Below are 115,343 nucleotides of genomic sequence, written 5' to 3' on the forward strand. Positions count from 1 at the left end.
TTCTAAGGGGTGCACTTCACCGCACAGGTGGGCTCTTTTCTTTTGAGTTGAAACAGCTATGCAGCCTGAGGTCGCTGGAAATAGCTGCTTACGATGTAGACATTTTCCATAAATTTTCTCCTCGTTCAAGATGCAACAATTTTAAGTGATTCCCTCCAATCAAAACGGTCAAAACGATTTTTGTACGATGATGACGAAAAAGAGCTGTTTACTCGACAAAAGAACAAGCGATATGTTTGCAGCGTTCGACAGTTTTTGTCTGCCACTTCCGCTATGATTGCAATGGTGATTGATCCGTAAACAGTCTTCGTGGGATAGGAGAGAAGAACTACATATGGGAATACGACAGAAGGGAGCGATGTACGGTGCTCATTCAACCAGTTCCAATCCATTCACAGTCGAAGTCCGATTCTCAGGAGAGCCCGTGTCCGTTTGGCCACAACAGAATCTTGACTGCTGTAAAAAGACCTGACGCCTTCTGTGTAAAGTGGGAAATAGGCGCAGCCCGGCTGCGGATGATTGCTTCCTACCTGCAGGCTGACGAACAAGAAGTAGCCCAAGGGCTTCGTGTGTACGATGCCACGAATCTGCGAATAAATGGCAAACCTCCTCATCCGATCAGAGAGATTTGCGTGCAGGCGGATACAAGGGAAACTGTTGTTGATCGCTTGCGCCCGGGTGGAACGTATCTCGTTGATTTCGGATTATTTCACGATAGACGATTTTGTCCTGTCCTGCGCTCGGAGCCAGTGACGATGCCAGCGAGGAATCAGATGTTTTGGCAAAGACTGCATGCGGGAGGCAGCCGATAGAGGACAAATTCATTTCAAGCAGTAAATCCGCCGTTTTGTTCTATTGGTCGGAAAATCGGAATAGAGTAAACGTACGCTTCTTTCCCGGGGGTTCCGGATGATTGTGCAAACAAGGAGGTACCGTGGATGAAGGCTGTAATCTTGGCGGACGGAAAGGGCGAAGAGCTCCTTCCATTGACCGTGCGTACTCCAAAAGCGATGGTACCGCTATTGAATCGCCCGTGCATGGAGTACACGGTCGAGCTCTTAAAGCAGCATGGCATTACAGATATTGCCGTTTCGCTAGAGTACCTTCCCGAGCTGGTTCGGGATTACTTTGGCGACGGTTCCCGGTTCGGCGTTGCACTTACCTATTTTGAGGAGCAGAGGCTGTCTGCAGGCGATGAAAAAAATCGGCAGAGCCTTGCGGAATTTCTGAATGATACAAGCGTCGTCATTCGCGGAGACATCTTGACCGACTGCAATCTGTCGGAAGCCATTGGCTTCCATCGGGAAAGGCGTTCGATGGCGACTCTGGTGCTGTCTGGTGACGAGTCTCGTTTACAAGGTCTCCACGTATGGACAAATCGGGAAGGCAACGTAACAGGGGTTGCGGAACAATCAGTCGAAGAAGGCAGTTTTGCCTTGGGTACGGGAATTGTGTTGATAGAGCCGGAGATTTTTTCGCTGCTTGAGGATGAAGGCGAACTAGCGGAACCGGAACAGCTTGTTCACTCGCTTTTCCAACAGGGAATCCCTCTGAGCGGTTATGTCATGAAGGCGTATTGGTCGAAAATACACTCGCTGATGGAATACAAGCAGGTTCAATGCGATCTGCTGGACGGCAAGGTGGACAGGGCTATCCCCGCCAGGCAGCTGGCTCCCGGAATTTATGTGGAGGGAGATCTTGCAATCGATGCCTCTGTGAGATTGGAAGGACCGCTCCTGATCGGAAAAGGGGTCCACCTGCAAACAGGGACATCGGTTGGGGCTTACTCTGTCATCGGGAGCCGATCTGTCGTAGCAGAAGGGTCAGCATTGACACAAACGATCCTCTGGGAAAACAGCTATATCGGGATGCAAGCGGATGTGTCGGGCAGTATCCTCGGGAGAAACACAAGCATCGGCGATTGCGTCCTGCTCGGGGAGAACACAGTCGTGGGGGATGGTTGCCGCATCGGACGCGCAGCCAGTGTCAAAGCCGGTGTGCTGATCTGGCCCCACAAAGGAATTGAGGAAGGAGCAACGGTGAACCATACGGTTATTTTCGGCAATACGCAGCCGAGGAGGTTGTTTGACAGCCAAGGCATTACGGGGATAGGGAATGTTGACATAACCCCGGAGTTTGTTTCCCGACTGGCTGCTGCCTACGCCTATCAGCTTCCGCCGGGGAGCCGAATAGCGCTTTGCGCTTGCGATCATCCATTTGCTCAATTGCTCAAGCATAGCGTCATGACCAGCCTATGTGCAGCAGGGATTGATACAATCGATTTCGGTGTCGGTATTGCGCCTCAGCTTCGCTATGGTGTACAAAGCCTTTCCTGCACCGGCGGCATCCATATCCAGATGGCAAAGCAGCATGGAGAAAAGCAGGTAACGCTTCGATTTGCGGATCAAGACGGACTGCCCATCAACCGTGAGATGCAGCAAAGCATCGAGTTGTCATGTAGACAGGAGATGTACGCTCGTTCCCTGGGGCGCTTGGGTCAGCTGCATGTGGAGCATCGCGTTTGGGATGCGTATAAACAGGCATTGTTTATGCAAGTCGATGGCGGAACAATCAAGCACAGGGGATATACAGTACTGGTTGAATGTGAATCCCGTTTTTTGCTTAGCCTTTTATATCCTTTATTCACTGAACTGGGAATGACCGCTTTGGTTGGCTCGATTGCCGACGGCGTCAGCAGCTATCAGGCGGATATGGGCGTACGGCTTCTGCAAAGCGGGGAAGCGCTCGAGCTGTTTTCCCATACGGGCGAGCGGTTGACGGAGGACCAGCTTGCCGATCTGCAAATGATCTTTAGCGAGACGAGAAGCGAGGGAACCAATGAGGCCCGTTTCCATCCGAAGCTGGATGCTGTCTACATACTCATGTGCATCGTAGATTACCTTTGCAAAAAGGAGCTTTCGCTGGCGGATTTGGTTCTTCAGAGACGGGCTGCGCTCCGTTTGCAGTGAGGCAAAAGATAGCCGGTTGTCCATGGTTATCAGGGGGAAAATCGCGGCGTAAAATGTGGGAGGAAGGAAATCTGCAGCCTTTCCATTTTAAATGGATCCATAAAGGAGACGAGAGAAATGAAGCAAGAGAGCTGAGGTGAAACAATGTGACTGCAATACGCTTTGGCACGGACGGCTGGCGAGCCATCGTAGCTGATGAGTTTACGATGGAAAATGTACGGGTCGTGGCCCAAGCCATTGCTGCTTATACGAAGGGAATCGGTCAGGAGGAGCAAGGCATTATCATCGGTCATGACACCAGGTTTTTGGGTAGACGCTTTGCACTTGCCGTTGCCGGTGTCCTGGCCGCCAATGGCATTCGGACGTATTTGGCAAACGAATCCGTCCCGACGCCTGTTGTCGCTTTTGGAGTCAAGCATTTTGCCGTCAGCGGGGCGATTATGATCACGGCCAGTCATAATCCTCCCGAATACAACGGCATCAAGTATATACCCGATTACGCGGGACCGGCAACGCCGGAGATTACCGAGAGACTGGAGGAGGAAATTCAGCGCATTCAAAACGGGGGAGAAGTGCTGTCGATCACCCCTGAGGAAGCAGTAGCCCGCAGGCTTCTTGAAGTAATTGTGCTGCGTCCCCACTACGAAGCCCATCTGCGTCGCATGATCCATTTTGACAAGATGAGGCAGGCGCATCTTCGTGTTGTGGTCGATCCCATGCACGGTGCCGGGATTGGCTATGTCAGCCGCATGCTTGCAGAAGCAGGCGTAGAAACCTGCGGGATTCGGGAAACAGCTGATCCATTTTTCGGCGGACAGCTGCCCGAGCCAAAGGATCAGCACCTTTCTTTGCTCAAGCAGGAGGTCATCAAGCAGAAAGCGGCATTGGGACTCGCCAATGACGGCGATGCGGATCGCTTTGGCGTCGTGGACCGGTTCGGCCAGTATTTGACGCCCAATGCCATCCTCGTTCTGGTCGCCTATCATCTCGTAAAAAACAGGGGGCTTCGCGGCAGAATCGTTCGGACGGTCGCTACTACTCATTTGCTCGATCGGTTGGCGGAGCGTTACGATCTGGAGCTGGTGGAGACGCCTGTCGGGTTCAAGTACATCGGTGCCCAAATGATGCGAGGCGACGTGCTGCTGGGCGGAGAGGAAAGCGGGGGTGCCAGTATTTTGGGTCACATCCCGGAAAAGGATGGCGTCCTGATCAACCTGCTCTTGGCGGAGATGTGTGCGTGGGAAAAGAAAGGCATCGACCAGACGCTGCGGGACGTGTATGACGAAATTGGCGAACTGTTCAGTACGCGTATGGACATCCGGTTGCCGGAGAAAACGCCTTGGCTGGAGCAAATCAGGACCGTTTCTCCTGCAAAAGTGGGACCTTATGCTGTCACAGGCGTGAACAGAATGGACGGGATCAAGCTCTTGCTCCAGGGAGGACACTGGGTCCTGATCCGCCCGTCCGGTACAGAGCCGCTTTTGCGGATTTATTGCGAGGCAGCGAGTGTCGGAGCGCTGAACAAGATAACGGAAGCCATCCGCGACTGGTTTTCGTAGCCAGCAACGCGTAGAATCGGCGGCCCTTTCACTTTTTCTGGTGAAAGGGCCTTTTTGTGAGTTGCCGACCGTTTTGGCGTTTTGCTAGAATCAAAAGAAGCTATCTTGGTCTCGTTCGACCCGCCCAATAAATCTTGTCTGGAGGAACGAGTGGATGCTTTTTTTGCATCAGACTGCCAAATGCCAGCTTTTTACTCATGAAAGAAGTGGACACATGCGCATTCATCGGGATGTATTAACCCCCTTTTTGCAAACGGTAAAAATAGAAAGTCGCTCACCGGATGATCCTGTGGTCGTTCTGTCGACCCCCTATCCATGGGAATTGGTCGGTACGGGAAATTATGCGGCCGTATTCGGACATCCCGATTATCCCGACGTCGTCGTCAAGCTGTACGCACCGGGACGGCCGGGTTGGGAACAAGAGGTCGAGGTCTACCGGAAACTGGGGGAGACACGTTCGTTCCCGGTATGCTACCAGGCGGAGCCGCACTATCTGGTCTTGAAGCGGATACGCGGCATTTCCTTGTACGATTGCTTCCGCTACGGGATTCCCGTCCCTCCCCAGGTGATCGAGGATGTGGAGGAGGCGTTGCAGGAGGCCCGCTCGAAAGGCCTGTTTCCACATGACGTTCACGGCAAAAACGTCTTGATGGACCGAGGCCGCGGCTATTTGATCGACGTCTCCGACTACTACAAGAGCGACAAGCCGGACAGCAAGTGGCGTGATCTGCGAAAAGCGTACTACCGGTTTTATTTGCCGTTTATCAAAGACCGCGGCTGGAAAATGCCGCTGTGGCTTTTGGAAGGGATCCGAAGAGGGTATCGCTATTACAAAAAGCTGTCCAGGCTGCTGCGAAAGTAAGTGGCCGAGAGGCGAGATTGTTGAGCTATTCCACCTATGGTACAATAATATTTTGACGTGAATCTTTTGCGGCTGTCTGTAGTCGGGACTTAAGGAGGACTTCCATTTATGTACTTTATCATCGCTGCCGCCATTATTGCGCTTGACCAGTGGACAAAGTCTCTGGTGGTAAAACATATGGAGCTGGGACAGTCGATTCCCTTGATTCAGGATGTGCTTCATTTGACATCTCATCGCAACACGGGAGCGGCTTTCGGCATCCTTGCGAACCAACGAATGCTGTTCGTTGTGATCACGATCGCGGTCGTGGTCGGCATTTTGATCTCGCTTATTCGGATCGGCAAGTCCCAACCGCGTGTTTCACTTGCGCTTTCGATGGTTTTAGGCGGAGCGATCGGCAACTTTATTGACCGCGTCACCACAGGGAAAGTAGTTGACTTTGTCGATGTGACCGTGATCAACTTCCCGATTTTCAACGTAGCCGACATGGCGATTACAATCGGTGTGGGGCTGCTTTTGCTCGATGTTCTGCTGGATAGCAAGCGCAAGGCCGTTTAATGGATAAACGGATATTGACGGATACTAGAGTGACTACACCAGAGGAGAGTATCATGGACGATTTGGAGCTGTTTGAAAGGTATGACTGGGTGGCAGAGCCATCGGATGCAAAAGAGCGCATCGATAAATTTATTACCGGGCAAAACGAGGAGTGGTCCCGCTCTCAGGTGCAGGCCTGGATCAAGGAAGGCCGAGTCTTTGTAAACGGAGAGCCGATCAAAAGCAACTACAAGCTGTCTGCCGACGATGAGGTGACGCTGCGCGTACCGCCGCCGAAAGAAATGGAGATCCAGGCGGAGCAGATGGCGCTGGATATTATTTATGAGGACAGCGATGTCGTGGTCGTCAACAAACCGCGGGGCTTGGTCGTCCATCCGGCACCGGGACACTATTCGGGGACATTGGTGAACGGCCTGCTTGCCCATTGCAAGGATTTGTCCGGGATCAACGGCGTCCTCAGACCGGGTATTGTCCACCGGATCGACAAGGACACGTCGGGACTGTTGATGGTGGCAAAAAACGACAAGGCGCATCTGTCGCTTGCCCATCAATTGAAGGAGCATACCGTAGACCGCAAGTACGTGGCGATCGTACACGGGGTCATCCCGCACGAGATGGGAACGATTGACGCGCCGATTGGCCGTGATCCGAAAAATCGCCAGCAGATGGCAGTCGTCTTTGAGAACAGCAAGCCGGCCGTGACTCATTTTGTCGTGCTGGAACGCTTCAAAGAGTATACACTCGTTGAGCTGAAGCTGGAGACGGGCAGAACCCATCAAATCCGTGTACATATGAAGTACATTGGCTACCCGCTGGCTGGAGATCCGAAGTACGGACCGAAGAACACGCTTGATCTGGATGGACAAGCGCTCCACGCCAAAACATTGGGCTTTGACCACCCGCGAACAGGGGAGCGCCTGCAGTTCGAAGCGCCGCTGCCAGAAGAAATGGTCGATGTGATCGATTATTTGCGGCAAGCGTAAAGCGTACGATTGGAAGGGCTTTTTCAAGATGATCACAGTAACGGAGGCAAAGGTATGCTGCGAAGACTGGCACATGTCACGCTGTACGTGAGGGACTGCGAAGAGGCGCTGCAATTCTACACGGAAAAGCTGGGCTTTGAGGTGCGGATGAGTGCCAAAATGGACTCGGGAGCCTGGTGGCTGACGGTCGGACTCCCGGGGCAGGAAGTGGAAATTGTGCTGCACGACCCGACGCATTGGCACGATCAGGAGACGGCGGAACAAATGCTGGCCCTGGTAGGGAAAAATCCGATGTGGGTGTGGGAGACGGATCGGTTTGACGAGACGTATGCGACATTCCGCGAACGGGGAGTGCACTTTGTCACTGAGCCGCGTGATCAGATGTACGGGCGCGAAGCCATTTTTGCCGATCTGTACGGAAATCTGTTTTTGTTGATGGAGCCAGCCTTGGTATAGGTGTCACATAAAAGCGATGCGATTGGAAAACGCTAGGGATTGAGAAATCATTTCCCTGGCGTTTTTTGTTTGGGAGGTAACAAAAGACAGCCGAAATGCGTCGTACGATTGAACAAGAATGAGGGAGGCAAATGCGATGCGGAAGTGTGTTTCCATCCTGTCCGGTATCGTTTGCGCAGCAGTTGTGCTGTTTGCTGGCAGCGGTATCGGCAGTGCAGCCGAACAAATCCTGACACCTGAGAGAATATTTGAGGCGAGCGTACCTGCAAGAGTGGCGTTTACCAGCAACGCGCAATTATGGCTGCTGGACGGCAGTGACCCGAAGGCAAAACCCAAGCAGATCACGACAACCGGTGCAGTGGAGATTGCAGGATGGTCGCCAGACGGAAAATGGCTGTTTTACTTGCACAACCAAAATCCGGCTGATGCTTCATCCGGAAATGTTCTGTGGGCAGTGAAAGCGGATGGATCCGGAGCCTTTCAGGTGGACCCGCGCCGGGTTCTGGAGAAACCGAAATGGGCGAGTGATGCAAAGACCTTTGCATACATGGTTCAATCCACTCAAACAGGTGGTCCAGACAATGCCTATTCTCCCGAGTTCGTCGTGGCAAGACTGGATGGGGAGCGGGTACAGAAGCTGTTGGAGCAAAGGCGGGAGATTGAGGATTTTGCCTGGCTGCCGGATGGAAAGCGTCTGCTTGTGTCTGTTCCTGCTGCAAAGGGGCGTCCTATTACTTTGGAGTTGACCGATCTTGCAGGGAAAAAGCTGGCCGCCTATGCGCTGGGGGGGCCGCCGAATGTCGAGGAAGGCATCTATCCGTATTCGGCCGAAGGACTCACATTGTCCCCTGACGGCAAACGGGTGGCCTACTATGTCCGGGTTTCATCGGGCTCACTGTCGGCCGATGGCGTAAGCATTCAGCTTTTTGACCTGACGAAGCCGGACCGAAAGCCGGTCGAGATCGGGGTGGGGCTGGCTTATCCGGAATGGTTCTCCTGGTCGCCGGATAGTTCCCGATTGGCTTTTATCGACGGGAGCGGACGCATCGCAACGGAAAACAAACATCTGACCCTTGCAGATAAAGACGGCAAGATTGTACATGCAGGACAGCCTGGCAAAGTGGACGCCCTTCCGCGTTGGCCCGAGAAAGCAGTGGACAGCTTGTATTTTGCGAGAGGGTTTGAAAATGCGAAATGGCTCGGGAATTACGATCCGAAACAGCTTCTTATCTCCGGACAACGAATCTGGATGCGAGATACGCAAGGCCGTGCGCTGCCAGTCACCAAGGGACCCGAGGGTACAGCCGATACGTATCCCCACCCTTCTCCAGACGGAAAGCAGCTGATCTTTGTCCGATTGGATGGAGCTGAGCATGGCTCTGTCTACGCTCGCACAACGGATGGGCAAGAGAAAGAGCTGGTTCGCCATGTGACGGGTGACCCGGGATACTATGCGAATTATTTGCCCGAATGGGTGGGAGTTTACTGGATTCAATCTGAGTGAAATGATTCGAGGAATATGAAAAAGTGTTGACACCTTGCCCGATTCATGACATAATGTGTTCTGACGAATCGAGAACCTTTAAATCCAGTCCCGTGAGGCTGGCAAGGGCACGGATACAAGCATGGACAAAAGAGAATGGGGCTCTGCCGCTTTTCTTCTGTCATGCCCAGTGGCTTCTTGTCAACCGGCAAGAAGCTTTTTTTCATCTCGTCAAATATGTCAAGCTGTCAGTCGGGGGAGGAAATACACATGATCAACAAAAGCGTGATTATGGATGAAGCTGCGATCCGTCGGGCTTTAACCCGGATTGCCCACGAAATTATCGAACGCAACAAGGGCGTGGAAGACTGCATCGTCGTCGGCATCAAGACGAGAGGGATTTACCTTGCAGAGCGATTGGTTGAGCGGATCGAACTGATCGAAAATGTAAGAGTTCCTGTCGGACAGCTGGACATTACATTTTACCGGGATGATTTGCAGCACAAGTCCGAGGACGCCGTACTCCACGGTTCCCAACTGCCTGATGAAATTACTGGAAAAACGGTGATTCTCGTCGACGACGTGCTCTTTACCGGCCGTACGGTGAGAGCGGCGCTGGACGCGCTGATCGACAACGGGCGTCCGCGCATGATTCAATTGGCCGTACTGGTAGACCGGGGCCACCGCGAGCTGCCGATCCGGCCGGATTTTGTAGGAAAGAACGTTCCGACCTCGCGTAGCGAAATTATCGATGTACAGCTAGCGGAAGTGGACGCCATGGACATGGTGACCATTCGCCAGTTGATCTAACTGCATACACCTCTTTAAATGGCAATCCCGTGAGGTTGCAAAGAGGTACTTGCTTCCCGTCTTTCGATGGAAGGAGTATGCCTCTTTGCGCCTCTCGCAAAGAGGTTTTTTAGTAGACAGAAACGTTATACACGCACAGGGGGATATCGAAAATGAGTCAAAAAAACTTTGTTGATGTGCACGAAACGCCGCCGATCTCCAGGCTTTTGCCGCTCAGCATTCAGCACCTGTTTGCCATGTTCGGTTCGACTGTACTGGTGCCGATTTTGACAGGCCTGGACGTGGCGACCGCACTGTTTACCAGCGGGATCGGGACGCTTCTGTTCCTCTGGATTACAAAAGGAAAGATTCCAAACTACCTGGGCTCTTCCTTTGCCTTCATCGGTCCGATCATCACAGTGAGCCAGGCTTACGGAGTCGGTACTGCACTGCTCGGCTGTCTGCTCTCAGGCCTTGTCTACATCATCGTGGCGGCCATCGTCAAGAAGGCAGGTGTCAAGTGGCTGGATCGGGTACTGCCACCGGTGGTAATTGCGTCGGTCATCGTCGTAATCGGACTTAGCCTGTCTGTCGTCGCTGTCGATATGGCGACAAAGGTAACGGTAGACGGACAATCGCACCTGTCCTTGACCTCCATCGATATTTCGCTTGTCACGATGATCGTGACAATCCTTGCGGCAGTGATGCTGCGCGGATTTTTCGCCCTGATTCCGATTCTGATCGGGATCATCGTCGGGTATCTTTACACCCTGCTCCGCCATCCCGATTTGATCGACCTGAACAAAGTGGCTGAAGCAAAATGGTTTGTCGGCTTCTCGGGGATGTTTCACGATCACTTCAAATTCGGCGAAGTTGCAGCTGTAATCGGCAATCCTTCCGCATGGGTTGCAGCGCTGATCATTGCGCCGGTCGCATTCGTGACACTGGCAGAACACTTGGGTCATCTGCTTGTTACGAGCAAAGTCATGGACCGTGACCTGATGAAAGACCCCGGCTTGCACCGCAGCCTTTTGGGTGACGGGATTGCGACCTCTCTGGCCGCGTTCATCGGAGGACCTCCGGCGACGACGTACGGCGAAAACATCGGAGTTCTGGCAATCACTCGGGTCTACAGCCGGGTCGTGATCGGACTGGCTGCTGTCTGTGCCATCCTGTTCGCCTTCGTCGGCAAAATCAGCACGCTGCTGATGACCATCCCTACACCGGTGCTTGGCGGCGTCTCCATTATCCTGTTCGGAATCATCGCCGCCCAAGGATTGCGCATGTTCGTCGAAAACAAGGTCGACTTTTCCAACAAGCGCAATATGATCATCTCTGCCGCGATCCTCGTAACCGGGATCGGCGGCTACAAAATAAGCTTCGAAGGTGCTACCTTCTGGCAGGCATTCCTGCACAATCTGACGATTGACAACATCGCCTTCGCTACCTTCCTCGGGATCATCCTGCACGTGATTCTCCCGGGGAAAGAATCGGCGATGGGAGAAGCTCACCGCGAAGCGCAATCCTGACACGTTCCAAGTTCCTTTAAAACAGTCCCGTGAGGCTGGCAAGGAAGTAGGGCGCTGTTTGCCCTGCTTGTCGAACGAAGCGAAAAGCTTCTTGCCTATGCCCGCCTCACGCGGCAGCTTGGCAAGAAGCTTTTTTTGCACACATCTACAATACGGTTTGGAAAAATCGGAAATAACGGAGGGATTCGAGATGAGTAACATGCGGCATCTGACTGGAATCAAGAATTTGTCTAGAGAAGAGATCGGCAGCCTTTTGAAGCGTGCGGATTTCTGGGCAAAGAGTCCGGGCGTGCAATCAGAGGTGTTGCGGGGACGCTTCGTCGCCAACCTGTTCTTTGAAGCAAGTACGCGGACCAGATTCTCTTTTGAAGTAGCCCAGAAGCGGCTCGGTGCCCATGTACTGAACTTCATCCCGGAGACCTCCTCCACGGTAAAAGGGGAAACCATCCTGGATACAGTGCGAACACTGGAAGCGATGGGCGTGGAAGCAGCGGTCATCCGGACTCGCAAGGACGGCCTGTTTGAAGAGCTGGCTGATCAGGTAGAGCTCCAGCTGATCAACGCCGGGGACGGTACGAACGAACACCCGACGCAGTGCCTGCTCGATTTGCTGACCATGCAGCAGCAATTTGGCAAAATCGAAGGGCTGAGCGTCGCGATCATCGGCGACTTGCGGCACAGCCGCGTCCTCGGCTCGCATCTGCACGCTCTGCCGAAAATGGGCGCCCATCTGCTGCTTGCGGGACCTGCGAGCATGATGCCGCAACCCCAGCTCGTCCCTCATGGAGTTCAAATCGTCGATATCGACGAAGCCGTCAGGACGGCTGACGTGGTCATGATGCTGCGTGTCCAGCTCGAGCGGCACACCTCCTCGCTGTTCATATCCAAGGAAGAGTATCATCTGGCCCACGGACTCACGCTGGAGCGAGCACGCATGATGAAGCCGGGAGCGGTGATCATGCACCCTGCTCCAGTGAATCGCGGAGTGGAGATTCACACGGATCTGGTCGACTGCGAGCGGTCGCTGATCCATAAGCAGGTGACCAACGGCGTAGCGGCACGCATGGCCGTCATGGAAACATTACTGAGAGGGAGCGATGTGAAATGGGAATCATCCTTGGCAACGGCAAACTGATCAATCGGACGGGAGAGCTGATCCCCGCAGAGGTGCTGGTCACTGACGGACGGATCACGGCGATAGCGGAAAAGGTAGACAGAGCCGGACACGAGTGGATCGATTGCAGAGGCGGGCTCATTTCCGCTGGCTTCATCGATGTGCACGTCCACCTTCGCGAGCCTGGCCTGGAGCAAAAGGAAACGATCGCGACCGGAGCGAATGCGGCGGTGCGAGGCGGATTTACGACCATTGCCTGCATGCCGAATACCCGGCCCTCCATCGACAGTGTCGAGACAGTCCGCTACATCCACGATAAGGCACGCGAAGCAGGTGCTGCCCGCGTCCTCCCTTACGGCGCAATTACGATCCGCCAGTTGGGCAAAGAGCTGACCGATTTTTCCGGATTGAAGGAAGCAGGGATCTTTGCCCTCACAGACGACGGCGTAGGCGTGCAATCGGCCGGCATGATGAAAAAAGCGATGCAGGAGGCGGCGGCCTTGGGTCTTTCCATCGTCGCCCACTGCGAGGACGACACGCTCTTGCCTCCGGGCGGCGCGCTGCACGACGGCGTTGTGGCCGCCCGCCACGGGCTGCCCGGTATCCCGTCGGAGTCTGAGTCGGTCCATGTGGGACGCGATATTCTGCTGGCCGAGCAGACAGGCGTTCACTATCACGTCTGCCACATCAGCGCCAAGGAATCCGTACGGCTGGTCCGCGACGGCAAACGCGCCGGAGTCAACGTCACCTGCGAAGTGACTCCGCACCATCTGCTTCTGTGCGATGAAGACATCCCGGAAGATTTGAATACGAACTGGAAGATGAACCCGCCGCTGAGGTCCCGGGACGATCGCGCGGCGCTGATCGCGGGTCTGAAGGACGGCACGATCGACATCATCGCGACGGACCACGCCCCGCATACGGCAGAGGAAAAGGCAAACGGCCTGGAGCGGGCGCCGTTTGGCATCGTCGGTCTGGAGACGGCCTTCCCGCTGCTGTACACAAACCTCGTTCTGACAGGCGAGCTTACATTGAAACAACTGGTCGATTTTCTCACGGTGAAGCCGGCTGACTGCTTCCAGTTGCCATACGGACGCCTGGAAATCGGAGCGCCAGCCGACCTGACCGTGATTGACCTGGATACAGAAAAAGAAGTAGACCCCGATACGTTTGCGAGCAAAGGCAAAAACACGCCGTTTGCCGGCTGGAAATGCAAAGGATGGCCTGCAGTAACACTGGTTGACGGGAAAATCGTTTACCGCCAAGCGTAAAAAAGGAGGAGCGAAGATGCGAGCGAGACTGATTTTGGAAGACGGTACGGAATGCGTCGGAACGGCTTTTGGAAAGGTGAAGGAAACATACGGTGAAGTCGTGTTCAACACGGGCTTGACGGGCTATCAGGAGGTATTGTCCGATCCGTCTTACTGCGGACAAATCGTCACGATGACCTATCCCTTGATCGGAAACTACGGGATCAACCGCGACGACTTCGAAGCTGTACGTCCGTATATCCACGGATTTGTGGTCAGAGAGCACTGCGACGAACCGAGCAATTGGCGCAACACCAGCACCCTTGACGAGCTGCTCAAGGCGTACGACATCCCGGGAATCGCCGGGGTGGACACGAGGATGCTGACACGGAAAATCCGCTACCACGGAACGATGAGAGGGCTCATCACGACGAGTGACGCTCCGCTTTCCGAATTGCTTGATTCGCTGCGCAGCACGCCGCTCATGACCGATCAGGTGGCCCGCGTATCGACCAAGAGCGTTTTCAGCTGCCCGGGGACGGGACATCGCGTGGTGCTGGTCGATTTCGGCGCAAAGCACGGCATCCTGCGTGAGCTGACCAAGCGCCAATGCGATGTGGTCGTGGTGCCGTACAACGTGACCGCCGAGGAAATTCGCCGCTTGCAGCCTGACGGAATCCTGCTCTCCAACGGCCCCGGCGATCCGAAAGACGTCCCGCAGGCGATCCGGATGATCAGCGAAATACTCGGAGAATACCCGATCTTCGGAATTTGTCTGGGCCACCAGTTGTTCGCGCTCGCATCCGGGGCGGACACGATGAAGATGAAATTCGGGCATCGCGGAGGCAACCATCCGGTCAAGGAAGTCGCCACCGGACGCACGTATATCACCTCGCAAAACCACAGCTACGCGGTGAAGGAAGAGTCGATCGCCGGAACCGGTCTGACGATTACGCATACGGCTCTCAATGACGGAACCGTGGAAGGGCTGAGCTGCCCGGAGAAGCGGGCCTTCTCGGTACAGTACCACCCAGAGGCCGCTCCGGGTCCATATGATTCGGGTTACCTGTTCGACCGCTTTATCGAAATGATGGAAAACGCCAAGGAGGAGAGTTCGCATGCCAAAACACGCTGATTTGAAAAAGATTCTGGTTATCGGTTCCGGTCCTATCGTGATCGGGCAGGCGGCAGAGTTTGACTACGCAGGCACGCAGGCTTGCCAGGCGCTGAAAGAGGAAGGACTGGAGGTCGTCCTGATCAACTCCAATCCGGCCACCATCATGACAGATACAAATATGGCAGACAAGGTGTATATCGAGCCGATCACGCTTGAATTTGTCACGCGTGTCATCCGGCAGGAAAAGCCGGATGGTCTCTTGCCGACGCTCGGCGGACAGACAGGCTTGAATATGGCGGTAGCCCTTGCCGAGGCAGGGGTGCTGGAAGCGGAGAACGTCAAGCTCCTCGGTACCAATCTGGATTCCATCAAACAAGCGGAAGACCGCGAGCTGTTCCGTGCGCTGATGAAGGAGCTGGGCGAGCCGGTGCCGGATTCCACAATCGTCAGCACGGTCGAAGAAGCAGTCGATTTTGCCAACGAGATCGGCTACCCGATCATCGTCCGTCCGGCCTACACGCTGGGCGGCACCGGCGGAGGCATTTGCGCGGACGAAGAGAGCCTTCGCGAGATTGTCGCCAGCGGTTTGAAATACTCGCCGATTACGCAATGCCTGATCGAGAAAAGCATTGCCGGCATGAAGGAAATCGAATACGAAGTGATGCGCGATGCCAATGACAACTGCATCGTGGTCTGCAACATGGAAAATATCGACCCGGTAGGCGTGCATACGGGCGACTCCATCGTTGTCGCGCCTAGCCAGACGTTGTCGGACCGCGAATACCAAATGCTCCGCTCCTCCGCGCTGAACATCATTCGCGCACTGGGCATCGAGGGCGGCTGCAATGTGCAGTATGCGCTTGACCCGCACAGCTTCCAGTATTACGTGATCGAGGTCAACCCGCGCGTCAGCCGTTCTTCGGCCCTGGCCTCCAAAGCGACCGGCTATCCGATCGCCAAGATGGCGGCAAAGATCGCGATCGGCTACACCCTGGATGAGCTGCGCAATCCGGTTACCGGACAAACGTACGCTTGCTTCGAGCCGACACTCGACTACGTCGTGAGCAAAATCCCGCGCTGGCCATTTGACAAGTTCCAATCGGCCAACCGCAAGCTGGGCACCCAGATGAAGGCGACCGGAGAAGTGATGGCGATCGGTCGAACATTCGAGGAATCGATCATGAAAGCGATCCGCTCGCTGGAAGTGGGCACCTATCACCTGGAGATGAAAGGCGCATCGGAAATTGCCGAAGAAGAGCTGACGGCTCGCCTGATCGCTGCCGACGACGAGCGGCTGTTCCTTCTGGGAGAAGCGCTGCGCCGCGGATGGAGCCTTGAGAGACTTCACGACTTGACCAAAATCGACTTCTTCTTCCTGCACAAATTCCACAAGCTGGTGGCATTCGAGTCGGAGCTGGCTCAAGGTTTGACGGAAGAAAAGCTGTATACAGCCAAGCGCCTCGGATTTACGGACAGGAAAATCGCCGAGCTTGCGGGGCAAACCGAAGACGAGGTTCGCGCACTCAGAAAGCAGCACGGGTTTACGCCGGTCTTTAAAATGGTAGACACCTGCGCGGCTGAGTTTGAGGCGTCAACGCCTTACTACTACTCCAGCTACGAAGTAGAGGATGAGCGCATCGAGACAGGCAAAAAGCGGGTGATCGTGCTGGGCTCGGGTCCGATCCGCATCGGACAGGGGATCGAGTTTGACTACGCGACCGTACACGCAGTATGGGCGCTGCAGGAAGCGGGCTACGAGGCGGTCATCATCAACAACAACCCGGAGACGGTCTCCACCGACTTCAACACATCCGACCGGCTCTACTTTGAACCGCTCTACATCGAAGACGTAATGAACATCATCGATGCGGAGAAACCGGAAGGCGTGATCGTCCAGTTCGGCGGTCAGACGGCGATCAATCTGGCAGACAAGCTGGCAGCCCGGGGGATCAAAATCCTGGGAACCAGCCTGGAGAACATCGACGCAGCAGAAAACCGGGAGAAGTTCGAGGCTCTGTTACGCAATCTCAACATCGCCCAGCCGCCCGGAAAAACGGTCACCTCGGTACAAGAGGCAGTCGTGGCTGCGGAAGAGCTCGGATTCCCGGTACTGGTCCGCCCGTCTTATGTGCTGGGCGGACGCGCGATGGAGATTGTCTACAACAATGACGAGCTGCTGGAGTACATGGAAAAGGCCGTAAAGGTAAACCCGGATCACCCGGTGCTGGTCGACCGCTACATGGTAGGGACCGAAGCCGAAGTCGACGCGATCTGTGACGGCGAAAACGTCCTGATCCCGGGAATAATGGAACACATCGAACGCGCAGGGGTGCACTCCGGCGACTCCATCGCGGTTTATCCGCCGCAGTCTCTGTCAGATACGATCAAGCAGGAACTGATCGAGATGACGACCAAGCTGGCCCGCGCACTGCAAATCAAAGGGCTGCTCAACATCCAGTTTGTCATCTACAAAAACCAGCCGTACGTGATCGAAGTGAATCCGAGATCATCCAGGACCGTGCCGTTCCTCTCCAAAGTAACCGGCATTCCGATGGCCAACATCGCGACAAAGGCCATCCTCGGCCACTCGATCACAGAGCAAGGCTTTACACCGGGCTACCATCCGGAAGAAGCGATGGTTTCCGTCAAAGTGCCTGTCTTCTCCTTCGCCAAGCTGCGCCGGGTAGACATCACGCTCGGACCGGAAATGAAATCGACCGGGGAAGTCATGGGGCGTGAAAGCACCTTGGCCAAAGCGCTTTACAAAGGGCTGGTGGCTGCGGGCATGAACATCCCGACTCACGGCTCCCTGCTGGTCACCGTGGCAGACAAGGATAAAGAGGAAGCGCTGGGTATCGTCAAACGCTTCCGCATGCTCGGGTTCAAGCTGCTGGCTACGGCAGGGACAGCCGACTATCTGGAGCAGGCAGGTCTCCCCGTCACCCGCGTGAACAAATTGTCAGAGGGCACACCGAACCTCTTGGACATGATTCACAGGGGCGAAGCCAACATCGTGCTGAACACCTTGACCAAAGGCAAGACGCCGCAGCGCGACGGATTCCGCATCAGACGCGAAGCGGTGGAAAACGGGGCGGTATGTCTCACCTCGCTGGATACGGCGACGGCACTTCTGCATGTACTGGAGACGATCACCTTCTCCACGGAGGCCATGCCGGCGCAGCGCTCTGGCGCGCAAGTTGCGGTAACCGTGTAAGGGAACGGTAAGCTTGAATGAAACGGGATAGAAAAGAGGAGAGTAGTGTGCAATCACAACCAACAGATGTTCGCGAGCGGATGATCGTAGCGCTGGACTTTTCCACCAAAAAAGAAGTAGAGCAATGTCTGCAGCGCCTGGATGGACGGGTCCGCTATGTAAAGGTGGGAATGGAGCTGGCATACGCGGAAGGTCCGGCAATCGTGCACTTCCTGAAAGAGAAGGGCCTCAAAGTCTTCCTCGATCTGAAGGTGCACGACATTCCCAACACGGCCAAAGGAGCGATGCGAAGCCTGGCCCGCCACGGGGTAGACATGGTCAACGTCCACGCAGCAGGCGGCACACAGATGATGGCCGCTGCACGGGAAGGCCTGGAGCAAGGAACGCCGGCGGGCGCTGCACGCCCGCTCCTGATCGCAGTCACGATGCTGACATCTACGGGGAAAACGACGATGAACCAGGAGCTGGCTATTCCCGGGAATGTCGAGGATGTAGTCGTACACTACACGATGATGACGAAGCAAGCGGGCCTCGATGGGGTCGTTGCCTCTCCTCTGGAGGTCCCCGTGATCAAACAGGCAGCGGGCAGCTCGTTTCTTACTGTGACTCCGGGGATACGGCCGCTCGGTTCGGACAAAGGAGACCAGACCCGTATCACGACACCGGAGAAGGCTTTTCAGCTAGGCAGCGATTATCTGGTCATCGGCCGGGCGATCACGGGTGCGCCGGACCCGGCGGAAGCATGGGAAAAAATCGTGCAAGAGGCAGAAGCGGCACGCATCTAGCGCGCATGGGGGAGGAAAAGCAATGATGACAAATACAAAAACTACTGCCAAGGAAATCGCGGGCAAATTGCTGGAGATCGGGGCCGTGCATCTGCGGCCGGATCAACCGTTCACCTGGACGTCGGGGATCAAGTCTCCGATTTATTGCGACAACCGGATCACGATGTCCTACCCGACTGTTCGCCGCCAGATCGCGCAAGCATTTGCGAAAGCGATCCGCGAAAAGTACCCGCAAGCGGAAGTGATCGCGGGCACGGCGACAGCTGGCATTCCGCATGCGGCTTGGGTGGCGGAAATTCTCGATCTGCCGATGATCTATGTTCGTGACAAGGCAAAAGGCCACGGGCGTCAAAATCAAATTGAAGGCGCCCTCCACAAAGGCCAAAAAGTAGTCGTCATCGAAGACTTGATCTCGACAGGCGGAAGCTCGCTGAAGGCGGCCCAGGCTGTAGCGGAGGAAGGAGCCGAAGTGCTTGGCGTGATCGCGATCTTCAGCTACCAATTCCCCGACGCTTCGGGGCTGTTCGCGGAAGCCGGCATTGAGGCAAGCACCTTGTCCAACTATACGGCATTGCTGGAAGCTGCCAAAGAGAACGGAGTTATCACTGCTGATCAGGAATCCATTCTCGCCGACTGGCGCAAATCGCCCAGAACCTTTTTTTCTTCCTGATCGCGTGTAGCACGAAGCAGAGGGACAACAGATCATCACGCTTGTGCAAAAAGCTGCGGATTTTCCCGCAGCTTTTTGCTGTTCAGACGAAAGAGGGGCAGACAAGCTATAATAGTGGTATCAGGCTTACGGGGGAAAAACCGAATCGGCAAACCATAAGGAAGAATAAGCTTGATCAAATATTCGTTCAGTTACCGACAGGAGGCATACGATGCAGACAGATGTAACCAGGTTGATCCAATCGCACCGCTCCATCCGCAAGTACACGGACAGACCGATCCCGGACGACGTGCTTGCGGATATTTTGGCAAGCGCCCAGTGGGCTCCTTCCTCGCACAACGTTCAAGCCTACAGCATTGTCGTCGTGCGTTCAGCGGAAAAGAAAAAACAGCTGGCCCAGCTATGCGGGGGACAGAAATGGGTGGAGACATGTCCCGTCTTTCTTGTGTTTTGCGCTGATTTCTACAAGTTGAAGCTGGCGAGCGACATGCACGGAAGCGAATTTTTGGCTGACGAGGTGGAAAATATGCTGGTGGCCGCCGTAGATACGGCATTGGCAGCGGAAAACGCGCTAGTCGCCGCTCGTTCTCACGGTCTGGGCGGAGTAATGATCGGCGGAATACGCAATCAGCCGGAGGATGTCGCCCGCCTGCTTAAGCTTCCTGTGCTAACCGCTCCGATCATGGGCATGTGCCTGGGCTATCCCGATCAAGACGTGGAGCAAAAGCCAAGACTGCCCAAGCGTGCGGTCATCCATGAAGAGGAATACCGGACGGAGCATTTGCCGGAAGCGCTGGAGGAGTACGAAGCGGTTTCCGCCGAATATTATGCCCGCAGAACAAGGAAAGATCATGCGGAAGGCTGGACCAAACAGATGGCCGATTATTTGCAAAAACCAAGGCGTCCGCATCTTGGCGACTTTTTAAGGAAGCAGGGATTTCCTTTGAAGTAGGAGCCGAGATCAGCCAGGGGGAACGGAAAAAAGTGCCCAAAGTTTCGCAGTAGGAAACCGGGCACTTTTTGTTTGTCAATTCTTGACAATGCTTGGTATGCTAGTAAGATTAATGGTGTTTGCATTATCGGGATTGGAGATGACAGTTTGTTGAACCGGGAGCTTTTACAGCCTTCTTTGGCGAATGGAGAGATACGTGTAACCAAATCTTACGACATTGATCGTTTTTTTTATCTCGGCTTTTTCGGCGGCGTGCTGCCGGTCATGATTTTGGGTACGAGAAATGCGATATGGCTGCGGTGCAGCAAGAAGATGATCGCGATGCTGCTTGGAACCAGCTTGCTTCTTTGCGGATTGAAGCTCGCTTACGTCGCCTGGACGGGAGCCGACAGCGTAGCGCTTCTGTCACGGATCATGGGCGTCGCCCTGGCAGTTGTCTATCGATACGCCCAACGAAAGCGCTACAAGCTGCATTCCGTCATCATCGGTGAGGATCAGCCGATTTTTTGGTGGGGACTGCTTGCCGTGGTGGCCGGAATCGTATTCGACAGTTGGCTGGTGACGATGGGGAAGGGGATTCACGATGTATTTGATCAGGGATGACAATAACGTAGCCTGGCAGGAAGCCATGCATTTGTACCACATGGGGCGCTATGAACAGGCAAAAGAAAAATTCATGCCGTTTTTGGCAACCAGTCAGGAGGACGGTCAGCTGCTGTTCTTCGTAGCCTATTGCTCTTTCAAGCTGGACCAGCTGGACGAAGCCGAGACGTTTGCCCGCGAAGCTTTGCGCGTCGGCTACTTCGGGGAAGAGGTATACTCGCTGCTTGGTATTATTTGCAAGGCAAAGGGCGCTTACGCTGAGGCGGAAGAATTTTTTTTGGCCGGCCTTGCCAAAAATCCGCAGGACGGCGATTTGCTCGCCCAATACGGGTATTTGATGCTGGTCACCGGTTACGAGGAAAAGGCGAAGCTGTTGATGGCTGAAGCGATGCGAGTCGACCCGGAAAGCGAAGTCGTCCTGCACTACCATTACCATTTTTTGCGGGCGTACGATGAGGTCGAAGCCCAGCAGGAAACGATCCGAAAATACAACGAAATCGCCGGAAGTGATGTTGACAAGCTGCTGAAAATGGGGCTGGCCGCACTGGATCGGGGAAATTATCGGGAAGCCCGGGAGTGTTACCGGCAGGCCTATTTGCTGGATCCCGGCAATGAACCGCTCTTGTATGCGATCGAAGAAATCGACGAGATCATCCATCCGGTCTTTTTCCCGAATCGCTTGATGCAGAAAACGGGCGGGCCGGTCGTCTGGTGGATTTGTTTTATCGGGGCCGTTTTTCTTTTCGGCAAGCTAGACTGGGAGGGGGCTGCGGGAGTCCTCGCCATGGTCTACGTCCCTTTCTGCATATATACATGGATCTCCCCTTTCATTTACCGGGCAGTGCGAAAATGGGGGCGCTATCGGTAAAGGCCCAGCCACCTGAGCGGCTTGCTGGCTTGATAGCCGAGGTAATAGAACAGCTCGCGAAGAAAAAAAGGAGCTTTTGTCTTCAGGCTTTGATAGGCTGAGGTGGGCGTCGGCGAGGAGTATGCCTCCATCCCCAGGTCGTGGGCCATGGCCAGAGAGCGTTTCATGTGCAGCGGATCGCTGACAATCGTAAAGCTGCGCCAGTTTGCGGTACGGGCAACCTCGAGTGCGAATGAAAGGTTTTCTTCCGTAATAGTAGAGCGGTTTTCCACCAAAATATCGGCAGGGTGCACCCCATGCTTGATGGCGTAATCGCGAGCCACCTCGGATTCGGCTTCGGCGCTGTCTGCGCTTTTGCCGCCTGTAAACAGGATTCCTTGGACATACCCGTTCTGGTACAGCCAGATAGCGTGGTCGATCCGTTCCCGAAACACCGGGGAAGGCTGCGAATCCCAGACGGCTGCTCCGAGGACGATGGCCGCATCTGTCTTTCCCCAATAGCGGACGGAGGCAAAGGACCAAATGCTGTAGGCTGCGTGAGACACCGTCAGTAGAACAAGCAGCGACAACAGCAATAAAACGCGGGTAGATCGCTTTTTTTTCATTTTCATGAAGAACCCCCAAGTGGAAACCGAAATTCCGTGAAAAGGAATGAAATTGTACAAATGCCGGAAAAAAGAGACTTGTCCGTCAACAAGCGGGCTGCAAGTCTCTTTTTTGCTGCTTATGAATACAATCCACCCGTATAGATGGCTGCCAATGTTTTCGCGATCTCGTCCAGTTGAGCTTGATGTTCTCCCCGAACGATTTCCCAGAGGTACATTTCATGCGAGTAAAACCAGCCGCGTGCGACCAGCTCCGGATCAAGTCCGGTCCGTGCCAAGCCGTTCTGCTGGGAATAGGCGATGTCCTGGGCAATTCTGTTGATGAAGCGCTCGCGGATCTCGGCCCATTTTTGCGAAGCAGAGGCCGAGACGCCAATCGCCTCTCCAAATACCTGCAGCATCTTGCGCTCAGACTCAGCCATTCGTAAAAAGGCAGTCGTCTGGTACAGAATAAGCTCTTCAGCTTCGGCGCGGGAAGCGGGTGTAAAGGGAAGCTCTGCAATACTGTAGAATGCCGTCATGACATCTTCCATCAAAACGATCAGGAGGTCATCCTTGCCTGTAAAGTGGACATAGGCGGTACCGTATCCTGTTTTTGCCCGCTTGATGATCTGGGAGATCGTCGCTTTGTGGAAGCCTTCCTCGGGAAATACTTCTTTGGCTGCTTCCAACAGCTTGTGCCGGGTGTGCAGCGAACGCAAATGGCGTCCATCCGTTACGCTCTTTGTCTCTTCCACAGCACCGCCCTCCTTTACCAACTAGAATACAGGGAAATAAGGGAAAAAGGAAGAGAGGCGGACTCCAAAGCAAACTAATTCAAAATATTGACACTATGTCAACTTTTCTGTAATCTTGTGCTAACAACCGATACGAAGGAGGTTTTCCCTTGAAGGAATCTGCGTTTTCGCCCACGGAAGAATTTGCTCTGGAGCAGGACAATCGCGATGCTCTGGGTCCTTTTCGCGAAGAGTACTACCTTCCGCAAGGTATTGTCTACCTGGATGGAAACTCGCTTGGGATGTTGTCAAAAAGGGCCGAGCGTACCCTCATGGACTCGCTGAACGATTGGAAACGGATGGGGATTGATGGGTGGACACAAGGGGAGCGACCGTGGTTTTACCAGGCGGAGAGGCTGGGGGCTTGTCTGGCGCCGCTTGTCGGAGCGGATCCCGATGAAGTGATTGCAAGCGGTTCCACAACGGTCAATCTCCACCAGTTGGCGTCCACCTTTTATCAGCCTGAGGGGAAACGGACCAAAATTCTCGCCGATGAGCTTACCTTTCCCTCGGATATTTATGCCTTGCAAAGCCAGATCAGGCTGCGTGGACTCGATCCGCATGAGCATCTGGTCTTGGCAGCCAGCCGCGATGGCCGCTTTCTGGAGGAGGACGACATCATCGCTTGCATGACTGAAGAGATCGCCCTGATCGTCCTCCCCACTGTTTTGTATCGAAGCGGACAGCTCCTCGATATCCCGCGATTGACGGAGGAAGCGCACAAGCGGGGAATCATGATCGGCTTTGACGGCTGTCATTCGGTCGGTGCGATTCCGCATCGATTCAGCGAATGGGATGTCGACTTTGCCTACTGGTGCAACTACAAGTACCTCAATGGCGGGCCTGGCAGTGTTGGCGCGCTGTACGTAAACCGGAAGCACTTCGGGCGGTTGCCAGGACTGGCCGGCTGGTTCGGATCGGACAAAGAGAAACAGTTTGATATGGAGCTGAGCTTTTCGCCCGCGCAGACGGCTGGAGCGTACCAGATCGGGACGCCGCATATTTTGAGCATGGCCCCCTTATTCGGAGCGCTGTCCATGTTCGAGGAGGCGGGAATAGACCAGATTCGCCAGAAGTCCTTGCAGCAGACTGCCTATTTGATGGATCTGCTTGATGAGGAGCTTGCGGATCACGGCTTTGTCATCGGAAATCCGCGAGAGGATGCGAGGAGAGGGGGACATGTCAGCCTGGAGCATCCGGAAGCGGCCCGCATCTGCAAGGCTTTGAAAGATAGCGGGGTGATTCCGGATTTTCGGGCGCCAAACGTGATACGCCTGGCACCAGTAGCCCTGTATACCTCATACCATGATGTATGGCGTGCCGTCCAAATCCTGAAGCGGATTATGGAGGAGCGGACGTATGAACGTTACGAGAACAAACGCGGCGTGGTCGCTTGAAGCACAATAAATCTGCCGGAAACGCAGGAGAGGAGCTGCCAGGAATATGAACTGGATTGACATATCGCGTCCGCTCGCGCCCGGTGCCCCTACATGGCCTGGCGATACGCCGTTTCACTACGAGGTGAGCTGGCCGAAATCCGAGAGCGGCTCTGTCAATGTAGGCAAGCTGACGATGAGCCTGCATACGGGTACACATGTAGACGCTCCTTATCACTTTGACGATGACGGGAATAAAATTCTTGATTTGCCGATCGAGATTTACATCGGTCCGGCTATAGTTCTGGATGTGTCCGGGAAACAGAGCGTCGGAGCCGCCGATCTGGACGGTATCGATCTGACAGGGGTGGAACGGCTTTTGCTCCGTACCGGCTCGTGGCCCGATCCTGGGCGTTTTCCTTCTGATATCTGTTATCTCCGCTCTGATCTGGCTCCTTTTTTAGCGGAGCAGGGCATTCGCCTGATCGGTGTCGACGTCCCGTCGGTCGATCCGCTGGACAGCAAGGAGCTGCCGGCTCATCACAGTCTGCACGCCTGCCATATTCACATTTTGGAGGGGCTGCTGCTGGATCATGTAGAGCCGGGACAGTACGAGCTGATAGCCCTGCCGCTGCCGCTCGTCCAGGCGGACGGAAGTCCTGTTCGTGCCGTATTGCGCCGTTTAGCACAGGGAAATGAATAAGACATCCGGAGCCGGATGCTTTCGGCCATGCTGCTCGCTGTTACTTGAAAAAGGGGAGGAAAAGCCGTTGACCAGAGAGCTGTCGGATTACGAGAAATACATTCGGACAGAGGAACTGCTCGGGTTGCAAAAGCGTGAGGATGAGTTGGCGTGCGCGGATGAACTGACCTTTCAGGTGATTCATCAGATCGCGGAGCTGCATTTCAAACTCGTCATGCAATATCTGCAAATGGCCAAATCGGCGATGGTCGCAGGGGAGCCTGACAAGGCAAAGGAACATCTGCACCGCGTCAATCTCCACATGAAGCATCTGCCGGAAGTATTTACGATGGTCAAAGTGATCAGTCCGTTGGATTACCATACCATACGGCTCGCGCTCGGGAGGGGCAGCGGACAGGATTCGCCGGGGTTCAATCAGATCCTCCAGTTTGGCCCGACCCTTTGGGAGCCATTTGAAAAGCTCCTGGGCGAAAAGGGACTGTCTCCTCTCGACGTGCACAAAGAGCCCACGGCACATCTCGCCTTGTATCAGCTGATGCAGGAGCTGATCCAGTTTGACGAGGGCTTCCAAAGCTTTCGCTATCAGCATCTGCAGCTAGTGCGCCGGATGATCGGCCTGGAGACAAACAGCCTCAAGGGGATACCGGCCCAAGCGCTGCAGAAGGGGGTCCGACACGAGTTTTATCCGGTGTTATGGAAGGCGATCAGCGAGTTGACCGACTGGACCGGCTCCAGCTACAATCCGCGGCCGCTCGGCGAGTAATCAGCTTCTCTCGAATGGAAAAATGTCTCCATTCGAGAGAAGTTTTTTTGTCAGTGGAGAAGCTTCAAGTCTTAAAGCGGGTGATAGTGCCACACTTTCCCCTGTTCTCGTACTTTGAACCAACAGGCATTATTTTAGTGAATTTTCAGAAATGTATCGAGCGTTCCTCCATATATTTAAGTAGACAACTCCACACAAGTCCAAAAAGGGGTGAAAATAATGGGGGAATCCGGGAAAAGCCGGGCATGGGAAGCGTATCGGTATCCCATCCTTTTGTTGGTTGCGATCCTCATCGGCGGCATGATAGGGTGGGTGGCCGGACCGAAGGCAGATGTGCTCAAACCGTTTGGCGACATTTTTATCAATCTGATGTTCACCATTGTCGTGCCGCTGGTCTTTGTCAACATCAGCAGCGCGGTAGCCAGCATCGCAAACTTGAAGCGGCTGGGAAAAATCCTGGGCGTGATGCTGGCAGTCTTTGTCGCTACGGGTATCGTTTCATCTGTGCTGATGATCGTCGGAGTTTCGCTTGTTCCGCCGGCTGATGGTGTTCAAATCGAACTCAAAGCACCGGACGAGCTGAAGCGGCTGCAAACGGGAGAGCAGTTCGTAAACGCCTTTACCGTGCCCAATTTTAGCGATCTGCTGTCGCGGAAAAACATGCTGGCACTCATTGTCTTTTCGATCTTGTTCGGCCTTGCGGTAAGTCTTACCGGAGAAAAAGGGAGGAGGGTAGCAGACGGCCTCTCTCTTTTGTCCGAGGTAATGATCAAGCTGATCAAGCTGCTGATGTACTATGCTCCGATTGGGCTGGGTGCCTACTTTGCCACGCTCGTCGGGGTATTCGGCCCGGAGCTGTTAGGTTCGTACGCCCGGGCGATGTCGGTGTACTATCCGATTGCAATTTTGTATTTCTTCCTGTTCTTCACGTTGTATGCGTATATGGCAGCAGGCAGGGGAGGTCCGGGAAAGTTTTGGCGGGCAGCCGTCTCTCCTGCCGTCACTTCGCTTGCGACATCGAGCAGCGTAGCGACCATTCCAGTCAATCTGGAAGCGACGGCCCGGCTCGGTGTGCCAAAGGACATCCGCGAGATCGTCATCCCGCTCGGAGCCACTGCCCATATGGATGGTTCCTGTCTGAGCGCCATTCTGAAAATTTCATTTCTGTTTGGCTTGTTTCAAATGCCGTTTCACGGGTTTGAGACATACGTGACAGCCATTGTCATCGCTGTTCTGAGCGGTGTGGTCATGTCTGGCGTCCCGGGCGGCGGCTTTATCGGGGAAATGCTGATCGTTACGATGTACGCTTTTCCGCCGGAAGCACTGCCGATCGTCGCGATGATCGGAACGCTGGTCGATCCCCCTGCGACGATGGTGAACGCTACCGGGGATACTGCCGCCAGCATGCTCGTTTCTCGCATCCTCGAGGGCAAAGGGTGGATGAACAAAGCATGAATCCCGGAAATTCCATTGAGATCATGAAAAGGTGCATCCCTTTTGCGAAGATGCATGGCTGCGGCAACGACTTTTTGATTATGGACAATCGGCAGGAAGAATGGGAGGGCAAGGAGCTCGGAGCAATCGCCCGTCGGCTGTGCAATCGGGAAACGGCATTGGGAGCTGACGGATGCATGTGGGTGGAGAAGTCCGACGTTGCCGATTTTTCCATGCGTTACTTCAACGCAGATGGCAGCGAAGGGGAAATGTGCGGGAACGGGGCCAGATGTATTGCCCGTTACGCCTTTGAAAAAGGGATTGCGCCTGCAGCGATGCGGTTTGCTGCCAAAGACGGCCTGTATCATTCTCTTGTGGAAGGTCGATGGGTAGACGTGTACTTTCCGGCAATGGACAGGGCTGACTTTTTCCTGAATCGCCGTTATGAAGCCATGGATGGAGCTCGTCAATACCATTTTGCCGTGGTCGGTGTGCCGCATACGGTCTGGTTTGTCGCGGATACAGAAGAGATGAGTGACGAGCAGGTATCAGCCTGGGGAAAAGCGATCCGGTACGATCACTCGATCTTTCCTGACGGCGTCAATGTGAACTTTGTGCAAATAGCTGACGAAAACAAGCTCAAGATCCGGACGTATGAGAGGGGAGTAGAGCGAGAGACGCTCGCCTGCGGCTCGGGTGCGACGGCCAGCGCAATCACGTCGTCGTTGCTCGGTCTGGTCGCGTCGCCGGTAACAGTCTTGACCAGGGGAGGAGAGCTTAGGGTTTCCTTGCGCCTTGAAAACAATCTGGTCAGAGACATCGTTCTCGGAGGACCGACGAGGTGGGTAGCTTCCGGGTACCTCTTGCCGGAAATGTGGATGTAAGAGGAAGAGCGGTTTATAGATCGAGTTGGGATAACGAACAGGCTGTGACGGTTAAAAAGTTGTTAGAATGACAAACAGACTGCGAAGGTGAAACGAAAAGAAGCATGCTTTCCACCAAGCCGCCAAGCTCTGCTCAGGAAAGAATTTTGCAGAGCGCTCCCGGTCGGCTGCCTGAGGAAAACATGCTTCTTGTTTATCAAACGCTATTTGCCTGCCGGTCCAAATGAGCTGTCGCGATAAACCGGCTTGCCTTCAAATAAGGTGAGCAGAACCTTTGTCTCATTGATCTGGGTCGCCGGGATCTCAAACAGATTTTTCTCCAGGACGACCAGGTCGGCCTTTTTGCCGATCTCGATGGAGCCAGTCTCGTTTTCGAGGAAATTGGCATACGCTCCTTCGATCGTAAAGCTGGCGATCATGTCAGCCAGCGTGGCTCTCTCCTCCGGCCAGAGAATGTCGCCGGGATCGGTAGAACCGTGCTCCGCCCGAGTGACGCCGCGCTCGATGCCATCCAGGGGAGAGAACTCCTGCGTCACCGGATAGTCGCTCGAGGAGGCCATGTGTACCCCGGCGGCAATAAAGCTCTTCATCGGGTATTCGCGGTCAGCCCGTTCCTGACCGAGGTACGGTACCTGGATGTCTTCGTAATAGCCCGGTTCTTTAAAGAACCAGAACGGCTGAGGAACTCCGATCACTCCCAGAGCCTTGAAGCGGCTGATATCCTCCGGCTTGACAAGCTGGAGATGGGTGATGAGATGGCGGGAGTCGCGTTTGCCGTTGCTTTTTTGCACCGCTTCCAGTCCGTCCAGCGCAATCGAAGTGGCCGCATCTCCGATGGAGTGAACATGAACCTGAAAGCCTGATTTGTCGATGGCCGCTGCCATTTGCTTGTAGCTGTCCGGCCTCCAGACAAGCTCGCCATGTGAATCAATATGTTCGTAAGGCTCGGACAAATAACCTGTGCTGCCTTCGATTACGCCATCCATAAAGATTTTGACACTGTTTGTCTGGTAGAGCGGTCCTTTGTTTTTCTCCCGTTCCTTAATGAACTCCTGGAGCTGTTCCGGCCCTTTTCCGGGATCAGCCAGGAAGGAATTGCGGAAACGCATGGTCAGCTTGTTGTTTTCCTCGGCTTTTTTGTAGGCGGCCAGAACGTTGGGACCGCCGATCATTGGCTCGTGGGCTGTCGTGACACCGCGTTCTGCTGCCATTTCCTGATAGGCCAGGATGCCATCCATATACTGGTCGACAGTAAATTCGGGAACCACGTCAGCGATCAGATCAACGGCTTTTTCGCGGAGCGTCCCCCATGGTTCGCCCGTGGCGTCATCCCGTTCGATTACGCCGCCCTCGGGATTTTTCGTATCCTTGGTAATGCCGGCGAGCTCGAGTGCTTTTGAATTTGCCCATACAGAGTGAACGTCTTCCGAAGTGAGCACGACGGGAATGTCCGAAATGACATCATCGAGCATTTTTTTGCTCGGCCCTTTGCCCGGGATCAGCGGGTTGCTCCAGCCCATACCGGTAATGACTTTGGCATCGGGATGCTTTTTGGCGAATTCGCGCACGGCCTGCAAATATTCATCCACCGATTGCTTGCCGTACAGATCGACAGAATGAATTTGCTTGACCGTTTCGCTGGCGTGGGTGTGACTGTCGAAGAAGCCGGGCAGCACCATTTTGCCTTTCAAATCGACGACTTCGGTCTTGGGGCCGGCATATTTTTTCGCATCGGCATCGGTTCCGACAAAAAGGATGCGCCCGTCTTTGACCGCGACGGCTTCCGCCCAGTTGCGGTTTTTGTCCACCGTGTAAACGGCTCCATTTTGCAAAATCAGATCGGCCTGCTTGTCCGCAGGCAGAGGTGCAGCATTTGCGCCATAGCTGCCCAGGGAACCGAGCAGCAGCAGGCTTGCCAGAAAACAGGTTGTCCGTTTCACGCGTCATCCACCTTTTTACTCAAGTTTAATTTCCGGCCAAATCCGGTCATACTGCTTGGCGGCATCCCCGATGTCCACCATGTATTCCCCTTTTGCCAAGTCCTCCTTCGGCGGATAGACGGCGGGGTCTTCCAAAACGGCCTTGTCGATCAGCTCGTGGGCGGCCAGGTTCGGATTCGCATACGGGTAATGTTTGGAGATTTCGGCGCTGATGTCCGGGCGAAGAATGAAGTTGATGAATGTCTCTGCCGTTTTTTTGTTTGGACTGCCCTTGGGAATGACGAAATTATCCTGCCAAAGCTCCATGCCTTCCTGGGGCAGTATCGTTTTGATCGCCGGATTTTCCTGACGGGCTAGCGAAGCCTCGGCACCGTAGACGATGCCGGCCGCCACCTCGCCGGATACGAGCAGCGTCTTCGGGCTGTCGCTGTCAAAAGCCTTTACGTTGGGCATCAATTGGCTGAGCAGCTCTTTCGATTTTTCCAGTACGGCGGGGTCCGTCTCATTCAGTGACTTGCCCTGCATTTGATTGGCGATGCCGATCATCGAGCGGGCGTCATCGAGTACGACCAGCGATCCCTTCAACTTTGGGTTAAGCAGATCCCGGTAACCGGAAATGGGGATGGAAACCTTGTCCGCATTGACCGCAATCACGACATTTCCCCACATGTACGGCACAGAGAAAGCCCCCTCGGGATCAGAGGAGCGTTTCAAAAACTCCGGACCGACGTTTTTGATGTTGCTGATGCTGGAGTAGTCCAACTTTTCCATCAATTGCTGTTTGCGCATCAAGTCTACCATGTAGTCGCTCGCGACGGCAAGATCATAGCCCGAAGAATTGACAGACAGTTTGGCGAACATTTCCTCGTTCGAGGAGTAGGTACTGATATTCACCTTTACGCCGTACTCTTTTTCAAATGCCTCCAGAACACTTGGCGGGATGTACTCCGACCAGATAAAGAGGTTGAGCGATTTGGACAATCCTGCCTGGCTGTCTCCGCCCGCTTTGGCAGTTTCATTTCCCGACGAGGGAGCGCCATTCCCCTGGACCTGCTGACCCGGCTGGACAGAGCTGCTTCCGCAACCAGTCAATCCGGTCAACAGAACCAGAGCAGCGACTAAGATGAGCATGAACAGGCTTGTCCGCTTTTTCTCCATCATGAGAGGTTTCACCTTCGTTTCATGTAGGATTGATGAATCGGAAGAAACGTACCCGATCTGTATTTAACAAAGATCGGGACAGCGGCAACAGCTGCCAATCCCGATCTTTTTCTATATCTCAAGTTACGTACTACGATATTTGCCTGAGAGGGGCAGTCTTCTCAATCACATCCCAAGTCATGCCGCGAGCCTTTAACCGCTCTAAAAAGGGGAGCGGGTCGATCAGCTCGGGCGGAATGCAGCCGGTCGTGGTCAACAATCCTTCAGCGATCATGTCGACAGCGACGACCGGCGGGATGCCTGTCTGCCAGATCGTTGCTTGAAATTCCGTCTTGTAGTAAACCTCATCGTGATTGGCGATCGTGTAGACGTAAACTTCTTTTCGCTTGTTGTTCTTCTTGCCTTTGACGAGTGCGCCGACGGAGGAGTATCCGTGGATTTTTCCGGCGAGATCGGCCGGTTTCGGCATGGTCGTCACGACTACATCGCGCGGCGCTACCTTGACGCCTTTGACCTCGATCTCTTCGTCGCTGTCCAGTCCCAGATAGCTCAGCACCTTGAGGGTATTCACAAAGTCGGGATGGAGGGCGTACTTGAAGTCCACGTATTTGCACCCTTTTGCGCGGCCAATCGTCTCGCCAAGAGTGGTCGCTTCTTCGTGCTCCACGTTGTAGCAGTCCAGCCAGCCGATCGGCTCGGGGAATTCGAACTCCTCTTTGTTGGCAAAGGGAGTAGGCAAGTATTGTTCACCCTTGTCAGCCGTCCAGAAGTTCGGTTTGGCCAAACACTCCTGAATGGCTGTCTGCGGACTGAAGAAGGAGCAGAAGCCGTCGTAGTCGACGACGGAATTGTCGCCGTCGCGAATCAAAATCTCATCGACTTCGTCCAACTGATCCACAGCGTACCGCGCCGCGATGTTGGAGAAGCCGGGATCGCACCCAAGCCCCATGATTCCGAGAATGCCTGCCGCTTTGAATTTATCGGTCCAGGCTAGCTGCTTGCGGAGCCATTGCGGGCCGCTGGAAGCCGTGTCGATATAATGGGTTTTCGTGTTCAGGCACGCTTTCATCACTTCAAAGTTGTTTTCCGGCAAGCCGATATGCAGCAGTACGTCAATGTCAGTCAAAATAGATTGGACGCTCGATACATCGCGTGCGTCGACACGTTTTACCTGGATTTCCACATCCGTCTCCCGGCGCAGCTCGGCAGCCAGCTCTTCAGCCGGGCCGATCGATATATCTGCCAGCACCAGTTTTTGCAAATACTTCGATTTCACGATTTCACACGCGCTTACTTGTCCTACACCGCCAACTCCTAAAATAGCGACTCGCATAGAGTCCTCCTTCCATTTTTGGAAAACGTTCTATCTTCGCATTCGAAACAGCCATTTCTGCAAATGCAGATCGATCGTAGCAGGAAATACCGCGACTTGTGTCGCAACATCGATTGGTTCACGCGGACGAAGTCTCATCCAAACACCCTCCTTCTGCACACGGGCAGATCATAGTAGAAACCGAAGCTAAGTGGGACGATCGTGGATCAAAACAGGCAGCAGCCTACTCAAAAAAAGCACCTCCTTCCTGCTGAAAAAGTCAGAGTGGAGCGTCTTTTATTCATGTATATTCGACGCACCCGACGTCCCATGCGAATGGAAAAAGGGAATTATACTCTGACTTTTCTGAAAATATATGCAAGAATGATACCAAATGACCGGCTGCTTCCTGTGCAGTATGAAGGAGCATCGGCAGTACCATTATTCTCACTATTGAGAAAGCAAAAACCAAAACAAAGTGCTGGAAATGTCTGTTGGTGCGCCATCACCTGCATGAGAACACCTTATTAAAAATGAGAAACCTTTCTTTTCAAAAATGAAAGGAATTGTCCGAAGATGAAATGTCGGAAATATCTGGTTGACGGCTCAAACCGAATTCCTTACAATGTTGCCAACAGGAAAATACTGTTCTTATCCAGAGAGGCGGAGGGACTGGCCCGATGAAGCCCGGCAACCGTCACGCAGTTTGTGACAAGGTGCCAATTCCTGCAGGACTGATGACAGTCTTGACAGATAAGAAGCGGGAGTACGTCCATTCCGGATGCCAACCTTCTTCTTAACGGGAGAAGGTTTTTTATTTGTATGATCAAATGTTTTTGAGTTATCGCAACTTCATAACTTCTTTCTTATCCAGAGAGGTGGAGGGACTGGCCCGATGAAGCCCGGCAACCGTCACGCAGTTTGTGGCAAGGTGCCAATTCCTGCAAGACAGCAGCAGTATGTCTTGGCAGATGAGAAGGAGGCCCCCTGTAGCTCGCGAGCCTTCTTCTTAAACGGAAGAAGGCCTTTTTTATGTTTGAAATGAGAAAAAGAGGTGGAGTACATGAGTGCAAGTGTGGTAAAAGTAGGATTGCTTGGCGTAGGGACGGTGGGGGGCGGCGTCTTGAAAACGATCCGCTCTCAGCAGCAAAAGCTGTCGGACAGGTTGGGCAGACGTGTCGAGGTGGTCAAGGCGCTGGTCCGCAATGCGGAAAAGCAGCGGTCTGTACCGATTGAGAACAATCTGATCACGACCCGGTTTGAAGAAGTGCTGGCGTCGGACGTGGACATCGTCGTCGAGGTGATGGGCGGCGTCGAGCCGACATACGGCTATGTCCGTGCACTGATTGAAAAGGGCTGTCACATCGTCACCGCGAACAAGGAGCTGCTTGCCAAGCACGGAACGGAGCTGGTGCGGCTAGCCAATCGGCACGGCGTTCAGCTCGCGTACGAGGCCAGCGTAGCCGGAGGGATTCCGATTCTCGGCGTGCTGCGCCAGTTTCTCCGGACTAATGACATCGTATCGGTCAGCGGCATTTTAAACGGGACGACGAATTACATCCTGACGCGGATGGAACAGGAAAAGCTTCCCTACGCCGAAGTGCTGAAGCAGGCGCAGGAGCTGGGCTACGCCGAAGCGGACCCTGCCTCGGACGTAGAGGGCTGGGATGCCTTGTACAAAACGTACATCCTCGCCCAGCTCGTATTTGGTGAATCGCTGCCGCTGCATGCAGCCGAGAGGCAGGGGATTGAAAAGCTGCATCTCGGACAGATCGGCCTCGCCCGCGAATTGGGGTACCGGATCAAGCTGCTGGCCAAGGCTTCCAAGGCCGGGGGCGGTCTACAGCTTTCCGTCCGTCCAACGCTTCTGCCGCTGGATCACCCACTCGCGCAGGTGCAGGATGCCTACAACGCCGTGCAGGTGTCGGGCAATATCGTCGGCGACCTTTTGTTCATGGGCAAAGGGGCAGGCGAGCTTCCGACAGCAAGCGCTGTGGTGGAGGATCTGGCCTATTTGCTGACCCAGCGCTTCACTCCTCAGCCGGTCTGGCAGGAAAGCGAGCCGGCAGGCAATCGGGAAGCCGGGGAGAAGCGGTGCTTTTGCTATCTGGAAAGTAAAGCGTTGCGGGGAACGCCTGATCAAGTCACGCATTTTTTGGATCGGGCAGGAGTTCTCGTGGAAAAACAGCGAATACAATATGACTGGGCGAGCGTCTTGCGCATCGGCATGATTGCCAGCGGTTTTGCAGAGGAGCACAAGAAGGCGCTGCACCGCGATTTCGGCATCAGGGCGGAAGTGTTTCCCGTGTTGTGAGCGGAGACGGCCCAATGCTTCGGGATATAGACCGCATCCGGTTTCACCCCTAATAGAGGAGAAAAAGGGTGCCCATATCCCGCGGTAGAAGGAGGAAGCTCATGGATAAAAAGTATGTGCTCGCAATCGATCAGGGGACGACCAGTTCCCGGGCCATCTTGTTCGACAAGCAAGGAAGCATCGTCGGGATGGCCCAGAAAGAATTTCCCCAGCTCTTTCCCCAGCCAGGATGGGTAGAGCACAATGCCCTGGACATCTGGTCATCGGTCGTCGGCGTAATCGGCGAGGTTTTGGCCAGCCACAATGTTTCGGCGCAGGAAGTGGCAGCCATCGGGATCACCAATCAACGCGAGACGACCGTGGTGTGGAACAAGCATACCGGAGTGCCCATCTATCACGCAATTGTCTGGCAGTCGAGACAGACAGCGGGAATTTGCGAAGAGCTCAAAAGCAAGGGATACGACCCATTGTTTCGGGATACGACCGGTCTGCTGATCGATGCTTACTTTTCGGGCACAAAAGTAAAATGGATTCTCGACCATGTGGAAGGCGCCCGCGCTTTGGCGGAGCAGGGCGACCTCCTGTTCGGAACGATTGACACGTGGCTGATCTGGAAGCTGTCCGGCGGCCGGGCGCATGTGACCGACTATACCAACGCGTCGCGCACACTCATGTACAATATTTTTGATTTGAAGTGGGACGATGAGCTGCTGGCTCTGCTCGATGTCCCGCGTGCGATGCTGCCTGAGGTGAGAAGCAGCTCGGAGGTGTATGCGGTAACCGACAAGGATTTGTTCTTTGGCGTCGAGGTTCCGATCTCGGGGGCTGCAGGAGACCAGCAGGCCGCTTTGTTCGGGCAAGCCTGCTTCGAGCGGGGCATGGCCAAAAATACATACGGCACCGGCTGTTTTTTGCTGATGAACACCGGAGAACAAGCCGTTCGCTCCGAGCATGGCTTGCTGACGACGATCGCCTGGGGCCTTGGCGGAAAAGTGGAGTACGCGCTGGAAGGGAGCATTTTTGTCGCAGGCTCTGCAATCCAATGGCTGCGGGATGGCCTGCGCATGCTCAAAACCTCGGCAGACAGCGAACGCTACGCAACGGCCGTGTCATCCACCGAAGGCGTCTATGTCGTCCCGGCTTTTGTGGGCTTGGGCACTCCTTACTGGAACAGCGAGGTCCGCGGCGCGATTTTTGGACTGACCCGGGGAACCAAAAAAGAGCATTTCATCCGGGCCACACTGGAGTCGCTGGCGTACCAAACCAGAGACGTGGTGGCAGCCATGGAAGCAGATGCCGGCATTCCGCTGAGCAAGCTTCGCGTAGACGGCGGTGCCGTAGCGAATCACTTCCTGATGCAATTTCAAAGCGATATTCTCGGTGTCACCGTCGAGCGTCCGCGCGTACATGAAACGACGGCGCTCGGTGCCGCCTATTTGGCCGGGTTGGGCATCGGTTTTTGGAAAAGCAAAGAGGAGATTTCGCACAATTGGCAGGTTGAGCGCTCATTCGAGGCGAGACTGGAAGAGACGGAGCGCAGCAGGCTATATGCCGGTTGGCAAAAGGCTGTCCGGGCTGCGGCAGCATTTGTGTAAGCATTTTCATTGACAGTTATTGAAAACTATGGTTATACTTTAGAAAAGTTGATCGTGCAGCACGAAAACATACGGAAATACGGTTAGGCGGAGAAAACGGAGAAAACCCTTACCCGTAAACACATTCCTTTTAAGGGGAGGAGTGTGTTTATATACGTAAGGGTTTTCTTTTTATTCATTATCGTCAAACTATTCGATCAACAGAAAAATGAACACGAATAGAAAGAGGGGTCTGACAAATGGTGAAAAAGTGGCTGAATGTCGTAGCGACCGCGGCGTTGTTGTCGACGGTGGCAGTAGCAGGGTGTTCCTCGGGGGATACGGGCTCATCCAGTACGGGCCAAGGAGAAGCTGGCGGGGGTTCGGGTGCCGCAAAAGAACTGGGTCAAATTGCACTCTACTCGCCTGAGACACCTGATATGACCAAAGAAATTGGTCAGAATTTTGAAAAGGCTTTCAAGGGCTCGACCGTTAACATTCAGTACGCCGGCACCAACGTTCTGGTGAACAAGATGATTGCCGAAAAGGACAATCCGATGGGGGATGTCTGGTATGGCGGAGGCGGTTTCCTGCCGTTTGAGTCGGCGAAGGACAAGGATATTATTACGGCCTATACGCCTGAAGCGATCAAGGATTGGCCGGAAGTGCGCGACGGGATCAAAATCCGCGACAAGGATTGGAAATGGATCGGAGCAGAGGTGTTCGTCCTCGGCTTTGTTTACAATACCGACCTGGTAAAACCGGAAGAAGCGCCGAAAACATGGGACGACCTCTTGGACCCGAAATGGAAAGGCAAGCTCCAAATGCCGAACCCGGCAGCATCCGGAACAGCCACGCTTACGGTTCTGAGCCAACTGATGGAGCGCGGGGAGGAACCAGGCTGGGAGTACTTCAAAAAATTGGTCGATCAGATGAGCGCGATGCCTGACTCCGGCTCGGCGCCCGGAAAAGCGGTAGCCAAAGGCGAAGCCCATGTCGCGATCGCATTTGACTTCATGGCATACGAAATGAAGGCAAAGGGGGAAAAGGTGGACTTTATCGTTCCTGAGAAAACTCCTGTCATCGTCAACCCGGTATCTCTTGTCCAGGATGGACCGAACCCTGACGGCGGCAAAGCGCTGATCGACTACCTGTTGTCCAAGGAAGGACAGCAAACGCTTGCCAACTGGTACCATATCCCGATTTCCAAAGAGGTTGAATCGAAAACGCCGCTCACGCTGGAAAAGGTCATCCCGCATGCACAGGAGCTCGACGTAGATTGGGTCGTGCAAAACTACGACCGCGTACGCAACGAATGGCGGCAAAAATTCCAATAAGGAGGTTCTTCCATGGGGTCGGTCAGAATTGAGAACTTGCACAAATCGTTTAACGGAATCGCCGCATTGGAAGACGTCAGTCTGGACATTCGGGAGGGCGAGTTCTTCGCCCTTCTCGGCCCGTCCGGCTGCGGAAAAACGACGACTATGCGCTGCGTGGCCGGGTTTGAAAGTCCCACATCCGGCAAAATTTTTATCGGGGACCGCGATGTCAGCAACGTCCCCGCCAACCAGCGCAATTGCGGAATGGTTTTTCAAAGCTATGCGCTGTTCCCTCATTTGAATGTATTTGAAAATGTCGCCTACAGCCTGCAGGTGCGCCGTTTCTACCAAGGCGGCTTTGGCACCAAACTCGCAGTCCTCGGCAATATGCTCAATCGGAAATTGGGCAGGGTGGACAAAGAGACAGAAAAAAAGGTGAGAGATGCACTGGATTTCGTAGAGTTGGGTCATTTGGCCGACAGGCTGCCGGGACAGCTTTCCGGCGGCCAGCAGCAGCGGGTGGCGCTGGCTCGGGCCTTGATCATGGAGCCGGCTGTGCTGTTGATGGATGAACCGCTCTCCAACCTGGACAAAAAGCTGCGCAACAGCATGCGGGTCACGATCCGCCGGATTCAGCAAAAAGTAGGAATTACGACGATCTTTGTCACACACGATCAGGAAGAGGCCATGGGCATGGCTGACCGGGTCGCAGTTATGCAGGGAGGCAAGCTGGTGCAGGTGGACACGCCCACCGCGCTGTACAGCAATCCGGGCTCCACTTTTGTAGCGGATTTCGTAGGCTCGTCCAATATTTTCAAGGGCAAGGTAAAAGGAACGGAGGCAAGCGGTACAGTCATTCAGCTTGAAGGCGGGCAACTGCTCACATCGGCTTTTTCCGCGAAACGTGAAGATGTAGAGGTAATCATTCGCCCTGAAAGCATTCGCCTGGCTGCCGGAGAACCGGTCGATGCAGGTGATAAATCGATAGAGGGTACCATCACCATGTCTACCTACCTTGGACCCAGCATTCGCTATGACGTACAGGTCGGAAACATGCAGATCGAAGTGGACAAGACGTTTGAAGCAGGAACGCCGCTGCTTCCGCCAGGCACAAAGGTCTATCTTTCCATCGATCCTCATCTAGTGGTGATCCTATGAAAAAGCGATTTCTCGAATCATTGAGCGGGTTTACGGTCCTGAAATGGTTTATCTACTTGTTCTTCTTCCTGTTTCTCCTGGTTCCGTTGTTCTCGATTTTGCTCGTCAGCTTTACCGGCCAGCCGATCAACCTGTTTGGCAGCCTGGTCAGCCAAAAAACGCTGGCAAAGACAATCGAGAAGCTGTCCAATGTGTCTCTGGAGGCCTACTCCTCGCTGTTTGAGGGCAAGGGCTACTTTGATGCCCTCCTGAACAGCCTGAAGCTGAGTACCGGAGTAGCACTGCTTGTGACCATCGTTGTCATTCCGATTGCGTACGCCTTTGCGCGGACGAAAATGCCGTTCAAAGGACTTTTTGCCACACTGTGTACAATTCCTCTGGTCGTACCCACGTTTATTTCGTCCTATGCTTTCATGCTGATGTTCGGAAAAACGGGGTGGGTCAATCACATCTACCAAGCATTGGGCGGGGAAGGCGTGCTTTTTGACATCCAGTCGATGCTCGGGATTGTGCTCGTACAGGTCTTCTACTTCTTTCCTTACGCCCTGTGGCCGATGGTGGCAGCCTTCAAGATCAGCGACCTGACCTTGGAAGAAGCGTCGCAAAACCTCGGTGCCCATAGTTGGTACACGTTTATGCGAGTGACCTTGCCGCTGGCGATGCCGGGGATCGTTTCGAGCATGCTGCTGATTTTTACCGTCAGCTTTTCCGACTTCGGGACACCGATTATTTTGGCGCCAAAAGATCTCAACCTGATCGTGGTCGAAGCGTATCGGGAGATGGCCGGCTTCTTCAACTGGGCAGGTTCCGCGGTATTGACCGTCATCATGCTCCTGGTCGCAGCCTTCTTCTTCTGGCTCCAGCGCCTCGTGATCAAGGGAAAGGAATACGGCACGATCTCGGGAAAACCGACTCGCCAAAAAATGAACGATCACAAGGGCGTAGTCTCCGTACTGACCACCTACTCCTTTTTGGTCGTACTGATTCCCGTACTCGGTGTCGCATCCATCTTCCTGTCGTCGCTCGCGACTACATGGGGACGTCACGCATTGCCGGACGGCTATACGCTCAGCCACTATCTGACGATTTTCAGCACGTCGCATAAAAATATTCTAAACAGTCTGGTTCTTGCCGGCGGAGCGCTGGTCCTGAGCGTGGTGATTGCCACCTTCGTCTCCTACTTTGTCGTGCGTCGCAACTCCGGGGGACTTGATTTTATCTCGTCCATTCCGCTGATCGTACCGGGCATCTCGCTGGGAATCGCGCTTATCCAAACGTTTAATACCGCTCCGTTGAAGCTTACGGGAACAGCGATCTTGCTCATCATCGCCTATACGATCAGGCGAATGCCGTACATGATCCGCTCGACGATGAGCTCGATGATGGCGATTCGCAAGGATATCGAAGAGGCAGCGGTAAATATGGGGGCATCCAACCTGCTCGCCGCCGTGACCGTGATCGGACCGCTGATGCTGCCCGGCATTGCAGCGGGTGCTATCCTCGTATTCGTAACGGTGATCAAGGAAACGAGCATTTCCCTGCTTCTGGCCCCGACAGATTGGGCGCCGATGAGCCTGGCGGTATTCCAAAACCTGCTGCGGGGTGAATACTACACCGCGTCAGCGATGGCGATTCTGATCATTGCGATCGTCATTGTCCTGCAGTACCTGGCGAAAAAATTGACCAAGGATCAACTGTACTAAGGAGGAAAGGCAGTGAAGGGGTTTATCTTCGACCTCGACGGTACGGTGTATCTCGGAGACCGCCTGATCGAGGGAGCAGCAGAAGCGATTCAGGAACTAAGGAACCGCGGGGACAAGGTCGTGTTTCTGTCCAACAAACCGATCGCGACCCGTCAATCCTACGCGGAAAAGCTGACCAAAATGGGAATTCCCACCACAGTGGAGGATGTGCTGAACTCATCCTTGATCGCAGCCAGATACCTTCAGCAAGTGATGACTCCGACAGATAAAGTACTGGTGATCGGCGAGCAGCCGATTCGAGACGAGCTGCGCGCGCACGGCATACAGATGAGCGAAGACCCGAATGAAGTGTCTTATGTCGTTCTCTCTTGGGATCGCCAGTTCACGTATGACGGATTAAACGACTTGTATCAAGCCGCCATTCGCGGGGCCAAGGTGATCGCGTCCAACCCGGATCGCACCTGCCCGCTGGAGGATGGCCAAATACCCGATACCGGGGCCTTCATCGGGGCACTGGAAGGCGCGACGGGAAGACCGATTGATCTGGTGGTCGGGAAGCCTTCTCCGATAGCAGCCGAAGCGGCCGTACGTCACCTCGGTCTGGACTACCATGCTTGCTACATGGTAGGGGATCGGCTGGAAACGGACATCAAAATGGGGAACGATACAGGCATGAACTCCGTTTTGGTCTTGACCGGAATTTCGACCAGGGAAATGGCCGAGCAAAGCGAATACAATCCGCGGTACATTTTAAACAGTATTAAAGAAATTGTGAATCTTTAGACATGCGATGCTATAATGGGAGCAACCAAGCACCATATGGAGGTAGCGGATGTATCCTATTGTAGATCTGGTCGAGTATGAAACCATTGCTGCCGTCCAATCCGAAGCCGATTTGGATGACGCACTCAGAAGCAATGTCAATATCATCTTTCTGTTGACCGGCTCCATTTTTAACATTCAGGAGCTTGTCGACAGAAGCAAAGCAGCAGGCAAACAGGTGTTTCTGCATATGGAATTTATCGAGGGGATCGCACCGGACAAGAGCGGGGTTGCCTATGTGGCAAGAAACATCGCCCCTACCGGTATTATTTCCACGCGAAGCAACCTGATCCGAGTTGCCAAGGAAATGGATCTGATGGCGATTCAGCGGATATTTTTAATTGACCGAAATGCGGTAGTCAAAGGAATCAGGGTAGTTGAGCAGAGCGCCCCCGATGCTGTCGAGATCATGCCGGGTGTGATGCCCAGAGTCATCCGGGAAATGACCGAGCTCACTCCGCTGCCGATCATCGCGGGCGGCCTGATCGGAACCAGGCAGGAAATCGACGAGGCACTGGCGGCTGGCGCCCTGGCCGTGTCGGTCGGAACAAAAGAATTTTGGTTTTCACCTGAATAGGAAAAAGGGAAGAGATGAGGAGATACCCCTTTGGAAAGACGGCATGTCTGCATGGCAGGCCGATCTTTTCATGGGGGTTTTTTCGTTGATCAAAAACATCCGGCACGAAGCCGGAGAGGAGGCAACCAGTGGGTAACCGATTTTCAGCACGGACCAGACAGGAACTTCTGCAGCAAATGTCCACAGATACGCTTGACCTGCTCGTCATCGGTGGAGGCATTACCGGTGCCGGCATTGCGCTTGATGCGAGCAAACGCGGACTGAAGGTAGGCTTGTTGGAAATGAACGATTTTGGTTCCGGCACGAGCAGCCGGTCGACCAAGCTGATTCACGGAGGTCTGCGGTATTTAAAGCAAGGGGAAGTGCGGCTGGTTCAGGAGGTGGGACGAGAGCGGGCCATTCTGTACAAAAATGCCCCTCATCTGGTGATCCCTGTACCGATGCTTTTGCCGATCTACAAGGGAGGGACCTACGGCTACCTGGCTTCGTCTGTCGGCTTGTACGTGTACGACTGGCTCGCCGGAGTGGCGCGGAAGGAACGGCGCAAGATGCTGGGGAGAAAGGAAACACTCTCGCGGGAGCCGCTGCTCAAAACGGAAGGGTTAAAAGGCGCGGGCCTGTACTTTGAGTACCGGACAGATGACGCCCGCCTGACGCTTGACATCATGAAAACAGCCGTTGGATTGGGCGCAACGGTCGTTAACTACGCGAAGGCTGAACAATTTTTGTACGACAACGGCATGATAACGGGGGCGCTCGTCACAGACCGGTTAACAGGCAAGAGCTACCCGATTCATGCCAAATATGTCGTCAATGCGACGGGGCCATGGGTAGATGGCGTACGGCAAGTGGACGGCTCCCTGCAAGGCAAACGGCTCTATTTGACAAAAGGTGTTCACCTGGTCGTATCGGCGGACAGATTGCCGGTCAAGCAGGCCGCCTATTTTGATACGCCGGATGGACGGATGGTTTTTGTCATTCCCAGAGGAAGAATCACGTACATCGGCACAACGGATACGGCCTACGAGCATTCCATTGACCATCCGCGCACGACAGAAGAGGACCGGGATTATTTGCTCCGTGCCGTAAACAGCATGTTCCCGTCCGTCAGGCTGGAGCCGGCAGATGTCCACTCCAATTGGGCCGGGCTTCGTCCGCTCATTTACGAGGAGGGAAAGGGACCGTCGGAATTATCCCGCAAGGATGAAATTTTTCACTCGCCTACCGGATTGATCACCATCGCTGGCGGCAAGCTGACGGGCTTTCGCAAGATGGCGGAAAAAGTGGTCGACACGATCGCCCACAAGCTGAAGGAGAAAGAAGGCAAGGAGTACCCGGCTTGCTCCACCGACCGCATTGTCATCAGCGGAGGGGTACACCATGGATATGAAAAGTACGGGGATTGGAAAAAAGAGATGCTTCGACAGGGAATCGAGCTGGGAGTAGAAACGGAGATAGCGCAGGAGTGGATCGATACTTTCGGTAGCAACACATTGAGCATTTACAAGCGGATTTCCGAGGGCTCACCCACCCGGGAACAATTGCTGGCGGCACAGATCAAGTATGCAATCGAGGAAGAAATGACCGTCCAGGCCGTTGATTTCCTCCGACTGCGTACGGGATGGACCTATTTTCAACTGCACAAGGCCGAGGAGCTAAGAGAGCTTGTCGTCCGGCTGATGGCACAGGAGCTGGGCTGGAGCGCTGCAGAGGCAGCTCGCCAGAATGCCGAAGCGCAAAACTACCTGCATTCGCTGAAAAATCTCCCGCGAAATGAGCAGGACCTATCCGATCATGTTGGGGAATCAATTGACTTTTCCCAAAAATCAGGTACTATTTTTTGAAACGATCATTATGAGGACGTTCAAGAAAAGAGGGCGGATAGGATGAAACTTTCGTTTGATCACCTCGTTCACTTTCTTTACAGACCACCCCTGGAGGCTTCTGATCGGCTGAAAAAGGCGGGCTTTCATACAGTAGCGGGGGGACGGCATGAATCGTGGGGGACTTACAACAGCCTCAGCTATTTCGGCTTATCCTACGTGGAGTTTCTCGCCGTAGAATTTCCCGATATTGCCGCGAGTGCAGAGAATCCGCTCGTCCGGCAATTGGTTGCCGAGGCGACAGTCGGCGAAGGAATGGGGCAGCTTGCCTTTCGCACAGATGAGATCGAGCGGTGGGCAGAGCGCTTTGAACAGCGCGGATACCAGGTGACAGGGCCGTTGCCTGGCAGCAGAAAGCGGGAGGACGGCACGTTCATTCAGTGGAAAATGCTTTTTGCCGAGGGGGCCGAAAAGCAGCGCCGCATTCCCTTTCTGATCCAATGGGATGAGTCAGATGAAGCCAGAGTGAATGACTTGACCAGACGAGGGATGATCGCCCCGCATGAAAACGGCTCACAAGAAATCGCATACATTGCGCTTGCTACCGGCAATTTGGACGAAGCGGCCCGCGACTGGCAGGAGTGGCTCGGTCTTGTGGCAGGCGAAGAATTTGCGGACGAACGGCTGCAAGCCAAATGCCGGCGCGTCCAATGCGACGGGGCCGATCTGCTGCTCTGTCAACCGATGGGAGCCGGTGTCACCAAGGATGCGTTGTCCACCAGAGGGGAACGTCCCTTTCTCATCCGTTTTGCAGGTCCCGGCTCCAGCGTGCACAGCGCAGGAATTTTCGGCGGCAACTACGAGTGGTCGTCCATTTGATGCGAAAAAGAGCAGTTCCCTGGTTTTCCGCAGGGGACTGCTCTTGTTTTTTTGGAAGCACGTGTTTTGTTACGATTCCCGGACAGGATTTTTGGTAAATTGGCGATACATGTAGAGCATCGCCAGTCGCCACGGAACGATCATGCCATACGCCAAGACGAAGAACAGGCCGGCTGTCTGCATGACTGAAAACGAGTCGTTGACCCACAGCTTGATCACGGTCCGGATAACGAGCAACGCCAAAAGAATCATAAAAAACGCTTTGGATCGTTTCAAATATACGTCCTGCCCGACAATTTCAAAACGGGACGTCATAATCAACGGAATGGAAAGAATCATCCCTGCACCAAATGCAATCACGTGGTAGATCAGCGGTGTTGCCGTTTCCGGAAAGTGAAACATGGCAAAACCGGTTGACATGAACAATGGCGGCAGGATTATCCGGCGTGCGGAGACCGGCTTTTTCTGTCCGCGCAGTCGCAGAAAGATAACCGCGGTAGCCATGAGTAACGGGATAAGCATCCCGAGAGCGGTCGTTGACAGGATGTGCATGGAAATGCTCCTCCTTACTCCATGATGGTACTAGTTTACACCATTTTTTAAAAAAGAGGAAAGCGCTCTTTTCCATTTCTGCAAGCAATCGCAGTCAGACGGGTGTCAGGCGACTGCAGGCTCATCCGTCTCGCGGACGTCGAGTTTGTGCTTCTTGCTATACACCATCGTCAGCGCGGCCATCAGCAGCGTAACGGAGCCGATCCCGAGCATGTAACCGGAGACGCCGAACAGATCGAGGCAAATCCCGGTCGTTCCCAAAGCGACGAGAAAGAACCCGCGGTCAAGCATCCCTTTGAAGGAGAAGAACCGGCCTTGCTGGTGCTCTGGCAGCCGGCGCTGAAAAATCGTCGTGGTCACGGGGAAAAAGAAAGCGACGGTAAAGCCAAAGACGCCAAATGAAGCCAAGACCATGAACCGGCTGTCTGCAAACGACATGCCGTACTGCGAAAGGGCAAAAAAGAACAGCAAAACAGTGGATGCGGCGATCAGGTTGCGTCCGCCAATCCAACGCTTGGCAAGGAGTCCGCCCGCCAAAATGCTCATGCCCTCTACCGTATAAATCCAGCCCATCAGCTCGGGACTTTGCTGGATTTCGCTGAAATTGAGCACGAGCAGGTTAAAGCCGCCGAGAAACAGCGTAATCAGGCCTGTGTTGAGCAAGGCAACCATCAGCGCAGGGTCTTTCTTCGTCACGGTCAGCACCTCGCGGAATTCTACCTTTTCCTGTCGCTTGCGGGAATCGACTGCGGGGATACGCAAAAATCTGGTGACAAAGGCCAGAGCCAGATAAGCCGCGAGCGAAAACAGGTAGAGTTGGGATAAATCCATGTTCGCGACGAGTATGCCGCCTATGGCTGTTCCGCCAATCCGTGACAATGTCGAGAGGTTGAGGTAGACGCTGTTTGCCTTCAACAAGTCAGCCGGACTGAGGATGGCTGGCAGGGAAGACTGCACGGTCGGAAAATAAAAAGCGGCAGAGACCTGCATGATGACCAGAGAGACGACCATCCATGAAAGGGAGCCGTAGTAGATCGCAGGGAGCATGCATATCGGACTGAGACAACGCACGAGGCTCGCATAAAGCATGATCTTTCCTTTGTCGTAACCGTCGATCATGACGCCGGCTTTTGGTGACAAGAGAATGCTGACGATCAGTCCGCTCATCAGAATCAATCCCTTGACCGTGTCGGAAGGGATCATGTGCTGCATGAACTGGAGGTTGGCGATAATGGAAATCCACATACCGGCACCAGCGATCACTTCTCCGGTCATTAGGAGGAGAAAGGTACGATTGCGCCACAACATCTAAGCCACTCCTTCTGCCTATTCAAAATTTTTTTATTAATTGGATTCACACAGTATAGCATTTGCCCAAAATTTTGTATATTGATTCCCGGCTGTCGTATGCGCGACGGAAAATGGGGAACCCTATATTTGTCAAAAGGGGTGTTCCTCTGTGAAACGAAAGCGAGCTTTGCTCTTATTGGTGGCTTACGGTTTTTCAGCTACCTTGGCGATATTTTACGGATTGGTGGAAAAACGCAGCCTGTTTGCCACCTTTCTCTTGTTTCACTTGCTCGTTTGTCTGTTGGTGCCGCTGTTTCACGGCATGTGGGAAGAAAAGCTGTCCGCACAGTGGAAGCGGGCATGGGTGCCCTTTGATCAAAAAGGAATGCTATACGGTCTGGGCCTAGGAGCGATGCTCATGACGGGAGTGATGGCGGGGACCTGGCTCTTGATCAGCGGGGGAATAGTGAACGCCAGTCACGTCAAATACACGCTAAATGATTGGGGAGTGACACCTGACTGGCTTCTCCCGTTTTCCCTGTATTTGGTCGTTGTCAATTCCTTGTTGGAGGAGCTGCTCTGGCGCGGCTTTGTTCTGGAGCGTCTGCTGGATGCGCTGGCCCGGCCTGTCGCTGTGCTGATAAGCGGTTTTTTTTACTGCTTGTATCATCTCGTCGTCGGAGTCATTTTGTTTGGATTGTTATGGGGAGTGCTGATCACGGGACTTGTGTTTGGAACGGGCCTTTTGTGGGGCTGGCTGAAAGGATTGTTCCCGACCGTTTACGCGACCTGGCTGAGCCACCTCATGGCCGATTTGGGGATCATTCTCGCACTGCACATCTGGGTTTACTGAATTGACCATAGGAGGGTGCCGAATGCTCAAGGATTATGAAGAACAACGGCTGCGGAAAAGGCTGCTCTCGGCTCTCAGACAAAACGGAGAACAGCCTTTGCTTTATTTTGATACATATGGATATACGCCTGTGAATGCCTTGCTGGCCTACATCCGCACGTTAAAAGGCTGCAGCGGTGTCACCCTGAACGACATCCGGCAAGTGGTCGATCACGATCCGGAGCACCGGATCGACTGGGATGGCGGAGCGTTGATCCGCGCTACGTACGGGTTTTTGCCAGGTCCGAAAAAATGGGGCGAGGAGGTGGAGCCGCCGCCGCAGCTGTTTTATGGTACGCATCGAAAGCTGATCCCGCAAATAGCCGAGGGAGGACTCCTGCCAATTGCAAACGAACATGTGCAGTTGGCTGCAAGCCCGGCCGATATCGGTGAGGAGCAAGGTACACTGGTCTTGCTTGCAGTCAGTGCCCACGATGCATGGCAGCAAAAGATACGCTTTTATCAAGGCTCGGAACGTTATTTTTTTGCCGAGGCCATTCCTGCTGCTTACTTATCCGCATCGGTGCTGCCTGAGCGCCGCTGACTGCGCTCATCGAGCCGGCGAAGCCTTTCGGCGATTACATCCGACCGGTCCCGCTGTGTATGTTTATGTAACAAAAATGTATTGAACAGATCGCTTTCGCTGTCAAAATGAAGGCCTCGTTCTTCGCAACGCTTCCGGCAATCGGCCAGCAAGGCCGGGTCGGCAATAGGCAATCGGATGCTGTGATAGGGACTGTTTTGCTTCATCTCAGCAAGGAGCTGGCTGAGCGTTTGGATGGTTGCATCCGGGTCCAGGCCAAGCGACTGGACGTCGGTCCTCTCTCTATTGAGGATCTTGATCGCGCTGTCCATCATTTTGATGGCTCCGGCAAAATTCCCTCTGCGCTGGTGGTAGAGCGACACGGCTACTTGAATCAAGCCGACCCAAACCGCCCTTCTTTCTCCGGGAGGGCTTTCTTTCCAATATTCCTCCAGAATTTCGTGGCATTCAAAATAATCCCGTTCGGCATGGAACTGTATCAGGTATTCCAGATAGGGTTGGGGGTACATAACGATGACCTCACTCTTTTGTTTTCCGTTTTCACTATGTACTATTATAGAGGAGGATACATACAGAAAACGAGGTGCAGGAAAGAAAATGACCAAAGAAGAAATTCTTGCCATTCTGGAAGAGAAGCAATTGACAGATGTGATTGAACTGATACAAGATGCGGAAACGGGTGATCTGGAGGAGCTGGAGCTGGTTGAGAGTCTGGGGCTTCTCTGGGACGAGACGCTGAACCGGGAAGTGCTCCAGCTGCTTGAGAGCATGGGGGTTTCGATTATTTACGTGACCGATGATGACGAAGAAGGCGAGGAAGACGAAGGCGCTGATTGATACATGAAGAAGAACCAACCTTCCGGTGGGGGTTGGTTCTTCTCTTTATTCTTTACTTTTGAGTCCAAACCCGATTCTTGTTCCGGGTGGGAGGAAATTTGTCGCCTTTCCCCAGTTCGATGATCATCGGGTCCTGGACACTCGCTCCAGTCTCCCCGATTTCCATGTATACGGCGTTTTTCGGAGACTTGTCTCCCTCGTGAAAACGGCTGCGCTCGCCCATCTATATTCCCCTCTTTCCATGCGATGTAATCGTCACGCTTAGTATTTCATACGGCAGCGTGGTTCATCCTGATTGTTCATGTTGACGATACATTCAGAATTGATTTACGATTGAAATTAAATGATATACGGGGAGGTTGCCACGTGCTTCGCCTGTCTTTGCAAAAGGATTCCAATGTTTCGTATCACGAACAATTGTACCAGCAGATCGCAGCGGCCATACGCAGCGGTGAATTGCCGCCTCATGCACAGCTCCCCACGGTTAGAGAACTGGCGGCACAGCTCAAGGTAAACTACAACACGATTCGCAGCGTGTACTTGCGGCTTCAACAGGAGGGCCTGGTCGACTCCAGGCAAGGAAGAGGAACGATTGTCAGCAATGTCGTCAATGATCCCCTGCTGACCCGCAACCCCGCCCATCTAGCTTTGCTGGCCAAAGAGACGATTCACAAAGTAAAGGCTATGGGGTATTCGATGGAGGAATTCACGCGGGTGCTTTCCGTAGTGATGCATGAGATCAATCAGTTTCCCGTCCTCTTCATCCGTTTTACAGAGCTGGAGCTGGCCGAATATTTGCGTTTGGTCCAATATCACTTGCCCAGTGCGATGGTGGAAGGGCGAACACTGGATGACTTTTGGGATTGGCTGGAGAAAGAAGGAGGACTATTGTGTCAGTATAAAGCAATTGTCACGCATCCTTCGGTCAGCGCCAGAGTGAAGCAGGCGTTGCCGCGCGAATCACCGCCGATTGTCAGTCTCGATTTCATTCCGGACCCGACTACCGTGATTCCTGCCATGGAGGCGTACCCGCAGCAAACCAAGGTAGGTCTCATTTGCGCAACCCTCCGTGGAGCCGAAGGAATGATCGCCGATCTGCATAATGCCGGTATTACCCACTTGGATTTGCGAACGATAGAAGCCAATTCCCCGGACGTATTCGAGCTGATAGCCCATTGCGACGTCGTTTACATCTCCAAACCGGGCTACATGACCCGGCCGCATCTCCTGACGCTGCCCAAGGTGAAGGAATTTCAGGAAATTCCTGACCACCACGGGATCAATGAGCTAAGGAAAATCGTCACCCAGTAAAAGCCAACGGAGATGAAAATTTCATGAAACAAGCGAGCTGGATGCTGCTGGGAGCCGTTTTTTTATGGGGCCTGACGGTCGTCCCGGTAAAATGGGCCATGGAAACATTGCACCCTTTTTCCCTGATGTGCATGAGACTTCTTACAGCCGGACTCATTCTTTTTTTCTTTGCCAAACGAAACGCCAAAGCAAGGCGTCATGCTGGCGCCCAGCAAGAAGGACTTATCATTCCCTGGAAGCGAATGGCCATGCTTTCATTTACCGGTGTCGCGGGATACTTTCTCTGCAATTTTTCCGGGATGTCTCTTACCAGCGGGGTGCACGCCAGCATGATCGCTGCGATGCTGCCGCTCTTTACACTCTCGCTCGCGGCTCTTTATTTAAAAGAGCGCGTTACAATCTCCCAGTGGCTCGGCCTGCTGATCGGAATGGCAGGCGTACTCATGATCACACTGCAATCTCAAAGCAAAGCCAGCTTCTCGGTTTTGGGGGATTTGCTCGTTTTGGCTGGCGAATTTGTTTTCGCGATCTATGTGATTCAACAAAAACGGCCCGCAGGGGAAGAGAAGATGCCGAGCGAATGGTTTACCTGCCTGACGCTTTTGATCGGAGGAATCATGGTGATTCCGTTCGCCCTGGCGGAGGTCTGGATGTACGGGCCCCCTGTTTTTAACGGAAAGACCTTTGCCTGCTTTCTCTTCCTGACGCTCGGCTGCACGGTTTGTGCCTATAGTTTGTGGAATCAGGCATTGAAGACAGTGTCCGCAGCCCGGGCAGGCATCTACCTGAATGCAACACCATTGATCAATGTGGCGACGGCTATTCTGTTTCTTCACGAACCTTTGACCGCAATGACTGTGCTGGGAGGTTTTCTCGTTCTCATCGGTGTGGCCTGGGCGGAGCGAAATAAACAAAGGAATTCCCCGGCGGAACCGTTTCTCGAGTCAAAAAGCCTCTAGCCAGCGCGTAGGGCGGATGCTCATTTTCCCATTGAATAGATACATGTACCGTGCCGAAGCACTCCCCTCGACATATTTTGTAACTGTACCAAGTGAAGAGGGGGTGAAGCGAGTGAGCTGCGGATGCAAAAAGTCTTACGGCCATTGCTATCACAAACAATGCTGCAAAAAGAAATACTACAAGAAAAAATGCTATTACAAACCCGTTTATAAGTACGACTGCCATAGCTATAAAAAAGGGTATGGTGGCGGCTACGGTCACGACTCCTCTTCCTCCAGCGGTGGTTACGACAGCCGCTATTAACAGAAATAACATGCTTCCCATTTAAGCGGGAGCATGTGCTGACCGCCAGCGGTCATACCTCCAAATGTGAAAGAATGCGATCCGTCTTTCACCAAAAGCGCCGACAGAAGCTGTGTGTACACAGGTCTTCTGTCGGGCGCTTTTTTTTGTTGTCAGACTGTTTTATTTTTTGGAAAAAAGAGGATTGAAGGCATTCAAAACGAAATGAACATGGAAAGGGTTGGAAAGGAGCGGTCAAAGCCATGTTGACAGGGATTACGGTAGTCGATTTTTCGCGCCATCTTCCCGGACCGTTTTGCACCATGAGACTGGCTGACCTGGGAGCAGAAGTGATCAAGGTGGAGACGCATCCGTCCGGAGACCCTGGACGGGCAATGGGACCGAGAATCGGGGAGGCAAGAGCAATATTTCTTTCTACCAACCGAAATAAACAAAGCGTGGCACTCAATCTTCGTACGGGGAAAGGCAAAGAGCTGGCGTATGAGTTGGCCAGGCAGGCCGATGTAGTTGTCGAAAGCTTTCGGCCCGGAGTAATGAAGCTCTTGGGCCTTGACTACGAAAGACTTTCCAAAAGCCATCCCTCCATCATTTACTGCTCCCTTACCGGGTATGGACAGAGCGGCCCGATGCATCAGCTAGGCGGGCATGATCTCAACTTCCAGGCAGCAAGCGGACTCCTTGCTGCGATCCGCGGCGAGGACGGAAAACCGGTGGCTGCAGAGGTCCCGATTGCCGATTATGCGGGCGGCATGTACGCATCCGAGCAAATCTGCGCGGCATTGATCAGGCGGTACCAAACAGGCCAGGGAGCGTATCTGGACATTTCGTTGGTTGACGCATTGTCCTCCTGGATGGGCATGCACGTCCTTTGCGCCCAACATGCACGGGAAGAAGAGATGGCCCGGTTTTTTAAAGGTCGCCTTGCCTACCAGATCTTTGAAACAGCGGAAGGAAAGTACGTCGTTCTCGCGGCCCTCGAGGAAAAGTTCTGGCTCAATTTCTGCAGGGCAGTCGGCCGCGAGGATTGGGAAGACCTGTACGGGGCGGGGCTCGACGAACACCCGCATGTGTACGAAGAAATGAAAAAGCTTTTTCTATCAAGGACACAGCCCGAGTGGGGGGAACTGGGAAGCGAGGTGGACTGCTGCCTGACTCCCGTAGAGGAGATAGATACTTGGCTGGATAGCGCTTTTATAAAAAACAGACAACTGACGTTTACGCTTGAAGCAGGAGAATACGGGGAGAGACTGCAGGTTCGCACCCGAGCCAGTCTTTCTGACAGGGACGAGCCGGTCCGGGACCTATCGCCTCCGCCAGGTTATGGAGCGAATACCCGCCAGGTACTGACGCAGAAGCTGGGGCTGTCGCTTGAAGAGTTGGCCCAATTGGGAAGGGACGGAGTCATTTTCGTTTGAATACTAGCATAAACGGAGGTTTTGTGAATGAATGACCAACAGACACTTCCTCTCTATACCGAGCTTCATGAGGGGGTTCTGACTATTGTGCTGAATCGTCCGCGCGTATTGAACGCGATGACGATCGAGATGTTTTCTCTCCTGAAAGATGCGATTTCCTTTGCGGCTACCAAGGAAGAAGTAAGAGTGGTGATCTTTCGGGGAGCAGGCGGAAATTTTTGTTCCGGCGCCGATTTAAGCGTGCTCAGCATGCTGAGTGAATCAGATCAAGCCCATCAGGCGCTGACCATCATCAACGACTTTCTGCTGCAATTGCATCATATGCCCAAACCTGTGATTGCTGTTGTGGAAGGCGCGGCGGTAGGAGCAGGACTAAACCTTGCTCTCCATGCGGATTTTGTCCTGGCTGCAAAGGAGGCCGTGCTTCAGGAACCGTTTGTCCATATCGGATTGACTACCGACTTTGGCGGCACGTATTTGTTGCCAAGGCTGGTCGGTATGGCCCAGGCAAAACGACTGGCCTTGCTGGGAGAAAAAATCAGCGGAAGCGAAGCCGAGAAGATAGGGTTGATCTACAAGGCAGTCGATGCAGCGGCTCTTGAACAAGAAGCAAACCAGCTTGCGAAAGTCCTGCTGCGGATGCCGAAGCTGGCGTGGGAGACCACCAAAATGGGATTGACAGCATGTCTGGAGCTCAACATGGAGGAGGCTCTAGCCTGGGAAAAACAGCAGCAGCCCAAACTGATCGCCCATCCAGAGTTTCAGACGGTCATCCGCCAGCGGCTGAAAAAAGAGTAAAGCGCCAAGAGAGTTTTTCATCAAAGAACGGGCCTTTCAGGGGAAATTATCCATTGAGAACAGGGCATACCTATGGTAAAGTAAATAACAACAAGATCCTGCGATGTTCGTTAGGCTGTATATGTTTCTAACCTTATACGTATTTTCTGGGAGACAGAACTTCACGCGGATGTCAGGCCCACCTCCCTGTATGGGACGCATGGGAAGGCAAAAACGTGGACGGGTCGCCCACCTGTGTGAGCACAGGTTACAGAAACATTAGGTCGGACGGCAGAGCGGGGGATTTTTTTGTCCAAGCCTGGAAAGCAATTTCCATTCCTATGTGGCAAAAATTGTACATAAAAAACCTGAGGCCTCGTCGCTTCAGGTTTTTTTGTTATTCGTGATGTGGGACGCTATTGGTTTTTGGAGGAATTGGAGCCTCCTGAAAAGCTGCTGCCGCCGCCTCCGTTATTCCCGCCGGCCATGTTATGGCCTGCGCCTTGATTTTGCTGATCGCCATTGTTCACGATGGTCAGCGTCTGCTCCAGGTCCTTGCTGTCCTTTGCATCCTGGATGATTTGGTACATTTGCAGGAAGTTTGCTTTCTGGCCCTCGGGAATGCCTTTGATCCGAACAGTCAGCTCTTGGGGACCATTCTGCTGCTGATTGCCGCTGTTTCCCCCTTGGTCTTGACCGCCGCTGCTGTCGCCGGTTTGGTCCTCCAAAAAGCTGAGGAACATGGAGTCGTCCTGATCTCCGCCACCCTGCTGCTGTGATTGCTGTCCTTGTCCCTGCCCCTGTCCGCCTTGCTGCTGTCCACCTTGCTCAGGCTCGAACAGGACGCTAAATTCATTCAAGTCCGTCTGGATGATCCCGATGACGTTCATCCCGATCCTCCTTAGCTGTCAAAGTCGTGTATCAACCCGGGTGTCTGGAATGGTGGACACCGCGGTGCTGCAAGTAATTATGGTAGAAATACTCCACGATGGAGATGGCAAAAGCGGTTAAAAATATTCCCGAAAGACGGTAGGGCACTGCAAATAGGGCACAGCTCAGCCAGAGAAGGGCAAAGGCGAGCCCAAAATCGGCCGTACTGGCGAATGTGTTGTTTGTACGCGGAAGGATAAACAGATCCCCGGCCACATAAGAGATAAGACTGATGACTACGCTGGTGACGAGCGCAAATGAGAGTGACGTTCCCGACCACATTAGCCCCGGAACGGCAATAATCCCGTTTGAGAGGAGCTTTATCAAGATGCTCAAGAACGAACACCTCCTTTCATGCTCTTAGTATGATCCTAGGTAGTCTTGCTATTCGTATCGCGGAAATTCGATTTCAACCGGCGCACGCTGTTCTCGTCAGGTGTGACATAAAGAGTGCGCTGCTGCTCGTAGATGACGAATCCGGGCTTGGCTCCGCTAGGTTTTTTCACATGCTTCACCAGTGTGTAATCGACCGGAACCTGACTGCCGTTTTGGGCTTTGCTGTAATAGGCAGCGAGCAGTGCCGCTTCTTTCAGTGTTTGTTCCGAGAAATCTCGCCCGCGGATCACGACGTGGGACCCGGGGATATCCTTGGTATGAAGCCATGTATCACCCGAGGACGCCAGCTTGTTGGTCAAGTATTCATTTTGCTTGTTGTTTTTGCCTACCAGGATTTCCACACCCTCTGAGGACGTATACGTATCCAGCTCGGGGCGGTGGTCTTTTTTCTTTTTGGCCTGACGCTTTTGCCTGTTGCGGATGTAGCCCTGCTCCGCCAGCTCTTCTCTGATCTCTTCCGTATCCTGTACAGTCGCATGCTCCAACTGAACGAGCAGGCCGTCGAGATAAACAATTTCTTCTTCAGCCTGCGCGATCTGTTCCGCTACAATGCCAAGACTGTTTTTGGCCTTGTTGTATCGTTTATAGTACGCCTGCAAGTTTTCCGAAGGTGTTTTTAGGGGATCGAGCGGGATGCGGACGACACCGCCATCCTCGTCGTACCAATTGACTGTTTCCAGCACGGTATCTCCGCGTTTCAGCAGATGCATATTGGCCGTGATCAATTCGCCGTAAAGGCGGTATTGCTCCGCTTCCTGGGCATCCACCAGGGTTTGCTCCAGCTTCTCGATTTTTTTGACGTTTTTGTTCCGTTCATTGGTTACGAAGCGGATCAGATCGTGAACCTTCTGCTTGACCGTATCCCGCTGTGCCTTTCCTTCAAAATAACCCTGCAGGCATTGGCTGACGGTGGGAAAGGAAGTGATGGCAGCATCTTGAAGATGTATCAGGGAAACGACGTGAAAGTATGTTTTGTCTTTGGCCACGGCCAAATGAGGGACGTAGTCGTGTCGGGCAATGTCTTGCATCACTTGCGAAAACGCTTGCCACAATGCTTCGCGGGTCGGCAGTCCGGAGCGGTGAACGATTTCTTTTGCGAGCAGGGGACTCATCCCCGTAAATGTATCGACCAATTGCTTGTCGAAACGGCCGCCGTTCCAGTTAAACAGCGAGATAAACTCCTGCTGGGATACAAGCAGGGGATTTTTTTTGTCCTGACCGGGCGGAGCGACATACGTTTTGCCTGGAAGCACCTGCCGATACTGACTGATGGCGAGAGTCACATGCAGCGCACTGTCCAGGATTACACCGGTCGCCGGGTCGAGCAGGATGATGTTGCTGTGTTTTCCCATGATCTCCATCACGATCCGCCTGCGCGTCGTATCGCCCAGCTCGTCGCGGGCACGGATATCCATATGGACGATCCGCTCCATACCGACCTGCTCAATCGATTCAATCAATCCGCCTTCGCAATGCTTTCGAAGGAGCATGCAAAACATCGGGGCTTCCATCGGATTGGTAAAATCCTCGGTAGTCAGATGGAGGCGGGGATAGGTCGGGTTGGCAGAGAGCAGCAGCTTGCCCGTTTCCCCCTGCATTCGCAATTGCATGACAATATCGCTGTAATGGGGCTGGTGGATTTTGGCAATCCGCGCGCCCTCCCATCGCTTTAGTTCTTGTACAACGGCACGAGTCACAACACCGTCAAAAGCCATTTTCTTCACCTCTAGCTCTTAAAAAATACAAAATACGCTGTGAACGGTTCATGACCTCTTCTCATAAATAAGGATGATTGTCGCCTAGCGTCAGACACAGTGTAACATATTACCCCCTTTGACGGTATTGGAAGCATGGGCGGCTTTGGTTGACACTGCAAAGAGTTGTCTCCTATAATGAATTAACGATTTTACGACAGTGGAAGTGATATCCATGGTCCGAAGCATGACTGGTTATGGCCGAAAGGAAACCATGTACGGGGCTTTCAGGTTGTCCGTGGAGATGCGGGCTGTCAATCATCGTTATGCGGAAATCATCGTTCGACTGCCGAAAGCCTACGGTGTACTGGAAGATCCGGTTCGCAAGCTGGTGGCCGAATACGTCCGCCGCGGGCGAGTAGAAGTGATGATTTCGATCGATGAGGCGGCATCCAGCGAGGCAGAGTTTCAAGTAAACTGGGACGCCGCAGAAAAGTACGTCAGGGCGTTGCGTGAAATGAACGATCGGTTTTCTCTCAGCGAACCGTTGGCAGCGAAAGACTTGCTGCAGCTGCCGATGGTGATTTCCGAGAAGGAGACAGTAGCGGTAGAGCCCCAGTCGTTCTGTGAGCCGCTTCTGGAAGTGACGAGAGAAGCCGCGAAAGACCTTCTTTCGATGAAGAAAAAAGAAGGACAAAAGCTGGCGGAAGATATCAGCAGTCGGCTTGCCGACATTGTCTCCTGGACCAGAGAAATCGCCCAGAGCGCTCCTGTCGTAGTGGAGGAGTACCGAGCCCGGTTGCAGCAGCGTATCAGTGAATGGATGCAAGGCGCACCGTTTGAGCTTGACATGCAGCGGCTGGCGCAGGAGGTTGCCTTTTTCGCAGATCGAAGCGATATCAGCGAAGAGATCACGCGTCTGGAAAGTCACTGCACGCAGTTTTCAGAGCTGCTGAAACAGCCGGAAGCAGTTGGGCGGAAGCTCGACTTTTTGCTGCAGGAGATGAATCGGGAAGCCAATACCATAGCTTCCAAGGCCAACAACCTTTCCATTCAACGGTTGGCCATCGAGATCAAGACAGAATTGGAAAAGATGAGAGAGCAGGTTCAAAACATCGAGTAGCGATGAAGGGGTGGACGGTGCCGTCATGGCCATTAAGCTTATTAATATCGGATTTGGCAATATCGTCAACGCCAACCGTATTATTTCCATTGTCAGTCCGGAGTCCGCGCCGATCAAGCGGATCATCCAGGAAGCGCGAGACCGCAACATGCTGGTGGATGCTACATACGGCAGAAGAACAAGGGCAGTGATCATCACCGACAGTGACCATGTCATCCTGTCCGCGGTTCAGCCGGAAACGGTCGCGCAGCGGCTGACGAACAAAGACGATGAATCGGACGAATAAAGCAGGAGTTGAATGCATTCATGAGCGATAGGGGTCTCCTTCTGGTTCTCTCTGGACCGTCAGGCGTAGGGAAAGGAACGGTTTGCAAAGCCCTTCGGGAGCGCATGCCGGACCTGGTCTACTCTGTTTCTGCCACGACGCGTTCGCCGCGTGCGGGTGAAGTAGAGGGAGTGAACTACTTTTTTACGAGCAAGGAAGAATTTCGCCGGATGATCGAGCAGGACCAGCTGCTCGAATGGGCAGAGTACGTAGGAAACTACTATGGAACGCCGCGCAGGTTCGTGGAAGAGACCTTGGACAGCGGGCGTGACGTGATCCTGGAAATTGAAGTGCAGGGAGCTTTGCAGGTTAAGCAAAAGTTCCCGCAGGGGACGTTTTTGTTCCTGGCTCCGCCGGATTTGGCCGAACTGGAAAATCGGATCGTGGGCAGAGGCACGGAGTCAGAGGAAACCATCCGTCACCGCATGGAAATGGCTCGCACCGAGATCGAACTGATGGATCAGTACGACTACGTAGTAGTAAATGATCAGATTGAATGTGCCTGCGAACGTATTCAATCGATCATTACAGCCGAACATTTAAAGAAAGAACGTCAAATCCACAAGTTTCGCAAATGGTTGAAGGAGGCTGAATGAATCATGTTGTACCCCTCGATTGACAAGCTGACCGCAAAGGCTGAAAGCAAATATACGCTGGTGACGATCGCTTCCAAGCGCGCCCGCCAAATCCGCGAGAACAGCGCTGTGCAGGTGGATAAGCCAAAGTCCAAGAAGTTTGTTGGCCAAGCGCTGGAAGAGCTGATCGAAGACAAGCTGATCCACGATACGATTGATTCTCGGAAATAAGCGGACCGTTAACCGCGTACCTCGTTACGAAACAACCTCGCGCAGGTTGTTTTTTTTCGGACTGGAGATACCCACCTAGAGAGGAGAGATATGGATGCTTCCTTTGACAGGCAAACAAATCGTATTGGGTGTTTCAGGGGGAATAGCCGCTTACAAAGCTGCAGCGCTAACCAGCAAGCTGACCCAGGCTGGGGCTTTGGTGCGTGTCATCATGACCCAGAACGCCGCAAAATTTGTACAGCCGCTCACCTTTCAAGCGCTGTCCCATGGGCCGGTGTATACAGATATATTTGAGGAGCCGGAACCAAGCGTGATCAGTCATATCGATCTGGCGGACAAGGCGGATTTGGTGCTGATCGCCCCGGCTACAGCCAATGTGATCGGAAAAATGGCCAACGGGATCGCCGACGACATGCTGACAACCACTGTGCTCGCCACGAAAGCGCCGGTCATGCTGGCACCTGCGATGAATGTAAATATGTATCATCATCCGGCAGTTGCACAAAACCTGCAAAAACTGACCGATTTCGGCTATCGCTTCATCGAACCGGGCGAAGGGCTGCTTGCCTGTGGTTGGGTCGGGAAGGGCAGGCTGGCCGAGCCGGAGGAGATCGTAGAAGCGGTTATTCGCTTTTTTGCTGAGCAAACACGGGAAAAGCAGGATTTGAAAGGGAAAAGGGTGCTCGTAACCGCCGGCCCGACGCGAGAAAAGATCGATCCGGTCCGTTACATCACCAATCATGCTTCGGGCAAAATGGGCTATGCGATCGCCGAAGCCGCTCAGGCACGGGGAGCAGATGTCGTTTTGGTCAGCGGTCCGACACATTTGCCTCCGCCCGCCAGAGTAAAGCTCGTACCGGTAGAATCGGTGCAGGAAATGTACGATGCGGTCATGGCTGAACTGCCGATCAGCGACATTGTCATCAAATCAGCCGCAGTCTCCGACTATCGGCCAAAAGTGGTGCACGAGCATAAAATGAAAAAAGGAGAGGGGCCACTCGTCCTGGAGCTGGACAAGGCACCCGATATCCTCAAAGAGGTAGGGCAGAGAAAGGAAAAGCAGTTTGTCGTCGGTTTTGCCGCAGAGACGCAGGATGTGCTGCAGCATGCAAAGGGGAAACTGGACAGAAAAAATTTGGATATGATTGTAGCAAACGATGTCTCGCTGGAAGGCGCCGGAATGGGCAGCGACACCAATATCGTCACCCTGTTGACAAGGGAGGGAGAGCAGGTGGCGCTGGACAAATTGAGCAAGCGGGAAGTAGCGGATAAATTGCTTGATGCGATCTTGCTCAAGCTGGACCATCAGCCTCTGCCCGAAAAGCTATGATCGCCCGTGTCATTGTAGATGTTCCCGTAAACCGGACGAACCGGCCGTTCGATTACCGCGTTCCTGAGTGGCTCGTGCCGCTGATGAAAACGGGCAGCAGAGTCATCGTTCCATTTGGCCCCCGCAAGCTGCAGGGATATGTCATCGGCTTGGAGGAAGCGGCCGAACAGGGAGCAGCTGACAAGCTGCGGGACGTCGAACAGGTTCTCGATGATCAGCCGCCGCTCTCAGACGAGCTGATCAGACTGGGGGAATGGATGTCGAAGCAGTACCTTTGTCCATGGGTAACTGCTTTGCAGGCGATGATTCCGGCGGTATTGAAGGGGAAGTCGGAGAAATGGCTGCTCGCCTCAGACCAGTTGGAGGAAGAGATGTGCGGCCGCTCTCCGCTGCTGTGGGAGCTGTTCAGACGAAAGCAGCTGCCGCTTGCCGAGGTGGAAAAGCACTTTCCCGAAGAAGCCATGCTCGTGCCGGGGTGGATTTCGAGCGGACTTCTCTCCACAGGCTATCAAGTAACCGATCGGGTGACCCGCAAACAGCAATCGTTTGTCCGCAGTTTGCTGACTCGCGAGGAGCTTGCGGCAGCGGCCGAGAGCCTGCCGGCCCGGGCGGAGCAGATGCGGCGGGTTCTTCAGCTGTTGATCGAGCAGGAAGGCCAGTCCTTCTCCGTAAAAATGCTGCAGGAAGAGCTCGGGATTACCCGCTCTCCATTGAAAAGCCTGGAGAGCCGAGGCTGGATCGCGATCGAACAACTGGAGGTATACAGAGACCCGTATGCGCACAGGCGTTTTGCGGCAGCCCAAAAGCCCGTCTTTACCGACCAACAGGAGCATGTCCTGCAAGCCGTGCAGCTGTCGATCAAAAAAAACGAGTACGGCGCCTTTCTTTTGCATGGAGTGACCGGAAGCGGCAAAACAGAAGTGTATCTCGAAGCGATCGAAGAGACGTTGGCCAGAGGGCGGGAAGCGATTTTTCTGGTGCCGGAAATCTCGCTGACTCCGCAAATGGTGGAGAAATTCAAGGCCCGATTCGGCAATGAGGTAGCGGTCCTGCACAGCGCCCTGTCCCAGGGAGAGCGGTATGACGAGTGGCGCAAGATCATCCGCAAAGAGGTAAGCGTCGTCGTGGGGGCCCGCTCCGCTGTTTTTGCCCCGTTCCAAAACGTCGGGCTGATCGTCATCGACGAAGAGCATGAAAGCTCGTACAAGCAGGAGGAGACACCGCGCTATCATGCGAGGGAGGTCGCTATCTGGCGGGCCAAGGAAAACAACGCCGTTCTTCTCATGGGCAGCGCGACACCTGCCCTGGAGACCTATGCGCTGGCCGAACGGGGCCGCTATACGCTGCTTTCGATGCCTGACCGCGTCGGAAACCGCCCGCTTCCCCGCGTTCACGTCGTCGATATGAGAGAAGAGCTGCGTTCCGAAAACCGCTCGATGTTCAGCCGTCAGCTGCATGAGATGATCGGAGAGCGGCTTGCGCGTCAGGAGCAGATGGTGCTGTTTTTGAACCGCAGGGGTTTTTCCACATTCGTCATGTGCCGCTCCTGCGGCTATACGCTTCGTTGTGTACACTGCGATATTTCGCTTACCTACCATCGGACCAATCACACGGCTCGCTGCCACTACTGCGGGTATACGATCAAGCAGCCGAGCCACTGCCCGGAGTGCCAGAGCGAGCATATCCGCTTTTTTGGAACGGGAACGCAAAAGGTCGAGGAGGAGCTGGCTCGCCTGTTTCCCGGGATCCGGGTGATCCGCATGGACGTGGATACCACCTCGCGAAAAGGGGCGCATGAAGAGCTGCTCCGCAAGTTTCGCACCGGTCAGGGAGATGTGCTGCTCGGTACGCAAATGATTGCCAAAGGGCTTGATTTTCCCCGCGTCACACTGGTCGGCGTCATTGCCGCTGATACGTCGCTCTTTTTACCCGATTTTCGCGCCGCCGAGAAGACCTTTCAGCTGCTTACCCAGGTAGGCGGACGCGCCGGACGCCACGAATTGGAAGGGGATGTGGTGATTCAGACCTATACCCCGGAGCATTACAGCATCATGCACGCGACAAGGCATGACTACCCTTCTTTTTATCGGGAAGAGATGCTGCAGCGCAGGCGCACTGGCTATCCGCCGTATTTCCGGCTCGTGCTGATCACGTTTTCCCATGAGGAAGTACCGGTCGTCATCAAAGCAGCACATCTGGTCGCCGATTATCTACGTCCCCGGTTGGCGGAGACGACGATTTTGCTGGGCCCTGTCGCTTCGCCCATTGCACGCGTGAAAGATAGATTTCGGTTCCAAATCATGTTAAAATATCGTGATGAATCGCGGCTGCCGGACCTTTTGGCCCAGGCGACATCCGCATTTGAAGAATGGAACAAACAGCAGAAGGTACTGATGACGATTGACGTCGATCCGTACGTACTGCTTTAGGGAGGATAAACAACAAATGGCTATTCGCACAATTGTCAAACACCCAGATCCAATCCTGCGGGAAAAAGCAATCCAGGTAAGAAATTTTAACGCCAACCTGCACAAGCTGCTCGATGATATGGCGGAAACGATGTACGATGCTGACGGAGTAGGCCTGGCGGCGCCGCAGGTAGGCATTTCCAAACGCGTCATCGTCATGGACTGCGGCGACGGTCTGATCGAAGTGGTCAATCCGGAAATTATTGACCACAAAGGAGAGCAGTTTGACTATCCGGAAGGCTGCCTCAGCATCCCGGGACTGCGCGGGGATGTCCGCCGCCACAAATGGATCAAGCTGCGCGGACAAGACCGCAACGGCAATGTCTTTGAAATGGAAGCGGACGACCTTCTGTCCCGTTGTGCCCAGCACGAGATTGACCATCTGAACGGCGTTCTGTTTATTGACGTGGCAGACCGGGTTTATACGGTAAATCCGGACGAGGAAGGGGAATAAATCGAATTGAAAGACGTGCGCATACTCTTTATGGGAACGCCCGACTTTGCCGTTCCCTGCCTGGAGGCACTGATCGCAGACGGGTATACGGTTGTTGCGGCCGTCACCCAGCCTGATCGGCCTGTCGGACGCAAACAAGTGATGACGCCGCCTCCGGTGAAGGAGGCGGCTTTGCGGCATGGCATTCCCGTGCTGCAGCCGGAGAAGATCAAAGCGCCGGAAGCGCTGGAGGAAGTGCTTTCGCTTCGCCCTGATCTGATCGTCACGGCTGCATACGGGCAAATCCTGCCCAAGCAATTGCTCGAAGCACCGGGATTTGGCTGCATAAATGTCCATGCGTCGCTGCTCCCGAAATACCGGGGCGGCGCTCCCATCCACAAGGCGATCATCGCCGGGGAAAAGGAATCGGGCGTAACGATCATGTACATGGTGGAAGCGTTGGACGCAGGCGACATGCTCTCCAAAGTCACCGTCCCCATCGAAGAGCGGGATACAGCAGGCACACTGTTTGACAAGCTGTCGGCAGAAGGCGCCAAGCTGCTGGTGAAAACACTTCCGGGACTTCTGGCCGGAGAAATCGTGCCTGAGCCGCAGGATCACGAGCAAGCGACGTTTGCTCCGACGATCAAGCGGTCCGAGGAGAAGGTCGACTGGACCAAAACAGCGGAGGAAGTGTACAACCAGGTCAGAGGATTAAACCCATGGCCAGTTGCTTTTACAACGTATCAAGGAAAAAACTGGAAAATATGGTGGGTAGAAAAGCATTCTGCGACCAGCCAAGGCGCCGAGCCGGGCACGATCATCGCCCTCGAGCAGGACGGCTTGGTAATCGCTTGCGGCAGCGGGGCGGTCAAGCTCACCGAATTGCAGCCGGAAGGGAAAAAACGGATGAGCGCTCTCGACTTTTTGCGGGGAGCGGGCGGCAGCTTGGAAATCGGCACAAAGGTAGGAGAATGACAAGTGGCAAAAAAAGGTGCGCGTGACATTGCCCTCGATGTCTTGAACCGGGTGGAAGAACATCAGTCTTACAGCAATTTGGAGCTTAAACACGTCCTGAACCGAGAGGAGTTGCGCGCTCCCGATGCCGGGCTGGTGACGGAGCTGGTGTATGGCACGATCCAGCGCCGACTGACGCTGGATACGGCACTGGATCGTTTCATACGGGGCAAGAAGGTGCAGACATGGGTGAAGAATTTGCTTCGCCTCAGTCTATACCAGATTCGCTTTCTCGACCGGATTCCCGATCGGGCGGTCGTCCATGAAGCGGTAGAAATCGCCAAGCGGAGAGGACATCAGGGCATCGCCTCAATGGTAAACGGCGTTTTGCGCAACGCTCTTCGCAGTCCCGATCTGTGGGACAAGCTGGGCAGCGGTGATGACGCTGCACGGCTTTCGATTGAACAATCCCATCCGGAATGGCTTGTGCGCAGATGGGCGGGGCAATACGGAATAGAAGAGACGAGGCGGATTCTCGAAAGCAACAACCGCCCGCCGCGCACTTCCATTCGGGTCAATACACTGAAGTCCACGAGAGATGAGCTGCTGGGCAAGCTGAGGGAGCAGTTTTCAGCAGTCGAGCCTTCCATCGTCAGTCCAGACGGCCTTGTCATGGAAGGCGGCCATGCAGCCGGGACAGAATGGTTCCGCCAGGGATTGTTCACTGTTCAGGACGAAAGCTCTATGCTTGTGGCCCCTGCGCTCGCTGCCGATCCGGGCATGCGGGTGCTTGACGCCTGTGCGGCGCCGGGAGGGAAAACGACCCATATCGCCGCGCTGATGCAGAACCGCGGAGAAATCATCGCAAGTGATGTGCATCCCCACAAGCGCGATCTGATTGCCCAAAATGCAAAGAGACTGGGGATCACCATTATCGAACCGATTGTTTCAGACGCCTTGCATCTAGGCGAGAAAAAACTGGGTACATTTGATCGAATCCTGCTGGATGCCCCTTGTACAGGCTTTGGCGTGATTCGGAGAAAGCCGGATCTCAAGTGGAACAAGACGCCGGATGACGTCAAAGCAATCGCGGAGCTTCAGTACAAGCTGCTGGAAAGCGTAGCTGCGCTGCTGGCTCCGGGAGGTTTGCTCGTATACAGCACGTGTACGATTGAACCGGAGGAAAATCAGCTAATCGTTCAGCGATTTGTGAAAAATCACCCGGCTTTTGAGCTTGATCGAACGCTTGCAGACGACCTGCCAGCGTCGGTTCGCGATAAAATCGACACTACTGAGGGCTTTGTTCAAGTATTGCCGCACCACTTTGAAAGTGACGGCTTTTTCATCGCCCGATTGAAACGAAAAGCGTAGCAAACAAGGGGGTGGCATGCCGTTTTCCGGATAAGCCGCTCCCTTGCCGTTTGTACTCGGATGGAATGGTTTACACTAGGAGAAGCGATGCATTTTGCGTTGTGCCACCGATTTCTTGTTTGATGCGACAGACAATGCAGGGTACAATGATAAGATGACGATTTGCACCAAGCTAATGACTTGAGGATGTGAAAAGAAGAATGCCACTGACTTCCTATACGAGCGAAAAGCCGCTCATTTACAGTTTGACACCGGACGAGATGAAAGAATGGCTCGTCGAAATCGGAGACAAGGCGTTTCGTGCCCAGCAAATTTTTGACTGGCTGTACGTCAAGCGCGTCCGTTCCTTTGAAGAGATGACCAACCTCTCCAAAGACCTTCGCCAAAAGCTGTCCGAGACTTTCCGGATCGAAGCGATGGAAGAGATCACCCACCAGACCTCTCAGGACGGAACCGTCAAGTTTTTGTTCAAGCTTGTCGACGGTCACGCCATCGAGACCGTAATCATGCGTCACAGCTACGGCAACAGTATCTGCGTGACGACCCAGGTGGGCTGCCGGATCGGCTGCACGTTCTGCGCATCCACGCTGGGCGGATTGAAGCGCAACCTGGACGCCGGCGAGATCGTCGCCCAGGTGCTGATGGCGCAGCGAAAGCTCGATGAGGAGGGCGCACGCGTCAGCCACGTCGTCGTTATGGGGATTGGCGAGCCGTTCGAAAACTTCGAGAACCTGATCGCCTTTCTGCGAATCATTAACGACAATCGCGGCCTGAACATCGGGGCCCGCCATATTACGGTATCCACAAGCGGAATCGTACCGAAAATTTACGAGTTTGCCGAACGCGGCGGACAGGTCAATCTGGCAATCTCGCTGCACGCCCCGAATACGGAGCTGCGGACCAAGCTGATGCCGATCAACCGCGGCTTCCCGTTGGAGAAGCTGCTGGAGGCATGCCGTTACTATATCGCCAAGACCGGACGACGCATCAGCTTTGAGTACGGCCTGTTCGGCGGGACAAACGATCAGCCCGAACACGCCGAGGAGTTGGCCGATCTGATCGGTGACATGCTGTGCCACGTCAATCTGATTCCGGTAAACTATGTGCCGGAGCGGGATTACGTACGGACTCCGCGAAATGAAATCTTCCAGTTCAAAAACATCCTGGAGGACAGGGGCATCAACGTCACGATCCGGCGCGAGCAGGGAAGCGATATTGCTGCTGCCTGCGGACAGTTAAGAGCCCAATATGCGAAAGAAACCGTGGGGTGATTCCATGGAAATGGCAATGAAATCTCATGTCGGCTGCGTGCGCCAGGTCAATGAGGATTTTTATGCGTGCATAGCCGATGTGAGCGGACGTGTGTTAGCAGTCGTAGCAGATGGAATGGGCGGGCATCAGGCTGGCGATGTAGCCAGCCGCCTTGCCGTTGAGCGAATAGTAAAAGAACTGCGTCATCTGGATACAGGACTGGATCGGGAGGACGAACGGGAGAAGCTGATGAACGCTCTTCTGCTCGCCAACGACGAAGTCTATCGATACGCGCAGGAGCACCCGGAATGCAATGGCATGGGCACGACCGTTGTGGCCGCTTTGCTCGGCCCGACAGGGGTCGTAACCGCCCATATCGGGGACAGCCGTCTGTACCATTTTCAAAATGAAGAGCTGGTGCAGAAGACAGAGGATCACACGCTTGTTCACGAGCTGTTGAAAAGCGGTCAGATCACTGCGCAGGAAGCATCTGTTCACCCGCAGCGCAACGTGATTATGCGAGCGCTTGGCACGGAGCCTGATGTCCGCATCGACCTTGGCCAGTTTGAGTGGTCGGAGGGCGATGTCGTTCTGCTGTGCTCAGATGGTTTGACAAATAAGGTGCAGTCCGCATCTTTGATTGATTGGCTGAAAAAGCCGGTGTCCCTGCAGGATCAGGTGGACGGTTTGGTTCATCAGGCCCTGGAGGCAGGCGGCGAGGATAATATCACGTTGGTGGCCGTTCGCAATCAGGCAAAGGTTGACACCGTTCAGAAAGAGGGGTGAGCGAGATGGAAGGTCAACGACTGGGGGGACGCTACCAGCTTGAAGCCCGCGTCGGTGGAGGCGGGATGGCGATCGTGTACAGGGCCAAAGACTTGGTTTTGAATCGACCGGTAGCTGTGAAAGTGCTCCGTTCGCAATTTGGGACGGACGAAGATTTCGTCACCCGTTTCCGCAGGGAAGCTCAGGCGGTGGCAAGCCTGTCTCATCCCAATGTAGTCGGTGTCTACGATGTGGGACAGGATGGCGATACCCATTACATGGTCATGGAATACGTGGAAGGGTATACGCTGAAAGAATTGATAAATCGCAACGGGGCTATTCCGGTTGAGGATGCCGTGGAGATCGCAGCGGAAATCTGTGATGCATTGGATCATGCGCACGCCAACCAGATTATTCACCGCGACATTAAGCCGCACAACATTTTGATCGGGAAAAACGGCCGTATCAAGGTAACGGACTTCGGCATTGCGAGAGCCGTTACTTCAACGACAATCACCCATACAAATTCGGTGCTCGGTTCCGTTCATTACTTTTCGCCTGAACAAGCGCGTGGCGGTATTACGGCTGAAAAATCGGACATCTACTCGCTCGGTATTGTGCTGTATGAAATGGTGACCGGCAAGCTGCCTTTTTCCGGTGAGTCGCCGATCTCTGTCGCTCTGAAGCACCTGCAGGAGCCTCTGCCGGAGCCGCGTCAGGTTAATCCAGCCATCCCGCAAAGCGTGGAGAACGTCATTTTGAAGGCATTGGTCAAGGACCCGACCTTGCGTTACGGATCGGCTCGCGAAATGCTGGATGATTTGGAAACGTGCCTGTTGCCGGAGCGGCTGAATGAAGAAAAAATCCAGTTCCCTGTTGACGATGAAGCGACCAAAGCCTATCCCGTCATTACGCAGGAAATGCTGGAAGGACAAGGGCGGACAGGAACGCCATCGCGCCAGGAGACCGAAGAGGAGAAAGCCAAACGCCCATGGTGGATGAAAACGGCCCTGTGGACGGGAGCGGTCGGATTGTTCTTCGTTCTCGCCTTTCTGGGCTTCAATCTGGTCATGGAGCTGTTTCCTTCTGTGCCGGAAGTAGACGTGCCGCTCGTCCAGGGGAGCGAACGGACGGTTGCGGAACAGGCGATCCGGGCGGCCAAGCTCGTCCCCCACGTCGTGGAGGAAGCCAGTGATACGGTGGAGAAAGGGATGGTCATCAGCCAGGACCCGTCACCACCGATGAAGCTGAAGGAAAATGCCGTCGTTACGCTGTATGTCAGCACTGGACAAGAGGCGATCAAAATGCCGAATCTGGTCGGGACGGTTCGGACAGTCGCAGAAAATGAACTGAAGTCAAAAGGATTCAAAATAACCGACAAGACGTTCACGGAAAAAGAATCGGATGACGTCCCAGCAGGTGAGGTCATTAATCAATTCCCGCCGGCTGATCAGGAGGTCGTGCCCGGCAAGACGGAAGTCCTCGTGGAAGTGAGCAAAGGAAAGGCACAGGTAACCATGCCCGATGTTCGCGGGGAAACGCTGGAGCAAGCGCGGATAGAGCTATTCAAGCAAGGTCTTTTGATCGATGAAACAGCGATCAAAGCAGAGCCGTCATACCTGTATGGCGAGCCCAACAGAGTGATTCACACCCTGCCGTACGATCCGGGGATGAAGGTCGAGAAGGGCACAGCCATCCCGGTTACAGTCAGCAACGGGCAATACCCGGCAGACGCCAAGATCACCAGCACCCCGGTTTACGTAGAAGTGTATCCGGGTGAGGGAGAAATCCCGGTGAAAATCACTGTCAGTGACGCCAGGGGAGACAATCAGGTTGTCGTAGACGAGAAAATCACGGAAAGCAGGACCTTCGATATTCCCATTGTCCTGTCTCCGAAGAAAAAGGCAACGATCAAGGTTATCCGCGCCGGTGTGGAATTATCTAACGAAGAAATCAGTTACGACAGTATTATGTACTAAGCAGTTGGGGGGACATGAATGCCAGAAGGACGGATCGTCAAAGCGTTAAGCGGGTTCTACTATGTGGACGACGGCAACCGGGTTTACCAATGCCGGGCGCGAGGGTTGTTCAAGAAAAAAGGAGCCAAAGTAAATCCGCTGGTCGGGGATTGGGTCGTGTACGATCCGACCAGTGAGACGGAAGGATATGTCATGGAAGTGGGGGAACGGACTAGTGAGCTGGTTCGTCCTCCCATCTCTAACGTGGATCAGGCAGTCCTTGTTTTTTCTATGGTCGAGCCTGCTTTCACCTCCTTTTTGCTGGACAAGTTTCTCGTGCATACGGAGAATGCAGGCATCGATTCCGTAATCGTACTTTCCAAGGCAGACAAGGCTTCGGAAAGCGATGTGGAGGCGATCGTTCGCAAGTACGAAGCGATCGGCTACCGCGTCATCCCTACCTCGACGAAGCAGGAGCGCGGGATTGATTCGGTGCGGGAGGTGCTTCGTGATCGTATCTCTGTTTTTGCCGGTCAGTCCGGTGTGGGGAAATCGTCCCTGATCAATGCCTTGTTCCCTGGCACGAGTCTGCAGACAGGCGATATCAGCCAAAAGCTGGGGAGGGGACGCCACACAACCCGCCACGTAGAACTGATTCCGCTGGAGGGCGGCGGTTATGTAGCGGATACGCCGGGATTCAGCTCGCTTGAATTCATCGGAATCGACGAGCTCGATCTGGCTGAGGCCTTCCGTGATTTTGCCGCTCTCAGCAGCGAGTGCAAGTTCCGCGGCTGCCTTCATGTCAGCGAACCCTCCTGTGCCGTCCAAAGCGCTTTGGAGGAAGGCAAAATCGACCTGGAGCGTTACGAGCACTACAAGCAATTTCGGGAAGAACTGAAAGAATACCAACGGAGGAACAAACCATGGTAAAAATCGCCCCCTCAATCTTGTCCGCAGACTTTGCCCGTCTGGGCGAGGAAATCCGCGATGTTGAACGCGGAGGCGCGGATTGGATTCACGTAGATGTAATGGATGGACACTTTGTTCCCAACATTACGATTGGACCTTTGATCGTCGATGCGATTCGTCCGGTGACGACGCTGCCTCTGGACGTCCACTTGATGATCGAAGAGCCAGACCGCTACATCCCGCAATTCGCCAAGAGCGGAGCAGACTGGATCACTGTCCATCAGGAGGCTTGCCGTCACCTGCATCGAACGATCCATCTGATCAAGGAGCAGGGAGTAAAAGCAGGCGTTGTCCTGAATCCGGCTACACCGGTCTCGACCATTGCACCGATGCTTGGCGACCTGGACATCGTTCTGCTCATGACGGTCAACCCGGGGTTCGGCGGCCAAAAGTTCATCCACAGCGTCGTGCCGAAAATCAGAGAGCTGCGCAGGATGCTGGACGAGCGCGGTTTGGGGCACGTCGAGATCGAAATTGACGGCGGGGTAAACCCCGAGACAGCCAGGCTGTGCGAAGAAGCGGGGGCGACAGTCCTCGTGGCTGGCAGCGCGGTGTTCAATCAGGCGGATCGGGCAGCGGCCATTGCTGCGATTCGCGGGTAAAAAAGTGCACGAAAAAGACCGGGACATCAGCTCCCGGTCTTTTTGCATACTTGATGATAAGAGTATTATGGCTGGTTCGAAGTCACATACGTACCTGCAATCAAATCGTGAATGGCGCGTTTGTCTTCGCGAACGCCCACCATGATGGCGCTGACGATGGCCGCAATGCCAAAAGTAAGACCGTATACGAGTCCCATGCCGACAATCAGGCGAAGCAGCATCGTGCAATGCCGACCGGGCTGCCGTCTACTTTCACAATGCGAACCCCGACGATTTTCTTCCCAACCGTATAGCCATACCAAAATACTGGCAGCAGCAGGGAGTAAAGGGTAGAGATCAGATTGGAGACGAGATTGTCCTCCAAGCCTCCTGTGATCAACCAGGTGAGAAGGATCAATGGAACACCAATAATAATTCCATCAAGCAAGTTTGCACCTAGGCGTCGCCAAAAACCGACAGGGTTAATTGGCAATGGTTTTGCTGTTTCCATGTTGTCACACTCCTATATTTTTGTCCTATTATATGCACAAAAAGGAAAAATTACAAGGTTGTGAACAATCTTGCCAGGAGAGCGATTTTTTGTGGAATGCTGTCGATTTCGACGTGCTCATGGGATGCGTGGGCACCATCGCCATTCGGTCCCAGACCATCGAGTGTGGGCGTCCCGACTGAAGCGGCAAAATTTCCGTCGCTGGTGCCCCCTACGCCTGTTTCCGTCAAATCGAAGCCTTCCAAACGCGCTTGTTCGCGGGCATGGAAAAACAAATGTTCCGTCCCGGCTGTCCGCTCCATCGGCGGTTTCGGGATGCCTCCTTCGACGATCAGCTCGGCACCAGGCAGGACAGGCTGCAGCTGGTGCATCAAGCGGGTAATCCGTACCGCTTCCTCTGCTGTAGACACCCTTACATCAATGACCGCTTCTGCATAATCCGGCACGACGTTGCTCACGCTGCCCCCTTGGATGGTTCCGACGGAAAGGGTGGTACCAGCCTCGTAATTCGTCCAGGATTGAATCGTCAGCACGTGATGGGCCAATTCTTCAATCGCATTGATTCCTTTGGCATGGTCATTCCCAGCATGTGCGGCCCGGCCCTTGACCTTCAGCAAAAATTCTCCGCCGCCTTTTCGGCTTGTCTTGAGGGAACCGTCACCGGCTGCCGGTTCGATTACTAGCGCGCACCGGCTCCGTTTGGCCTCTTCCTTGATCAGCTCCTCTGAAGACAGGCTGCCTGTCTCTTCGTCCGTATTCCAGAAGAAAACGAGCTTGCGGGAGAGGGGCAGCTTTTGCTCGATGATGGCCCGCAATGCGTAGTAGCAAAAAACAATTCCCGCTTTCATATCGTATGTTCCCGGCCCGTAAACCTTGCCGTCCTCGATCCGCCACGGCTCGCGGCTCAAGCTGCCAATCTCTTTGACCGTATCGAAGTGACCGAGAACAAGAATTTGCTCCTCGCCCTCACCGTATTCCACGCGCAGCTGGTCTCCGTACTCATGTTGCGGATATGTATCCACCCGGCAGCCGAGGGCCCGGAAACGGTCGGCAATGAATGCGCCTACCCGATCTACGGCCTCCTTGTTGTGTGTAGGCGACTCCATTTCCACATAACGGCGAAGCTCCTCCAGGATGTCTGGCAGCTGATCGCGGAAGTATGCTGTCCAGTTCGCAGTCATATTCCATCCTCCTGTGATTGTATGTTTGTTTTTGATCCTATTCATTATGCCAGAAAGCGCTGACGAATGATTCTTTTTTTCTGTAAATTTGTTCATTATCTATCATCTTTTTCATTTCGCTTTAAAGTGAAGGGGAGAAAAAGAGACAAGCTCGTACCGAAACAACAAGAACCAGCTGTCATGAATCGCGGATCAGAAATGATGTCCCTATTCTTATGTGAATTTTATAAATATTCAGCGAAATAATTTTAGTATTGATTAAAATACTCATTTCATTGTATAAATATTAGTTGTTGGGCAAAGTTCTTTTTATTCCTTGTTACAAACAGTTTTGCACTTATGTTTTTTGTAAAACGATTCAACAGATACAAGATGACGAAGGGGGATTCATCATGAAAAAATCTGCACTCGCTTCACTTGCACTTTCTTCTCTTTTGGCTGTAGCCGTACTGGCTGGCTGCGGCACAGGAAATCAGCCGGGCACTGCACAGCATCCTGCAGGCCAGGATTCTGCCGGACAAGCCGCAGGAGGCGGAAAGAAGCTGGTCATGGCTACATCTGCTGACTACAAACCGTATGAATTTCACGATTTGTCCAGCGGGAAGGACGAGATCGTCGGATTTGACATCGACATTGCCAAGTACATTGGAAAAGAGCTCGGCTATGAAATCGAAGTGGTCGACATGAACTTTGACGGACTGGTACCGGCGCTTCAGACCAAGCGCGCCGATTTCGTCATGGCAGGCATGACGCCAACGCCTGAGCGTCTGCAGAACGCCGACTTCTCGACGATCTACTATGATGCGAAAAATACGATTGTCGCCAAAAAGGAGAGCAATCTGACCAAGCCGGAGCAGCTTGCGGGCAAAAAGATCACCGTACAAACCGGCTCCATTCAGGAAGGTGCGGCCAAGGAACTGCAAAAGACCATCCAAGGTCTGGAGATCGTTTCGCTGAACAAAACCGGTGAGATCGTGGAAGAAGTCAAAACAGGCCGTGTGGATGCAGCGATCCTGGAGGATACTGTAGCCAAGGGTTATGTGGAAGCGAATCCGGAACTGCAGTTCACCACCATCCAAAGCGATGAGGTTAACGGCTCCGCTATCGCATTCCCGAAGGGTTCTCCGCATGTGGAAGAGTTCAACAAGGTGATCAAGACCATGCAGGAAAACGGCGAGATGGACAAGCTGATCAACAAATGGTTCGGCCAATAATCAGCTGACAGAAGGGCCTTGTTCCCGGTCTAGACAGCGCAGTTTTATTCGAAAAGGAGTCGAAAGGGCATGAGTTTGGATTTTGCACAAATTGTGCCCTATATCCCCTTTATAGTAAACGGGATAAAGGTCACATTACAGGTAACACTTCTGTCGGTCGTGTTCGGTTTTATCTGGGGCTCCTTGCTGGCACTCATCAAAATTTCCAACATTCGTCTGCTGAAAGGATTTGCGGTCGCATATACGTCTGTCTTTCGCGGCACGCCGCTCATCCTGCAGCTGACGTTCGTCTACTTTGCCACGCCGCAGATTACAGGCTACAACATTTCAGCGTTTGAAGCCGCCGTTTTGACTTTTACGCTCAACTCCGGGGCGTACATCTCCGAGACGATCCGCGGCGGAATTATGGCCGTAGACAAGGGGCAATGGGAAGCGGCCAAAGCTCTCGGCGTTCCGTACCGCAAAATGATGACGGATATCATTTTGCCGCAAGCAGTGAAAAACATCCTGCCTGCATTGGTAAACGAAACGATCGCGCTCTTGAAGGAATCGGCACTTGTATCTACGATCGGCCTTGCGGACATCATGCAGAACGCCAATATCGTCAAAGGGACGATTTTCCGCTACTTTGAGCCGTACCTTCTGGCGGGCTTGCTCTATTACGTCATGGTCATGCTGCTCACTTGGGTGGCGCGTGTGCTGGAGAGGAGGATGAGACGCAGTGATTAAGATTCAGAATGTGAGCAAGTCTTTCGGCTCGCTCGATGTTTTGCACGACATCTCCACTGAGATCGGCCGCGGTGACGTGGTGGCGATCATCGGTCCATCCGGCTCCGGCAAATCGACGCTCTTGCGCTGCATGAACCTGCTGGAGACCCCGACAAAGGGAACGATCGTCATCGACGGGCAAGCCATTACGGATCCGAAAGCGGATGTGATGCGCATTCGCCAAAAGATCGGCATGGTGTTTCAGCATTTTCACCTGTTTCCGCACATGAGCGTGCTGGACAATCTCACGTACGCTCCTGTCAAGGTCAAGGGACTCTCCAAAGCGGCGGCGGAAGCCAAGGCAAGGGAGCTGCTCGCTCGTATCGGGCTGTCCAACAAGGCGGATGTCTTCCCGAATCGTCTTTCCGGCGGACAGAAGCAGCGGGTTGCGATCGCCCGTTCCTTGGCGATGGAACCGCAAATCATGCTGTTTGACGAGCCGACATCGGCGCTCGACCCGGAAATGGTCAAAGAGGTATTGGATGTCATGAAGGGACTTGCCGATACGGGGATGACAATGGCGATCGTGACGCACGAGATGAATTTTGCCCGCGAGGTCGCCGACCGCATCTGTTTTCTTGACGGAGGAAGATTGGTGGAGGATGCGCCTCCGAGCGAGTTTTTTGTGAATCCCAAAAGCGAGCGGGCCAAGCAGTTCCTGGAAAAAATGCTGTAACAAAGAATGGATGTCACGCTTCGGAGCCTGCAGGCTGCGAAGCGTTTTCTTTTTTGACAGACATTCGGCCTTGGGCTAGAATCAGGTTGAGCCGAGTAATTATTGGTGTATTCTGCTATTTATATTCGGTATTGCCTTTTTACAAATGAAAAGGGAGTGTAGAAACAAATGTCTAGGCAACGATTGCTTATCTTGCTGGAAATGGCGATGATGACAGCGCTCGCTCTTGTATTCAGCGAGATCAAGGTATTTCAAATGCCGCAAGGGGGATCTGTGTCCCTCGTGATGGTGCCGATCGCGCTGCTCGCGGTGCGTCGCGGCCTTTTGCCGGGAGTGACATGCGGTATCCTGGTTGGTGTACTGCAAACCTTCTTTGGCAGCGGTTACGTTCATCCGGTCCAGCTGCTGCTCGATTATCCGGTCGCATTCGGCGCTCTGGGACTGGCAGGGCTTGTCCGCCTGTCTGCGATCGAGAAGCGTACGAACAAGGTTACGGCTCTGTGGAGCGTCCTGTTCGTCGGCGTGATCGGACGGTTTGTCTGTCACTTTCTCTCCGGGGTGATCTGGTTCGGCGAATATGCGCCAGAGGGCATGCCGGCTGCGCTGTACTCCTTCGTCTACAACATCACCTATCTGCTCCCGGAAATGATCATCACAGGGATTGTTTTGACCGTCGTCATGTCGAGTGCGCCTCAGCTTTTGTTCCCGGTGCGAAACAGACTGGCGTAACGAAGCTTTTACCAAAGAAACACGCATATTGGCGGCTGGTGCCGCATAGAGTATTCAGGCAGCGAAATGTTGCCTGAATTTTTTTTGTTTCGACAAGGTGAGACACATGTTTATCCCAGAGCGGAATAAGATGTAATATGCACGTTTCGAAAGAACGCCCGAAGGAGGTGCGGCATGAAATGGGATTGCGCTCCTTTCGCCTGCGACAGGGGGGCGCCTTGCGACGTGTTCTCGGGGTGGCATTGGCTGTCGGAGGTATTACCATTCTATTGTACTCGGCACCTCCATGGGTTTGGTATAGCCTGTTGGCGGTAGGACTCATCGGGGCCGGCTGGTATTTGTATCACAAGAAGTAATTTCGGTAAGGAGGGGTAGTCATGCGGTTTTACACCATCAAGTTGCCGAAGTTTATAGGTGGCATGATTCGCGCTGTCATCGAGGCATTTAATAAGAAGAAATGAAGGCAGCGGTCTCCTTCAGTCGAAGCAGGGGAAGCAGCAGAAAAGCAAAAAAGCACCTCGTGGGTGCTTTTTTTACTGATGTTCGGTTGAAACGCGAAACTATACGCGAGTTACCAGGCCGGATTTCAGCGCTCGAGTGCTTACATAAACGCGCTTCGGTTTACCATCTACGAGAATGCGCACTTTTTGTACGTTAACACCCCATTTGCGGCGATTTGCGCGCATGGAGTGGGAGCGAGCGTTACCAGTTTTGCCAGAACGGCCAGTTACAAAGCAGCGACGTGCCATTACGATCCACCTCCCTCAGATGCATATAAACGGGATACTTTGTTTTGTTTAGATAATACAAACACTTGCTTATCTTAGCATACGCCCCTGTCAATTGCAATACTTGACATGAGGAAAAGCCATTCTCCTTCTGTTTTGGGGGTCATTCGACAAAACGCTTCATTTCTACCTATTGATAGTGTAAAATTGGGAGAAGCATGGAAATGCATTGGGTTGCTGCTTCTTCAATCGAAGAAGTTCTTTTGACAAGCGGCATTTTTTGTACACGCACTTTGCAATAGGTGAGTGGATATCGGAGCAGATCTATGCGGTATGGATGGTGGCAATGTCGTACATGCTTACTGGTACGGTTACTGTTACAATAGACGGCGATGCCGTTTGAAAAAAGGAGGAGTCCTTGCATGACAGTGGAAATGAGCACACCTCTTGGTAAAATCGATGTGACAGAAGATGTGATCGCGCGGATCGCTGGAGGCGCCGCCATGGAAGTGTTCGGCCTGGTCGGCATGGCTTCACGCAAAGCGCTCAAAGACGGAATTGCCGAGATGCTGGGCAGAGACAACCTCAGCAAAGGGGTAGTCGTCCATAACCAGAACGGCGAAGTCATTCTGGACATGCATATTATCGTCACTTACGGCGTGAAAATTTCTGAGGTTGCCGGCAATGTTCAAAGACGCGTTCGCTACACCTTGGAGCAGATGGTAGGCATTGATGTGACAGCAGTTAATATTTTTGTACAGGGAGTCCGTACAGACAGGGATACGTAAGGAGGAACATCAGTTGGTACATACGCGTCTTGACGGCGTGCTGTTTAGCCGGATGGTTTATCTGGGGGCGAGGCTCCTGTCCAGCAACGCCAAAGTGGTGGATGGATTAAACGTCTTTCCCGTTCCAGATGGTGACACGGGGACAAACATGAATTTGACGCTCACATCGGGAGCAGAGGAACTTGCACGAAAGGAATCTCCCAAGATCGGAGAGTCTGCGGCCGCCCTTGCCAGAGGTCTGCTGATGGGAGCGAGGGGGAATTCCGGCGTGATTCTCTCCCAGTTGTTTCGCGGATTCAGCAAAGCGGTAAACGGAAAAGACGAGATTAACGCCCGCCAGTTTGCCGAAGCGTTAAAGGCCGGAGTAGATTCCGCCTACCAGGCAGTGATGAAGCCGGTTGAGGGCACGATTCTCACTGTAGCCCGAGAAGCGGCCGAAACAGCTGTACGGACGGCACGCACGACAGACGATGTTCTCTTCGTCATGGAAAGAACCTATGAGCAGGCCCAGGAGACGCTGCTGCGCACACCCGACATGCTGCCCGTCCTAAAGGAAGTAGGCGTGGTGGATTCGGGCGGACAGGGACTACTCTTTGTATACGAGGGCTTCATCCGTGCGCTTCGCGGTGAAACGGCGGATCAGGTCAAGGAAGCGAAGCCATCGATTGCTTCGCTCGATATGGAAGAACTGGTTCACGAGCACCACAATGCACAAGTCCATATGAAAACAGAGGACATTCATTTTGGCTACTGTACAGAGTTTATGGTTTGGCTGACGCATAGCACGGAAGCCAACAAAAAGCCGTTTTCAGAAGCGGCATTCCGTACCCAGCTCGATCAGATGGGGGATTCTCTGTTAGTCATCTCTGACGATGATATGGTCAAAGTACATATACATGCCGAGCACCCCGGCAACGTGCTCCAATACGCACAGCAGTTTGGCAGCCTGCATCGGATCAAGATCGAAAACATGCGGGAACAGCACGGCAACATCCTTCGCGAGGAGGAGCGGAAAGCGGCCGCACAGGTGCCTGCTGAAACTGCTCCGGCAGCAGCCGCTCAGCCCTATGGATTGATTGCTGTTGCGGCTGGTCCTGGACTGGCTGATATTTTCCGCAGCATGGGTGTTCACGTAGTCGTGGAAGGCGGCCAAACGATGAATCCGAGTACGGAAGACTTCCTTTCCGCGATTGACGGGCTGCATGCAGACGAGATTGTTATTTTGCCGAACAACAGCAATATTGTGATGGCGGCGAAGCAGGCGGCCGAGCTGACGGACAAGTCCGTTACGGTTGTTCCGTCCAAGAGCATTCCGCAGGGGATGGCTGCGCTGATTGCTTTTAACGCAGGCGCGTCTCCGGAGGCCAATCAGCAGGCAATGACTGCTTCTATCGAACAAGTGAAAACAGGCATGGTAACCCATGCGGTTCGCGATACGAAAATGGGCGATGTCGAGATCAAGCAGGGAGACTTTATCGGCATTGCTGAAAAAGAGATCGTCTCATCCGGCCCGGATATGATGGCGATCGCAAAGGAACTGCTGTTCCAGCTTGTCGATGACGAGACTGGCATCGTGACGATTTTTATCGGGGAAGGCGCTGAAGAGAATCAAGCGGACGAACTCGCACAGGCGTTGGATGAAGCTTTCCCGGACGTGGACGTGGAAATCCACGAGGGCGGACAGCCGCTTTATCCGTTTATTTTCGCTGTAGAGTAGTCATAGAGGGCTGCGCTTTTGACTCGCTTCCCTGGAGAGGAGTTGTGTAGATGTCCATTGTGATCGTAACGGACAGTGCGGCTGACATCGATTCCGAGCTGCGGGAGTCGCTCGGAATCGTAGCAGTTCCGCTGAAGGTGATGTTTGGAGAAGAAACGTATTTGGACGGGGTCTCCATTACATCTGCCATGTTTTTTGAAAAATTGAAGCATACGGATGTGATGCCGACCACATCTCAACCGTCCCCGCTCGACTTCGCTGAAACGTACAAACAAATTCGGGAGCAGCACGGCAAAGATGTCCAAATCATCGTCATCATGCTCTCCGGTTCGCTTTCAGGTACGTATCAGTCTGCCGTCATCGCACAATCGATGATGGAAGAACAGCTTGATATCACCGTCATTGATTCGCGTAAAGCTTCATTTGTTTACGGCATGCTCTGTGTCGAAGCGGCCAAAGCAGCGCGCGAAGGGAAGAGCAAGCAGCAGATACTCGACATGATCGATCGTTTTCTCGATGAAGTGCAGGTCTATTTCATCGTTGACACGCTGGAGTTTCTGCAAAAGGGTGGCCGCATTGGCAAGGCTTCAGCGGTCATCGGCTCCTTGCTTAACATTAAACCGATTCTGACCTTGGACCCTGCGGGGTACGTAGCTGCTTTTGACAAAGTAAGAGGGACCAAAAAAGCGATCGCCCGTGTGAAGGAAGCATTGAAGGAATACGCCTCGGACCAGCCGGTGAAGGTAGCGATGCTGCACAGCGCCGTACCTGATCAAGCGGCGGAGCATTTGGCGGCGATCAAGCAGGAGTTTCAGGTGACCGAGTCTTTCTTGCTGGAGATCGGCCCGGTGATTGGTACCCATGTAGGCCCGGGATTGCTCGGATTTGTGATGGTAAAAGAATAGACGTCCTTTTCGAAAGAAAAACCTCCTCGTGTGCTTCGAGGAGGTTTTTTATACGGTCCTGTGCTCTCCCGGTACATGTTGCGGCGCGCTGCATGGCAGTTGCGGACCATATGCTCTGGAAAACAGGGGGACTGTCATTTACACAATGAGCATGTTTGAAAAAACAAGGAGGGTGTATTTGCATGCTGGCGACAGAGCGTCTTGTATTTCGTCCGTATACAGCAGAGGATCTGGATTTTTTGATGTCGATGACAGGTGATCCGGAGGTGATGCGGTATATCGGTCAAGGGAATGTCTGGACCAGAGAACAGACCGCCGAACGGCTGCGCATGTAGATGAACCGCTATGAAGAGGAGCAGGGGCTTGGACTGATGGTCGTGGCAAGGAAGTCTGATGGTGAACTGATTGGGCACGCAGGACTTGTTCCCCAGCTCGTCGATGAGCGCAAAGAGACAGAGGTTGGGTATTGGATCTCGAGAAGGCATTGGGGACAAGGCTATGCGTCCGAAGCTGCCCTGGCCTTGCGGAATTTCGGCCTGTCTCATCTGGGAAAAAAGCGGCTGATCTCGCTCATCCAATTTGACAATCATAGCTCAGTGAAGGTAGCGCGGAAAAAGGCATGAACTTTGAACGTGAAATCGTGTTCAACGGGAAAAGCATTGCGCTGTATTCTCTAACGCGGCAAGGCTGAAAGTGCCTAGCCTCCCCATCAGTTTCTATACCAAGTGATTCGCTTTATAAATGTCTGCCCGACGGCTCTCCATGTAGATAAACGGGTACTGCTCTTTAATCCGCTTGACTTCTGACAGATCCAGCGTGACGATTCCCAATTCTGGGTGTCTCAAGCAGACGCCACCCGAACTGTCTCTTCTGCCTGTTTCCCTTCCCATACCGGGATGAGGTTCTGCGCTACCAGCTCAATCAGCCTTCTCCGATACGATCAATTACCTTCACCCCGCGATAGTACACCTGCCTGATGTCCTCTTCGGAGGTTATCTCCAGTCCAGGCACACCTGCTGTCACCAGAAAATTCGCTTCCAGTCCCTTTCCCAAACTGCCGTAACGCTTTTCCTTCCCAAGGACCATTGCTGGATTGCGGGTGATGAGCGAGAGGATCTCGTTTTCCCCATACCCTTGCTTTTGCAAAAGCTTCATCGCAGGCTGGGCGATGGCCATCAGCGTCTCCGGCCCCTTTAATTCCCGATCCGGAAAAGAAAGCCAGGAGGCCTGCTCGTGTGGAGGCAAGTAGGCATCGGTAGAAATGGCGGTGGTCACCCCGGCCTGAACCAAGCGGCTGATTTGCTCCGGGGAATTCGGCAGTTCATGTGTGCCGCCCAGCGGAGTCGCGACTATTTTTATGTTCTTTTGGGCAGCTTCGATAATTTGCTGCTCGGTAATCCCGTGAGCGTGATGAAGCACATCCACTCCTGCAGCAAGGGCCATACGGATCGCTTCTTCGCCGCCGACATGAACGCCAATCGATTTGCCCGATCGGTGGAAAGCATCGACGACCTGGGTCAATTCGCTCTGTTCATAAATGATCTCGCCCGCCCGAGGGACCTCCTCCGGCTTGAAATTGGCCGGTGTGGCGTTGAGAAACAGATTCTCTCCTGGGTATTCGCTCTCGCCCGCCAGCACGTGCACGATCTCAGGGGCAGCTAAGCGCTCCCTCTCGACCGGATGGGGGCCGGTAGCCGCGGTAAAATGAGCAAGCTGCGAAAATCCAATCGAGATACTGGACAGAGAAAAGCAGACATCGATGGGCACAAAGGAAGCGAGACGACGATAAAAAGCGAGGTCGAAGCTGCACTTTGGATGCCCGCAAATTTGTTCCCCAAGGGCCGTAATCCCGCAGGACAGTGCCTTGAGCAGAAGCGACATGCCGGCGGCTCCATGTGTTTCTTCCGTTACCGGAAACAGTGATCCGGGAGCGAACTCCAAAAGGTGGGTATGGCAGTCCGCCAGCGAAGGGGCAATGACCCAGTCCCGGCAGTCGAGCAAAGCCACTCCATTCGCCCGATGCTCTACCCAAAGCTTCTCCCAGGGGCCAATGTCAGCGATCAGCCCGTTTTTCACAAGCATGGCTCCGTCGTTGATACTGCCTTTTTCGGTTACGGTCACCAGCTTCTTGGCCCTGATCATATACGTTCCGCTCATGTTTACACCACCGAAGGCGTCACAAAGTATCCGATCACAAAAGCAGTGACGAGCCGCATGAGCATGCCGATGACAGCGGCTGCCATCGCTTCACGCTCCGTCAAGTCGGAATGGGCCGCCCATGTCGCAGGAACCTGTCCGAAGATCACTGACAAGGGCAGCCCCGAGGAGGCGAGGACAAAGGAACCGACAGCAAGGCGCGGGTCGATGCTTGCGGCGATTTTTTGCAGCTCAGCCATCGCCAGCGTGGGACTGGCCAAAAGGGACAGCATGCCTGTCGCAGGCTCGATGCTCAAAGCGGAGAGCAGCAGGGTAAAAGCGTTCTCGATCGGTTGCCAAACGCCAATGTATTCCAACAGGCCGATGACCCCAAATACGACAGCAACCGCGGGGATAATGACCAGCAAGAGCAGCTCCGTTCCCTCTTTGGCAGCGTCAAAGACCGTTTTGAGGTAAGCGGTGCCGGGAGTAAAACGCGGAAGCTCCGATTTATGGACAGCCATTTCATGACAGGAGCAAATACGCGGAACAGCGCATCTGTAAACCCGAGCCGTTCCAGCATCCTTCCGACGATGACGCTGACAATGACGGCAATTCCCACTTCCCCCGTGAGGAAAATGTCGACAACAATCGGAAATACTTTTTTGATAATGGCATCGAACAGGCCGGCCAGCGCATGCGGCCAGAACAACAGGGAAGCCAGAGACGACAAAACAAGGAAAATGCCGAGATATTCCACGCCTGTCCATTTTCTTCTTCCGGAGTCCTTCCGTTCGCTCATCTTGCTCGCTCCTTTCCTGGTCAAATCGCGCTTGCACAATCATGCTCCGTGCTGCAGTATATGAGCTGCCGCAGGAATGGGTGATGGCCCAGTTTCAATGAGAGGAACCTGTAGCGCTTTCAGAGGCGGTAAGATAAAATGAGAGTGAACCTTTCAAGGTGGAGAACCCCTTTGCATTCAGGAGGAGAACCGGGTGAAATATAAAAGTGTATTTGACATTATCGGTCCGGTCATGGTCGGACCTTCAAGCTCCCATACAGCCGGTGCTGCCCGGATCGGGCGGATAGCCCGCAAGCTCTTTGGCAGACAGCCGAAAAAAGCGGAGATCACGTTTTACGGTTCCTTTGCCAAAACGTATAAAGGGCATGGCTCCGATGTCGCGACAGTCGCGGGCATTCTTGATTTTGATACGTTTGATCTGCGGCTGAAGGACTCCCTGCAGATTGCCAAAGACCTGGGTATCGATATTGTGATCAACACTTCCGAAGAATTGACCGGTCACCCGAACACTTCGCGGATTCGCTTGAGCGACGATGAGAAGGATGTGGAGGTAGTCGGTGTTTCCATCGGGGGCGGCAAGATCGAGGTAACCAAGCTCAACGGCTTTGCCTTCCAGCTTGGCTTCGATACGCCGACACTGATGGTTTTGCACGAAGACCGCTTCGGAATGATCGCCGGCGTAGCCAAGGTGCTCACGCAGCATAAAATCAACGTGGGACTGATGGAAGTCTCCCGGCACGACCGCGGGTCACGCGCGCTGATGGCGATCGAGACGGATTCTGTCGTCCTGCCAGAGGTGCTGGAGGAAATCGGGAACATCCCGTATATTTTTGATGTCTCACTGCTTTCTTTACAGTAAAGCGGGAGGAGAGGAGTGAACAGGACATGTTTCGCAACGTAGCAGAATTGGTAGAACTGGCTGAGTCCCAAGGGAAAAAAATTTCGCAGGTGATGATTGAGGCGGAGATGGAGGTTTCCCAGCGGACTCGCGAGACCATTTTAACGGATATGTACACGAATCTGGACGTGATGGAAAAAGCCGTCCGGCGCGGACTGACGGAAGACATCCGTTCGCACAGCGGACTGACTGGCGGCGATGCGAAAAAACTGCAGGAGTACATGCGCACAAAGCCGTTTCTGTCTGGCCCCACCCTGCTCAATGCCGTCTCCATGTCGGTCGCTGTGAACGAGGTAAACGCGGCGATGGGCACGATTGTGGCTACGCCGACGGCAGGTGCTTGCGGAATTGTGCCAGGTACCTTGTTTGCCGTATCAGACAAGCTGAAGCCGACGCGCGAGGAGATGGTCAACTACCTCTTTACTGCCGGAGCGATTGGCTACTGCATTGCCAATAACGCGTTTATTTCCGGTGCTGCCGGCGGCTGCCAGGCGGAAGTGGGCTCGGCGACCTCGATGGCTGCCGCTGCGATTGTCGAGATGGCAGGCGGTACGCCGGAACAGTCGGCTCAGGCTGTCGCCATCGCCCTGAAGAACATGCTCGGTCTCGTTTGCGACCCCGTGGCCGGACTTGTAGAGGTTCCCTGTGTCAAACGGAACGCGATGGGGGCCGCGATCGCAACCGTAGCTGCCGATATGGCGCTTGCAGGGATCAAGAGTGTGGTGCCGACTGACGAAGTGATTGAAGCGATGTACCGGATTGGCTGCTCCATGCCGACTACCCTCAAGGAAACAGCACAGGGAGGTTTGGCCGCGACGCAGACCGGACGCCAGATCGAGGCCAAAATCTTCGGTGTGCAGCTGGAGAAAAAGTAAATGAACGAATGGTACGACGCGCCCGTCTCGCTCTTGCATGGGGTAGGCGAGGAGAGGGCCAAAGCTTTCGCAGGTTTGGGCATTGAGACTGTGGGGGAGCTGCTGGAGTATTTCCCGAGCCGCTATGAGGACTACCGCGTCCGCGATTTGACAGAGGTGAAGGACGGAGAGAGGGTAACGCTGGCAGGCACGGTCTACGGCGAACCCTCTGTTCGCTTTTACGGCAAGCGAAAATCGCGTATCTCCGTCAAGCTGGTCATGGACAGAGTGGTGGTGACGGCGGTCTGGTTCAACCAGACATTCGTGAAAAGCAGGCTCTCTCCGGGAAAAGAAATTCTCGTGACCGGAAAGTGGGACAAGCACAAGCTGCAAATCACCGTCAGTGAAATGACCGAAACCGACTCCGACCGGGCACAAAAGAGAGGGGAACTGGCACCCATTTATCCGCTCGGCGGAGATGTGACCCATACGCTTTTGCGAAAAACGATCCAGCAGGCGCTTCGCCAGTACGGCGAGCAAATCCCGGAGATTCTGCCGGCCGATATCGTCAGTCGCTACCGGCTCATGCCCCGGCCTGACGCGATTCGGTCGATCCATTTTCCGCAGGATGCCGAGAACGGACGCCAGGCGCGGCGGCGGATCATGTTTGAAGAGCTTTTTTTATTCCAATTGAAAATGCAGGCGCTTCGCCGGATTGCCCGGGAGCAGACAGAAGGGACGGCTCTGCAAATTCCGATGGAGGAATTGCGCACCTTTGTGAAGTCGTTGCCGTTCCCGCTGACGGATGCACAAAAGCGGGTAATCAAGGAGATTCTCACCGATATGCGTTCGCCGTACGCAATGAACAGGCTGCTTCAAGGGGACGTCGGCTCGGGAAAAACCGTAGTCGCGGCCATCGCTTTGTTTGCGGCAGTCAAAGCGGGTTTTCAGGGCGCTTTGATGGTGCCGACAGAGATTTTGGCTGAGCAGCACGTCCAGTCGCTGACAGGGCTTCTTTCCCCGCACGGCATCCAGGTGGCGCTGCTGTCCGGCTCGCTTACAGCCAAACGGCGTCGCGAGGTGATCGGAGCCTTGCAGATGGGCTTGATTGACGTCGTTGTCGGGACTCATGCCCTGATTCAGGAGGATGTGTTTTTCTCAAAGCTCGGCCTGGTAATCACGGACGAGCAGCATCGCTTCGGGGTGGAGCAGCGGCGCATTTTGAGAAACAAAGGCCTTACTCCCGACGTGTTGTTCATGACGGCCACACCGATCCCGCGCACGCTGGCGATTTCCGCCTTCGGTGACATGGATGTCTCCACGATCGACCAGATGCCGGCGGGGCGCAAGCCGATCGAGACTACGTGGAAAAAGCATGAGCAGTTTCACCAGGTGCTGGAGCAAATGCGAGAGGAACTCGTGAAAGGCAGGCAGGCGTATGTCATCTGCCCGTTGATCGAGGAGTCGGAAAAGCTGGACGTGCAAAATGCGATTGACGTTCATGCTCAGCTCTCGCAGGTATTTCCTGAGTACGGGGTCGGTCTTATGCACGGGCGCCTGCCAGCAAAGGAAAAGGATGCGGTGATGCAGGCCTTTCTTTCCGGGGAGTATGCGGTGCTGGTTTCGACGACCGTGGTAGAGGTAGGGGTAAACGTCCCAAACGCGACATTCATGATCATTTATGATGCGGAGCGGTTTGGGCTTGCCCAACTGCATCAGCTCAGAGGCCGTGTTGGCCGCGGCTCGGAGCAATCGTACTGCGTGCTGATCGCCGATCCCAAATCGGAGATCGGAAAAGAGCGGATGCGCGTTATGTGCGAAACGACAGACGGTTTCGAACTGTCGCGCCGCGATTTGGAACTGCGCGGTCCCGGCGACTTTTTCGGGACAAAGCAAAGCGGCTTGCCTGAATTTAAGGTGGCCGATCTGATGAGCGATTTCAAGGCATTGGAAGTGGCTCGCCAGGAGACGGCTGCTTTGGTAGAGAAGGAAGAGTTTTGGAAAAACAAGGAATACGTCTGGCTTCGCAGTTATCTGAAGCGGGAAGGTGTTTTGGACGGGATCGTCTTTGATTGATCGTCGTCAGCCAAAACGTCCTGGATAGAAGGCAGCTAGACGACTGCGCCTTTTCGAGTGAATGGACTCGGAAGGGCGTTTTTTGTTGGAATGAACTTTGTTTATCGAAGGATCAAACAAGCGGGACAGCATAAGATGAGTTGTGATGCTAGATGAGTTGTGATGCTGCCAACTCAAGCCAATTCCGCTGTAATTCCCACCAGTCCCGGCCGTATGGCTGAAACGAAACACGCTTTCCTACGTCTTACAGGGAAATATTGTTAAGAAGTCAAAGGAGCGAAATCATGGTTCAGATGAAACGCTTACAGGCATTCGCGCTGCTTCTCGCAGGCACATTGCTTTTAACCGGATGTGTTCCTGCCGCAAGCACAGGCACACCGCCATCCGGCAGCGGCGGAAATCAACAGCCGGAATCACAAGCGCCACCTGGGAGTACAACTCCGGGGACAACCCCGAATTCCTCCTCCGGGCATCCGCCAACGCCTTCCTCCGCCGAGTGGAATCCAGCAGAGATTCCGTTTGACTATGCATCGATGAAAGCAGATGTTGTGATCCGACTGGATGAGGAGCCGGTACTGCAATCTCCGATCAGGACTCCGGTTGGTAGTGGACCGCAGACATTTACGTTGTTCTTTCGTCAGGCGATGGACCGAAGCAGTGTGGTAGAAGCGATTGAATCGCGGATAAAAGAGAAGGCGTCTGCCGAGGAATGGTTTATCGAGCCCGACCTGGAGTTCCGTTGGGTCCATGATAAACAGCTTCACCTCCGGGCGACACCCAGGACGAGAGTACAGCCGGAAGACGGAATAAAGGAGTATGTATTGGATGTAAAAGGCGCACGCACCGCCAGCGGCCATGTTCTGTCGGAACCCCCTGGCTTCCTGGCTGTTGTTCTTGCTCCCAACCAATTGTGGAAGGTGAGCCTGGATGGAAAGGTGCGGGAGCAGATCAGCGGGTATCCCGGCTCGTATCATAGCGACTCTTTTCTCGACCCTGAGCAGCGATATCTGCTCTTGAGGCGGTATACGGAATATTGCGAATGCGACGCGCGGCATCCCCTCCTGTACGGGATCTATGACAGGCAGACGAACGAGCTGACTCGCTATCCAGTGGAGCTGACCACCAGTTACCGGGGGGAAGGCGCATTTGTTGCCGACCGGCGCGGCTTTTTTTATGCGGCACCGCAAGAGGGGCAAAACATGCCTGTCAGTGAAACTGCGGTTCCCGTCGAGATAGGGGAATTCGTTCACGGAGCCGACTTTAGCCATGACCGAAAAAAGCTGATCATGGCTGTTGGGCCCAAAGACCAGGAGCAAAATCTGGACCTGCTGCTGCTGAATCTGGAAACCGGAGAAAAGCAGCGGTTGACCGGTGCGCTGAAAGGCTTTGTGCCTATCGATGAAATGTACGGAGATGTCATCCCCATTTCCTTTGATGATGACGGGCGGCAGTTCACTTTTGCGATGCGGCAGAGCCGTAGTTCCTTCGACCAATTGCGTTACCGCTATGACTGGAAGACGGAAAAGGTCAGCGCGTGGAACCCGCCTGTTCCGAGAGATGCTTGGGCTGGCTATACGCAAACCGATGACGGGATGTATCAGATGTATTGGAATGCGGGGCTGTTTAAAGGAAAGGAGCACCTGATGGATTTCCAGGGAGAAGGGTTGTGGCTCCCAAACAGTCACCGGTATTTGTTTGCGAGACATAAAGAGAACGCGGAAGGGCACGCGGTCGCGATGGACATTATGGCTTTTGACGCTGACCAGCGAAAGACGGACACGTTGATCACAGACCTCTCCTTCGGAATCAGCTTTATCGGTGCAAGCGCTGACGGTCAGTGGCTGTACTTGCTGAGCAGCGGCGACCTTCAGCCGCACTGAGCAGGAAAGCCTTTCCCAGATGGAGATAGTTTGGTAGACAGCGCACCTCTTATGTGAAGACCAGCTTGAATTCTGCAAGACGAGAAAAACGGTCGGCAAGTGGAATTAGCGGATGGTGCTATATTCGCTAATTCCACCACCCGGCAAGCATTTTGCAAGCACGAGAGTCTCCACTTTCCTTTTCTTCCCGGCTTGCGTTTCCTTGCACCTTCATCTTTTGCACCATTATCTTTGCTTTTGGCGTATAACTCCGTTCAGTCAAGTTTGCGTCCAGCTTTTGTACTCGCGTGCCAGCATGGAGAGGACAATCAGCGATTCGTACCGATCGTTCGTTTTGAGACACTCCCGCAATTTTCCCTCCATGATAAAGCCTTCCGACAGGTAGAGCTGAAGCGCTCGTCGATTTTCCTCCTTGACGTCCAGCCAGAGGCGGTTGGCCCCCCACTCGTCAAAAGCCAGCCTTTTGATCTCCTGCAGCACCTTGCGCCCGTATCCTTTTCTTTTTTCGGAGATGGTAATCCGCATGAATTCGATACTCGCGTGCGGATTGGCCAGTCCGGCCAGGATCACGTATCCCACGCTGTTCCCCTTCTTCGCATCTTCTACAATCAAATGGCGGATATCCGGGTTTGCGAGAGACTGCTCATGCCGCGTGCTCTCCCACGGCAGGATGTAAGCGCGGTTTTCCTCCATCTGTTCGGTTTCGTATACATACGGTATATCTGCCAATGCAGTGGGACGCAGACGAATGTCCATCCTTTTCTCCTTTCTGCTCGTGAAGCTCCTGATCCGGCTTGCTGCTCGTTACGGGATGTCCATCCGGGCGCTCCACCGGTTCCTTCGCTTTTGATGCTTACTAATTTCTCTCCTGTCAGGCGACTTCCTTCAATTTCCAGCCCTTTTTTAAAAGTACATGGTATAAAAGCGAACATCTGTTTGCTATAATAAGAACAGAAATGAAACGGGAACATTTGTTCCTATTCAGGGGATGGTTGTAATGGCTCATGACAACAAACGGATTATTTTTCTCGCTGACATGCAGAGCTTTTATGCCAGTATCGAAAAAGCGGCTCAGCCGAAGCTGCGCGACAAACCGATCGTCGTAGCAGGCGATCCCGAACGAAGAAGCGGGGTGGTCCTCGCTGCTTGCCCGATTGCCAAGTCGTACGGCGTCACCACGGCAGAAGCCTTGTGGCAGGCTCAGCAAAAGTGCCGCCATCTGGTCGTGGTTCGCCCGAGGATGGAGACCTATATCCGTGTGGCTGTACAAATTACTCGCATATTCGAGTCGTTTACCGATCTGGTGGAGCCGTATTCCATCGACGAGCAGTTTTTGGATGTGACGGGAAGTGTCCGGCTGTTTGGAGGTCCGTGGAAAATCGCAGAGGAGATCCAGCGGCGCATCCGCTTGGAAACAGGAGTACATTCACGGGTCGGTATTGGAGAAAACAAGGTGCTGGCCAAAATGGCGTGCGACAATTTCGCCAAGAAGCGGGAGGAAGGCATTTTCTGGCTGAAGCGGGAGGAGCTTGCAGAGACGCTCTGGAAGCTGCCGATTGAAAAATTGTTTGGAGTAGGCTCGCGGATGAAACGGCATTTTCATCGCATGGGCGTATACCAGATCGGGCAGCTGGCGCAGCTCTCGCCCGCTGTGTTGACCCGGCGCTGGGGCGTCAATGGGGAGGTGCTGTGGCGTACGGCGCACGGCATGGATGACTCGCCCGTTTCGCCTCGTACGCATGATACCCAGAAGGGGATCGGTCACCACATGACGCTGCCGCGCGACTACCATACAGCTGCTGACATCAAGGTGGTGCTGCTTGAGCTGTGTGAAGAGGTATGCCGCAGGGCCCGCAGCAAAGAGCTGATGGGCTGGGTGGTATCGGTTGGATGCCGGGGAGCCGACTTTGACGTGCCGACAGGATTTGGACGTCAGCTCAAGCTGCCGGAGCCGACCAATGACGCGATGACGCTTTACGAAGCTGTCTGCCGCCTGTTTGACCGGCACTGGCAGGAAACCCCTGTTCGCAGCGTCGGCGTCAGTCTGGAGCAGCTGGTGCCTGACAACGTGGTTCAGCTCAACCTCTTTACCGATACTCAGAAGCAGCGTTCACTTGCCCGAGCTGTAGACGATATCCGCAATCGCTACGGAGCGGATGCGATTTTGCGTGCCGCTTCCATGTCGGGAGCCGGGCAGGCTCGTGAGCGTGCTCGCAAGATCGGGGGGCACTATAAATGACGGAGAGGCAGGACGCTGAGGAAGAGCAAGAACTGGTCCGCTTGTACGTGTTGTTTGGCCTGTTGTTTCGGGTTGCGATGGTCGATATGGGAAAGGGGCGGACCGTTCCCTTCAAAATTTCGTACGACTGGTTTTTTCAGGAGCTGTCCCGCTGGGCAGAGCGGGAGCATCATCAGTTGCGGCGCCGGCTTCGGCAGATGGGCTGCATTTTGCTGACGGCGACCCGGCAGGATGGCACCTATGTGGTACAGTACCGACATCGCGGATATGTCAGGGAAGCGGTCTATTCCATCGAAGTGCTTCGCTCCGAGTGTCAGGAATTGGCCCGCTCCTGGATGACGGCAAGGCCGAAATCCTTTGCGGATGAACCGCGAGCAATGTTTCAGAGGCGAGAGGAAGAACAAGGCGCAGTCAGCAAAGAGGAGAGAAGGACATGAGGGAAAAGCGCGTTTCCAAACGGGATAATTTGTTTGTGGCAAGCCGTTTTGTGCTGCCGGAGCACCGTGAGATGTACATCAGGATCAAAGCGGAAGAGCTTCGTTATGTGCCGCCTGGGCTCGACGAGGAGCAGATGGCTGAAATAAGCGGGCGTATCTGGGAGGCACTGCAAACAGGTCAGGGTGTCGTGCTGACGTATTACGATGGAAAAAGTGCTTGCGGTTTGACGGGGAAAATCGCCCACGTCGATCAGGCATTAAAAAAGATAAAGCTGCACACGGATAAGAAGACCGTCTGGATTCCCTTTTCCAGCCTGCTTGCGGTAGAGCTGGAAGCGATCTCCTGAGAGAGTCTGTACATGGACTGCACGACTCCAGGGCATCCTGTGGATAAAATCGAAGGGGATCAATTCCGTGAGACAAACGGCCATTGCCACTCTGACGGCATGGGGAGTTTTGCTGACGGGATGCGGTGCAGCAGCGCCGCAAACCGAACAATCCCAGCCTGTTCCAAGCAGCGAGCGACTAAGCAGCAAGCACCCAAGCAGCGAACAATCAGCGATTCCGGCACCGCGGCTGGCCTTGCATACAAATACAGCCAGACCCGCTCAAGCGATGCTGGATATTCCCGTTATCGCGCAAAATCCGGAATTAAAGAACGGCTGCGAGGTGACGAGCTTGGCGATGCTGCTGCAGCATGCCGGTCATTCCGTAGATAAAATGACACTGGCCCGGCAAGTTAAAAAGGACCCGGAACCGATCGTTCAGCAAAATGGCGATATCAAAAAATGGGGGGATCCGGCTGAAGGCTTTGTCGGGGATATGACAGGAAAGAAAAAAGGCTTTGCCGTCTACAATAAACCGCTGGAGGAACTGCTTCGGCATTATATGGGGGAGCGGACGGTCAATCTGACTGGAGAAAGCTACGAGACGCTGCTGGACAGTGTAGCCGCAGGGTATCCCGTAGTCATATGGGCGACCGGAGACTTTACGCCGCCGACTGAGTGGGAGTACTGGGACAGCGACGGCAAACAGATCGTGGTTCCTTTTGACGAGCATGCCGTACTGCTGGTCGGATACGATGAGACTTACGCCTATGTCAACGATCCGCTGACAGTAAAAAAACAGCGGAGAGTAGCTCACCAGGCGCTGAAGAACAGTTGGGAAGCATTGGGAAAACAAGCGGTCACCTATCGGTAAAAATAGGGAGGACAAGGACAAACAGCGAAAAACAGCGGCCCGCGGTGAAAAGTTGTGTGCGGTGACGAGGGAAGGGTCTTAAAAACGATAAGCGGGGAAAAACCGGATTTTTTCGCAGATTATTGTTCAAAACGCATTTTGCCAGAAGGGAATGTTTCCTTGTATCGTTAGAATGTCTTAACTGATCAAACTTGATGGGAACCAAAGGGGATTGTACATGTTAGCACAAGAAATGGGTGTCATTTTCACGAAGCACGTGGGGCACATGACCGCCAAGCGCTGGACTGACTTTATCCAGCAGTTGGAGAGCAAGGGGCTGTACGTCGTGATCGAGACAGACACAAACGGGCGAGTGATGAGCCCTCTCGGCGGCCTGATGCCAATGCCATGCAAAAGTGAGACGCTCCAAATTTTCACGTCCGACGAGCTGCAGCAGCGGGGGTTGCCCGTCGGCCATCACATCGTCACAAAGAGCAAGGCAAGCGGAAACCTGACGACATAAAACCGCAAGCCAAACAAAATCGACAAGAACGAACCTTTCTTCACCGAGAGTCGGCTGGGGAAAGGTTTTTTTGCGCTCAAAAGAAAGCGTTTACTCCATAAAAATATCCTTGCCAACAGAAAAAAATAATCAGGTAGTTCAAATTACATAAAAAAGAAAAGGAATTAGGTAAAAATTAGCGAATAATTAGGGATAATGGAGCTATTTGTCAAAAGGACTCTTTGTGAATAGTGAGTCTATTTACCTAAATAGATGATCGGGCTGGTTGTACAACCAGCTGGCGTGTCCGTTTGAAGAGGGTGCAGGGTACGATCATTTTAATCAAACATGTAAGGAAGGTAAGACGATGGAGAGCATAGCAGAATTTATTGAAAATCGACGATTCTACCACGTATTCCAGCCGATTTGTCACCTTCCGGAAAAAAAGGTTATAGGATATGAAGCGCTGATTCGCAGCGTATCCCCTATCGGCCCTGAAGCATTGTTCCAAAAGGCGACTGAACAGAATAAGTTATTTGAATTGGATACCCTGTCTATTTCACAGGCATTGACTGTTTTTTTCATGCCCCAGCAGAGGCAGGAAAAAAGAGAGTTTCTCTTTGTCAACATTTATCCGTCTACGATCGTGGAGGATCAGTTTCCGGCATTTATTGATGGCATCATGAGCAGGTTTCGTCCCAATCTGAGCAAAATTGTTCTGGAAATCAACGAATCCATCGTAGAGCGAAAAATATGGCTGAACCCGCTGTTTACGAGAAGAATCGCCATGCTTAGAAAGATCGGCTTCAAGATCGCGCTGGATGACGTCGGAGAAGGAGCGACAACCTTTCGCAAGATTGTCGAGATCTCCCCTGATTTTATTAAAATGGACAAGTTCTTTTCAGATGGCTTGGCCCATTCAGGAAAGAAACAAAAAATCGTACAGCTTTTGGTTGAGTACTGCCGGGATGAAGCTGAGCTTATTTTGGAAGGGATTGAGCGCGAGGAGGATTTTTGCTGCGCCGCGAGCCTCGGCGTAAAAACCGGTCAGGGCTACTACCTCGGGAAACCGGGACGACTGAATCGATATTCATGAAAAGTGTACATACTGGAGGAAATATGTGATGAGTGACAGAAACGTGTATTCCCGGAAAGCGACGCTTTCTCTACGAATCTCGGAATTCGAGGTTCCGCCGATGCAGGATCTCTTAATCGTAGGAAGAAAAGCCCCCATTGGGCCAGAGGCCGTCAGGCGGATGGCAGAGGCGCTTTCGCCGGAGCAATTTACTTTGGTGAAGATAGATCATCCGAGAATTGAGGCTGTCCTCATCCGAAATTCGCTGATGCAGATGCTGGATAGAGATGTGTTGATGAACATTATTCTGGAGGAAGCAGAAAACATGATCAGCGATTCGATGGTTCTTCGCTCTGAGTTGAAAATCGCTGTTTCTGTTCAGCGCGAGGTGGATCTGTCATGAAGGTCTCCGAAATCATGACTACTTCCGTTCACACCATTACGTCGGGAAGAAGTGTTTCCTATGCGGCGGAGCAAATGAATGAATGGAAGATCGGGTCGCTGATTGTAGTCGATCACGACCAGGTACAGGGAATCATCACTTCCCGGGATGTCCGATCATCCCATCCCAATCGGATCGTAGCAGATGCCATGACTCCCAATCCCGTCACGATCAGTCCCGATCACGACATTTGGGACGCCTATCGCATGCTCACGGAGAATCAGATTGAACGGATTCTCGTCATGGACAAGACAGAGATGAAGGGGCTGGTGACTCGCGAAGAAGTGATGCGAAAGCTGGCTGAGTTCATGGATTCGCATACAGGCTTGTACCGGGCTCCCTATATACAGTACATTGGAGAGGAGTTCCTCAAACAGCGTCAGCCGTTCCACCTGATTTTTGTGGACATAAACGATTTCGGTCGAATCAATAAAGAATACGGCCATCCATTTGGCGATGACGTGATTCGGACTTTATCTCAACGGCTTTCCGCGCTCGCCAAGGAGAAATACGACTATTTGTGCCGGTATGCTGGCGATGAATTTGTGCTGATATCGTTAGCGGATCAAGAGCAAGTAGAGGAATATCTCGAGGAGATCGGACGGCCAATGGTGCTTGAAGGAGTATCCATATCGGTTGCTGTCGGACATGTGGACGGATGCAAGGAGCCGGATTTTTTCAGCCATAGCTTAAAGGAGCTGCTGCGAAAGGTGAGTCTGATCTCGTCGTACAATAAACAGTTCAAGGAAGAATATGCGGCAAGTATAAACCGGTAGGGGCGGGGAGAGGAAGAGGGGATTCGATCTTTTTCAAGAAAATGGGCCTGTTTCTTTACATAGAAAACACCAATCCAAGGCAATGTTGCCTGACTTGCCAGCAACCTACGAAGGAAATTCCCGAGCCTTTTTCATATAATAGAACCATTCACGTACTATGCCTCCGGCTATTGATTCAATGGCTGGAGGATTTTTTTTGCTCGTGTGAACTCTGTATATTTACATAACTGGAAAATGGATGAAAAGTCGATTTGTTTCGCTATAATAAAAGAAAATGACCTAAGCCATATGGCCGAGGAGGATTGTAAGGTATGAAGCGCTTCAGATGGTTTCCGGGAAGCAACAAAGCCAGTTGGTCAATGTTTGTTTGGACCGCCGTGTTGGCTGTTGGACTTGGCTTCTTTTGCGTTCAACCAGCAACTGCGGAAGAAACAGCGAGTGAACTGGAGAGTCAGCTTCGTTTAACACCAGACTACAAGCAATATAATTACGAACAAGAGATTACAGCCATAGCCATGACGGAGAAAAAGGGCGATTTGGTCCAGGTCGAGATGTCCATCGACAATTACGGTGAGAAAGGAGAACGACTGGATATTCCTGTGAAAACCGAAGAGGTCGACGGCCAGTATGTCTCAAAGGGTGTCTTTTCGACGGGAAGTCGAATCACTTCTTATAAGCTCGTGTACAAAATCGTTATGGATGACGGAGAGCAAAAGTGGTTCGGACATGCGAGCAAAATGATCCAAGTTGACAATATGCCGCCCATGAATCCTTCTGTAGAGTCCATCTTTAAAATTGAGCAGAAAGAATATTATAAGGTAGGCGAGCCGATCAAGTTTACTGTCTATACACCCAATAAAGGTAAACTCGTATCCGAGCCGAAGTTTATGTTTTTCTTTAATTCTGTTGATCAATCACAGCCTGTAGAGGAATTGGAGACTGAGTTGGATCCAAAAAACAACCAGTACGTGACGACGGGGACGTTTACTCCAAAAATACCGGGAGTTTACAAGCCATTTTTCTTTGCGGGTATGGAGGACGAAGAGACAGGCGAGACAATTGAGGCAAGCGCCGTCACCGAGTTTACCGTCGAGGACCATGACAAGATACTTGTCTCTCTCAGTCCGGGCACAGCGACCATGAAAGCGGGAGACGAAATTTACCTGGTAGCTTACTACAAGATCGGCAAATGGGAGGATCATAAAATCTCCTGGAATTACAAGGCAGAGGAAATTACGCGGCAATACGACAAAAAGCGGGGAATCCAGAAGGTTGTGATCCGCTTTGTCCCCAAACGAAAAGGGACGTTTACGTTTGAAGTGAAGGTAGAACAAGAGGACGGCGAAAAGCGGGGAGCGGCGAGTGCGGTGATCCGCGTCACGGAATAGAAAAATGGAGTCGAAAAAGCACTGCACATCAAAAGGAGCAGTGCTTTCTTTTTGCAAGGGCTTCGTGTTCCGACATGATGTGTCAAATAGAGAGGAATTTTTTCAAAAAAGAGGAAAATCGTGTATAATGGTCGGGTAATCCCAAATACAGAGATGGTGGAGGTTTCACGAATGGATCGAAAGCGGCTTGAACCCATGGGAGTGGGGGGCTTATTGGACCGGAGCTTTTCGGTGTACCGCCAACATTTTACCACGTTTTTTCTGTTGGCACTAATCCTGTTTGCTCCGCTGCTGTTGCTGCAGGAGGTACTGCTCAATGACGTAGGCAGCATGCCGCTGTTGGTATCGGACGATGATTCGAGCAGTTTTGAAGAGTTTTTGCAAAACCGTTTTATCCAATCGGATGAGGCAATGACGGACGACATCGGGAAATTGCTGGTGTATTTGCTGTTGTGGCTGCCGCTGAGTATCCTGCTGGTCTATCCGCAGCTGCAGGGAGCGACGCTGCTTGTTACTCAGGCTGCTGTGTACGGGGAATCGATCTCGCTGAAGGCTTCTTTGAAGCAATCATTTGGAAGGTTCTGGCCGATGGCAGGAAGCACGGTCGTCTATATGTTGATTGCAATTGGCATTATGCTCGCGTTTGGCGTGGCTATTTTTCTATTGTCGATGCTGGGGATTGGCATTGGCAGCTTGTTTGAGTTTGACGACCCGAATCCGGTTGTCATCGTCATCTTCGCCATCTTGGCCTATCTGCTGTTTTTGGTCCTGATGATTCTGGTTCCCGGGTATTTTCTCCTGCGCTGGGCGTTTTTTCTGCCGGTTGTCCTGGTGGAACGCGACGGGATCGGGATCGGACGGAGCTGGAGGCTGACGAAGGGGAACTTCTGGCGGTTAGTCGGGCTGTACCTGGTGCTCATGGTCATTTATTCGATTTTTTCAGGGGGCATTCAGGCCCTTCTCATGGGTATATTCGGCATATCCGTTTTGGGACAGCTGTTGATGGTTCTGTTCACATGTCTGTTGACTCCGTGGATGATGATCGTTTACTCGCTTGCCTATCTCGATCTGAAAGTACGCCACGACGGAACGGATGTCGAAGCGCTGCTTCAGGAACAGACAGAACCGGCATTTACTGCCCCGGGGGCGGAAGATAGGCCATGATCGATTCGGAAATGCTTACCCAAGACAAGGAAAGGCTTGCGGACATTCTGGCCAGAGACGAATTTGGGGAAGTAAAAAAGCAGGGGAAGAGCTGGCTGGATGCCCTCTTCGAGGAAATCCTCGATACGATTGCCCGCATGCTGCAGTCGGCTGATGTCAGTCCGGGGACGGCAAGCGTGTTGTCAAAGGTTATCGTTGCCGCGGCTGTGATTGGCGTCATCGTTTTTCTTTTGATCTGGTGGCGGAGAATGGTCCGCAGGGGCCCGGCGGAGAACCAGTTGCTCGCCCGAGAAGAACGGATCCGCACGTATGCCGATTACTTGCGCGAGGCAAAAGAACGGGGACAAAAAGAAGACTGGCGCGAAGGTGTGCGCTATTCTTTTTTGGCTCTGCTCAGTTTTATGCAGGAGCGCTCTTGGGTTCGGATTGAGAGCTGGAAGACAAATTGGGAGTACCTCGATGAATTGCAGGCAAGGCAACCCGAGTGGGAAACGTTCTTCCGCACACATGCCCGTCTTTTTGAACAGGTTTGGTATGGAAGGGCCGAGCTTGCTCCGGCTGCTTTCTGGGAATCGCTGAGCGAATTGGAGAGGAGATTGCACGGGGAGGGAAAACATGACGAACGCCGCTAAATCAAGACTGGTTCTGGGAGCGGCGATCCTGCTTTTCTTAGTGGCGGGAATCATGCTGCTCAAACCGTCGAGCCAATCGTATTCTGCCTATGTCTCCTTTTCTCCCAACCCCAATGGAACGAAGGCAGTAATGGAGCTGCTGGGACAAAAACGTGAGGCAATCAAGGAATGGAGAAAACCGACGGGATTCCTTCCGGAAGGAACAAGCCAGGCCATGCTGCTTGTAGAACCATATAGCTTGCAGGAGGAAGAACAGGAAGAGCTCCTGCAATGGGTGGAAAAAGGGAATGACTTGCTCATCTTTCAAAGGGAGCCGGAAGGATGGGAGGATGCCGACCTAAGCGTCAGTCTGGTTGGAGGCTACGAGTCGGAACAACGGCGAGTAGAAAGCTCGCTGCTGAACAATCCCGGCTTCGGACAGGCAGATACGGAGTGGAGAATCGATCCTGCGGATGGAATGGAGCCGCTGCTCTCTGACCAGGAGGGGATTCTGGCGGGGCGGAGCCGGGTGGGAGAAGGGACAGTAAGCTTGTTTCTCGTCCCGGAGTGGCTCACGAACGGCAAGATAATGGAACATAACCACTTTGAATTGATCTGGCCGTACCTCCAGGGAGACTGGAGCGTTTTTTGGATAGATGAGTACCATCACGGCTATCAGCAGAGACCGGGAATCCTGGCGATCTATCCGGACTGGCTGATTGCCAGCCTGGCACAGCTCGCCATCGCTCTGCTGCTCTTTATCTGGTGGAAGGGGAAACGCTTTGGCCCCGTCTATACGCTTAGAGAATGGACAGTTCGTCGTGGAGATGAAACGCTTCTGGCGATTTCGAGCTGGTACGAACGGCGACGGCTGGCCAAGGACGCTCTGCAGATTCGGGAGGCGTACCTGCGTCAGTTGCTTGCGGACCGATGGGGATTGCACAAAGGCACGACCGATTACGAAATCGTCCGGGTAGCTGAAAGCCACTGGACAGCGCAAGAGGCCGGCAAGCTGAGCCACGCTCTCGCCCGGCTGGATGACGCAAAGAAAGACCGGCACTACACGGCGAAACGGCTGGTAGCCGACAGCCGGCTTTTAGATGATGTGACCAAGCGATTGGAAAAGGAGTGAAGCAAAACGTGCAGCAATTGCTACAGGAAATGGAGAAGCACGTATTCGGACAACGGCAAAATATCCGCCTGCTGATTACCGCCATGCTGGCTGGAGGCCATGTTCTGCTGGAGGGGGTGCCCGGCATCGGGAAAACCAAAATGGTCCGGACCCTTTCACGGCTGATTGGCGGTGAATACAGAAGGATTCAATTTACGCCTGACCTGATGCCGAGCGACATTGTCGGAAACGTCGTTTTCAATATGCAGCAAAACTCGTTCGAAACCCTTAAAGGACCGATTTTTTCCAATCTGCTGCTGGCGGACGAGATCAACCGTACCCCGCCAAAGACACAGGCAGCGCTGCTGGAAGCAATGGAAGAGCGCCAGGTGACGATAAACGGGGTCACTTACGAGCTGCCGAATCCGTTTTTTGTCATGGCTACCCAAAACCCGGTTGAGTACGAGGGGACCTATGTATTGCCGGAAGCACAGTTGGACCGGTTTTTGTTCAAGCTGCAGGTAGATTATCCGTCACAGGAGCAGGAACTGGAGATATTGAAGCAGCATGTTCCGTTCTTTGCCGAAAAGAAGGAGAGCGAAACGGTCGTATGCGGAATCGAGGAGATTGTTTTGCAGCGGCAAAAGCTGGAGGACGTAGTGGTGGAGGAGCAAATTCTCGCCTACATCACGACGATCATCCGCAAGACGCGGGAGACAAAGAGACTATTGCTGGGAGCCAGTTCGCGTGCAGGCATCGCCGTACTCATGGCAAGCAAGGCATGGGCTTTGCTCGATAACCGGATGTATGTCACACCAGACGATGTCAAGGCTGTCGCCCGTCCAGCCCTCCGTCACCGGCTGATTGTGGCTCCACAAGTGGAATTGGAGGGGGGAAACAGTGACCACATCATCGACGAAACGCTCGCGGCCATTCCGGTCCCTCGTTAACAGGCTGCTGGAAAATGGCGTGCTGCCCACCAAGAGAATGATCATCCTGCTCGGGTGTGGTGCTGCAGTCGCTGCGGCAGGCTCGCTGGCCGGACTCGGTTATGCGCTTTTTTGGATGTACAACGCTTTGCTGCTGTTGGCGAGCATCGCCGACTGGTATACGATGCCCCGAGCAAAGAAGATCGCAGCGGTTCGCAGGCTGCCTGAGCAGACCGACATCGGCCAGGAACTGACGGTGTCAATCGAGCTGGAGAACCACAGCGGTCAACCGATCCTGTTCCGATTGCGAGACGATCTGCCCATCTCCTTTGACCGCCCGGAAGCGGTAGAGGGCATTCTGAAACAAAAGTATGAAACGGTATCGTACACAACGCGAGGAAACGAGCGGGGATTGTTTACGCTGTCCTATTTGTATTTGCGCTATCAGGGAAAAATCCGGCTGTGGGAAAAGCAGGCGAAAATCCCCTGTGAACAAAAGATCAAGGTGTATCCGGATCTCACCGCCGTCCGGGGCTATCTGCAGTCCCTTCAGGACAGCTTGATTGTGGACGGGAAAAAAATTCTCTTGCGTACGAGAAGCGGTACAGAATTTCATGCGATCCGCGAATATGTGCAGGATGATGATCCACGCTACATAAACTGGTCTGCCTCAGCGCGGAGCAGGCGTCTGATGACAAACCAATACCGTCCGGAACAAGGCAAAGTGCTGACGATTCTCCTGGACTGCGGGCGGATGATGGGCGTCGAGCTGGAAGGGAAGACGAAGCTGGATTTGACCATCGAATCGGCGCTCACCTTGGCTGCCGTTGCGTTGAAGCAGGGAGATCAAGTAGCGTTGCTCGCTTTTTCCCACGAAATCAAAACGTATGTGCCGCCTGGCCGCGGGCTCGCCCACCTGCATACGCTCGTCGAAGCGGTGTACGATCTGCAAAGCGATTTTGTCGAATCCAATCCTCTGCAGGCACTGGAGTACCTGCATCGGCAGCAGAAGCGGCGGAGTCTGATCGTCCTCTTCTCCGACATGGAGAATTACTTGCTGGAGGATCAATTGGGAGCATACCTGTGGAGACTGCGGCGAAGTCATTTGCTGCTGCTGCTCTCGCTGGCTGATCCGCTGCTGCATGAGTGGAGCAGGACGGAGACCAAAGACAGCCGTCTGGCGTACATCAAGGCGCTGGCGCAGCGCTTCTGGCTGGACCGCAAAGCGTTTCAACAAAAAATGATCGGCGCGGGCATCCAGGTACTGGACATTCCGGCCGATCAATTGACGCTGACTGTTGTAAACTCTTATTTGGACATCAAGTCGAGAGAAGCGCTCTGACCGCTGCTGCGGCGATGGCGGTACAATCCGTAGAGGTACCAGCCGGCCAAGGCGAGGAGCGTCAGCACGGCCACACTGTACTTCGCCTCCAAAGAGAGCGAAGACGGAGTAATGTACCCTTCGATGATCCCGGCGATGACAAACAGCGGCATCGTGCCCAGCAGCAACTGTGCGGATTCCTTCGCTGCCTGCAAAAACTGAAATTTGCGATGGTAAATGCCGGGTACAAGGAGCCGATAGCCCATGTGGAGTCCGGCTCCTCCGGCAATAAAGATGGCCGTCAGCTCGATCACGCCATGAGGCAGGATGTAAGCCCAGAAGGCATAGCTGCTGTCAGCCTGGCTGTAGACAGATGCCAACGCTCCGACCAACAGGCCGTTGAAAAGCAGCAGGTAAACGGGGAACACGCCGAGCGTAATGCCGCTGATAAAGGCCAGAAATGCCACCTTGATGTTATTCAGCATGATCGCGGTGGACATAAGCGGACTGTTGATGGCATCATGGCCTTCTCCCAGTCGGCTGGGATCGATTTGGGCAGCCATTCCCTCCGGCAGCACGTAATACAGATTCAATGGATCGACCATGACTGCTGCAAAGCCGGAAATTCCGCCAATGGCAAACAGGAGCCCGGCCAGGCCGATGAACCAGATCCGCTTGTGCACCAGCGAAAACAGATGGACCCAAAAAAAGCGGGACAGCTGCCCGAGACTGCTGGACTGCTGTTGATAAGCAATGTTGTGGGCCCGTGCTACCAGTTGGTTTAAATAGCGGGTCACCTCATCGTTTGGATGGTAGGTTCGGATATAAGCCAAATGGGCGGAAGCTTTTTTGTACAGAAGCGTCAGACGGTCTATTTCCACCGCCCCGATAGAACGGGGGCGCTTTTGAAAGTGCTCCAGCAAGCGGTCGAGCTCAGCCCAGGTTGCTTTGTGCGCCTGCCAAAATGATGTCAGATTCACGAAAAGGGCCTCCTTTCAATTTTTTCATAAAGAGTGTAGTGTACAGGAAGGGTGAAGCACCGGCATGAATGAACAACACATACCAAACCAGGCGGGACGAGAAGTTGCCATCGTCACACCGGAGCACGTCCAGCTAAGGTTTCAGACAGCCGGTCTCGGTAGCAGGGCGGCTGCTCATCTGATCGATACAGGGCTGCTTCTCTTGGTTAATATTACTGTATTTATTTTGTTTGGCATAGTTGTTTTTGGAAATGGAGAGGATATTTTCCTGGAGTCGGAGAGCTATGCGATTGCCATTATAATGATCGCGCTGTTCCTGTTCAACTTTGGCTACTTCTTTGTCTGGGAATACTTTCGAGCCGGTCAGACGCCTGGCAAAAAATGGATGAAAATCCGTGTGATTCAGGAGAATGGTCAATCACTAACGTTTTTGTCAGCGGTGATCCGCAATCTGTTTCGGATTATTGACAGCCTGCCGACCGGCTACTTGCTGGGAAGCATCGTTTCGTTTTTTCATCCGCGAGACAAGCGGATCGGCGACCTGGTGGCAGGGACGATCGTTGTGGTCGAGGAAGGCGCGGCCCGTACCCGTTTTCGCGGACGATGGGGCAGACAGGTGGAGAGATGGAAGGCGGAAGCCCCGCCGGTACTGCTCGACGAGCGGCAAAAGCGGGCCATTACACGTGAGGACTGGAACCTGCTGGCAACCTTCGTAGACAGACTTCCCTCTTTGTCTGAGGGGAAACGGATTGAACTGGCCATGCAGATTGTTCGCCGCATCTGCACGCGGATCGATTGGCCGGATGGACAGGCGGCGGAAGCGCATCCGGTCGGGTTTGTCCTGCGGCTTCATGAGCAGCTCAAGCATGAATGGATGATCGGAAGATAAAGATCAGGACGATGGTCCTGATCTTTTGCGCAAAGAGGTGTCGAAAATTGTTTTATGATATAATAAAACCTCATTCTTTGTCACACGAAAGGAGGGGGAACTGATGAGCGACAAAATTTTGTCCGCATCGTCGTCACCATCCACAACGTTACATGCTCCCGATCAAAGCAAGCAGGGAAGACGGAAGCGCAACGGTTTGTTTAAAAGCTTGTTTCAAACGCTAGCGCCCCGCTCGGAGGAGAAACGCTCAGCCGTTCCAATCGTCCTGGCTGTTGTGCTGTGGGGAGGGCTGGCTTGGGCCGGGTACGCTTTTGCCGTACATACATTGGACAAGCAGCAGCAGCTGGTCAGCCAGCAAATTCAGGCGATACAGACGCAGAACGCTCAGCAAATGAAGGCGATGGAGGAGCAGATCGCACTGGTTCAAGATGAGATGAAGCAGGTCCAAAGCGGGCTTTCCAACATCGAGGAGGAGCTGCAGCTCACTGGAGAGACGCTCGGCGGAAGCAATAAGACGAAGCAGGCCCTGCAGGATCGGATCGATCAATTGAACAAACAGCTGGTCGATTTGAAAGCTTCGCTGAAAAAACTGGAGGATGCGGCTCGTGCTTGGTAAGATCCATCGCTTCTTTGCGTTTCTGCTCGCTCCAGCTGTCGGCTTTTTGCTGGCGTTCTCCCAGGCCAATCCGGTAGACAAGCTGCCTTACGAAGGGTTGGCATTATCAGCAAAGGCCGCGAACGAGCAGGTGGCCATGCTGCAGGAGCAAATGAACGAGACGAAAGATCTGCTTCGCAATACGGAACTCCTGATCGAAGACATCCGCGAGCAAGCCACCAAAGAAAAAGAAGAGTACGAGAAGCAGAACCAATCGATCCACAACCTCCTGGAGGCCAGCAAGTCGCAAACGCAAAAATCGGCGGACGTCTTGGACAAGCTCCTGGCCAACATGCTCGGCAACCCGATTGGCCAAACCTTTGGCAAAAATGCAACGGTCAAGGTCTACTCCCTGGAGGAAGCAGGCTATCGGGGGTACATGGCCAAAGTCCGCTTAAACAATCCAAATGCCCTCAAGATGGTGCTCGCGGGCGATTCGGTCAAAAGTCGCGGAGAGACGACGAGTCACGCAGCCCGACGGACTGGCGCCATACTGGCGATCAATGCAGGGGGCTTTATGAGCAAAGGCGGATATTTGACGCCGATTGGCACAACGGTCGTTGACGGCAAGATTCGCACGTTTTCCAATAATACGGATTTGAGCTTCGTCGGCTTTAACAAAAACGGGCGACTGGTGGGAGGAAAGATTTCCTCTCAGGCTGAAATTACCAAGAAGGGCATTTTGCAAGGGGCCAGCTTCCTGCCGACCCTGCTCCAAAACGGCAAGCGGATGACGATACCGAAGCAATGGGCGAATACACGTCAGCCGCGGACACTGATTGGTCACTTTGACAATGGCGACTTGCTGCTGATCGTCATCGACGGCCGGCGCAAGGGGTGGAGCAACGGCGTAACCTTGGAAGAGGCTCAGCGGAAGCTGCAGGAGTTTCACGTCGTGGATGCCTATAATCTGGACGGCGGCGGCTCCAGTGCCTTCTTCTACAACGGCAAGCTGCTGAACCGTCCATCCGGAGGCAAAGAGCGGCCGGTATCTAGCAATTTGGTCATCTTGCCGTAACAGTCATGGGAAGACAGACGAAATCCCTTTCTCGCAAGCAGGAAAAGAAGGCTTTTTCTGCAAACGAGAAAGGGTTTTTTTCGTTCTGACGTCGTTCCGGCTGTCCTCTCCGGGTGGATAAGACTTTCTCCACGTTGACTGGTCGGAATATTCAAAATTATAATGAAGCTAGGCAATACATAGACGGGAAGGAAAGGATGAGGAAGGTGAAAGCGACGACGAAGACAAAGCTTCAAGCAATCGTCTCTTCGGCAGCTTCTTTTTTGCTGCTGGCTGTCCCCATGCAAGCCAAGGTCCCGGGCATTCCCGAGGGAACGACGGGCGCGACGAAAGGAATCGTGGCGGTATCCCATCCTGCAGCCGCACAGGTGGGCAAGGATATCCTGCAGCAGGGAGGCAATGCGGTGGATGCCGCTGCCGGTATTCAACTGGCGCTAAATGTCGTCGAACCGCAAATGTCCGGCATTGGCGGCGGCGGCTTCATGATGATCTACCTGAAAAAGGAAGGAAAAATCACAGTCATAGACAGTCGGGAAATGGCGCCGAAAGCAGTTGATCCGAAGCTGTTTTTGGATAAGGACGGGAAGCCGGTACCTTTTGAAGAGCGTCATACCAACGGAAAGGCAGTGGGGGTTCCGGGTACCCTGCTTGGACTGGATACTGCTTTGAAAAAGTACGGAACAATGAAGCTGGGAGAAGTGATCGATCCAGCCATCGCGTTGGCCGAAAAAGGAGTGCCGGTGAACTGGATCACCGCCCAGCATATTGCGGACTCTGCGGAGAAGCTCCAAAAACACGGTACGGCTGGCCGGGTGTTTGTTCCGGATGGCAAGGCGCTGAAGCCGGGAGAGCTTCTGATTCAGCCGGAGCTGGCCAAAACGTTTAAGCTGATCAAGGAAAAAGGGACCGATGCACTTTACAAGGGCGGGATCGGCGAGGCTTTGGTCAAGGAGGTCCAGCGCACAGGCGGAGCCATGACGATGCAGGATCTGAAAAATTATGTGGTAAAAGAACGGGAGCCGGTGAAGGGCACTTTCCGCGGGTACGAGGTAGTCTCGATGGCTCCGCCCAGCTCTGGCGGTTTGACTCTGATCCAGATTTTGAAGCTGATGGAGGGCTTCGACAACAAGAAGGACGGCCCTCTTTCTGCCGCGTATCTCCATCGGCTGATCGAAGCGAATCATTTGGCGTATGCCGACCGGGCTGCTTATATGGCGGATGAGGACTTTTACCCGGTGCCGAAAAAGGGGTTGATCCATGATGAGTATATCAGTGAGCGGAGAAAGCTGATCAACCCGGAAAAGGCAAGCAGTGATGTGAAGGCGGGAGACCCATGGCGGTACGAGGGCAAAAAAGCGGTGAAGGCCATGTCTCAGGTCGAGGTGTCTCCGGTAAAACAGACTACGCATTTTGCGGTCATGGATAAGTGGGGCAATCTCGTTTCCTATACGACTACGATCGAGGACGTGTTTGGCAGCGGCATCATGGTCCCGGGCTACGGCTTCATGCTGAACAATGAACTGACTGACTTCGATGCTGTTCCCGGAGGGGTAAACCAGGTAGAGCCGGGGAAACGGCCTCGTTCCAGCATGACGCCGACGATTGTGCTCAAGGACGGCAAGCCGTTTATGGCGGTCGGATCGCCAGGCGGCTCGACGATCATCGCCTCCGTCTCCCAGACGATTTTGAATGTGCTGGAACACGATATGCCGATCCAGGAAGCGATCCTCTCTCCACGGATTTTCTCCAGCAGCTATCCGACGGTCAGTTGGGAGGCAGGCATTGATCAGGATGTGATCCTTCAATTGATGGGGATGGGGCATGCGTTCAAGGCACAGCCGGAAAACATCGGAAACGTGCAGGCGATCATCTACGACCTGGAAAACGGCAGGATGTACGGCGGAGCCGACAATACCCGTGAGGGAACGGTGCTGGGCGTAGACGCGGTCGCGTATACGTCTGCCGAGCCGCCCGCCCCGAAGGAATCGCCAAAAGCAGCCTTCCAGATAAAGGTAAACGGAAACCTGTATCCGTATACGGCAGATCAACTGGCTTGGTACAAAGGCGAGCCTTACGTCCAGGCCGATAAACTGCTGCTCGGCTTGCACGCAAAACCAGGTTCCTTCCAGAGCGAGCAGGCCTTCATCGACGGACGCGCTTTTCTGCCCGTCAAAAAAGTAGCAGAGGGGCTAGGATTTACGGTGACGTGGGATGCCAAGGAAAAAGTTGTCTCCTTGCAAAAGCAATAGGAGATAGAGACTGGATTCCGACAGGACCAAGCAAAATGAAAAGCCAATGGGGAGCTCCAAGACTGGGCTCCCTTTCTTCATGCAAAGAGAGCAGGGGATGCGTGCGAAATAGGAGAAGTAGTTTACCGACAACCAAAAAAAAAGAAAGAGGAGTGCGAGATGAAAAAAGTTCTGGTATTGGGTGGGACGCGATTTTTTGGAAAAAGGCTGGTAAAAGGTCTCGTTGATAGCGGTTATGACGTCACGATCGCCACCAGGGGAAGGCAAGCCGACCCGTTTGGAAACGAGATTGCCCGTATGCAGGTAGACCGGAATGATCTGGATTCCTTGAAACGCATCGGAAGCTCTGAATGGGAGCTGGTCTTTGACAGTCTCTGCTACACGGGAGCAAATGCGAGCCACATTTTGCAAGTATTGGAGGGGAAAGTAAAGAGACTCGTCGTCACTTCCTCAAGAGCTGTGTACGAACACTCTCCGCTGATCAGGAGGGAAGCTGATTTTGACCCGTATTCATGTCCGATCACAGCCGGTACGAGAGAAGAGGTCTCCTATGAAGAGGGAAAACGGCAAGCGGAGGCCGCCTTGTTTCAAAAAGCCGGCTTTCCGGTGATTGCCGTCAGATTTCCCATCGTTTTGGGTGTGGAGGATTATACCAAGAGGCTGCATTTTTATGTGGACCAGATACGAGCTCAAAAAGAGATCTATGTCGGAAACCCGCATGCGAGGCAATCCTATATAGACGCGGACGAAGCGGCCCGGTTTCTGCAGTGGGCTGGCGAATCCGCTCAGGCTTGCGGGCCCTACAACGCTTGTTCTGACGACGCATGGACACTTCCCCAACTGCTCGGTGCAGTCGAAGACGCAATCGGCAAACCGGCCCGAATCTTGACCGGCGGTACGGCCGAACAGCTGTCTCCGTTTGCGATCCCGGATTCCTATGTTCTGGATACGGGCAAAGCCCGGAGGGAAGGCTATGCGTTTCGGTCGCTCTCTGATTGGCTTGTGCCTTTGATTCAGCGCTTGGCGGCAGAATAAAATGAGTCGCGGCAGCCAATTGGCCCGTTACGTTCCATTCTTTTCATACGTCTTCATACATGGTAAGGTAGTAAAGACACTGAAGACTGTATTTGTCTTGATGGAAACCAGGAGGCATAACCGATGAAAAAGCAACCAACAGTCATTCTCGCTGTCGCAGCCGCACTTTCCGGCGCGCTTCTGGGAGGATGTGAAGCTCCGGATGTCAGCACGTGGATCTCTGGATCAGGCGGACAATCGACTACGGCACCGGAAGGACAAGCGACAGGAGAAGAGACGACGATTCCAGAAGCGCCATCTATCGACTGGAATGCCATTCCTGAGACATTTGTCCTCGCTCCGGGAAGCGAGAAAGCACTGCCTCATGGAGAAGGAGTCACGTACCACATTTCTGCGCCAGATGTGGCAACGGTATCGCCGGATGGCAAGCTGGCCATTTCCGAGCACGCAGCGATCGGCTCCAAGGCAGAGGTAACCGTAGAATATCAGGGGCAAACCAAAACGGCTCAAATTACGGTGAAATCGTCGCTTGCTGAAACCATTATGATGGTAAACAGTGTTCCGACTGTAACCAATCCTACTGATCTTGCAGTTGTTGTGAACAAGCAGCGCTCGCTGCCTGTCGATTATATCCCGCCAGGATTAACGGAACCAAACGTCCCCTTCCCGTTTTCCGGCAAGGCTGAGAAAAAGCTTCTCCGCGAGCCCGCCGCTCGTGCTCTCGAATCGCTGTTTGCCGCCGCGGAGAAAGACGGAATCCAGTTGTACGGCGTGTCGGGATATCGTTCCTACCGGACGCAAAAATCGCTCTTTGACGGCTACGTAAAGACGCAGGGAGCAGAGCACGCTGCCCGTTACAGTGCCAATCCCGGCAAAAGCGAACACCAGACCGGGCTTGCCATGGACGTTTCCGGTGCCGATTCCCGGACCAGACTGGAAGAGCCGTTTGCCGATACGCCGGAAGGAAAGTGGCTCGCCGCTCACTGTGCAGAGCACGGCTTTATCATCCGCTATCCAAAGGGCAAGGAAGAGATCACGGGCTATGCGTATGAACCGTGGCATTTGCGGTATGTAGGAACGACGATGGCCAAAGAAATCATGGAAAAGGGCATCACGCTGGAGGAATACTTCCAGGATGCTGTTGCTGTGCAAAGCCAATCGTAAACAAACAGGACCAATTCGCTTCAAGGAAACCATCCGCCAGGTAGCTGCTATCTGGCGGTATTTTTTTGTCATTGCACAGAGAACTGCTCCCAAACAAAAAGACGCGGGAAGGACGGACAATCCCCCGCGTCATGCTCTTTGCATGTTTTTTGAATGGTTTCCCGGATAAATCCAGGCAGCCAGGACTCCCGGTAATAACAGCTACTGTCTTCCCGTAACTGCGGTCAAAGACGGCTGAGAGAAAGCGGTCTGCTGCTGGTACGATCTTTGAAGCAGCTCGCGTTCCATTTGATCGCAGTAAGAGATGACCTGCTGCAGCTGCCGGATAGCCGTATCATGTCCTTGCAAAGCCTGTTGAATCATCCGAACGGCCTCAAATTCACGCGCAGCAAGCTGTTGCAGAGTGGCTGCGTTTTGCTGTTCCTGTTGGAGCATTTGCCGATACGTATTGCTCGCTTGCATCGTTTGCTGAATCATTTGCTGAGCGATTTGCTTGCACTGAGCGATTTCCTGCTGAGTATGTTGCAAATTGTGCATCTTCCCAACCTCCTGATGATCGTTATGCCGTACCATCATAGGATGAGCGAAAGGAAGAGGATTCATTACTCGCTTGCAATTACTTGGGCAGACGGATGCTTCCCAGCGGCCAGTAGACAAGCTCGGCCCGTCCCACGACATGATCAAGGCTGACAGGCCCGATTGCACGGCTGTCCATGCTGTTGTTACGGTTGTCACCCATCACGAAGATATGTCCTTCCGGAACTGTGATCGGTCCAAAATCTTCCGTCAGCGTGACACCTTCAGCAGCAGCTTTTAATTTGTTGGCTGTCAGGAACGGCTCGTTGACAGGCTGGCCGTTTACGTACAATTGGTCGTTTTTCGCTTCTACCGTATCGCCGGCCAGGGCGACGACCCGCTTGATCCAATTTTCCCCCGAAGCATCCGGGTGAATGATGACGATATCACCGATTTGCGGGTTCTTCAAATAGAAGATGGCCTTGTTGACGATGACGCGTTCACGGTCGTGCAGTGTGCTTTCCATGGAGCGGCCTTGTACAACATAAGGCGCCATGACAAAGACATAGATAAAAGCGGTGAGTCCGCCAATCAAGACAAACGATTTTACCCAATCAAGCAATTCTGTTTTCCACTTGGCAGCACGTTCAATTTGTTCCATAAGCAATCTCCCATGTACAAGTTTCTCCGTCGGCATATCTTTGTATGTAGCGGGTCTTCTCACGTTTTGGGGAAAAACCGACAGATGTTCTTATTATACATGCTTTCAAAGCGAAGAAGAAGCCGGATTCATGGAAATCGGTGGGAAATGGGACTTGCCTCCTGTTCACAAATTCGTCACCATTAAACATCTTGCCATGTTTTTCATTATGAGGTAATATGACATTGCAAATTAGTTTTACAGTAAAAATATTAAATCATAAACGCATTGTCCACTCTCGTATCAACCTATTTTCAGGCGGGTACATAAATGCGCAGAAACTATCGAAATACTTGCACTATAAAACCAAACGCTATATAGTTTTATAGTAAAAGTATTTACTTTCTGAAAATGGGTGATGATGTGAGCGAAATGTCTCGCGCTGTTCAAATCGAGGAACTGGATCAAGCCTTTATCGAGATGGCCCGTTACTTTATCAGTCACTGGCTATTGGATGAAGATGAGGTTATCAGTCCAAAACAATTCATACTGCTCCGTGTCCTCTACGACAAGCAGCGCAGTACCGTCTCGGATCTCGCAACTGTGTTACGGCAATCCAACAGTGCAACGACGATTGCTTTGAATCGTCTGGTGAAAGCCGGATACGTCAACAGAATTCGCGATGAACAGGACCGGCGGGTTGTTTGGGTAACCGTATCCGATAAAGCGATCCCCTTGATCGAACGGTTGCTATGCAAGCGAAGGAACCTGATGAAGGGCTTGTTGAAGAGCTTGAGCGACGAAGAGCTTGAGCAGTTTGCAACCTATTTGCGAAAAATGAAACAAGGCCTCGAGGAATGAAGGATCGCGTTTGCCTGTTGGGCAACCGGTATCGCGTAGCATAGCGGCTAAGAGATATTTCATGGACAGCGTGAAAAGACAGGAGTGTATGAATGATGAAAAAAATGACAACTCTCATGCTCGGAACCATGGTGCTGGGCGCAACGCTGTTTACGAACGCTGCATTTGCTAAAGAAGTAGCGACTCAACCTGAAAAACCTGTATTTGGAAACGGCCAAGGCGGCTGGATTAACATGCCATTGGAAGATCAAACGATCACCATTACCAATAAAATTGACAGCAATGCTGCGGCTAAAGGCTGGGTAAATGCCCCTCTGGAAGATCAAACAATCGTAGTCAGCGACCGGGGTGCCTTCGTAGCACCAACACAAGGCTGGGTAAACATGCCGGTAGAAGACCAGTATGTCATTTTGGAGCGCGGTCAGGCGCAAAATGTTCAGCCGACAGGTTGGATTCAAATGCCGAAGGAAGACGAAACAATCGTCATCTCTCCAGTTGTTAGCCAAGAAGCTGCACGCACTGGTTGGGTAGCTGCTCCGACAGAGGACAATACCATCGTCATTTCCAGCAAAGGTGCTGACACTGGAACTCGTTCCGGCTGGGTATGGTCCGCTCCTGAATCCGATAACGATAAATAAGGAACAGTCCAATAAATGAACGCGAAAAAGCAGTCTCATTCCACCGGGAAGAGGCTGCTTTTTTGTTTAGGTATGTGTAATCGGTCCGAGCTGCCGGTCTTTAATAAAAAATTTTTTATTGACTTGCAAGGGTTGATTGCGAACAATAGAAGGGAGTCAGAAAATTGAAAAAGGGGTGAACGTATGAGAGATCCGCGTTTGGAGGAATTGGCGCGCAATCTTGTTTCTTATTCTGTCCGTGTTCAGCCGGGAGAAAATGTACTGATACATGCGGTAGGCCATACGCCTGAGCTGGTTCAGGCGATCATTCGGGAGGTGTATCTGGCAAAAGGAAACCCGTTTGTTCAACTGGTCGATCCGAAGATCAAACGGGAGCTCGCCAAAGAGTGTACAGAGCAACAGCTGACGCTGCTGGCGGAGCATGAGACAGCCTTGATGAAACAGATGGACTGTTATATCGGGATACGCGCAGGCGACAACATCAATGAGATGGCAGATGTGCCAGCTGATCGGATGAGTATGTACTCGCGTCTTTACGAGCTGCCTGTCATGGATGTCCGGGTGCCTGAGACAAAATGGGTGGTGTTGCGCTATCCGAATCCGTCCATGGCGCAATTGGCGAACATGAGTACCGATGCTTTCGAACAGTTTTACTTCCAGGTGTGCAACCTTGATTACAGTAAAATGAACGAAGCGATGGATAACCTTGTTGCGTTGATGAACCGGACAGTTCGCGTTCGAATCGTAGGACCAGGCACTGATTTGCGTTTTTCCATCAAGGACATCCCGGCTGTCAAATGTGCCGGATTGCGCAATATTCCCGATGGAGAAGTGTACACAGCGCCGGTACGGGATTCCGTAGAGGGAGTGATTACGCATAATGCGCCGACTCCGTACAACGGATTTACTTTCGAACAGGTCTGCCTGCATTTTGAGCAGGGTAAAATCGTGAAGGCGACAGCCAACGATACGGAGCGCTTGAACGCTATCCTGGATACAGACGAGGGTGCGCGCTATATCGGAGAGTTTGCGATCGGCGTAAATCCGCTGATCCGAAATCCGATGAAGGACATTCTGTTTGACGAAAAGATTGACGGAAGCTTCCACTTCACGCCGGGCCAGTGCTATGACGAGGCGTACAACGGAAACAAATCCTCTGTCCACTGGGACATGGTATCGATCCAACGACCGGATTGGGGCGGAGGGGAGATCTGGTTTGACGAAGTTCTGATCCGAAAGGACGGCCGGTTTGTCATTCCGGAATTAGAATGTCTCAACCCAGAAAACCTCAGCTCCTGATCGGCAACCGTTATTTTATAAAATCGCGCATGCGCTGTTCAGCAAGCACAGGGTCCATGTCAACCTGAAACAGCATATGCAGATTGCTGGTGGCAGCCACCGTTCTGCGTGTGGCGCTGTACAAGGTCGGTTTTGCCTTCTTGATCAAGGTCATGATCTCTACGACGGGCGGGATTACCTGCTTGATGCGCAGCAGCCCTTGCAAGTAACGGACTAGTTTTTGAATCGTGGCGGTTTGATCGTTATCAGGCAAGTGCTCAATCATGCTGTAAAATTCACGGATGATGATGTGTTTTACTTCATGGGGGCCTTCCATGCTGGTCGTTTTCAAAACAGGTCACCTCGTGTCAGTAATGGAAAATGGGAAGGTACTTAAAAAAATCGTACTTTCTATCTACCCGCTGATCATGTGAAATAAACACGCGGAAGAACCCGATTTGAAGCGTCGGGTTCTTTTTATCGATGCTTGTATACGGCTCGTTCTTCGGCTGGGATACGGACCCGCAGCAGCAGCCAGAGATTGCAGATGGTAAAGAACATGGCTGTAACATAGGCGGAAAAGGTCAGCGGCAGTGTGAAAAGCTCGATCGTCACGATCCAGTAGTTGGGATGCCGGATGTAACGGTAAGGGCCGCGTGTAATCGGGGGAGCGCCGGGAAGGATGATGATCCGCGTATTCCAACGTTTTCCGAGAGTCAGGATACACCAGTAGCGAAGAGTCTGCGCGAATAGAAAGAGCGAAAAAGACAGGGGCCACCAAGGGGCAGGCATGCCTTTTCGCCAGATGCCCTCGGCCAGCAGCGCGGCAAAAAAACCGACATGTAGAAATACGATGTACTTGTAATGGTCAGCACCGACTTCATACCCGCCAATCGAACGCAAATACCGGGCATTTCGCGAGGCGAGCCTGAGCTCCAGAAGGCGCTGGAGGACAACAGCCATATAGACAATCAGGAAAAAGGACACGGCCTCACCTCGCTTCCAGCAGGATGAATTCCGAGCTGAAGCCGGGACCAAGGGCAGCTAGCAGGCCTTGTTCTCCCTTCGACCACGGCTTCTGCAAGCTTTTTTCCAGCACAAAGAGGACGGTAGGGGACGACATGTTTCCGTAATCCCGCAGAACCTCTTCTGAAAACCTGATCGAGTCAGCGGGGAGCTGCAATGCTTGTTGGTAGGCGTTCAGCACCTTTGCGCCGCCCGGGTGGAAAATAAAGTGCCTCAGCTTCTCCACGGTTGTGCC

The 115,343-nt window shown here is 53.4% G+C and carries 114 protein-coding genes, 1 other RNA gene, 2 pseudogenes and 2 riboswitches (1 of these 119 running past the window's edge); of the genes and pseudogenes, 92 read left to right on the forward strand and 25 right to left on the reverse strand.

The genetic code is table 11. The features are described from left to right. Positions 1-365: 365 nt before the first annotated feature. The 19 genes from EDM54_RS19550 to EDM54_RS19635 all read left to right on the forward strand — a co-directional run bounded on the left by EDM54_RS19550 (position 366) and on the right by EDM54_RS19635 (position 21,761). Positions 366-812, forward strand: coding sequence for a DUF4912 domain-containing protein (locus EDM54_RS19550; protein ID WP_024982951.1), 447 nt, complete (start codon positions 366-368; stop codon positions 810-812). A gap of 126 nt (positions 813-938) precedes the next feature. After that, positions 939-2,969 carry a sugar phosphate nucleotidyltransferase gene (locus EDM54_RS19555; protein ID WP_122958669.1) on the forward strand — a complete coding sequence of 677 codons (2,031 nt, stop codon included), beginning with the start codon at positions 939-941 and terminating at the stop codon, positions 2,967-2,969. Positions 2,970-3,115: 146 nt separating this feature from the next. Further along, positions 3,116-4,528 carry a phosphoglucomutase/phosphomannomutase family protein gene (locus tag EDM54_RS19560; RefSeq protein ID WP_031932974.1) on the forward strand — a complete coding sequence of 471 codons (1,413 nt, stop codon included), beginning with the start codon at positions 3,116-3,118 and terminating at the stop codon, positions 4,526-4,528. A 214-nt stretch (positions 4,529-4,742) separates the two neighbouring features. Next, a complete protein-coding gene (locus EDM54_RS19565) occupies positions 4,743-5,390 on the forward strand; it encodes a serine/threonine protein kinase (protein WP_031932973.1) in 648 nt (215 codons plus the stop codon). 108 nt (positions 5,391-5,498) lie between these two features. Next, positions 5,499-5,948 (forward strand): signal peptidase II, encoded by a 450-nt coding sequence (lspA, locus tag EDM54_RS19570; RefSeq protein ID WP_003386201.1) that lies wholly within the window; start codon positions 5,499-5,501, stop codon positions 5,946-5,948. A gap of 53 nt (positions 5,949-6,001) precedes the next feature. After that, complete coding sequence (locus EDM54_RS19575; RefSeq protein ID WP_122958671.1) at positions 6,002-6,931, forward strand: RluA family pseudouridine synthase; 930 nt, start codon at positions 6,002-6,004, stop codon at positions 6,929-6,931. A 54-nt stretch (positions 6,932-6,985) separates the two neighbouring features. Continuing rightward, a complete protein-coding gene (locus EDM54_RS19580) occupies positions 6,986-7,387 on the forward strand; it encodes a VOC family protein (protein WP_003386199.1) in 402 nt (133 codons plus the stop codon). 136 nt (positions 7,388-7,523) lie between these two features. Then, a complete protein-coding gene (locus EDM54_RS19585) occupies positions 7,524-8,891 on the forward strand; it encodes a TolB family protein (RefSeq protein ID WP_170208354.1) in 1,368 nt (455 codons plus the stop codon). 249 nt (positions 8,892-9,140) lie between these two features. Then, positions 9,141-9,680 carry a bifunctional pyr operon transcriptional regulator/uracil phosphoribosyltransferase PyrR gene (pyrR, locus tag EDM54_RS19590; protein WP_003386197.1) on the forward strand — a complete coding sequence of 180 codons (540 nt, stop codon included), beginning with the start codon at positions 9,141-9,143 and terminating at the stop codon, positions 9,678-9,680. Between the two features lie 152 nt (positions 9,681-9,832). After that, complete coding sequence (locus EDM54_RS19595) at positions 9,833-11,188, forward strand: solute carrier family 23 protein (RefSeq protein WP_122958673.1); 1,356 nt, start codon at positions 9,833-9,835, stop codon at positions 11,186-11,188. Between the two features lie 190 nt (positions 11,189-11,378). Next, positions 11,379-12,323: an aspartate carbamoyltransferase catalytic subunit gene (locus tag EDM54_RS19600; RefSeq protein WP_122958674.1), complete on the forward strand. Its 945-nt coding sequence runs from the start codon at positions 11,379-11,381 to the stop codon at positions 12,321-12,323. Then, positions 12,293-13,573, forward strand: a complete 1,281-nt coding sequence (gene pyrC / locus EDM54_RS19605; protein ID WP_003386194.1) for a dihydroorotase — start codon at positions 12,293-12,295, stop codon at positions 13,571-13,573. Before EDM54_RS19600 ends, pyrC begins: the two co-directional genes overlap by 31 nt. Positions 13,574-13,589: 16 nt before the next feature. Further along, positions 13,590-14,687 carry a carbamoyl phosphate synthase small subunit gene (locus EDM54_RS19610; protein ID WP_003386192.1) on the forward strand — a complete coding sequence of 366 codons (1,098 nt, stop codon included), beginning with the start codon at positions 13,590-13,592 and terminating at the stop codon, positions 14,685-14,687. Beyond that, entirely contained in the window at positions 14,671-17,883 is a 3,213-nt protein-coding gene (gene carB / locus EDM54_RS19615) for a carbamoyl-phosphate synthase large subunit (RefSeq protein ID WP_039070117.1), read from the forward strand. The genes EDM54_RS19610 and carB overlap by 17 nt, the downstream gene beginning before the upstream one ends. A gap of 17 nt (positions 17,884-17,900) precedes the next feature. Next, on the forward strand, positions 17,901-18,668 hold the full coding sequence (gene pyrF / locus EDM54_RS19620; RefSeq protein WP_051567321.1) for an orotidine-5'-phosphate decarboxylase: 768 nt from the start codon (positions 17,901-17,903) through the stop codon (positions 18,666-18,668). Between the two features lie 25 nt (positions 18,669-18,693). Continuing rightward, positions 18,694-19,338, forward strand: a complete 645-nt coding sequence (gene pyrE, locus EDM54_RS19625; protein WP_003386189.1) for an orotate phosphoribosyltransferase — start codon at positions 18,694-18,696, stop codon at positions 19,336-19,338. A gap of 211 nt (positions 19,339-19,549) precedes the next feature. After that, the gene (gene nfsA, locus EDM54_RS19630; RefSeq protein WP_003386188.1) at positions 19,550-20,290 is read left to right on the forward strand and encodes an oxygen-insensitive NADPH nitroreductase; all 741 of its coding nucleotides are present in this window, start codon (positions 19,550-19,552) and stop codon (positions 20,288-20,290) included. A gap of 150 nt (positions 20,291-20,440) precedes the next feature. Beyond that, complete coding sequence (locus EDM54_RS26245; RefSeq protein ID WP_141334163.1) at positions 20,441-20,893, forward strand: hypothetical protein; 453 nt, start codon at positions 20,441-20,443, stop codon at positions 20,891-20,893. Beyond that, the gene (locus EDM54_RS19635) at positions 20,874-21,761 is read left to right on the forward strand and encodes a tetratricopeptide repeat protein (RefSeq protein ID WP_122958675.1); all 888 of its coding nucleotides are present in this window, start codon (positions 20,874-20,876) and stop codon (positions 21,759-21,761) included. The genes EDM54_RS26245 and EDM54_RS19635 overlap by 20 nt, the downstream gene beginning before the upstream one ends. On the opposite strand, the gene EDM54_RS19640 is transcribed toward EDM54_RS19635, so the two are convergent. Together EDM54_RS19640 and EDM54_RS19645 are read right to left on the reverse strand one after the other, a co-directional pair. Next, the gene (locus EDM54_RS19640; protein ID WP_003386185.1) at positions 21,752-22,372 is read right to left on the reverse strand and encodes a YdcF family protein; all 621 of its coding nucleotides are present in this window, start codon (positions 22,370-22,372) and stop codon (positions 21,752-21,754) included. The two genes, EDM54_RS19635 and EDM54_RS19640, sit on opposite strands and share 10 nt — an antisense overlap. 113 nt (positions 22,373-22,485) lie before the next feature. After that, positions 22,486-23,103 carry a TetR/AcrR family transcriptional regulator gene (locus EDM54_RS19645; protein WP_122958676.1) on the reverse strand — a complete coding sequence of 206 codons (618 nt, stop codon included), beginning with the start codon at positions 23,101-23,103 and terminating at the stop codon, positions 22,486-22,488. 149 nt (positions 23,104-23,252) lie between these two features. Between EDM54_RS19645 and kynU the strand changes: the two genes are divergently transcribed. From kynU to dapF, 5 genes are all read left to right on the forward strand, one after another. Beyond that, entirely contained in the window at positions 23,253-24,539 is a 1,287-nt protein-coding gene (kynU, locus tag EDM54_RS19650; protein ID WP_024982935.1) for a kynureninase, read from the forward strand. A gap of 46 nt (positions 24,540-24,585) precedes the next feature. Continuing rightward, positions 24,586-25,221, forward strand: coding sequence for an arylformamidase (gene kynB / locus EDM54_RS19655; RefSeq protein WP_003386182.1), 636 nt, complete (start codon positions 24,586-24,588; stop codon positions 25,219-25,221). Between the two features lie 67 nt (positions 25,222-25,288). Continuing rightward, positions 25,289-25,984 (forward strand): tryptophan 2,3-dioxygenase family protein, encoded by a 696-nt coding sequence (locus tag EDM54_RS19660; protein WP_003386180.1) that lies wholly within the window; start codon positions 25,289-25,291, stop codon positions 25,982-25,984. A gap of 219 nt (positions 25,985-26,203) precedes the next feature. Then, positions 26,204-27,439: a dicarboxylate/amino acid:cation symporter gene (locus EDM54_RS19665; protein ID WP_122958678.1), complete on the forward strand. Its 1,236-nt coding sequence runs from the start codon at positions 26,204-26,206 to the stop codon at positions 27,437-27,439. Next, positions 27,436-28,302 carry a diaminopimelate epimerase gene (gene dapF / locus EDM54_RS19670; protein WP_255320313.1) on the forward strand — a complete coding sequence of 289 codons (867 nt, stop codon included), beginning with the start codon at positions 27,436-27,438 and terminating at the stop codon, positions 28,300-28,302. The genes EDM54_RS19665 and dapF overlap by 4 nt, the downstream gene beginning before the upstream one ends. A gap of 203 nt (positions 28,303-28,505) precedes the next feature. Here the strand turns inward: dapF and EDM54_RS19675 are convergent, their stop codons facing one another. The 3 genes from EDM54_RS19675 to EDM54_RS19685 form a co-directional block, all read right to left on the reverse strand. Beyond that, entirely contained in the window at positions 28,506-30,242 is a 1,737-nt protein-coding gene (locus EDM54_RS19675; protein WP_024982932.1) for an amidohydrolase, read from the reverse strand. A gap of 15 nt (positions 30,243-30,257) precedes the next feature. Further along, on the reverse strand, positions 30,258-31,403 hold the full coding sequence (locus tag EDM54_RS19680; RefSeq protein WP_122958679.1) for a polyamine ABC transporter substrate-binding protein: 1,146 nt from the start codon (positions 31,401-31,403) through the stop codon (positions 30,258-30,260). 130 nt (positions 31,404-31,533) lie between these two features. After that, positions 31,534-32,736 (reverse strand): saccharopine dehydrogenase family protein, encoded by a 1,203-nt coding sequence (locus EDM54_RS19685; protein WP_003386175.1) that lies wholly within the window; start codon positions 32,734-32,736, stop codon positions 31,534-31,536. A 627-nt stretch (positions 32,737-33,363) separates the two neighbouring features. Further along, positions 33,364-33,475, forward strand: a riboswitch (SAM riboswitch). 103 nt (positions 33,476-33,578) lie between these two features. Beyond that, a riboswitch (SAM riboswitch) is annotated at positions 33,579-33,693 on the forward strand. Positions 33,694-33,778: 85 nt separating this feature from the next. Between EDM54_RS19685 and EDM54_RS19690 the strand changes: the two genes are divergently transcribed. The 9 genes from EDM54_RS19690 (at position 33,779) to EDM54_RS19730 (ending at position 44,884) form a co-directional block, all read left to right on the forward strand. Beyond that, a complete protein-coding gene (locus tag EDM54_RS19690; protein ID WP_003386174.1) occupies positions 33,779-35,029 on the forward strand; it encodes a homoserine dehydrogenase in 1,251 nt (416 codons plus the stop codon). A 101-nt stretch (positions 35,030-35,130) separates the two neighbouring features. Then, entirely contained in the window at positions 35,131-36,624 is a 1,494-nt protein-coding gene (gene glpK, locus EDM54_RS19695; RefSeq protein ID WP_122958680.1) for a glycerol kinase GlpK, read from the forward strand. Between the two features lie 239 nt (positions 36,625-36,863). Further along, positions 36,864-37,940, forward strand: coding sequence for an extracellular solute-binding protein (locus EDM54_RS19700; protein WP_003386172.1), 1,077 nt, complete (start codon positions 36,864-36,866; stop codon positions 37,938-37,940). 12 nt (positions 37,941-37,952) lie between these two features. Next, on the forward strand, positions 37,953-39,080 hold the full coding sequence (locus EDM54_RS19705; RefSeq protein WP_122958681.1) for an ABC transporter ATP-binding protein: 1,128 nt from the start codon (positions 37,953-37,955) through the stop codon (positions 39,078-39,080). Further along, complete coding sequence (locus EDM54_RS19710; protein ID WP_003386169.1) at positions 39,077-40,783, forward strand: ABC transporter permease; 1,707 nt, start codon at positions 39,077-39,079, stop codon at positions 40,781-40,783. The genes EDM54_RS19705 and EDM54_RS19710 overlap by 4 nt, the downstream gene beginning before the upstream one ends. Positions 40,784-40,795: 12 nt before the next feature. Then, positions 40,796-41,566 (forward strand): HAD-IIA family hydrolase, encoded by a 771-nt coding sequence (locus tag EDM54_RS19715; RefSeq protein ID WP_003386167.1) that lies wholly within the window; start codon positions 40,796-40,798, stop codon positions 41,564-41,566. 49 nt (positions 41,567-41,615) lie between these two features. Further along, a complete protein-coding gene (locus tag EDM54_RS19720; protein WP_003386166.1) occupies positions 41,616-42,182 on the forward strand; it encodes a glycerol-3-phosphate responsive antiterminator in 567 nt (188 codons plus the stop codon). Between the two features lie 128 nt (positions 42,183-42,310). Next, the gene (locus EDM54_RS19725; RefSeq protein WP_122958682.1) at positions 42,311-44,026 is read left to right on the forward strand and encodes a glycerol-3-phosphate dehydrogenase/oxidase; all 1,716 of its coding nucleotides are present in this window, start codon (positions 42,311-42,313) and stop codon (positions 44,024-44,026) included. Between the two features lie 42 nt (positions 44,027-44,068). Then, on the forward strand, positions 44,069-44,884 hold the full coding sequence (locus EDM54_RS19730) for a VOC family protein (protein WP_122958683.1): 816 nt from the start codon (positions 44,069-44,071) through the stop codon (positions 44,882-44,884). A gap of 69 nt (positions 44,885-44,953) precedes the next feature. Here EDM54_RS19730 and EDM54_RS19735 read toward each other — a convergent pair whose 3' ends face one another. Together EDM54_RS19735 and EDM54_RS19740 are read right to left on the reverse strand one after the other, a co-directional pair. Then, positions 44,954-45,436 (reverse strand): CcdC family protein, encoded by a 483-nt coding sequence (locus tag EDM54_RS19735; RefSeq protein ID WP_003386163.1) that lies wholly within the window; start codon positions 45,434-45,436, stop codon positions 44,954-44,956. A gap of 105 nt (positions 45,437-45,541) precedes the next feature. Then, positions 45,542-46,744, reverse strand: coding sequence for an MFS transporter (locus tag EDM54_RS19740; protein ID WP_122958684.1), 1,203 nt, complete (start codon positions 46,742-46,744; stop codon positions 45,542-45,544). A 151-nt stretch (positions 46,745-46,895) separates the two neighbouring features. Here EDM54_RS19740 and EDM54_RS19745 point away from each other — a divergent pair, with 151 nt between their 5' ends. Then, positions 46,896-47,579, forward strand: coding sequence for a CPBP family intramembrane glutamic endopeptidase (locus EDM54_RS19745; protein WP_003386161.1), 684 nt, complete (start codon positions 46,896-46,898; stop codon positions 47,577-47,579). Between the two features lie 22 nt (positions 47,580-47,601). Beyond that, complete coding sequence (locus tag EDM54_RS19750; RefSeq protein ID WP_024982924.1) at positions 47,602-48,162, forward strand: RNA 2'-phosphotransferase; 561 nt, start codon at positions 47,602-47,604, stop codon at positions 48,160-48,162. Here the strand turns inward: EDM54_RS19750 and EDM54_RS19755 are convergent. Beyond that, positions 48,126-48,671 carry a DUF309 domain-containing protein gene (locus EDM54_RS19755; RefSeq protein WP_003386159.1) on the reverse strand — a complete coding sequence of 182 codons (546 nt, stop codon included), beginning with the start codon at positions 48,669-48,671 and terminating at the stop codon, positions 48,126-48,128. The two genes, EDM54_RS19750 and EDM54_RS19755, sit on opposite strands and share 37 nt — an antisense overlap. Before the next feature lie 88 nt (positions 48,672-48,759). Between EDM54_RS19755 and EDM54_RS19760 the strand changes: the two genes are divergently transcribed. Next, positions 48,760-48,999, forward strand: a complete 240-nt coding sequence (locus EDM54_RS19760; protein ID WP_003386158.1) for a hypothetical protein — start codon at positions 48,760-48,762, stop codon at positions 48,997-48,999. A 52-nt stretch (positions 49,000-49,051) separates the two neighbouring features. Here EDM54_RS19760 and EDM54_RS19765 read toward each other — a convergent pair whose 3' ends face one another. Further along, positions 49,052-49,222: a YjzC family protein gene (locus tag EDM54_RS19765; protein ID WP_003386157.1), complete on the reverse strand. Its 171-nt coding sequence runs from the start codon at positions 49,220-49,222 to the stop codon at positions 49,052-49,054. Positions 49,223-49,365: 143 nt separating this feature from the next. On the opposite strand from EDM54_RS19765, the gene EDM54_RS19770 reads away from it, so the two are divergent. The 5 genes from EDM54_RS19770 (at position 49,366) to ssrS (ending at position 54,072) form a co-directional block, all read left to right on the forward strand. After that, positions 49,366-50,310 carry a GntR family transcriptional regulator gene (locus EDM54_RS19770; protein WP_122958685.1) on the forward strand — a complete coding sequence of 315 codons (945 nt, stop codon included), beginning with the start codon at positions 49,366-49,368 and terminating at the stop codon, positions 50,308-50,310. 23 nt (positions 50,311-50,333) lie between these two features. Next, positions 50,334-51,269, forward strand: coding sequence for a DMT family transporter (locus tag EDM54_RS19775; protein ID WP_003386153.1), 936 nt, complete (start codon positions 50,334-50,336; stop codon positions 51,267-51,269). 546 nt (positions 51,270-51,815) lie between these two features. After that, complete coding sequence (locus EDM54_RS19785) at positions 51,816-52,988, forward strand: CaiB/BaiF CoA transferase family protein (protein WP_031932957.1); 1,173 nt, start codon at positions 51,816-51,818, stop codon at positions 52,986-52,988. 27 nt (positions 52,989-53,015) lie between these two features. Next, entirely contained in the window at positions 53,016-53,786 is a 771-nt protein-coding gene (locus tag EDM54_RS19790) for an enoyl-CoA hydratase/isomerase family protein (protein ID WP_024982920.1), read from the forward strand. Between the two features lie 92 nt (positions 53,787-53,878). Continuing rightward, positions 53,879-54,072, forward strand: a non-coding RNA gene (ssrS, locus tag EDM54_RS19795) — 6S RNA. Between the two features lie 109 nt (positions 54,073-54,181). Here ssrS and EDM54_RS19800 read toward each other — a convergent pair. Genes EDM54_RS19800 through EDM54_RS19810 form a run of 3 tightly spaced genes read right to left on the reverse strand, consistent with a single transcriptional unit; the run spans position 54,182 to position 56,806 of the window. Beyond that, positions 54,182-54,655 (reverse strand): hypothetical protein, encoded by a 474-nt coding sequence (locus EDM54_RS19800; protein WP_003386150.1) that lies wholly within the window; start codon positions 54,653-54,655, stop codon positions 54,182-54,184. Positions 54,656-54,686: 31 nt separating this feature from the next. Next, a complete protein-coding gene (locus tag EDM54_RS19805; RefSeq protein ID WP_003386149.1) occupies positions 54,687-55,031 on the reverse strand; it encodes a DUF2512 family protein in 345 nt (114 codons plus the stop codon). A gap of 35 nt (positions 55,032-55,066) precedes the next feature. Continuing rightward, a complete protein-coding gene (locus EDM54_RS19810) occupies positions 55,067-56,806 on the reverse strand; it encodes an Rqc2 family fibronectin-binding protein (RefSeq protein ID WP_122958687.1) in 1,740 nt (579 codons plus the stop codon). A 214-nt stretch (positions 56,807-57,020) separates the two neighbouring features. Between EDM54_RS19810 and EDM54_RS19815 the strand changes: the two genes are divergently transcribed. The 14 genes from EDM54_RS19815 to rpe all read left to right on the forward strand — a co-directional run bounded on the left by EDM54_RS19815 (position 57,021) and on the right by rpe (position 71,143). Further along, the gene (locus EDM54_RS19815) at positions 57,021-57,908 is read left to right on the forward strand and encodes a YicC/YloC family endoribonuclease (protein ID WP_003386148.1); all 888 of its coding nucleotides are present in this window, start codon (positions 57,021-57,023) and stop codon (positions 57,906-57,908) included. Between the two features lie 25 nt (positions 57,909-57,933). After that, positions 57,934-58,194, forward strand: coding sequence for an extracellular matrix/biofilm regulator RemA (gene remA / locus EDM54_RS19820; protein ID WP_003386147.1), 261 nt, complete (start codon positions 57,934-57,936; stop codon positions 58,192-58,194). A gap of 20 nt (positions 58,195-58,214) precedes the next feature. Next, positions 58,215-58,829, forward strand: a complete 615-nt coding sequence (gene gmk / locus EDM54_RS19825; protein WP_003386146.1) for a guanylate kinase — start codon at positions 58,215-58,217, stop codon at positions 58,827-58,829. A gap of 3 nt (positions 58,830-58,832) precedes the next feature. Next, complete coding sequence (gene rpoZ / locus EDM54_RS19830) at positions 58,833-59,039, forward strand: DNA-directed RNA polymerase subunit omega (RefSeq protein WP_003386145.1); 207 nt, start codon at positions 58,833-58,835, stop codon at positions 59,037-59,039. 94 nt (positions 59,040-59,133) lie between these two features. Next, positions 59,134-60,369: a bifunctional phosphopantothenoylcysteine decarboxylase/phosphopantothenate--cysteine ligase CoaBC gene (gene coaBC, locus EDM54_RS19835; RefSeq protein WP_003386144.1), complete on the forward strand. Its 1,236-nt coding sequence runs from the start codon at positions 59,134-59,136 to the stop codon at positions 60,367-60,369. Next, positions 60,366-62,798, forward strand: coding sequence for a primosomal protein N' (gene priA, locus EDM54_RS19840; protein WP_031932953.1), 2,433 nt, complete (start codon positions 60,366-60,368; stop codon positions 62,796-62,798). The genes coaBC and priA overlap by 4 nt, the downstream gene beginning before the upstream one ends. Positions 62,799-62,814: 16 nt before the next feature. Then, entirely contained in the window at positions 62,815-63,291 is a 477-nt protein-coding gene (gene def / locus EDM54_RS19845) for a peptide deformylase (protein ID WP_003386140.1), read from the forward strand. A gap of 30 nt (positions 63,292-63,321) precedes the next feature. Continuing rightward, on the forward strand, positions 63,322-64,248 hold the full coding sequence (fmt, locus tag EDM54_RS19850; protein ID WP_172921162.1) for a methionyl-tRNA formyltransferase: 927 nt from the start codon (positions 63,322-63,324) through the stop codon (positions 64,246-64,248). Between the two features lie 3 nt (positions 64,249-64,251). Then, a complete protein-coding gene (gene rsmB, locus EDM54_RS19855) occupies positions 64,252-65,598 on the forward strand; it encodes a 16S rRNA (cytosine(967)-C(5))-methyltransferase RsmB (RefSeq protein ID WP_122958688.1) in 1,347 nt (448 codons plus the stop codon). 200 nt (positions 65,599-65,798) lie between these two features. Continuing rightward, complete coding sequence (gene rlmN, locus EDM54_RS19860; protein ID WP_003386137.1) at positions 65,799-66,869, forward strand: dual-specificity RNA methyltransferase RlmN; 1,071 nt, start codon at positions 65,799-65,801, stop codon at positions 66,867-66,869. A 4-nt stretch (positions 66,870-66,873) separates the two neighbouring features. Continuing rightward, positions 66,874-67,635, forward strand: coding sequence for a Stp1/IreP family PP2C-type Ser/Thr phosphatase (locus tag EDM54_RS19865; protein WP_024982915.1), 762 nt, complete (start codon positions 66,874-66,876; stop codon positions 67,633-67,635). A gap of 5 nt (positions 67,636-67,640) precedes the next feature. Continuing rightward, entirely contained in the window at positions 67,641-69,593 is a 1,953-nt protein-coding gene (gene pknB, locus EDM54_RS19870; RefSeq protein ID WP_122958689.1) for a Stk1 family PASTA domain-containing Ser/Thr kinase, read from the forward strand. Between the two features lie 18 nt (positions 69,594-69,611). Further along, positions 69,612-70,502, forward strand: a complete 891-nt coding sequence (gene rsgA, locus EDM54_RS19875) for a ribosome small subunit-dependent GTPase A (protein ID WP_003386133.1) — start codon at positions 69,612-69,614, stop codon at positions 70,500-70,502. Continuing rightward, positions 70,496-71,143 carry a ribulose-phosphate 3-epimerase gene (gene rpe / locus EDM54_RS19880; protein WP_122958690.1) on the forward strand — a complete coding sequence of 216 codons (648 nt, stop codon included), beginning with the start codon at positions 70,496-70,498 and terminating at the stop codon, positions 71,141-71,143. Before rsgA ends, rpe begins: the two co-directional genes overlap by 7 nt. A 65-nt stretch (positions 71,144-71,208) precedes the next feature. Here the strand turns inward: rpe and EDM54_RS19885 are convergent. Then, a pseudogene (locus EDM54_RS19885) lies at positions 71,209-71,633 on the reverse strand (RDD family protein). Positions 71,634-71,683: 50 nt separating this feature from the next. Then, entirely contained in the window at positions 71,684-72,814 is a 1,131-nt protein-coding gene (locus EDM54_RS19890; protein WP_122958691.1) for a M20 family metallopeptidase, read from the reverse strand. Positions 72,815-73,206: 392 nt separating this feature from the next. Between EDM54_RS19890 and EDM54_RS19895 the strand changes: the two genes are divergently transcribed. The 6 genes from EDM54_RS19895 to spoVM all read left to right on the forward strand — a co-directional run bounded on the left by EDM54_RS19895 (position 73,207) and on the right by spoVM (position 76,662). Next, entirely contained in the window at positions 73,207-74,028 is an 822-nt protein-coding gene (locus tag EDM54_RS19895) for a transporter substrate-binding domain-containing protein (protein WP_122958692.1), read from the forward strand. 69 nt (positions 74,029-74,097) lie between these two features. Further along, positions 74,098-74,757, forward strand: a complete 660-nt coding sequence (locus EDM54_RS19900; RefSeq protein WP_003386128.1) for an amino acid ABC transporter permease — start codon at positions 74,098-74,100, stop codon at positions 74,755-74,757. After that, entirely contained in the window at positions 74,750-75,472 is a 723-nt protein-coding gene (locus EDM54_RS19905) for an amino acid ABC transporter ATP-binding protein (protein WP_122958693.1), read from the forward strand. The genes EDM54_RS19900 and EDM54_RS19905 overlap by 8 nt, the downstream gene beginning before the upstream one ends. A gap of 168 nt (positions 75,473-75,640) precedes the next feature. Continuing rightward, positions 75,641-76,201, forward strand: coding sequence for an energy-coupled thiamine transporter ThiT (gene thiT, locus EDM54_RS19910; RefSeq protein WP_003386126.1), 561 nt, complete (start codon positions 75,641-75,643; stop codon positions 76,199-76,201). A gap of 179 nt (positions 76,202-76,380) precedes the next feature. Further along, a complete protein-coding gene (locus EDM54_RS26565) occupies positions 76,381-76,557 on the forward strand; it encodes a hypothetical protein (protein ID WP_024982910.1) in 177 nt (58 codons plus the stop codon). Positions 76,558-76,578: 21 nt separating this feature from the next. After that, entirely contained in the window at positions 76,579-76,662 is an 84-nt protein-coding gene (spoVM, locus tag EDM54_RS19915; protein WP_003386125.1) for a stage V sporulation protein SpoVM, read from the forward strand. Between the two features lie 99 nt (positions 76,663-76,761). Here spoVM and rpmB read toward each other — a convergent pair whose 3' ends face one another. After that, the gene (rpmB, locus tag EDM54_RS19920; RefSeq protein ID WP_003386124.1) at positions 76,762-76,950 is read right to left on the reverse strand and encodes a 50S ribosomal protein L28; all 189 of its coding nucleotides are present in this window, start codon (positions 76,948-76,950) and stop codon (positions 76,762-76,764) included. A 401-nt stretch (positions 76,951-77,351) separates the two neighbouring features. On the opposite strand from rpmB, the gene EDM54_RS19925 reads away from it, so the two are divergent. From EDM54_RS19925 to EDM54_RS19940, 4 genes and pseudogenes are all read left to right on the forward strand, one after another. Further along, positions 77,352-77,717, forward strand: coding sequence for an Asp23/Gls24 family envelope stress response protein (locus tag EDM54_RS19925; RefSeq protein WP_003386122.1), 366 nt, complete (start codon positions 77,352-77,354; stop codon positions 77,715-77,717). Positions 77,718-77,730: 13 nt separating this feature from the next. Further along, positions 77,731-79,434, forward strand: a complete 1,704-nt coding sequence (gene fakA, locus EDM54_RS19930; protein ID WP_122958694.1) for a fatty acid kinase ATP-binding subunit FakA — start codon at positions 77,731-77,733, stop codon at positions 79,432-79,434. A gap of 50 nt (positions 79,435-79,484) precedes the next feature. Beyond that, entirely contained in the window at positions 79,485-80,339 is an 855-nt protein-coding gene (gene fakB / locus EDM54_RS19935) for a fatty acid kinase binding subunit FakB (RefSeq protein ID WP_122958695.1), read from the forward strand. A 248-nt stretch (positions 80,340-80,587) separates the two neighbouring features. After that, positions 80,588-80,962 (forward strand): annotated as a pseudogene (locus EDM54_RS19940) (GNAT family N-acetyltransferase). Between the two features lie 93 nt (positions 80,963-81,055). Here EDM54_RS19940 and EDM54_RS27075 read toward each other — a convergent pair. From EDM54_RS27075 to EDM54_RS27080, 3 genes are all read right to left on the reverse strand, one after another. Continuing rightward, complete coding sequence (locus EDM54_RS27075) at positions 81,056-81,184, reverse strand: hypothetical protein (RefSeq protein WP_255320315.1); 129 nt, start codon at positions 81,182-81,184, stop codon at positions 81,056-81,058. 76 nt (positions 81,185-81,260) lie between these two features. Next, on the reverse strand, positions 81,261-82,496 hold the full coding sequence (locus EDM54_RS19945; RefSeq protein WP_122958696.1) for an amidohydrolase family protein: 1,236 nt from the start codon (positions 82,494-82,496) through the stop codon (positions 81,261-81,263). A 2-nt stretch (positions 82,497-82,498) separates the two neighbouring features. Beyond that, a complete protein-coding gene (locus EDM54_RS27080; RefSeq protein WP_255320316.1) occupies positions 82,499-82,999 on the reverse strand; it encodes a hypothetical protein in 501 nt (166 codons plus the stop codon). Positions 83,000-83,470: 471 nt separating this feature from the next. Here EDM54_RS27080 and sdaAB point away from each other — a divergent pair, with 471 nt between their 5' ends. From sdaAB to EDM54_RS19970, 4 genes are all read left to right on the forward strand, one after another. Further along, positions 83,471-84,136: an L-serine ammonia-lyase, iron-sulfur-dependent subunit beta gene (gene sdaAB / locus EDM54_RS19955; protein ID WP_024982905.1), complete on the forward strand. Its 666-nt coding sequence runs from the start codon at positions 83,471-83,473 to the stop codon at positions 84,134-84,136. 26 nt (positions 84,137-84,162) lie between these two features. Then, complete coding sequence (sdaAA, locus tag EDM54_RS19960) at positions 84,163-85,050, forward strand: L-serine ammonia-lyase, iron-sulfur-dependent, subunit alpha (protein WP_122958697.1); 888 nt, start codon at positions 84,163-84,165, stop codon at positions 85,048-85,050. Continuing rightward, the gene (gene recG, locus EDM54_RS19965) at positions 85,051-87,105 is read left to right on the forward strand and encodes an ATP-dependent DNA helicase RecG (protein ID WP_024982904.1); all 2,055 of its coding nucleotides are present in this window, start codon (positions 85,051-85,053) and stop codon (positions 87,103-87,105) included. A gap of 284 nt (positions 87,106-87,389) precedes the next feature. Then, positions 87,390-88,985 carry a hypothetical protein gene (locus EDM54_RS19970; RefSeq protein WP_003386112.1) on the forward strand — a complete coding sequence of 532 codons (1,596 nt, stop codon included), beginning with the start codon at positions 87,390-87,392 and terminating at the stop codon, positions 88,983-88,985. A 258-nt stretch (positions 88,986-89,243) separates the two neighbouring features. On the opposite strand, the gene EDM54_RS19975 is transcribed toward EDM54_RS19970, so the two are convergent. Continuing rightward, the gene (locus EDM54_RS19975; protein ID WP_024982903.1) at positions 89,244-89,741 is read right to left on the reverse strand and encodes a GNAT family N-acetyltransferase; all 498 of its coding nucleotides are present in this window, start codon (positions 89,739-89,741) and stop codon (positions 89,244-89,246) included. A gap of 241 nt (positions 89,742-89,982) precedes the next feature. Here EDM54_RS19975 and EDM54_RS19980 point away from each other — a divergent pair, with 241 nt between their 5' ends. From EDM54_RS19980 to EDM54_RS20045, 14 genes are all read left to right on the forward strand, one after another. Further along, positions 89,983-91,224 (forward strand): DNA polymerase IV, encoded by a 1,242-nt coding sequence (locus EDM54_RS19980; RefSeq protein WP_122958698.1) that lies wholly within the window; start codon positions 89,983-89,985, stop codon positions 91,222-91,224. Further along, a complete protein-coding gene (locus EDM54_RS19985) occupies positions 91,221-91,661 on the forward strand; it encodes a YhjD family protein (protein ID WP_003386107.1) in 441 nt (146 codons plus the stop codon). The genes EDM54_RS19980 and EDM54_RS19985 overlap by 4 nt, the downstream gene beginning before the upstream one ends. Next, the gene (locus EDM54_RS19990) at positions 91,658-92,008 is read left to right on the forward strand and encodes a YolD-like family protein (RefSeq protein WP_122958699.1); all 351 of its coding nucleotides are present in this window, start codon (positions 91,658-91,660) and stop codon (positions 92,006-92,008) included. Before EDM54_RS19985 ends, EDM54_RS19990 begins: the two co-directional genes overlap by 4 nt. A 67-nt stretch (positions 92,009-92,075) precedes the next feature. Then, the gene (locus EDM54_RS19995) at positions 92,076-92,861 is read left to right on the forward strand and encodes a C39 family peptidase (protein WP_052259637.1); all 786 of its coding nucleotides are present in this window, start codon (positions 92,076-92,078) and stop codon (positions 92,859-92,861) included. Positions 92,862-93,078: 217 nt separating this feature from the next. Further along, positions 93,079-93,363 carry a hypothetical protein gene (locus EDM54_RS20000; RefSeq protein ID WP_003386104.1) on the forward strand — a complete coding sequence of 95 codons (285 nt, stop codon included), beginning with the start codon at positions 93,079-93,081 and terminating at the stop codon, positions 93,361-93,363. Positions 93,364-93,709: 346 nt separating this feature from the next. Then, positions 93,710-94,438: an EAL domain-containing protein gene (locus tag EDM54_RS20005; RefSeq protein ID WP_003386103.1), complete on the forward strand. Its 729-nt coding sequence runs from the start codon at positions 93,710-93,712 to the stop codon at positions 94,436-94,438. Between the two features lie 28 nt (positions 94,439-94,466). Continuing rightward, a complete protein-coding gene (locus tag EDM54_RS20010; protein ID WP_003386102.1) occupies positions 94,467-94,820 on the forward strand; it encodes a hypothetical protein in 354 nt (117 codons plus the stop codon). Next, positions 94,817-95,635 carry a CBS domain-containing protein gene (locus EDM54_RS20015; RefSeq protein ID WP_003386101.1) on the forward strand — a complete coding sequence of 273 codons (819 nt, stop codon included), beginning with the start codon at positions 94,817-94,819 and terminating at the stop codon, positions 95,633-95,635. Before EDM54_RS20010 ends, EDM54_RS20015 begins: the two co-directional genes overlap by 4 nt. Before the next feature lie 311 nt (positions 95,636-95,946). Then, positions 95,947-97,023 (forward strand): hypothetical protein, encoded by a 1,077-nt coding sequence (locus EDM54_RS20020; RefSeq protein ID WP_122958700.1) that lies wholly within the window; start codon positions 95,947-95,949, stop codon positions 97,021-97,023. 171 nt (positions 97,024-97,194) lie between these two features. Further along, positions 97,195-98,187 carry a DUF7847 domain-containing protein gene (locus EDM54_RS20025; RefSeq protein WP_003386097.1) on the forward strand — a complete coding sequence of 331 codons (993 nt, stop codon included), beginning with the start codon at positions 97,195-97,197 and terminating at the stop codon, positions 98,185-98,187. Beyond that, the gene (locus EDM54_RS20030; RefSeq protein ID WP_003386095.1) at positions 98,184-98,819 is read left to right on the forward strand and encodes a DUF4129 domain-containing protein; all 636 of its coding nucleotides are present in this window, start codon (positions 98,184-98,186) and stop codon (positions 98,817-98,819) included. The genes EDM54_RS20025 and EDM54_RS20030 overlap by 4 nt, the downstream gene beginning before the upstream one ends. Next, a complete protein-coding gene (locus tag EDM54_RS20035; protein ID WP_003386094.1) occupies positions 98,803-99,930 on the forward strand; it encodes a DUF4350 domain-containing protein in 1,128 nt (375 codons plus the stop codon). The genes EDM54_RS20030 and EDM54_RS20035 overlap by 17 nt, the downstream gene beginning before the upstream one ends. 8 nt (positions 99,931-99,938) lie before the next feature. Then, the gene (locus EDM54_RS20040) at positions 99,939-100,859 is read left to right on the forward strand and encodes an AAA family ATPase (protein ID WP_031932939.1); all 921 of its coding nucleotides are present in this window, start codon (positions 99,939-99,941) and stop codon (positions 100,857-100,859) included. Further along, positions 100,810-102,180: a DUF58 domain-containing protein gene (locus EDM54_RS20045; protein ID WP_024982964.1), complete on the forward strand. Its 1,371-nt coding sequence runs from the start codon at positions 100,810-100,812 to the stop codon at positions 102,178-102,180. The genes EDM54_RS20040 and EDM54_RS20045 overlap by 50 nt, the downstream gene beginning before the upstream one ends. Here the strand turns inward: EDM54_RS20045 and EDM54_RS20050 are convergent. After that, positions 102,147-103,139 carry a stage II sporulation protein M gene (locus EDM54_RS20050; RefSeq protein WP_031932938.1) on the reverse strand — a complete coding sequence of 331 codons (993 nt, stop codon included), beginning with the start codon at positions 103,137-103,139 and terminating at the stop codon, positions 102,147-102,149. The two genes, EDM54_RS20045 and EDM54_RS20050, sit on opposite strands and share 34 nt — an antisense overlap. A gap of 64 nt (positions 103,140-103,203) precedes the next feature. Between EDM54_RS20050 and EDM54_RS20055 the strand changes: the two genes are divergently transcribed. The 6 genes from EDM54_RS20055 to EDM54_RS27085 all read left to right on the forward strand — a co-directional run bounded on the left by EDM54_RS20055 (position 103,204) and on the right by EDM54_RS27085 (position 110,149). Next, a complete protein-coding gene (locus EDM54_RS20055; RefSeq protein WP_003386090.1) occupies positions 103,204-104,028 on the forward strand; it encodes an RDD family protein in 825 nt (274 codons plus the stop codon). 103 nt (positions 104,029-104,131) lie between these two features. Continuing rightward, positions 104,132-104,644, forward strand: coding sequence for a coiled-coil domain-containing protein (locus EDM54_RS20060; protein ID WP_003386089.1), 513 nt, complete (start codon positions 104,132-104,134; stop codon positions 104,642-104,644). After that, positions 104,634-105,701, forward strand: coding sequence for a phosphodiester glycosidase family protein (locus tag EDM54_RS20065; RefSeq protein ID WP_170208355.1), 1,068 nt, complete (start codon positions 104,634-104,636; stop codon positions 105,699-105,701). The genes EDM54_RS20060 and EDM54_RS20065 overlap by 11 nt, the downstream gene beginning before the upstream one ends. 197 nt (positions 105,702-105,898) lie before the next feature. Beyond that, positions 105,899-107,950, forward strand: a complete 2,052-nt coding sequence (gene ggt, locus EDM54_RS20070) for a gamma-glutamyltransferase (protein WP_122958702.1) — start codon at positions 105,899-105,901, stop codon at positions 107,948-107,950. A 159-nt stretch (positions 107,951-108,109) separates the two neighbouring features. Beyond that, the gene (locus EDM54_RS20075; protein ID WP_122958703.1) at positions 108,110-108,985 is read left to right on the forward strand and encodes an NAD-dependent epimerase/dehydratase family protein; all 876 of its coding nucleotides are present in this window, start codon (positions 108,110-108,112) and stop codon (positions 108,983-108,985) included. 123 nt (positions 108,986-109,108) lie between these two features. Beyond that, a complete protein-coding gene (locus tag EDM54_RS27085; RefSeq protein WP_024982968.1) occupies positions 109,109-110,149 on the forward strand; it encodes a M15 family metallopeptidase in 1,041 nt (346 codons plus the stop codon). A 201-nt stretch (positions 110,150-110,350) separates the two neighbouring features. Here EDM54_RS27085 and EDM54_RS20090 read toward each other — a convergent pair whose 3' ends face one another. Then, a complete protein-coding gene (locus EDM54_RS20090) occupies positions 110,351-110,686 on the reverse strand; it encodes a hypothetical protein (RefSeq protein ID WP_003386081.1) in 336 nt (111 codons plus the stop codon). A 79-nt stretch (positions 110,687-110,765) separates the two neighbouring features. Continuing rightward, positions 110,766-111,326, reverse strand: coding sequence for a signal peptidase I (gene lepB / locus EDM54_RS20095; protein WP_003386080.1), 561 nt, complete (start codon positions 111,324-111,326; stop codon positions 110,766-110,768). 411 nt (positions 111,327-111,737) lie between these two features. On the opposite strand from lepB, the gene EDM54_RS20100 reads away from it, so the two are divergent. From EDM54_RS20100 to EDM54_RS20110, 3 genes are all read left to right on the forward strand, one after another. Continuing rightward, positions 111,738-112,166 carry a MarR family winged helix-turn-helix transcriptional regulator gene (locus EDM54_RS20100; RefSeq protein ID WP_003386079.1) on the forward strand — a complete coding sequence of 143 codons (429 nt, stop codon included), beginning with the start codon at positions 111,738-111,740 and terminating at the stop codon, positions 112,164-112,166. 95 nt (positions 112,167-112,261) lie between these two features. Continuing rightward, positions 112,262-112,804, forward strand: a complete 543-nt coding sequence (locus tag EDM54_RS20105; protein ID WP_122958704.1) for a hypothetical protein — start codon at positions 112,262-112,264, stop codon at positions 112,802-112,804. 183 nt (positions 112,805-112,987) lie between these two features. After that, on the forward strand, positions 112,988-114,103 hold the full coding sequence (locus EDM54_RS20110) for an aminopeptidase (RefSeq protein ID WP_122958705.1): 1,116 nt from the start codon (positions 112,988-112,990) through the stop codon (positions 114,101-114,103). Between the two features lie 10 nt (positions 114,104-114,113). Here EDM54_RS20110 and EDM54_RS20115 read toward each other — a convergent pair whose 3' ends face one another. The 3 genes from EDM54_RS20115 to EDM54_RS20125 all read right to left on the reverse strand — a co-directional run. Next, positions 114,114-114,434 (reverse strand): hypothetical protein, encoded by a 321-nt coding sequence (locus tag EDM54_RS20115; RefSeq protein WP_003386074.1) that lies wholly within the window; start codon positions 114,432-114,434, stop codon positions 114,114-114,116. A 125-nt stretch (positions 114,435-114,559) separates the two neighbouring features. Further along, on the reverse strand, positions 114,560-115,069 hold the full coding sequence (locus tag EDM54_RS20120; RefSeq protein WP_003386073.1) for an isoprenylcysteine carboxyl methyltransferase family protein: 510 nt from the start codon (positions 115,067-115,069) through the stop codon (positions 114,560-114,562). Between the two features lie 4 nt (positions 115,070-115,073). Further along, a protein-coding gene (locus EDM54_RS20125) for a type III polyketide synthase (RefSeq protein ID WP_024982973.1) crosses the window boundary here: on the reverse strand, positions 115,074-115,343 show its end. It continues 801 nt past the right edge of the window; 270 of the gene's 1,071 nt are visible here — the last part of the coding sequence; its start codon lies beyond the right edge, outside the window; its stop codon occupies positions 115,074-115,076.

Origin of the sequence: Brevibacillus borstelensis (assembly GCF_003710865.1) — a bacterium.
Classification (GTDB): domain Bacteria; phylum Bacillota; class Bacilli; order Brevibacillales; family Brevibacillaceae; genus Brevibacillus; species Brevibacillus borstelensis.

Coding starts and splice junctions, on each gene's coding strand:
- EDM54_RS19555 (WP_122958669.1), top strand. CDS start 939: ATGAAGGCTGTAATCTTGGCGGACGGAAAGGGCGAAGAGCTCCTTCCA.
- EDM54_RS19565 (WP_031932973.1), top strand. CDS start 4,743: ATGCGCATTCATCGGGATGTATTAACCCCCTTTTTGCAAACGGTAAAA.
- lspA (WP_003386201.1), top strand. CDS start 5,499: ATGTACTTTATCATCGCTGCCGCCATTATTGCGCTTGACCAGTGGACA.
- EDM54_RS19575 (WP_122958671.1), top strand. CDS start 6,002: ATGGACGATTTGGAGCTGTTTGAAAGGTATGACTGGGTGGCAGAGCCA.
- EDM54_RS19580 (WP_003386199.1), top strand. CDS start 6,986: ATGCTGCGAAGACTGGCACATGTCACGCTGTACGTGAGGGACTGCGAA.
- EDM54_RS19585 (WP_170208354.1), top strand. CDS start 7,524: ATGCGGAAGTGTGTTTCCATCCTGTCCGGTATCGTTTGCGCAGCAGTT.
- pyrR (WP_003386197.1), top strand. CDS start 9,141: ATGATCAACAAAAGCGTGATTATGGATGAAGCTGCGATCCGTCGGGCT.
- EDM54_RS19595 (WP_122958673.1), top strand. CDS start 9,833: ATGAGTCAAAAAAACTTTGTTGATGTGCACGAAACGCCGCCGATCTCC.
- EDM54_RS19600 (WP_122958674.1), top strand. CDS start 11,379: ATGAGTAACATGCGGCATCTGACTGGAATCAAGAATTTGTCTAGAGAA.
- pyrC (WP_003386194.1), top strand. CDS start 12,293: ATGGGAATCATCCTTGGCAACGGCAAACTGATCAATCGGACGGGAGAG.
- EDM54_RS19610 (WP_003386192.1), top strand. CDS start 13,590: ATGCGAGCGAGACTGATTTTGGAAGACGGTACGGAATGCGTCGGAACG.
- carB (WP_039070117.1), top strand. CDS start 14,671: ATGCCAAAACACGCTGATTTGAAAAAGATTCTGGTTATCGGTTCCGGT.
- pyrF (WP_051567321.1), top strand. CDS start 17,901: ATGAAACGGGATAGAAAAGAGGAGAGTAGTGTGCAATCACAACCAACA.
- pyrE (WP_003386189.1), top strand. CDS start 18,694: ATGACAAATACAAAAACTACTGCCAAGGAAATCGCGGGCAAATTGCTG.
- nfsA (WP_003386188.1), top strand. CDS start 19,550: ATGCAGACAGATGTAACCAGGTTGATCCAATCGCACCGCTCCATCCGC.
- EDM54_RS19635 (WP_122958675.1), top strand. CDS start 20,874: ATGTATTTGATCAGGGATGACAATAACGTAGCCTGGCAGGAAGCCATG.
- EDM54_RS19640 (WP_003386185.1), bottom strand. CDS start 22,372: ATGAAAATGAAAAAAAAGCGATCTACCCGCGTTTTATTGCTGTTGTCG.
- kynB (WP_003386182.1), top strand. CDS start 24,586: ATGAACTGGATTGACATATCGCGTCCGCTCGCGCCCGGTGCCCCTACA.
- EDM54_RS19665 (WP_122958678.1), top strand. CDS start 26,204: ATGGGGGAATCCGGGAAAAGCCGGGCATGGGAAGCGTATCGGTATCCC.
- dapF (WP_255320313.1), top strand. CDS start 27,436: ATGAATCCCGGAAATTCCATTGAGATCATGAAAAGGTGCATCCCTTTT.
- EDM54_RS19680 (WP_122958679.1), bottom strand. CDS start 31,403: ATGATGGAGAAAAAGCGGACAAGCCTGTTCATGCTCATCTTAGTCGCT.
- EDM54_RS19685 (WP_003386175.1), bottom strand. CDS start 32,736: ATGCGAGTCGCTATTTTAGGAGTTGGCGGTGTAGGACAAGTAAGCGCG.
- EDM54_RS19690 (WP_003386174.1), top strand. CDS start 33,779: ATGAGTGCAAGTGTGGTAAAAGTAGGATTGCTTGGCGTAGGGACGGTG.
- glpK (WP_122958680.1), top strand. CDS start 35,131: ATGGATAAAAAGTATGTGCTCGCAATCGATCAGGGGACGACCAGTTCC.
- EDM54_RS19700 (WP_003386172.1), top strand. CDS start 36,864: ATGGTGAAAAAGTGGCTGAATGTCGTAGCGACCGCGGCGTTGTTGTCG.
- EDM54_RS19705 (WP_122958681.1), top strand. CDS start 37,953: ATGGGGTCGGTCAGAATTGAGAACTTGCACAAATCGTTTAACGGAATC.
- EDM54_RS19710 (WP_003386169.1), top strand. CDS start 39,077: ATGAAAAAGCGATTTCTCGAATCATTGAGCGGGTTTACGGTCCTGAAA.
- EDM54_RS19720 (WP_003386166.1), top strand. CDS start 41,616: ATGTATCCTATTGTAGATCTGGTCGAGTATGAAACCATTGCTGCCGTC.
- EDM54_RS19730 (WP_122958683.1), top strand. CDS start 44,069: ATGAAACTTTCGTTTGATCACCTCGTTCACTTTCTTTACAGACCACCC.
- EDM54_RS19735 (WP_003386163.1), bottom strand. CDS start 45,436: ATGCACATCCTGTCAACGACCGCTCTCGGGATGCTTATCCCGTTACTC.
- EDM54_RS19740 (WP_122958684.1), bottom strand. CDS start 46,744: ATGTTGTGGCGCAATCGTACCTTTCTCCTCCTAATGACCGGAGAAGTG.
- EDM54_RS19750 (WP_024982924.1), top strand. CDS start 47,602: ATGCTCAAGGATTATGAAGAACAACGGCTGCGGAAAAGGCTGCTCTCG.
- EDM54_RS19755 (WP_003386159.1), bottom strand. CDS start 48,671: ATGTACCCCCAACCCTATCTGGAATACCTGATACAGTTCCATGCCGAA.
- EDM54_RS19760 (WP_003386158.1), top strand. CDS start 48,760: ATGACCAAAGAAGAAATTCTTGCCATTCTGGAAGAGAAGCAATTGACA.
- EDM54_RS19765 (WP_003386157.1), bottom strand. CDS start 49,222: ATGGGCGAGCGCAGCCGTTTTCACGAGGGAGACAAGTCTCCGAAAAAC.
- EDM54_RS19775 (WP_003386153.1), top strand. CDS start 50,334: ATGAAACAAGCGAGCTGGATGCTGCTGGGAGCCGTTTTTTTATGGGGC.
- EDM54_RS19785 (WP_031932957.1), top strand. CDS start 51,816: ATGTTGACAGGGATTACGGTAGTCGATTTTTCGCGCCATCTTCCCGGA.
- EDM54_RS19790 (WP_024982920.1), top strand. CDS start 53,016: ATGAATGACCAACAGACACTTCCTCTCTATACCGAGCTTCATGAGGGG.
- EDM54_RS19800 (WP_003386150.1), bottom strand. CDS start 54,655: ATGAACGTCATCGGGATCATCCAGACGGACTTGAATGAATTTAGCGTC.
- EDM54_RS19810 (WP_122958687.1), bottom strand. CDS start 56,806: ATGGCTTTTGACGGTGTTGTGACTCGTGCCGTTGTACAAGAACTAAAG.
- EDM54_RS19815 (WP_003386148.1), top strand. CDS start 57,021: ATGGTCCGAAGCATGACTGGTTATGGCCGAAAGGAAACCATGTACGGG.
- remA (WP_003386147.1), top strand. CDS start 57,934: ATGGCCATTAAGCTTATTAATATCGGATTTGGCAATATCGTCAACGCC.
- gmk (WP_003386146.1), top strand. CDS start 58,215: ATGAGCGATAGGGGTCTCCTTCTGGTTCTCTCTGGACCGTCAGGCGTA.
- rpoZ (WP_003386145.1), top strand. CDS start 58,833: ATGTTGTACCCCTCGATTGACAAGCTGACCGCAAAGGCTGAAAGCAAA.
- coaBC (WP_003386144.1), top strand. CDS start 59,134: ATGCTTCCTTTGACAGGCAAACAAATCGTATTGGGTGTTTCAGGGGGA.
- priA (WP_031932953.1), top strand. CDS start 60,366: ATGATCGCCCGTGTCATTGTAGATGTTCCCGTAAACCGGACGAACCGG.
- def (WP_003386140.1), top strand. CDS start 62,815: ATGGCTATTCGCACAATTGTCAAACACCCAGATCCAATCCTGCGGGAA.
- fmt (WP_172921162.1), top strand. CDS start 63,322: ATGGGAACGCCCGACTTTGCCGTTCCCTGCCTGGAGGCACTGATCGCA.
- rlmN (WP_003386137.1), top strand. CDS start 65,799: ATGCCACTGACTTCCTATACGAGCGAAAAGCCGCTCATTTACAGTTTG.
- EDM54_RS19865 (WP_024982915.1), top strand. CDS start 66,874: ATGGAAATGGCAATGAAATCTCATGTCGGCTGCGTGCGCCAGGTCAAT.
- pknB (WP_122958689.1), top strand. CDS start 67,641: ATGGAAGGTCAACGACTGGGGGGACGCTACCAGCTTGAAGCCCGCGTC.
- rsgA (WP_003386133.1), top strand. CDS start 69,612: ATGCCAGAAGGACGGATCGTCAAAGCGTTAAGCGGGTTCTACTATGTG.
- rpe (WP_122958690.1), top strand. CDS start 70,496: ATGGTAAAAATCGCCCCCTCAATCTTGTCCGCAGACTTTGCCCGTCTG.
- EDM54_RS19890 (WP_122958691.1), bottom strand. CDS start 72,814: ATGACTGCGAACTGGACAGCATACTTCCGCGATCAGCTGCCAGACATC.
- EDM54_RS19895 (WP_122958692.1), top strand. CDS start 73,207: ATGAAAAAATCTGCACTCGCTTCACTTGCACTTTCTTCTCTTTTGGCT.
- EDM54_RS19900 (WP_003386128.1), top strand. CDS start 74,098: ATGAGTTTGGATTTTGCACAAATTGTGCCCTATATCCCCTTTATAGTA.
- thiT (WP_003386126.1), top strand. CDS start 75,641: ATGTCTAGGCAACGATTGCTTATCTTGCTGGAAATGGCGATGATGACA.
- EDM54_RS26565 (WP_024982910.1), top strand. CDS start 76,381: ATGGGATTGCGCTCCTTTCGCCTGCGACAGGGGGGCGCCTTGCGACGT.
- spoVM (WP_003386125.1), top strand. CDS start 76,579: ATGCGGTTTTACACCATCAAGTTGCCGAAGTTTATAGGTGGCATGATT.
- rpmB (WP_003386124.1), bottom strand. CDS start 76,950: ATGGCACGTCGCTGCTTTGTAACTGGCCGTTCTGGCAAAACTGGTAAC.
- EDM54_RS19925 (WP_003386122.1), top strand. CDS start 77,352: ATGACAGTGGAAATGAGCACACCTCTTGGTAAAATCGATGTGACAGAA.
- fakB (WP_122958695.1), top strand. CDS start 79,485: ATGTCCATTGTGATCGTAACGGACAGTGCGGCTGACATCGATTCCGAG.
- EDM54_RS19945 (WP_122958696.1), bottom strand. CDS start 82,496: ATGAGCGGAACGTATATGATCAGGGCCAAGAAGCTGGTGACCGTAACC.
- EDM54_RS27080 (WP_255320316.1), bottom strand. CDS start 82,999: ATGGCTGTCCATAAATCGGAGCTTCCGCGTTTTACTCCCGGCACCGCT.
- sdaAA (WP_122958697.1), top strand. CDS start 84,163: ATGTTTCGCAACGTAGCAGAATTGGTAGAACTGGCTGAGTCCCAAGGG.
- recG (WP_024982904.1), top strand. CDS start 85,051: ATGAACGAATGGTACGACGCGCCCGTCTCGCTCTTGCATGGGGTAGGC.
- EDM54_RS19970 (WP_003386112.1), top strand. CDS start 87,390: ATGGTTCAGATGAAACGCTTACAGGCATTCGCGCTGCTTCTCGCAGGC.
- EDM54_RS19975 (WP_024982903.1), bottom strand. CDS start 89,741: ATGGACATTCGTCTGCGTCCCACTGCATTGGCAGATATACCGTATGTA.
- EDM54_RS19980 (WP_122958698.1), top strand. CDS start 89,983: ATGGCTCATGACAACAAACGGATTATTTTTCTCGCTGACATGCAGAGC.
- EDM54_RS19985 (WP_003386107.1), top strand. CDS start 91,221: ATGACGGAGAGGCAGGACGCTGAGGAAGAGCAAGAACTGGTCCGCTTG.
- EDM54_RS19990 (WP_122958699.1), top strand. CDS start 91,658: ATGAGGGAAAAGCGCGTTTCCAAACGGGATAATTTGTTTGTGGCAAGC.
- EDM54_RS20000 (WP_003386104.1), top strand. CDS start 93,079: ATGTTAGCACAAGAAATGGGTGTCATTTTCACGAAGCACGTGGGGCAC.
- EDM54_RS20005 (WP_003386103.1), top strand. CDS start 93,710: ATGGAGAGCATAGCAGAATTTATTGAAAATCGACGATTCTACCACGTA.
- EDM54_RS20010 (WP_003386102.1), top strand. CDS start 94,467: ATGAGTGACAGAAACGTGTATTCCCGGAAAGCGACGCTTTCTCTACGA.
- EDM54_RS20015 (WP_003386101.1), top strand. CDS start 94,817: ATGAAGGTCTCCGAAATCATGACTACTTCCGTTCACACCATTACGTCG.
- EDM54_RS20020 (WP_122958700.1), top strand. CDS start 95,947: ATGAAGCGCTTCAGATGGTTTCCGGGAAGCAACAAAGCCAGTTGGTCA.
- EDM54_RS20025 (WP_003386097.1), top strand. CDS start 97,195: ATGGATCGAAAGCGGCTTGAACCCATGGGAGTGGGGGGCTTATTGGAC.
- EDM54_RS20030 (WP_003386095.1), top strand. CDS start 98,184: ATGATCGATTCGGAAATGCTTACCCAAGACAAGGAAAGGCTTGCGGAC.
- EDM54_RS20035 (WP_003386094.1), top strand. CDS start 98,803: ATGACGAACGCCGCTAAATCAAGACTGGTTCTGGGAGCGGCGATCCTG.
- EDM54_RS20055 (WP_003386090.1), top strand. CDS start 103,204: ATGAATGAACAACACATACCAAACCAGGCGGGACGAGAAGTTGCCATC.
- EDM54_RS20060 (WP_003386089.1), top strand. CDS start 104,132: ATGAGCGACAAAATTTTGTCCGCATCGTCGTCACCATCCACAACGTTA.
- ggt (WP_122958702.1), top strand. CDS start 105,899: ATGAGGAAGGTGAAAGCGACGACGAAGACAAAGCTTCAAGCAATCGTC.
- EDM54_RS20075 (WP_122958703.1), top strand. CDS start 108,110: ATGAAAAAAGTTCTGGTATTGGGTGGGACGCGATTTTTTGGAAAAAGG.
- EDM54_RS27085 (WP_024982968.1), top strand. CDS start 109,109: ATGAAAAAGCAACCAACAGTCATTCTCGCTGTCGCAGCCGCACTTTCC.
- EDM54_RS20090 (WP_003386081.1), bottom strand. CDS start 110,686: ATGCACAATTTGCAACATACTCAGCAGGAAATCGCTCAGTGCAAGCAA.
- lepB (WP_003386080.1), bottom strand. CDS start 111,326: ATGGAACAAATTGAACGTGCTGCCAAGTGGAAAACAGAATTGCTTGAT.
- EDM54_RS20100 (WP_003386079.1), top strand. CDS start 111,738: ATGTCTCGCGCTGTTCAAATCGAGGAACTGGATCAAGCCTTTATCGAG.
- EDM54_RS20105 (WP_122958704.1), top strand. CDS start 112,262: ATGAAAAAAATGACAACTCTCATGCTCGGAACCATGGTGCTGGGCGCA.
- EDM54_RS20110 (WP_122958705.1), top strand. CDS start 112,988: ATGAGAGATCCGCGTTTGGAGGAATTGGCGCGCAATCTTGTTTCTTAT.